The following is a 115,343-nucleotide window of genomic DNA, read 5'->3' on the forward strand; positions in this document are numbered from 1 at the left end:
ATACAACCAGCGTTTTAATTCGGAAAGAATACTACCAAACGAACAGATTAAAATTCAACCAAATTTATTCATGGAAATGTCAATAACGTAAAAATTCACATAAATCATTAAGATAGAACAGATAATAAAATGTTAATTTATGCATTTTATAAAATCATATAAAATTAGAACAACAGCTCGAGTGTTGACCTCTTTTCTTTGTCATCTAAATATTAATAATCATATAGATGGGGAAATGATGACGTTAATTTGACACAAAAATCTATTCATCAACTTTATGACTTATGGATCATCTCATTAACATAAAATAAACATAACCCCGCTTAAAAATAGGTTATTGGTTGCATACTAGCTTAGGTAATTCATCGTCTATGGGTTTTCATACTATTAATTATAAAGCAATATAATAAAGACAGGTGTAAAATGTAATTTAACACAAAGGTGAAAGATTATTTTTAATTCCATCTTAATAACAACTACTAATACTAAAAACAATTAATATATTAAACTAACAGTAGGTAATTAAATTAATATATTTAATAAAGACAAAAAAAAGCAGCCTTGAAAGGCTGCCTTACTCTGGTTTTGTGTTTATTCTTTTTTGGCTGTATCATCCAAGCTATCGAGTAACTCAGCAAATACGGCATACTGCTGCGCCCCGACAACTAACTGAGGTTCTATCAGTTGACCGTTTGCAACTTTACCAATCAGAAAGCTTGGCGTTCCTCGTACCCCCAATGAACTCCCCAGTGCCATATCCTGCTCTACTTTTTTCATTACCTCTTGATCAGAAAGGCAATTATCAAATTTCTTCTTATCCAGCTCTAACTCAGAAGCAGACTGTTGATACAGATCATTCCCCAACTGCTTAACATTATTGAACAACAAAGCACGCATTGGCCAGTAAGCATCCTGCTGGAAACTACACAATGCAGCAACCGCTGCCCCCTTAGCCTGAGGGTGGAAACTCAAAGGGAAATCACGGGCAATATACTTGACTTTACCGGTATCAATATAATTGGTTTTTAACTGACCAAAGGTATTGTCAGAGAAACGCTTACAGTATGGGCATTGAAAATCGGAGAACTCAACGATCGCAATTTTAGCGTCACTGCTACCTAAACTCGGCGTGTTCTCATCTGAAAAAACATTATCTTGATTGGGTAGAGTTTGATATTTAGGCTTAAATACCACCTTATCTATTTTCTCTACATTGTCAGTTATCTTTTTCACATCTTCTGTTAACTGCGTTATTTGCTGTTTTAGCTGCTCCATCTCCGATTTCATCTGCTCGTCTTGCTTTGGCTGACAGCCGAAGACAAACAGTAACACGGATAAATAAGCAAAAAATTTTATGCTATGCCGTACCATTTTTAGTCCCCCACTATTAAACATAGTGAATATGATGTGCCGATACTTCTGTCGGTTATAACCTGTACCTGGAAAAAATTAAGCGTGAAATGCTATAAAACTTGCGCTGACTTTCTATACTTCATATCAACATTAGTCTGTAAAACTTAGTGCATTCGTTACTTTTATGATGCTATTTAGTAACTTAACTTAATTTTAAGTTATTGTTTGCTAGACACTTATTTAAAACAACAACAAGAGTATTGTTAAGCATAGGCTATTAGTCAATTTTGAGAGTTAACTGTCGGGGTTATAGTTGCATAAATAATATGAATTTAATTTAATAGATTACTTCTTCACTCTGCATGCGTACTAATCCGAATCTGTGCAGCAATATCAAAAATGATGTAATTCAATAATTCAACAAAGTAGAGAAGAGTAAAAAGATGATTTAAATAAAAACTTTATGCCGCAACTGAAGTGAGACTATTTACAGGTAGTCCACCCGGTCGTAGTCTAAATAAGCACTCTTTTGAATATAGGTTCTGGACTGGTATCCTCATCCAATTGATAAATAGTAAATATCGGATACCACCAGGACTCTCCATCACATTACACAGGATTTGACTCATTATGGCTCAGCAACATGTCTGCTATTCTTTTACTCAACAACAAAGTGGTATTGAAGTGAATATGACCGTACTGCACGTCGGTCGAGACTTAATGGTCGCGATATACGGTGGTGATCAAGCGCACATTGGTGCGACGGCGCTGGCTCAGCCCAGAGCCAGCCTTGAGGATCCAAAAAAAGTCAGCGCATCGACATCAGTGATATGTGTACAGGGACACAAAGAAGAACTGCTGGCGCATCATGTCGCACAGTCACTGGCTTCAAAGTTAAATTGTGTCGTCAGCGTCAGTTGCGGGATTCATATTAATAACGCTGGTAAAGAGCATATTCGCGTTATCCAGTCTCTGGTTGAAGAACTACTGAATGATTTTATTGATTCGATTTAAGTGGTGAGCTTTGCTCTGTCATACATTTCATCAAACGGATAAACTCTTGTTGATCTTCAGTCGGCATGCGTGACAGAAAGTGGTCGTCGACCTGGCTCGCACTTGCTTTTGCCTGCTCGAATACCGCCATGCCCTGTTCAGTCAAATAGACAAAGCGGCGTCTTTTGTCGATTTCTCCCTGCTTACGAAAGATCAGCTCGCGCTTTTCGAGGCGCGCCAAAATTTCTGCCAGCGTAGCCTTGGTCGATACCGACGGCTCCATCAGCTCAGACTGTTCAATCCCAGGTTTTTCTGCAACAGCAAACATCACTGCGTATTGTGGCTTGGTAAGGCCTTCGACAGCACTCTGCCAGCTGGCCGTATGCTCTTGCATGAGTTTTCGCATCAGATGGAAGGCAATATGACCTAATTTGGATTGCATAAATTTCTCAATTCTTATTCAGATATTACAGTGCCATTATACCATAACTTACAAAAAACTATTTTTTACCAATTTTCAGCAACATATAAAAACCAAAAAGTTCGCACACGAACTTTTTATTGTTCTGCTATTGCATTCCATCTCCCAAAGGCATAGATTAACCATATCGTTCGTACACGAACAAAATATTTGAGAGACCATTTATGAAACTGATCGTTGGAATCACGGGCGCGACAGGCGCTCCTTTAGCCGTCACACTTTTACAAGCCTTGCAACAAATACCGGACGTAGAAACTCACTTAGTGATGTCACGTTGGGCCAAGGCCACGATCGAGTTAGAAACTGCATACACTGCCCGCGATATCAGTGCATTAGCTGACGTCACTTACAGTTCATCAGACCAGGCAGCGAAGATTTCATCCGGATCATTTAAGACCGACGGCATGATCATTATTCCTTGCAGTATGAAAACCCTGGCCGGTATTCGCGCCGGTTACTCAGAAGGACTGGTTGGCCGCGCCGCCGATGTGGTGATCAAGGAGAACCGCAAACTGGTGCTGGTGCCTCGTGAAACCCCGCTTAGCACAATTCATCTGGAAAACATGCTGGCTCTGGCACAAAAAGGGGTCTCTTTCGTGCCGCCAATGCCTGCCTGGTACAACCATCCGAAAAGTATTGAAGATGTGCAGCATCATATCGTCACCCGAGTGCTCGACCAGTTTGATCTCGATTACCCCCAAGCTAAACGCTGGGAAGGCATCGCACACGCACAAAATTTAGACTAATACACCGCTAAGGAGAAAGACTATGGCATACGATGATTTACGCAGTTTTCTGCAATCATTAGAAGCACATGGACAGCTATTAAGAATCTCTGAACAAGTAAAAGCCGAACCGGACATCGCCGCAGCAGCGAATGCCACTGGCCGTATCGGTGACGGCGCCCCGGCTTTGTGGTTCGACAATATCGAAGGTTTTACCGATGCTCGTGTCGTAATGAACACCATTGGCTCATGGCAGAACCACGCCATTTCAATGAATCTGCCACCAAAAACACCGGTCAGTGAGCAGATCGCCGAATTTGTCCGTCGCTGGGATAAATTCCCTGTCGCACCGGAACGTCGTGACAACCCGCCATGGGCAGAAAATAGCGTTGACGGTGATGAGATCAACTTGTTCGACATCCTGCCTCTGTTTCGCCTCAATGATGGCGACGGCGGCTTCTATCTGGATAAAGCCTGCACCGTTTCGCGCGATCCGACTGACCCGGATAATTTCGGTAAGCAGAATGTCGGTATCTACCGCATGGAAGTGAAAGGCAAGCGTAAACTTGGCCTGCAACCTGTGCCCATGCACGATATTGCGATTCACCTAAACAAAGCCGAAGAGCGCGGTCAGGATCTGCCGGTGGCGATCACCCTGGGTAACGACCCGATGATCACTCTGATGGGTGCGACTCCGCTGCAATACGATCAGTCCGAATATGAAATGGCCGGCGCACTGCGTGAGAAGCCTTATCCGATCGCTACCGCGCCGCTGACCGGCTTTGATGTGCCCTGGGGCTCAGAAGTGGTGCTGGAAGGTGTGATCGAAAGTCGTGTCCGTGAAATTGAAGGCCCGTTTGGTGAGTTTACCGGTCACTACTCCGGCGGTCGTAACATGACGGTTGTGCGTATCGATAAAGTGTCGTACCGCACTAAGCCCATCTTCGAGTCGCTGTACCTGGGTATGCCATGGACAGAAATCGACTACCTGATGGGGCCGGCAACTTGTGTACCTTTATATCAACAGCTGAAAGCTGAATTCCCTGAAGTACAAGCTGTGAATGCGATGTACACCCACGGTCTGCTGGCCATTATCTCAACCAAGAAACGCTATGGCGGCTTCGCCCGGGCGGTCGGACTGCGAGCGATGACCACGCCGCATGGCTTGGGCTACGTGAAAATGGTGATCATGGTCGATGAAGATGTAGATCCGTTCGATCTGCAACAAGTGATGTGGGCGATGTCGTCCAAAGTGAACCCGGCCGGCGACCTGGTGCAGTTACCAAACATGTCAGTGCTGGAGCTAGACCCGGGCTCATCACCTGCCGGTATCACCGACAAAATGATCATTGATGCCACCACCCCTGTCGCGCCGGATACCCGTGGCCACTACAGCCAGCCGGTGAAAGACCTGCCGGAAACTAAAGAGTGGATCAATAAACTGACCGAAATGCTGGCACAACAGAAACAGGAGCATAAATAATGGTATGTCCTCGCTGTGGTGAAGACCACGTTGAAATACTTGCAAAATCACCCGTCCCTGATGTTTGGGAAGTGTTCCAGTGTCAACGCTGCCTGTATACCTGGCGTTCCACAGAGCCCGCTCGTCGTACTGACCCGGCTCTCTACCCGGAAGAGTTTAAAATGACTCAGACGGACATTGATAATGCGCCTATGGTGCCATCGATTCCGCCGCTGCTACCTGAATCTGAGCGTTGATTCGGTCATTAAGAGCGATTATCCTAACTGTCCTTTATGCCAGTCTGTACAGACTGGCATTTTCAATTCGGCATTCCAGGCTTATCTGACTACCCTTTATCTAGCGACTTTTTTGCCTGTATTTCCCATCGTATTCGCCTGTCATGCAAATGATGGCAAAAGTGAGGTCCTATGACATCAACGACTGAGCAGGTTGTGTTACTTGACAGTAATTATCAACCCATTGGCACGGCCGACAAAGCCGGCATCCACGATGAAAACACGCCACTGCACCTGGCGTTTTCCTGTTATTTGTTTAATGACCAAGGTCAGGTTCTGCTGACTCGCCGTTCACTCGATAAAGTGGCCTGGCCCGGGGTCTGGACCAACTCATTTTGTGGTCACCCGCTGCCGGACGAAGTATTCAGTGACGCACTGCATCGCCGTGCCGAGTATGAGCTCGGGGCCAAAATAGCTGACATTCGCAGCGTCTGTGAAGATTTTCAGTACTACGCCAAAGACAACAGTGGCGTGGTCGAAAATGAATTTTGCCCTGTATTTCAGGCACGTTTAACCTCAGAGCTGGCACCAAGAGCCAGTGAAGTCGCCGATTACGCCTGGATCGACTTTGATGACTTGCTGCAAAGCGTGCAAACAGCGCCGTTTGCTTTCAGTCCATGGATGCGTGAGCAGCTCAGCCATCGTGATTTGGTTGCCCATCTCAAACAAGGTTTGATGGCCTGAACGCAAACAGCCCGCATCGCGGGCTGTGTGTACATATCACCAAACCCACCGGTATGGCGTTATACGTCGTATGTGGTTGACGCTGTGTCACCACCGGTACCGGTCCAGTTGGTGTGGAAGAACTCACCGCGTGCACGGTCAGTACGCTCATAAGTGTGCGCACCGAAGTAGTCACGTTGCGCCTGCAGCAGGTTCGCTGGCAGACGAGCCGTGGTGTAGCCATCCAGGAACGTCAGCGCTGAAGTAGTACATGGCATCGGGATGCCTGCTTCCAGCGATTTCGCTGCCACTTTACGCCATGCTGCCAGACTGCCGGTCAGGATGTTTTTGAAGTAGTCATCTGAGCCCAGGAAAGCCAGCTGCGCATTGTTTTCGTAAGCGTCACGGATGTTGCCCAGGAACGCAGAGCGGATGATACAACCGCCACGCCACATCAGAGCGACGTTACCGTAGTTCAGATCCCAGCCGTTTTCGTTTGACGCTTCACGCATCAGCATAAAGCCTTGTGCGTAAGAGATGATTTTTGAAGCCAGCAGAGCCTGACGCAGTGCATCCACCCACTCTTGCTTGTCGCCTTCCACCGGCGTGATGGTTTTGCCGAACAGCTTCTCGGCTTCAACACGTTGGTCTTTCAGGGCAGACAGGCAACGAGAGAACACAGACTCAGAGATCAGAGTCAGTGGAATGCCCAGGTCCAGTGCGTTGATACCGGTCCATTTACCGGTACCTTTCTGGCCCGCGGTGTCGAGGATTTTTTCAACCAGTGCTTCGCCGTCTTCGTCTTTGTAGCCCAGGATGTCAGCCGTGATTTCCACCAGGTAGCTGTTCAGCTCAGTGTTGTTCCAGTCAGTAAATACGGCCTGCATTTCATCTGCAGACATGCCCAGACCATCTTTCATGAACTGGTATGCTTCCGTGATCAGCTGCATGTCGCCGTATTCGATGCCGTTGTGTACCATTTTCACGAAATGGCCAGCACCGTCGTTGCCAACCCAGTCACAGCAAGGCTCACCCGCATCAGTTTTTGCAGAGATGCCCTGGAAGATAGGCTTAACCGCTTGCCATGCTTCCGGCGCGCCGCCAGGCATGATAGAAGGTCCGAAACGTGCGCCTTCTTCACCACCGGATACACCCGTACCGATGAAGTGGATGCCTTTTTCACGCAGTGCTGCAACGCGACGGTTGGTGTCCGGGTAGTTGCTGTTACCGCCATCGATGATGATGTCGCCTTTGTCCAGCAGAGGAACCAGTTGGTCGATGAATGCATCAACCACGGCACCCGCGCGAACCATCAGCATCACTTTACGTGGCGCTTCCAGTTTGTCGACCAGCTCTTGCAGGGTGTAAGCACCTACAATGTTGGTGCCTTTCGCCGGGCCTTGCAGGAATTCGTCGACTTTCGCCGCAGTACGGTTATGTGCCACCACTTTAAAGCCGTGGTCGTTCATGTTCAGGATAAGGTTCTGGCCCATGACTGCCAGGCCGATAACTCCGATATCCGCCTTCATCATTATTGCTCCTGTTGTAAGATGGATTGTCTGATTTTAATCACCGCTTTACGCAAACTGACCGATGCTTCACCAAGGTGACACTGCGGCTTATGCACTTCTCCCGGAAAAAACACCGCCAACTCGCCCGGCTTCATCAGAACATAGCGACCTTCGCGGCTACTGCCAAAATAGACGTCGTGCTCCACCAGCGATAAGTCTTCCACCACCAGCTCATCATGGGCAAAACCCATATATTCTTCGCCTGCAAGCAGCACATGCACATCGATAAACTGCTTGTGGATTTCAAACATACGACCATCCGCCGGATCGGTATTGACGTGTTTCATTTCAATCCACACATCATCCGGCTGCAGCACAACATTACCCGGTTCCGTCTGCTCTTCGATGACCTTGAGCGCTTGTTGGATAATATGTTTGAGGTTTTTTTTGATATAGGGATACGCTTGTAAGTTGTCCCAACGACCCGTAAACATCACGCGTTCCTCTTAGTTTGTGTACCGTTCAGCAAATGACGGTTTGCGCAGTTGCGCGACAGATCACCCTGTAACGCGGCAATTATATTGTCGACCGCACAAGCGACCATCTGTTCGCGGGTTTCTCCGGTTGCTGAGCCAATGTGCGGAAAAATTACCGCATTATCGAGCTTGCACAGCGGAGAGTCGCCCGGCAGCGGTTCGACTTCGAACACATCCAGACCGGCAGCCCGAATCTGGCCCTGACTTAACGCCTCAATAAGCGCTGATTCATCAACGACTTTACCGCGTGATCCATTAACAAAAATGGCGCTGGGTTTCATCAGGGCGAACTGTGCTTGACCAATCAGGCGCTCGGTCTCTGCAGTCAGTGGCACCATCACACAGACAAAATCGGAGGTCTTAAGCAAGGTCTCCATTTCGGTACGGGTCGCATTCAGCACCTGATCCGCTTCCTGATGCGCACTGCGATTGCAGTACTGAATGTTCATGTTAAAGCCTAAATGAGCACGACGGGCCACGGCATAGCCAATCCGGCCCATCCCGATAATGCCCAGCGTTTTGCCGTGCACATCGACGCCGTAATACTCTTCACCGATACTTTTGGTCCACTTCCCGTCTCGCACCAGATTGGATAACTCAACTGCCCGGCGCGCGGCACACATGATCTGCATAAATACGGTATCAGCGGTCGTTTCGGTCAGTACACTCGGTGTATGCATCAATGGAATGCCACGCTTAGCGAGATAATCGAGGTCAAATTGATCGGTACCCACAGAGATCGTCGACAGTGCTTCAAGCCTGGAGGCGGATTGCAGCAATTGCGGCGGCATCTCAACGCTGGCGCCAATCGCACCTTGCGCATCAGCAAGCGCGGCTGCAAATTCGCTGCGGTTGCTGTCGTTGACACCATCAAAGACCTGCAGGTCAAAATGCTGCTCCAGCTGACGTTGGTACTGCTCCGGAATGCTTTTGTACAACACAACTTTCTTTTTCATCGTTAAGCCCTTGGTTCAAATTGATTTAATTGGGTACGGCTTGGCAGCCCCTCACTGTCTCCGCGAACCTGCACTGCCAGCGCACCAAACCAGTTGCCTCTCTGTACAGCCTGCTCAAGTGTGCGGCCGTCGAGTAATGCGGACACCACGCCAACCGCAAAGCTGTCACCCGCACCGACCGTATCGACCACTTTCTCGACCATAACCCCCTGCACCGTGCCTGACTCACCGCCGGCATGTTTAAAGTAGGCGCCATCGCTGCCAAGTTTCACCACCACCAACTGCACCCCACGCGCTAAATAGAAATCAGCAATTGCCTCCGGTTCATCACTACCGGTCAGAATTTTGCCTTCATTGATTCCCGGCAACACCACATCACAACCACATGCCAACTCATTGATGGTGTCACGCATCGTCTGCTCATCCGGCCATAACGTCGGACGAAGATTGGTATCAAACGAGGTTGAGGCGCCCGCTGTCTTCGCTTGCTGCAATGCATAGCGCGATAGCGCCAGCAACGACGGAGACACCGCCGCCGCGACGCCGGTCAGGTGTAGGTGACTGTTTTCACCAATGAGATCAGGCTGAAAATCATCTGCACTTAACGTGCTGGCCGCAGAACGGCGGCGAAAGTATTCCACCGCAGGATCGCTGCCATCGTTCTGCAGGCTCTTAAATACCATCCCGGTCGAGTGATCATCGCTGGTTGAGATCCAACCGGTATTGACTCCTTCATCAGCCAGTGCCTGAGTGATGAACTCGCCCCAGCAGTCACGGCCGACTTTCGTCACGTAACGAGAGTCAAAACCAAGCCGCGCCATACCAATCGCGACATTAAGTTCAGCACCGGCCAGATGGCGGTTAAATGTTTCCACCTTTGCCAGCGGACCGGTCTGATTGGCGACCATCATCGCCATCGCTTCACCCAGCGTCACAAAAGACTTGCTTGGTACTGTATTCATTGCGTTCTCCCCCGGCACCATCGCTGTCCTCCCTCTCTCCGGCGATGATTCATCAAGCCAGGGAGAAGAGCACAACGATGGAACCGATTCCAAATTTTAACTAAAACAATGCCTGGTGACAGCCAATAGCGCTTAGCGCATTGGCTCGTTCACCCTGACAAAAAGCTCATACCAATAACACGAATGGCATAAAGATCACGGCCAGCAGAACCGCCAGAATCACAGCGATGTAAGGCATCACCGCCTTAAACGATTGATCAAGAGACAATCCGCCGATCACACTCGATATCAGCAGGCATAACCCGTATGGCGGAGTGATCAGACCAACCGACAGAGTAATGATGATAACCACGCCCAGTTGTACCGGATCCACACCCATTGACAGAGCAACCGGATAAATCACTGGTACAAACAACACCATAGCCGGAATCGCATCCATGAACGTACCGATGAACAGGAAGAACGCAATGATGATAAACAGGAACAGATATTCATTACCGCCCAGGCTGTTAAAGAAATCCGCCACCATCACGTTGATTTTGTAGTAGCCGAGGAATTCACCCAGTGCAGACGCTGCTGCCAGAGCAAACAGAGACAGACAGCTCAGTTTCAGAGTTTCGACAAACACTTTTGGCATATCGCGCCAGGTGATGGTTTTGTAGTAATAAGCACTAATCGCGTAAGCATAGATGGCAGAGAAAGCGGCCGCTTCGGTTGGTGTAAACACACCAAAGACGATACCACCGATAATGATCAGCGGCGTGATCATGGCAGGCAAAGCATCTTTAGCCAGCGCAATAAATTCTGCGCGGGTAATCTTTTCCATAATTGGCAGATTATCGCGACGGGCAATGATACCAATCACAAACATCATACCGAAACCAATCAATATACCTGGCAGCATACCACCGATAAACAGTTGTCCGACCGAAGTATTGGTCAGGCCGCCATAGATAACCATGGTAATACTCGGCGGAATAATACTGCCGATGGTCGACGAAGCCGCGGTCACCCCGACCGACATTTCACGGCTGTAGCCTTTATCGATCATGTTCGGAATAAGAATTTTACCTACCCCGGCGGTATCGGCGGTTGAGGAACCACTCACTCCGGCAAATAACATCGACACAATCACGTTGGCATGGCCAAGCCCACCCGGACGACGTCCGGCCAGAGCGATAGAAAAATCAATCAGGCGACGGGAAATACTGCCGCTGTTCATGATGTTTGCGGTCAGGATGAACAAAGGCACCGCCAGCAGTACGTATGAGTTGAGTCCGTAAAACATTTTCATCGGAATCATGGTATTTGGCGTGCCAGCCATAGTCGCAATACCGGTCAGAGCAGAAATGCCAATCGAAAACGCAATCGGGACCCCGATAATGATCAAGCCGATAAACAGCACGGTAATTAATGCGAGTTCCATACAACCCCCTTCTTAGAAGCGTTCCTTAACTTCGCCACTTCTTTGATCATGTTATCGACCAGATAGACACTGGAACTGATAAAGGTGACCGGCATAACCAGCCAGATATAGCCCTGTTTAAACTCCGGAACGGTAATCCAGCGTGAATTCCAGAATGTCTGGGTAATTTCCACACTATAAACAGAGCACAGGATACAGAACACCAGCATAATCAGGTTCTGTACCAGTAACAGACAGGAACGTTTATTCCCTTCAAACTTATCGGTCAGGATACGAAAGCTAAAGTGCTCGTTTTCCCGTACCATCACGGCGGCGCCGAGGAACATCGCCCATATAAAGGCGTTGACCGCCACTTCTTCTGTCCATAGAACCGAGATACCCAGATAGCGGGTAGCGACCTGAACCAGAGTCGCTACCACAAAGATCACCAGGCATACTGCACCGATAGTCAGCTGAAGTTTGGCCATGAGTAAAGTCAGATATTTCATACTGTTCGTCCTTTCTCCCATTGCTCAAAGAGCAAGACTAAAGCCTGTTAATCGAGCCTTAACGTGCCTGACGGATAGTCTCAATCACGTCAGTCATACCATGCTTAGCAGCCCACTCATCCTGAATCGCCACCGCTTTTTCAATAAACGGACCGCGTTCAACCGAGTTCACAATCGCTCCATCATCAATCGCTTTCTGCTTAAATTCAGATTCCTGAGCGTAAAGTGCTTGTCGCTCAGCGTCAGTCGCCGCTGTGACCGCCTTGTCAAACGCGGCGCGCTGCTCATCGCTGAAGCTTTCCCACACACTGTTGCGAACCAGCAATAGACGCGTGGTGTAATCATGGCCGGTTTCAGAGATGTATTTACCGTTTGAGGTTTTATGATGCTCCATCGGGATGAAATATGGGTACGCGTTTTCTGCACCATCGACCACGTTGCTTGACAATGCCTGATACAACTCAGCCCAGGCTACCGAAGTCGGAATCGCGCCGATATCTTTCCAGTATTGGGATACGACACCGGATGTCTGGGTGCGGATTTTCAGCCCTTTCGCATCTTCGATGGTGTTGATCGGTCGTTTGCCGTACCAGTGACGCACACCGGCGGTCCAGTAACCGGCCACGCGATATTTCTCACCGGATTTGGTGTAAATAATGTCGGCCACTTTTTTGCCCACTTCGCCATCAACCACCTTTTCCCAGTGGCTGTAGTCGTCAAAAAGGTAGAGTAAAGAGAACAGATCGACTTCATCAATGCCGGAGGAGGTCATGAAACCCGGCGAAACCAGCACCACATCAGCGCCACCCAGAACCAGTTTCTCAACCAGTTCACTCTCGTTGGTTCCTATGGTACCCGCGTGAACTTCAACATCAAAAAGCCCCGATTGATCAGCGACTTCTTTCAGTTTCAGCATACCGGTCTGATACGGACTAGAAACATTGGTCTGGTTGTGAGCCGCCACCAGATGCAGCGCACCGCTGCCGGCGGTATCGTTCGATTCACCACATCCGAACAGGGCGGTGGCTACTAGCAGCGCAAGGTACTTTTTCATAATGAGCTCCAGTTAAAAGCGTTGTTGTTATGTTCACGTTACGCTGAATAACATAGTCTGGAATCGGTTCCAGACACAGCACCAAAATGAGGAACTGTGATCAAAACGTCACCAATATGATGCAGGCTGTTATTTTTTGAGATTGCAGTAACACAATCGTAAAGAGAGATCAGGACAGGTAAAAGAGTGGTACTAAAAATGCCGCCAGGCTTTTAAAAATAACGGCTGTAGCCTGTTACACCAGGTTGTAACAGGCATTGATTCAGGTTGAGGCCCGGACAATCAGCTCCGCAGGCAAGCGTATTTGCTGTGGCGGTTGTTCGCTGCCACGAATGCGTGCAATCAAGCGTTCACACGCCGTTTCACCGATTTGTCGGGTTGGCTGGCGCATCGCCGTAATTCCCCCACCGACTAATTGTGCCCAGTCGGGATCATCAATACTGAGTAATCCCAGCGCTTCTCCCAGATGCATATCAAGCTGTTTTAATGCCTTAGCCGCACACATGGTCGCCACACCATTGGTGCAAAACAGCGCTTTTTTCAGCCCGCGCTTATTGTCAATAAACGCACGAATCGGCGCTCTCAGTTTGTCACCACTCATGTCGGCCATTTCAACCACCTCACAGCTCATGCCTTCATGCTGGCTGACAAACATCTGCAATGCTTCAACCCTTTCACGGCGGGTTGCAATGGTCAGAGGCTGAGTAATGACCAACAAAGACTCATAACATTTCTCCACTAAATGCTGACAAGCCAACTCAGCCGCCCCGGTATTATCCAGCCCTACCGAGTCGACACTGTGCGTCGGGTCAATCCGGTCAACGAACACAAACGGGCAGTCAATACGGCTCAGCATACCAAGGTGGCCGCTTTCCATCCCCAGAGTATTGACGATAATGCCGTCGACCCGATGATCTTCCAGCATTTCCAGATAACGCTCCTGCTGATCAAGACGGTTATCGGTATTGCACACCATCAGCATATAGCCTTCGCGACGGCAGATATGCTCAATCCCCTGCAATACATCAATCGAATACGGGTTGGTGACATCGGCCAGCAGCAAACCTATCAGTTTAGAATGGCCGGCTTTGAGCATACGCGCGGAATGGCTGGGACGATAGCCCAGATGGGCGATCGCCTGAGCAATTTTTTCGCGCAGTGGTTCAGACAGTTTGTCTTGTTCACCGTTGAGATAGCGCGACACACTGGTTTTACCCACCTCAGCATATTTGGCCACATCTGAGATGGTGGCAAAGGCTTTGCCTTGCTTCCTTGATTTTGTATTCACGGGGTTTGTCCGGTCATTACGGCAACCACCTAATTCACATCACCAATAACGTGGATCAAACAGTAGCTGCGGCCTTTTGATGGTCAATGGTTCCAAAATCTACTACGTATTTACATGCGATTACCAGTTGTTCAAGCAAGATATGAACGCATAATGCCCTAAAAAAGTGACTCAGATCTGAAAATGTTCAGCATGTACCAGCGAATACCGCCTCTGGAAAGTCTTCAGCTCAGAGAGTCTACGACCGCATTCAGGTTACTGAATCTGGCATCAGCAATGGCAAATTTTTCATTCTGATACTCAGATGAGACCAAGTATGTGGTCATTGCAGCACGTTTAGCGGCAGTCAGGCCGGTGAAGCTGTCTTCAATGACCAGACACTGGCTGACGTCGACGCCGAGTGCTTTCGCTGCTGAGAGATAGACATCGGGGTGGGGTTTACCGTTCACTTCATCTTCCGCACTGCAAATCACGCTGAATTTTTCCCATAAATCTAAACGGTCAAAGACCGCCTTGATTACCACATGGTTGGACGATGTCGCCAGAGCAATTTTAAGCTCACGAGCCATAAAGGTCTCTAAAGCACGGTAGACGCCTTGCATCGCCTCACCCTGCCGGCTGATCGCATCACAAAGGCGGGTCAGGATCATACTTTCCAGCTCAGTCGCCGCAACCGCAAGTGAATGCGTATCGCACCAGGTTCTGGCAATATCATCGATGCGTTTACCCATCGTCAAACGCTCACAGTCCTCACGACTGATGGTGACCCCAAACAGCGCCAGCGATTCAATCTGCGCCGTTTGCCACAAGGGTTCTGAATCAATAATCACACCATCCATATCAAAAATGACCGCTTGTTTATTCATACTAAATACTTACCTCAAAAGAAAAAAACCGGTATGGCAATAAAAGCTATTGCCATACCTTAAAACATTTTTAAGTCACAGTGACATTACCTGAGTCAACAATTGGCGTTTCAAAGCCAGGTTGTTCGACTTCGATCAAATAAGTCACAAAAAACGCGACCACATAGAGCGTGGTATAAGCGATCACTACCCCCAGGGTACTGAAGTAAGGCAACAGCACCACCGCAATCGCAGGAGCGACGAAGTTAGACAGCCCGGCCGACAAGTTATAGACCGAAATCGCCGCGCCTTTGTGATTCGGCTCCAACGCTGGGAACACCGCCGCCATTGGTACAAATGCCGCGACAAAAATCCCCAATGCAATCGCCGGGATCAACGCCATATAAAAATTGTGGCCAAAGTGCTGGGGAATGTAATAGAACGCCAGACTCGACAGCGCCATACCGACACAGCCAAACCAGCGCACCACTTTCATCCACCCCAGTTTTTCGCCCAGAATTCCCCACAGTACATTGGAGAATATGGTGGTAAAGAAGAACACCGCCCACACCTGTAGCCATTCAGAGGTCGTAAAACCCAAATCATCGACAAACATCATCGGCATGATCACCGCAAAGCCAAACAAAGATAAGGTATTGGTGATACGGACAAAACTGGAGTAAAGCACGTTACGGTTGCTGTACAGCAAAGTTGCGGCGCGGCTCAGTTCTTTCAGCTTCTGCTTGTTGGTCAGATTATGCATGTGGGTCGGTGTTTTCACGTTTCTCAGTGCGAACATCGCGATAACACCACCTGCGGCACAGAACACCAGCGATAACCACAAGGTGCCAAACTCACCAATCCACGGAATGGTGAAGCTCGGAATATAACTGCCGGCAACACCAATACCGATCGAATACACGGTCCAGAACCAGCCCAGTGCCGAACTGACACCATCACTGCGCACATTGTGCACAATCACCACGATAAATGAATATAGGAACAGCGGATAGGCAAAACCACGGATGCCATAAAACAGCAGCATCAGCGCATAATTGGATTCGCCTAGGCCAAATGTGAGAAACAATGTGTGGAAAACACACCACAACAGGAAGCCGATTTTCATCGTTTTCTGCGGAGTAATAATTTCCGCGACAACACCGGAAATCCAGGCTGCCATGGCGGCGGCAAAGCCATAAAGGGTAAACGCAAAAGAGGATTGCGCCGGTGAAAAGCCCAGTTCGGTAATGTAGTGAGATAAAAACGCCAGTTCGAAGCCATCACCGGTCATGAAGATGGCAATCGCGATGTAACCCCAGACTAAGTTGAGTGGCAATCCCAGCCACTGTTTGCTTGTAGTGTCCATATATTCCTCATTTGTAGGGTAAAAGGAATCGAGTGCCCCTGCTTTCGCGTCAGGGCACCGTTGATTGTTATTGTGTTTATATTGATTCAGGTTTGAGCAGCCGATTACTGTCGCAGGTTAAGGTCGTTCTGATACAGAGCGCGAAAACGCTGATAGCGCGATTCCAGCACCGCCTGACGCGAGCTATCCGGCTGGTAGACGCGGTAGACTTCCGGCTTTTTACACACCTCCCGCAGCGGTTTATCCATCGCGAGAGAGGCCAGCCTTGCCGCACCCAATGCACCGCCGGTCTCCCCTCCTTTGTGGGTAACAATGGAAAGCTGCAGAGTATCCGCCAGTAACTGCGCCCAGTAAGGACTGCGCGCCCCGCCACCGACCAGTGAACACTGCTCGATGTGCGTACCACTGTCGCTCAAGACACGCAGACCATCAGCCAGGCCGAAGCTGACCCCTTCCAGCACTGCATAACCGAGAGTCGCCCGACGGGTGGAGTGAGTCATGCCATGAAACATGCCTTTGGCATCCGGGTCGTTGTGCGGTGTTCTCTCACCGGACAGGTAAGGTAAAAACAGCGGCGCGCCGGCTTTTTCCTCTTCGGTGAGCTGTTCCACTTCCTGTAACAACTCCACTTCCGTCACGCCGACGATACGACACAACCATTGCAGGCAACTGGCAGCGCTCAGCATCACGCTCATCTGGTGCCAGCGCTGTGGCAGGACATGGCAAAATGCATGTACCGCGGCTTCTGGCGCCGGACGATACTGATCGTTGACCACAAACAGGACGCCAGAGGTGCCGAGGGAAATAAAGGCATCACCGGTTTCCACTGCGCCCACACCGATAGCGCTGACCGCATTATCACCGCCACCGCCGGCCACACACACCGAAGGGCTCAGCCCCCAGCGTTCGGCGATCTCCACCGACAAGGTCGCTGACACTTCACAGCCTTCGACCAGCAAAGGCATCTGGCCGCGACTGAGCTGACACTTGTCGAGCAGTAAATCTGACCAGTCACGTTTGGCAACATCCAGCCACAGCGTGCCAGCCGAATCCGACATATCAGAAATTTTACGTCCGGTCATTTGCAGACGCAGATAGTCTTTAGGCAGCAGTACCGTTGCGATACGTGCAAAGTGCTGCGGCTCATGTTTACGCACCCAAAGCAGTTTTGGTGCGGTAAAACCGGGCATCGCCAGGTTACCGGCTATCTGATGCAGTTGCGGCGCCATCGCTTCGAGCTCCTGACACTCGGTATAACAGCGGGTGTCATTCCACAAAATGGCCGGACGTATCACGCTGTCGCTCTCATCCAGCAACACTGCACCATGCATCTGGCCCGACAGACCAATCGCCTTAATTGCGCCCCAATGCTCGGCACATTTTTCGCGCAGCGCATCGATCAGGTAATTGGTCGCCTCCCACCAGGCTTGCGGATCCTGCTCGGACCAATGCGGATGAGGCCGTTGAATGGTCAGCGGCGCGCTGTGTGCGGCCACCGTTTCACCCCGTTCATCAATGACCAACGCTTTAACTTCAGAGGTGCCCAGATCAATACCTAAGTACATAACCACTCCTTACTGAATCATCGCGTAGACCGCGCTGATTTTCTCGCGCAGCAGGCTTTCAAACTCGGCGCTCTGTGCCAGTTCACCAAACAGGGCCGAATCATGGGCAAACTCAGCAATCGGGTCTGCCGATGCAAACATGGCATGCACGGCGTCGGCATCCAGAATGCCATCCTGGTACTCGTAAGGCAGTTTGCCCAGGTGCCATTGCTGCATGTAGACAAAGAACAGCGCCGGCAGTACGGCGGTGGCCGATGGCGCGACACCGCGCTGATAACACTCAAGCATGGTCGGGGTGATCATGGCAGGAATCTTAGAAAAGCCATCTGCGGCAACGCGCTGGTTAGTATCCTGAATGTGTGGGTTGGTAAAACGCTCCAATACCACATCACGGTAGGTGGCTAAATCGATACCGTTATCGCCCAGGCACGGAATCACATCCTGAGTAACGTAGTCATACGCAATCTGACGGATATAATCGGTCAGCGTACTCTCGTGGATATAAGACTGACCGGCCAGCGTGCCTGCCCAGGCAATGCAACTGTGTGACGAATTAAGAATACGAATTTTGGCTTCTTCATATGGGATAACCGAGTCGACCATCTCCACACCCACCTTTTCAAGCTCAGGTCGGCCAGCCTTAAAATCATCTTCAACCACCCACTGGATAAAGCGCTCACCCATAACAGGAGCGTTATCCTCGATGCCGGTCGCCGCTTTAATTCTGGCTGGTAAATCGGCCGAAGGACGCGGTGTAATACGGTCAACCATGGTATTCGGACTTGTAGTGTGGTGCTGCAGCCAGTTTAGTAGTTCGGTTTTGCCGGTCAGCGTCAGAAATTCCTCCAGGCCATCGCGGAAACGTTCACCGTTGTGACGCACGTTATCGCAGTTGAGTAATGTCACCGCACCGGCCTGCGTTTGCATACGACGCTCAAGAATCTTGGTGATGGTGCCATAAATGGTTTGATGTCCGCCGTTCAAATCAGCCTTCAGACCCGCATTATCCGCATCGAGACGGTGGTCTGTTTTCAGGTAGTAGCCACCTTCCGTTACCGTAAACGCAATCACTTTCGTCGCGGCTTTAGCGCCTTCTTCGATCAGCGGCGCTAAGTCCGCCTGCCACGGCAACAAGGTTTGAATCGATTTAATGACTTCGTAGTCACGCTCACCCGCCGGACTGACCGTTTCCAACACGTACTCGCCGTGCTGCTGATGGAGAGCAGAAACTGTCGCTTCGGCATCGTTACGGATATTACCGGCAGCAATGTGCCAACGCTGATCACCCTGCTCCAGCAACTGATTCAGGTACCAGGCCTGATGCGCACGGTGAAACGATCCCAGACCGATATGTAGCCACGTGTATTGGTTTTTCATTGTTATTTCCTCGTTCTTATATGATTAGCTCACTGTAAATGATCAAAAAACCAAATAAATAGTTATAGATCACAAATGAACAAAAGACCGTTAAATGAATTTTTGTTCATTTGTGGGTGAATGATTTGATTTGCACTCAATACCAGAACAGGCGAAGATAGCTGGGCACCACAGATAACACGGTGTTTTCAGAGTAATAAAACCGAGATACGAGGCAAAAATCGTGGCAAAAGACGACAATTTCAAAACCGATCAAATGGTGCGAGCCGCCTGGATGTACTACGTATCCGGTCGTAATCAGAGTGAAATCGCTTCTGAACTTGGCCTGTCACGGCCCGTGGTGCAGCGTCTGATCGCCGCCGCTAAAGAAGAAGGCATTGTGTCGATCGGATTGCACCACCCGATTGCGACCTGTCTGGATTATGCTGAACTGCTGAAAGCGAAGTATCAATTAGTCGAGTGCAGCATAGTGCCGACCACCAGCCCAGAAGAAACCCTGGATAATGTCTCCTTTGGCTGCTTTCAGCTGATGTCGAAATACATCAAGGATCAACCGGATCAGATCATTGGTATCGGGTCTGGATTAACGTTGAAGAAGGCGATTAAACGAATTGATTTCGATGCACCGAGCAGTAAATGTGTCGCACTGATCAGTGCGATGGGTGTGGATGGACAATGTAACTACTATGATGATGTGCCCTTGATTCTGGCCAGCAAAGTGCAGGCAAACTACTATCAGTTACCAGCGCCGCGCTACGCCACATCCGAGCAGGAACATAAAACCTGGACCACAACCCGCCTGTTTGGCGATGTTACAGCGGTAGCAGACAACGCCAACGTGATCTTTATCGGTATTGGTTCGCTGAGTAAAGCCAGTCCGATCATCAAAGACGGTTTTATCAGTGCAGATAAAGCGCAGGATCTGAACGAACAAGGGGCGGTGGGTGAAATTCTGGGCCGCTTCATTAACCAGGACGGCGAAGTGGTGAACTGCAGCATCAACCGCTTCATCACCAGTTATGATATGCGCAGCAGCCGTTGTCCGAAAATCGGCTCAGCCTGCGGCGAAGACAAACGCCCTGCCATTCTCGCCGCGCTGCGTGGCGGCTGGATAAATGGCCTTGTCACCGATGAAACGACCGCGCGCTGGTTACTGACCCAGTGACATACTGTTAGGGGAAGTCTGTTAGGGGAAGCGCGGCTGTGTGTACACTTCCCCTTATAAAATTAGTCATATAACCCGTATGCACCTTCCATCGCGTGGATCAGGTCCACAATCAGGGTATTGTAAGGCGTTGGCACACCATAACGTTTGGCTTGTTCGACAATCGCCCCGTTGATGGCATCAATTTCCATTTTGACCTGGTTTTTGCGGTCCTGATACATGGAGGAATAGCCATCGCCGGCGGTTTCACACACACTTTTAACCATATTCAGCGCTTCGCGACGGTCAAAATAGGTACCGTCGGCTTCGGCAACTTCAATCGCCTCATAAATCAAACGCTTGGCAAAGTCCCAGGCATGTTCGTTCTTGATCATGTAACCAATTGGGGTTTGGGTAATGGCGGTAAACGTATTGACCGATAAGTTCACCAGCAGCTTACTCCAAATAATTCGCTGAATATCATCGGTCGCTTCGACCGTAAACGACGCTTCCAGTAAGGCGCCTTGCGCCAGCGCAACCTGCTTATCCGCATTATGATTACTGCCGATGGTGGTGACCCCAGAGGCCGGATGCTTGATTTGGCCCAGGCCAAGATTGACCGCATTATGCTTGCTGGTGCCAATGATGATGTTTTCCGGCTTCACATACTGCTGAATCAGGCGGTCATTACCAGCGCCATTTTGCAGCGTCATCACCAGGGTTGACTCTTTAAACAGGTTTTGGTTTTGCTCCAGAGCGACCTGAGTATAGGTCGATTTGACAAAGACGATGACCAAGTCCATCGCGACGTCACATCGACCGGATAAGTATGCCTGAACACGGGGAAAATTCACTTTTTCACCGCTTTGCTCTTCAATAGTTATCCCTGACTGCTGAATCGCCGTGACCTGAGATTCCAGTGCGTCGATCATAAAGACCTGATGCTGCTGACTTAAATACGCACCGTACAGACACCCCATGGCGCCGGCGCCGATCACCGCTATTTTCATATTTTGTTTCCTGTGATGTTGACTCCGTGACCAGTGCGGAAGTGTCCTTTTCCTGACTGCACGGTTGCGCTGAGTATATCGGTAGCCTTTAAGCCACGACAAACTGCATAAGTTTCATTTAAAGAAACACAATTTTGATAAATTCTCTTTTAAATAGAAAAAAGTCCACTTATTTGCTAGTTTTGCTAAGCAGAAAATCCATTCATCAGCAAAATCACGCAAATGCACCGTTATACGAACGTTTCATCCGGTCATTGATTAAAGGATCTGAATATCATGAACCGACCACCGACAGATCATGTGGCGATTAATCGCCATATCGGCGCCAGAATCCGTACCCATCGTAAAAACCTTGGGCTCACGATTCAGCAGTTGGCCGATCTGATATTTAAAAGCCGAGCTACGGTATCAAAATACGAAACCGGCGAGATCTCTATCGATATGGTAACCCTGTTTACCATTGCCGAAGCGCTTAAAGTCACCCCAACCCAGCTGATTGATTATCGCGTCAGCCCAAGTATTGAACCGGCCCCGCCAACGTCTGGCGTTCAAACCTTTCACAGTGCTGCGCGGCTGTTTTTCTATTTTTACGACGGCCGCTACAACCGGATGAAAGACGGGGTGATTGATATATTGCCGGAGAAGAAAGGCAGCCAGCAGACCGCGACACTGACCATCAGCGTGGTAACGCCAGACGGCAAAAGCAGCGAGATTTATTACAGAGGCTGCGTGACGTACAGCGATCGGTTGATACGCTTTTCATTTATTAACCAGTACAACACGCTGGAAGAATGCCTGCTGTATATCTTTAACCCGCTGGAATTGCGTGACAGCACCTTCGGTCTGTTATGCGGGATTTCATCGGCCGATATGCGGCCCTGCGCGTTCAAATGTCTGGTCACACTCAACAGTCGCCCCTATTCCGATGAACTGAAAGAGCAGCTGCGCCTGACCAAAGAAGAACTGAAAGAGTCGAAAAAACTCAACATGCTGGTCGTCAATAACGTTTTGTAAAACATCGCGTTATTAAATATTAAAATAAGCGCTGATCGCTCGTTCTATGTACCTTTGCCAGTTATCAGCGACAAGCGCTTATCTGAAAAATTAGCGTGATCTATTACCGATATCATCACGCTCCTGTGATTAAGCTGCCGTTGCGTCCTGCTCTGCAGTTCCCTTTTTAGACAAAGTATAAAGCAGCATGCTAAACGCTATTTTGAATTGCACAGTTAAACTGGGTGAACCACACCGCTTCGGCTAGCAGTCACGAAAAAGGGAAACACATTTGTGTTTCCCTTTTGCTTTCGGAACATAAGCGGGGAGTTTACGCCGCTGTGGTCGGAATAATATTATCCGGTTTGGATTTTTCCAGCTTAATCGCGACAAATTTAGAGGTCGGAGTAAACGTACGATCGCCGTAGCTTTCCAGCGGAACCAGCGGGTTGGTTTCCGGGTAGTAAGCCGCTGCCTGACCATTTGGCATATCATAGGGCACCAGTTCGAATCCGCTGACGCGGCGTTCAATCCCGTCTTCCCATAGCGTCACCATATCCACTTTTTCACCCGGTTCAAAACCAAGGCGCAGGATATCGTCTTCGCTCACGAACACCACTTCACGTTTACCAAACACACCGCGATAACGGTCATTCAGGCCGTACAGCGTAGTGTTGTACTGATCGTGGGAACGCATGGTCTGCAGGATCAGATCCGGCGTATCACCGAGTTTAGTGACCGTTTCATTGATCAGCTGCGCCGGTAGCGTCGACGCAGAGAACTGAGCCTTACCACTGGCCGTATTCCACTCGCGACGTGCCGCTGTGTTACCCAGATAGAACCCGCCCGGATTGGCGATCTTGTGGTTAAAATCGCTAAAGCCCGGAATCGTATCTGCAATCATATCGCGTATCCGGCCGTAGTCTTCAATCGCCCAATCCCAGTCTATCGGGAAATTGCCCAGCGTTGCTTTGGCGATACCAGCCAGGATAGCCGGTTCAGAGCGCATTTGATCAGAGCGCGGTTTTAACTGACCGTAAGAGATGTGTACCATGCTGAAGGTATCTTCAACCGTCACACCCTGCGGGCCGTTAGCCTGCATATCCACTTCGGTACGACCCAGACACGGCAGGATCAGGGCATCACGGCCGGTCACCAGATGAGAACGGTTCAGCTTAGTCGCAATATGCACGGTCAGCTCACAATTACGCATCGCATCGTGAGTACGTGGTGTATCCGGTGTCGCCTGGGCAAAGTTGCCGCCCAGACCAATAAAGACTTTGGCACGTTTCTCTTCCATCGCCTGGATGGCCGTCACGGCGTTATCGCCGTGGTGACGCGGCACCTTAAACTGAAAACGTTTTTCGATCGCATCCAGCAGAAACTGTGGCGGCTTCTCGTTAATGCCCATAGTACGGTCGCCCTGCACATTACTGTGTCCGCGCACCGGAGACAGGCCTGCACCCGGCTTACCTACGTTACCACGTAACAGTTGGAGATTAACCACTTCCTGAATCGTTGGCACTGAATGACGGTGCTGCGTCAGACCCATTGCCCAGCACATCACTACGCGCTCAGCACGACGGAACATCAGCGCCAGCGTTTCAATCTCATCCAGACGCAGGCCAGATTGCTGCACGATGTGATCCCAGGAGGTCTCTTCCACGGCTTGCAGGTAAGCATCCAGTCCTGAAGTGTGTTCACGGATAAAATCGTGATCAAAAACTGGCTCGTCACCATTTTGCTGCGCTTGCTGCTCCCAGGTCAGCAGGAACTTCGCCATACCACGGAACACCGCCATGTCTCCGCCCAGAGCAGGACGGAAGTAAGCACTGCTGGTTGGTTTAGAACCATTACTGAGCATTTCGATTGGTTTCTGCGGATTCTGGAAACGTTCAAGTCCACGCTCTTTCAGCGGGTTGAGACAGATAACCTCAGCGCCGCGTTTAACCGCTTCACGCAACGGTTCCAGCATACGTGGGTGGTTGGTACCCGGATTCTGGCCGATAACAAAAATCGCATCCGCGTGCTCAAAATCATCAAACACGACGGTGCCTTTACCAACGCCCAACGTTTCCGACATCGACACGCCACTCGCTTCATGGCACATGTTTGAGCAGTCTGGGAAGTTGTTGGTGCCAAAAGCACGCACGAAAAGCTGGTAAAGAAATGCCGCTTCATTACTGGCACGGCCGGACGTATAAAACTCAGCCTGATCAGGTGATTCGAGAGATTTCAGATGCTGGGCAACCAACGCAAAGGCATCTTCCCAGGAAACCGGAACATAATGGTCACTGGCAGCGTCATAACGCATCGGTTGGCTAAGACGGCCTTGATATTCAAGCCAGTAGTCGGTCTGTTTGAACAGTTCACTCACACTGTGCTGAGCAAAAAACTCCGCATCAACCAGACGACTGGTTGCTTCCCAGTTGACGGCTTTGGCGCCGTTTTCACAGAAATTGACCATACCGCTTTCCGGTGATTCGCCCCAGGCACATCCCGGACAGTCGAAACCGTTATTCTGGTTGGTTTTTAACAAAGCTCGCAGGTTACGAAAGCCATTTTCACTGCGAAACCAGCTTGTTGTTACCGCTTTTAATGCCCCCCATCCGGCAGCAGGGCCATTATAATCGGTAATATTTTCCTTTTGGTTCATGACGACACTCCTCGTTAGGAATAACAATGAACTTACGATCTACCTGTGAGCATGTGGCAAACTTCCCCTGAAAACAGGCATCATTAACCATAAAAGAGCAATGCATCATGGTGCGATGACAGAAATAAAGAGACAAGTTCATTGAGTTATAATTCAAACTCTCGCAATAAAAATTGCCGAGTTTTTTATTTGGCCTGAGAGTAATCCTAAAATTTTGCATCGTCCAATTGAGGTTATCTAACACTTGATAGATAGTATCTATCGGTTATTTTAAACCCGCCTAGTCCACAATTTAAATAAGGCTTAAGGCCTATTTTATACTCAGCTATGCAAGCGCATTTATCAGCCGGCTCTATGGTTTGATAAACACAACCGATTTGATCAGACATAATAGTGGGATTATGATTGACCCAGATCAATGAAGCTGTCGATTTCTTCACCATGTCGATAAGATTTTTTGTCATCAGAACGAGGCAAGCAACAAAGCTACCTGGGATCATCTGATATTTTTATCCGGTTTAACGATCGGTGTAACTCATTTTTTTGCGGTTATTTCAGGTAACAACAAAATAATTAAGGCGTATAAATTCATTATATATAATTAATTCTCCTCAGTTAGTTTAATACGTCATACAACGTCAGCACCTGGCTGAATATACGTTTGGAAATACTATGGTCGTGTATTTTACTCCAAATTTATTTGATATCCTTTTTTCATTAAAAGGGTCTATCGCTAAAAAAATAGCGAAACGCACTTTCATGATTACTGCTCTGGCTGCGATCATTGTTCTGGTCGAAAGTGGGTATCCGTCACTGTTTAGTCAGGTCAGCGCGACGCCGTTTACGTTGCTGGGCATCTCCCTGTCAATTGTTACCACTATCGTCAGCTATGCCTTGTTTGGTTTGGACGCAATTGGTGACGAACTGGAAGACCCGTTCGGTCATGATGAAAATGCACGGCCACTCGATGCACTGGTACGAATCATCGAACGTGATATTCTTGATACTCTGAACGTTACCGAACTGCCTCCGCAGAAAAAGCCGGTGGACTATATCCTGAGCTGAATTTGGCCCTGTAGGGGATCAGATAACCGCCAGCAGAGCCAGGTAGCGGCGCGACGAGAACCGGCTAACAACAAATAAAAGCCGATAATAATGTCGAACTGAATCTATTCAGTCTGTCAGTCTCAACACAAGCGGACCTTTCTGGTCACCGGACATGACGCGGCCTGCACCAAAATTGCCATTCACAGTATGGCTGCCGCAGTGACGAGTGCGCTTAAAGAAAGGGCCGCTTAAGGAAGTAGTATGGACATTAAGCAACTCAAATACCTCATCGCTCTGGATGAAACCCAGCACTTCGGGCAAGCCGCAGCAATGTGTAACATCACTCAGCCGACGCTGTCTATGCGCATTCGTCAGTTGGAAGAAGAGCTGGATCTGACCTTGATCAATCGTGGTCAGCGCTATCAGGGCCTAACCGAAGCGGGTGAACGAATCCTGGCCTGGGCACATACCCTACTGGCGGCGCACGATGCGCTGCAAACGGAAGCCGCTAACTGTCGCGGCCAGGTTGTGGGTAGCCTGCGTCTGGGGATGGTTCCTCTGGCCAGCCTGAATCCAATGGTGTTGCTTGAGCCCTTGTCCAAAAGTTATCCGGAGCTGCGTTATCAGCTCTCTTCATTGACCTCAGAGCAAGTGATCGACGGCCTTAACCGCAACCAGCTCGATCTTGGCTTATGTTATATGGATCAGATTGATACCACTCATTTTGACGTCATCGAGCTGCCTTCCACCCAAATGGGGCTGCTCTACGATCAGCGCTATTTTGATTTCGACGAGACCGAGATGGCCTGGACAAGGTTAAACAGCATGCCTTTAGGCCTGCTCACTCAAGGCATGCACTATCGGCAGTCGATTGATATCAGTTTCAGCAGTAAAGGCATCACACCCAAAATCCTGCTGGAAAGTGACTCCACCTTCCAACTGCTGCAATCGGTCAACGCAGGGTTGTGCTGCGCAATCATGCCGCTCAACAGCGGTTTGGAACACATGAACGATGCGCTGCAAATCATTCCGATTGAAGACGCCCGTGTCCGCGCCCGCATGGGATTGCTGATGCGAAAAACCGAACCGCGCTCAGCATTAGCAGAACGCTGCTTTATCAAGGCACAAGAGATCTTTGCTGCCGGCAGCCATCAGACAGATTAACGCGGAGGTCAGCATGACATGTACATTAACCCAGTTAAGTGAATTGGCTGATACTAACGTTGCCGCGCCAAATCCGGACGAGTACGGCTACGTCGAAATGGATCAGCAACAGAATATCGCTTACAAACCACTGGCCAGTGAAACCGCGCTTTCTATCAGCTATAACGGCCTCAATCATGCGGTGATGATGGTCACGCCCGGTAATATCGAAGACTTTATCCGCGGCTTTAGCCTCAGCAGCGGCATCGTGCAATCGATGAGTGAAATTCGCGACATTCAACTGCGCACCGGCCAGGACTCGCACAATGCAGAAGTGGAACTGAGCAGCCGCGCCTTCTGGGCACTGAAAACCCAGCGCCGTACCCTGGCCGGAACCAGTGGCTGCGGTATTTGTGGGGTTGAAGCTCTGGAGCAGGCACTGCCGCAGCTTGAAGTACTGACTCCGGTAGCCGCACCCGACCCGCGTCAATTCATCAATTTACGCCAACGCATTGCCGAGGCCCAGGTGCTCGCCAGCCAAAGCGGTGCCCTGCACGCAGCGCTGTACGCTAACAGCGCAGGTGAAATTACCTTGTGCCGTGAAGACATTGGTCGTCACAACGCACTGGATAAACTGATTGGGGCGATGCTGCACCAGAAAATTGATCCGCAAACAGGGTTTGTGGTGATGACCAGTCGCTGTAGCCTGGAACTGATTCACAAAACCGTGCGCGCGAAAGTAGCCACACTGGTTACGCTCTCCGCCCCAACCGCATTAACTGTGCAATGGGCGCGGCAACACAATCTGAATCTGATTCATCTGCCAAAGCACAGCGCGCCACGTCTGTACAGCCCGGCTCCCGGCCCACGCAGTACTTCATCTTTAGTGCCTGCTTAGCCGGTTTCATCAGGGCTGCGCCTGAACAGCGCAGCCCTTACATTCTGTCGGTTTATTTTGGCGTGATAAACAGGCATAGTGATCACTCGTCCATGACACAAGAGTCCTCATGCAATTACCTCCTTTTTCAATCCTGGATCTGGCGCCAGTCTCTGAAGGCTCCGATTTTCATTCCACATTCCGCAACTCGGTTTCTCTGGCCCAGCACGCTGAAGCGTTAGGATTTAAGCGCTTCTGGATGGCGGAACACCATAATATGCCCGATATTGCCAGTGCCGCCACTTCCGTACTGCTCAGCCACATCGGCGCCAATACGCAGACAATTCGTCTTGGCTCCGGCGGGATAATGCTGCCTAACCACGCTCCGCTGGTGATTTCCGAACAGTTCGGTACCCTGGAAGCCCTTTATCCGGGCCGGATTGATCTCGGATTAGGTCGTGCGCCCGGTACCGATTATCCGACCATGCACGCGCTGCGCCGCGATCCGGAGCGTATGGATCCTGATTTTGATGAACTGCTGGAAGAGCTGCAGTTTTTTATGGGCCCGATATCCGACAACCAGCCGGTACGCTCCTATCCGGGCAACAACGCGAAAGTACCTTTGTGGCTGCTCGGCTCAAGTACCTACAGTGCCCGTTTAGCCGGTATCAAGGGGTTACCTTTCGCTTTTGCCGCTCATTTCGCCCCGGATTCGATGTTACGCGCTCTGGACATCTATCGTGATAATTTCCGCCCGTCTGAACAACTCGACAAGCCTTACGCCATGATCGGCGTGAACGTAATCGTGGCCGAAACCGATCGTCAGGCACAGTATCTGGGCACGACGGAAAAGCAGAAGTTCCTTAAAATGGCACGTGGCGGACGCGACAAACTACCGCCACCGGTCATGAGCATGGACCCGCTGTGGCTGCCCCATGAGCAGCGACATGTTGAAACGCAATTACGGGAATCGATCCACGGCAGCCAGGAGACAGTCCGTCGCCGCTTAGAAAATCTGCTTGAGCGGACTCAGGCCGATGAGATCATGGTGAACGCCATGATTTACGATCATCAGGAAAAACTGAAATCGTATCAGCTGCTGTCAGAGTTACGCTAAGCCAGGTCTGAGCACAACCACAAACAGCACAAAGCCGCGTCAAAACGCGGCTTTGTTGTCGATTTAAAGCACAGTTCCTGCCTACTTGGCGAACAACTGCCCCATATCTTTAAACGCTTTAAATTCCAGCGCATTACCACACGGATCGAAAAAAAACATGGTTGCCTGTTCACCGACCTGGCCTTGAAAACGAATATACGGCTCAATCACGAACTCAATGTTGTAGCGCTTAAGACGCTCGGCCAGCGCTTGCCACTGCTCCCAGGTCAGCACCACACCAAAATGCGGCACCGGAACATCATGCCCATCGACCGGGTTAGTCACCGCCCGCTCCTGATCGGCGGTACGCGGATGAAAATGGATCACCAACTGGTGACCGAAAAAATTAAAATCGACCCAGCTTTCTGCGCTGCGCCCCTCTTCGAGGCCAAAGACTTCGCGATAAAACTGCCGGGCGAGCGGCACATCATAGACAGGTATCGCTAAATGAAACGGTTGTAAACTCATGAGCACTTCCTTGATTTATGCTACTGCTACAGCACTGCTTTGCCACTGATACTGCATTGTTTTGCTACTGATACTGCATTGTTTTGCCACTAATACAGCGGTCAGACTTGGCGTTAACACCTTACTTCCCTGTGACTTAAGTAGTTGAACACCTCAAACGTCAACCACTTGTTCAAGTGTACCTGTGCCGGCCGCTCTGCCCCGTGCTCACGCGCCCAGAATCAGGGCTCTTTATCAGGTTTTTTGTTTTTAGTCAGGGTCTGGAACAAACCTTCCATCATTGAGGTTGGCATCGGAAATAGTATGGTCGAGCTTTTTTCGCCGGCGATTTCGGTTAATGTCTGCAAATAACGCAGCAAAATGGCATTTGGCTCAGTCGCCAGACGATTAGCCGCTTCCACCAGTTTCTCTGACGCTTCCATCTCACCGGATGCGTGAATCACTTTCGCGCGTCGGGTCCGCTCAGCTTCGGCCTGACGGGCAATGGCGCGGATCATCGATTCATTCAGATCGACATGTTTTATTTCGACGTTGGAGACTTTAATCCCCCACCCTTCCGTGCGGGCATCGAGAATGGCCTGAATATCCGCATTGAGCATTTCCCGGTTGGCTAACATCTCGTCCAACTCATGCTGACCCAGCACCGAACGTAAGGTGGTCTGAGCCAGTTGCGATGTGGCCTGGAGATAATTTTCCACATTAATAATGGCTTTCTGTGAATCAACCACGCGGAAATAGAGCACGGCATTGACCCGCACCGACACGTTGTCACGGCTGATGACATCCTGACTCGGTACATCCATCACGACCGTGCGTAAATCGACCCGTACCATTTGTTGGATGACCGGGATGACGATGATCAAACCCGGACCTTTCACCTTCTGGAATCGACCGAGGAAGAAAATCACCCCGCGTTCATACTCACGCAGAATACGGAATAAGCGCACTGCGATCAGCACCACCAGCACCACAATCAGAATCGGTGTTAGCAGCTCAGTGTTGACTGGAATTGCTGGCATCGTCTGTACTCCTTTTTACTTGAGAAACTTTAGTGACTTTCAGAATCAAGCCATCCAGTTCAATGACTCGTATCGGGTCCCCTTTGCTTAACGGTACGTCACTGATGGCTTCCCAACGTTCACCTTCGACATGCACAAAACCGTGTCCGGTAAAACTCTCCAACGCAACGCCATGCTCACCAGCCAGCGCTTCGCTGCCACTGACCACTTGTTTTTTGCGCAGCTCCATAACGCGCTTGAGCACAAAAATGATCACCCCTGCCGACACAGCGGCAATCGCATAAATCAACGTCAGGGAAACACGTAGCTCAGGCAGATCGCTGTCGATCAAAAACACCGAGCCAAGTACAAAGGCCACAATGCCACCTGAACCGAGCAACCCAAAGCTGGGCAGGAAGGATTCGGCAATAAACAGAGCGATACCGAGCAACATCAAGCCCAGCCCCACATAGTTCACTGGCAACAACTGGAAAGCATACAAGGCGATAAGCAGGCAGATTGCGCCGGTGATCCCGGCAATACCAAAGCTCGGACTATAGAATTCGAGTAACAGGCCATATACCCCGATCATCATCAGGATATAGGCGACGTTAGGGTCAGTGATGGTGGCCAAAAACTTATTGCGTAAATCAGGGTCACGCTTTTCAACCTGAGCGTGACTAAAATCGAGCGTCACTTGCTGATGATTCAGCTCGAGCGTTTGCCCTGTCGCTGCTGACAATAAATCCTGGGGTGACTCAGCCATAACGTTAATCACGTTCAGCTCGAGTGCTTCGCTAGCCGATAAGGTAGCGGCTTCACGCACTGCTTTTTCCGCCCATTCGACATTACGGCCACGCAACTGTGCCAGAGAACGAATATAAGCTATTGAGTCGTTGAGGATCTTTTTCTCCATCGCACTGGGTTCACTGGGCTTGTCCTGCTGTTCTCCACCCGGGCCTGGGCCGCCCATTTGTACCGGCGTCGCAGCCCCAAGTGTGGTCGCAGGTGCCATTGCTGCAATATGGCAGGCGTAAAGAATATAGGTACCCGCACTGGCAGCGCGAGCTCCTGGCGGATGAACCAGACAAAGCACAGGTATGTGGGAAGCAAGGATATGTTGGTTTATATCGCGTAGGCTGGACACCAGGCCACCGGGAGTATCAATCGCAATAACGATTGCCGGAGCATCAGCGATGGAATTGGCACGTTGAATCTCTTTGATCACATAGTCGCCAACAGCAGGGCCGATAGCACCACTGATGGTGATCACTGGAACGGTAGATGAACGCTGTAACTGTGGCAATGCTGACTGTTCTGGCTGCGTGCCACTGTCCGTTTCACCCGTCGCCAGTGTTGAGACACTCAGCAGCACCGACAAAAGCGCTGCAAATAGCCGACGATACATAATCAGATCCGGTATAAAACTCTAATTAGAGTTTAGCTAAAATCCTCACCTTTGCTGTGTGAATATCGCCATAGATAAAACAAGGGCGGGAATATCCCGCCCTGCTGGCTGTTGCTCGTTATTATTGCTCAATCTTCACAACATCACTGCTGAGGACAGGCCATTGATTTGCGTTTCGGCAAACGAATCCGAGGCAGAAGCAGGCCCGCCACCACTAATCCAATACCGGCTAACTGCAATTGAGTCACCGCATGCCCCATCACAAAGGAAGTCAGGACTGAGAAAATCGGCACGAAGTTAAAAAACAGTGCTGCGCTGGCCGAACCGAGGCGACGCACACCATTGAGCCACAACAGATAACCGGCCACGGTGGCAAACAAACCGATGTACACCACCTCGCTAATGCCGACAGCGCTGGCATTAAACAGTTCTGCGAACGGATGCACGTCAGATGAGAACAGGCACATCACGCCAATCACGGCCACGCCACTCAGCATGCCTACCAGAGTGTAAGGGATCACCGCCATCCAACGACTGATACCCTGGCTGAAATAGGTGTACAGACTCCAGGCTAGCATGCCTGAGAAGATGAGCTTGTCACCATGGTTAATCTGCAAGGAAAGCAGGGTTTCAAGATGGCCGTTGGTGATCACCATCAGTACCCCGGTCAGACTGACCAGCAGACTGAAACATTGTGCGCGTGACGGCCAGCTGCGCTGAGCGACACTAGCGATCAGCGAGGTCATTAACGGGCTGAGAGCCATGATCAGCGAGCCATTGGTTGCGCTGGTATAGGCAAGGCCGGTGAAAAGCCCGAGATTAAGACCACCCACGCCCACAGCGCTGACCGCAAACACCCACAGCCACTGGCGGTTGGTGATGACAGGTTTAGGCATGCGCGCGACACGCACATACAGCGCCAGACAGGCTGCAGCGATAACAAAGCGCCAGAAGACTAAGGTCAGCGCATTCACTTCCTGCAACGCATGTTTGCCGATGGGAAAGCTGCTGCCCCAGAAAAAGGTACAGATAAGAAGAAGCACAACTGCTTTCAGGATTGAATCGGAATTCATCGTCACTCCAAAGAACTTGTCAAAACAGGTTGCCTAGTGTATTGATTTCAACATTATAATAAATAAGCAAAATTAAGACGGTAAATGCCATAAATGAAACCTAACTACTCTTTAGACGATTTGCGCTGTTTTTGTGCTGTTGCCCGCTTTGCCAGTTTTAAAGAAGCCGCTGCTTATCTGGAAATGCCCCTTTCCACCTTGAGCCGTCGTATCCGCCAACTGGAAACCGATCTGCAACTCAGGCTTCTTAACCGCGATGCCCATCGGGTGATTCTCACTCATACCGGTGAACAGTACTTCCAGCGTTCAGAGGCCTTGTTTGACGAGCTCGGAGACATTGATGAGGATTTACACCGCGATAAACACCAGCCAACCGGAAAAATTCGTATCTCCACGCCTATCAACGCCGGCTCCCAGTTTCTGCGCCCGATTTTTTATGATTTTTTATTGCAACAGCCGGATATTCAGCTCGACCTGCGGTTCTCCAATTCCCTGATTGATATCGAAGCGGAAGGCATGGATGTGGTATTTAGGGTTGGCAGTCCGGTGGTCGATAACTGGATCGCCCGCCCACTCAAACATATTCATTTCCTCCTGTGCGCCCATCCGGATTATGATCTCAGCGCGATACAGCACCCCAAAGATCTGTGTGGTCACCCGACGGTGCTTTGTCACCCTATGATTCCCTGGCAACTGGTGAATAAAACCAATCACCAGGAATTTGATTACCATCCGCAAAAAGGTGTCCGGCTCGAACTCGATGAAATTCAGATGCTGTCGCATGCGGTCAAAACCGGACTGGGAATAGGCTATATTCCCGACTATTTTGCCCTGCCAATGATAGCGCAAGGTGAAATGCAGCACGTATTACCAGACTGGCGCAGTAAAGAACGCACCCTGTTTATGCTGTATCGCGAGCGTCAAAATATTCCTCTGCGCGTGCGACTGTTTATTGAGTTTGTCCTGCAATATTTCGACAGCCATGAATAAATGACACAGAGCGACAGACTTTTTGCTCGCTTAACCTCCAATTCCCAAGCCGGGCACTACACTAATGGAACGGAGGTGCATCATGACGCTCTTTTCCCCGTTAACGCTCCCAGTCCCGGCCAAACAGCTGCGTTGTGAAGACGACACACCGGTATGTTGGCTGTTGAGCCAATATCTGCTCAATGAATTTCAGTATGCCCTGCTGCATGAGCCAGGCATACTCGAGGATCGTGATCCTGAGTATCTGCATCAGTATCGGGTCAGCCTGCGCCGCTGTCGTTCCATGCTGGCTATTTTCGCCGTCGTTTATCCGCCTCAGGCCGTCACTAAACTCAGACAGCAGCTTAAAGTGATGATGGAACCCAGTGGATTGTTGCGAGACTTAGATGTGTTTACTGATCCCGATTCGCACCCGGAATCGTTGAGCACAATACTCAGTGAGCTGCTGCCTGTTGTGACCGCCAAACGGAGCAGAGTATTTCAGCGTTTTTCACATTGGATCGAGAGTGATGAGTACCAGCATATCACGCAGCAGATTTTTATCCGTTTCATCGATTGTGCTCAGCACCCGACTCAAGCCGGTTTGAAAAGTTTGCATTCTGTCGCTGCTTATCACCTCGAAAAACAGACTCGGAAACTGCTGAAATCCAGCCGCCGAATCAAGCCCGGCAGCACAGACGAAGAGATTCATAAACTGCGGATTGGTTGTAAGAAATTACGTTACCTGAATGACTTTTGCCGCGCTGTGGGGATAACCACTGCAGAGCAGTCATTGATTGAACAAGCTCAGCTAAAACATTGGCAGAGCGAATTGGGAAAATTTAACGATACTTCAAGTCAGTTACATTTTTGTCTGACCCATCTCTCGCCACTGCAGACAAACACAAAGACTGTCCAAGCTGTTGACGCCTTTGTTAAATACAGCCGGGAACAGCATCACGCCAGCAAGCAGCAGGTACTGAACAATATCGCCACATTGGTAAATCACGGAACAAAAAAGGCAGCGCATTAAATGCCTGATAACCTTCACCTTCGTAATACCCACTTCAGAGGTGTTTATTCAGGCTGGCCATCGTGCGGATTGTTCGTCACACCACACACCTGACTCGGCGGGCCGCCAAATAACTTGCCAAAGGCCGTGATAAAGTTGGCGGTATGCTGATATCCGGCCATGAGTGCAGCTTGCTGAATCGAAATCGCCTCCTGTTCCAGCAAAATCTTAGTCTGGTGCAGTTTCCGTTCACGCAGGTATCGCTGCAGACTCATCCCAAGCTCTTTGCGCGCGATACGCTGCAAAGTGGACACACTCATCCCCAGCTCAGATGCCATCTCAACCAATGACATTTCGTCCACCTGCTTTTGACGCAGGAATATCTTGAGTCGGGTCGATTGTGGCTTGGGTTGTGGTTCGCTGAGTAATGGCTGATGCTTCATATTAAGCAGAAGATTTTCCCACACCGCCAGGGTGAATGCCTCTCGCATCAAAGCCTCTGCCTGGTTATGACTATTGGTCAGATTCAGCACCTCCGCCATCTGCCCCAGATGAGGGGGTAAAGACCAGTCAAAACGACTCAGGTGCTGGCAAAAACTACGTTCAAAACCTTGTCGCTTCGCACCTGAAAGCTGTTTGTCCAACCATTCCGTAGACAGAGACAGCACGATGCTCCGGCTGCGCACATGCGCTTTCGCCGCACCCTGGACAGAATCCGGTCGTGCATAGAATATGGCCGTCGCCTGGATAGGATCAGAACGGTGGTAACGGCAACTCCTCAGACGATGAACATCGCCGTATGTCATCAGGGCTTTACTTTCCAAGGGAATAGCAATGATCAGCTGCGGCGTGAGCTGGCGTTGCGTGGCAAAATCCGCCTTATGCACAATGTCTTTGTTGTGAAACAGGATTCCCTGCTGCATTTTCAGATTTTCGACTCTGCCGGTAAACAGCCCGCGTTGTCGCGCACTGGTATCTTTAACCGCGCTATCCATCATCGCTTTATCCAATCCACCATCATCACTTTGACCATTTCAAAAAATAAAATGAACAATCCGCAAAATTCCTGCCGGATACTGAGTGGTATATTAACGCCGACAAAAACAAATGAAAATGATTATCATATCGCTTTAAGGAGTTAATATTCATGGTTGTCGCTAATACTACTCATCTGCGCCCTTTAGCCATCGCGGTCAGTCTTGCACTTGGTGTGACTGCATCTCCATCGCTTTTCGCCCAAGAGCACCACAACACCGGACAGGAGAACTACACCAGACAGGAAAACCACACCGAAGCAGCGGAATCATCTTCTAAAGAGCTCCTCGTGGTATACGGTAACCCCCTGTACGGTATGGCCTCTTCTGAAGAGACGGGTGGTTATGGTGTTGATTCAGCGACAGTCGGAACCAAAACACCAGCGGCACTGCGCGATATCCCTCAGTCCATCACGGTGCTGACCAATGACTACATTGAAGAGCGGAATTTTGTTGCGGTCGACGACCTGGCCAAATATACCCCCGGGTTACGTACCATGGTGAATGACAGCGGACGCTCGTCCATCTTCTCGCGCGGCTATGAATACGATGAAGTCAATTTGAATGGCTTACCGGCACCGATGCAAAGTAAATACGGCACTCTGCCTGCGCTGGCTGCTGTAGACCGGGTAGAAATCATGCGCGGCCCCTCTGGTTTATTTAACAGTACCAGCGAACTGGGTGGTGTGATCAACATGGTTCTCAAGCGCCCCACCGAAGAATTCAGTGGTTCAGTGACGGCACGTTACGGCAGCTGGGACCGTCATTATCTCGAAGCGGATATGGGTGGTTCACTGAATGACTCAGGCAGCGTACGCGGGCGCATGGTTGTCGCTAATGCCGATATTAAAAACCAGGTCGATGACAACGACAATGACAACGGCACCTATTACGGTACTCTGGAGTTTGATCTGACGGATCGCACCCTGCTCTCTGTCTACGCTCTGCATCAAACCAAAGACATTGTGCCCACCAATGGTCTGCCTGCCTACAGTGATGGTTCTATGCTGGATATTAGCCGTACGACCTACCTGGGAGCGGATGACGACAACTTTCATGCTGATACCACAGATGTCGGCTTTTCTTTACAGCACGCTTTTAGCAATGGCGGTGTCGGTCAGATTTCTGCGCGCTATATGGATCATGACATGTCCCTGGAGCAAACTTACACCAACGGCGCCGTTGATGAAGACGGTAACACCGGATTGATGTTCAGCGCGCAAGCTAACCAGCAAAAAAACACGTCTCTCGACATCAACTACAGCCAGATGTTTGATCTGTTTGGGCTACACAGCGAAATGGTCGTGGGCAGTGATTACAAACGCTATGAATCCGATGTGCAAAGCTACACCAACCGTAGCATCGCCTCAATTAACGTGTTTAATTATGACCCGGCCAGTGTCACTAAACCGACTTACCGCTACAGCAAAAATGTCCATTCCGAGTCTTCCGAGATCGGTTTATATGGCAAGGTGACCTGGCGTTTGCTGGAACCTCTGGCGGTCATTACCGGCGCCCGGGTATCCTGGTACGATCTGGAAACGGTGAATACTGTCATCAGCACCGGGGCTGACACCAAACAGGAAGACGATTTCAACGCTAAGCTGACCCCTTACGCTGGCGTAGTTTATGACCTCAACGATCAGCATTCTGTGTACGCCAGTTATTCCAAGGTCTTTAAACCACAGACCAGCCAAAATGAAAATGGCGACATGCTGAAACCGCGAGAGGGCCATCAGTGGGAAACCGGTATCAAATCGGCCTTGCTTGACGGCCGCCTGAATACCCGTGCCTCGCTGTTCCTGATGAAAGACAATAATATTGCCGCGCAAGCCTATGATGACAGTGGTGTGGCAATCAGCAACACCTACTGGGCTACCGGAAAAGTCGAAACACAAGGCATAGAACTTGAAGCGACCGGTTACCTGACCGATAACTGGATGACAATGACCGGCTATACCTATACCGACATTAATGAAAAGTCAGGCGATCACAACGGTAAGTTTGATGCCATACCGCACCATTCATTGTCATTGTGGACTGACTACCACCTGGCTGACTGGATCCCGGGCTTACACATCGGTGGTGGTATGACCGCGCTGAGCAACTACTCGTTCAGCAAGAGCGGAGTCACCACACATCAGGCTGGTTACGCGATCTTTGATGCTGCCCTGCGTTATGATATCACCGACAACATGCAGGCAACGCTCAATGTTTACAACCTGTTTGATCGCGAATACTTCTACCGTGTCGGTTCTACCACGACATTCAATATGTATGGTGAGCCCGCTAATGTCATGGCTGGTTTTACCTACAAATTTAACTGATACCGATAAAGTCCTTTATTCAGCGACCCAGACACGCGGCGTGGCGGGGAATCTTCTGCCACGCTGTTTAGCATCAGTCTGGCCAAATGAGCGAGCGCCGATACACCATTATATGATGAAAAAACTACTGAGTACTCTGATCGCAATGTTGAGCTTCACGACAGCCCAGGCACAACCTGTAAATTATGCTTTGAGCTACACCCACCATTCATCCGTTCTGAATGAAGAACGACAATACAGCGTTTATCTGCCCAAAGAATATGATTCACAGACCGGGCAGCACTTTCCGGTGCTTTATCTGCTGGATGGAGAGCAACACCTGCTAGAAGTTGCCGGTATCACCGATTCTTTGCGGGGAGGGCTCATGCCCGCGCTGCCCGCGATGATCATCGTCGCCATCCATAACACCGACCGAATGCGGGATTACACTCCCAGCCACACTCAAACGCTGCCTAATGGCCAGCCCGCAGGAAAAGCCTATGCTACCACTGGTGGTGGCGACAAATTTTTAACCTACCTCATCCGTGAGTTACGCCAGGAGATTGAACAGCAGTTTCGTACCACACGCCCAGCGTTGTTAGTCGGCCATTCTCTGGGTGGCTTGCTGGCCCTGGATGCGTTTACGCAAGATAATGATGCTTTTCAAGGAATTATCTCGATTGATGCCAGTCTGTGGTTTGATTTTCCCCGTCATAGCGAGCAACTGACGCAGCGGCTCAAACAGAAGCCGCACTTTCCGTCCTCGCTCTTTATCGCGATTGCTAATAATCCTTACACCCCGGGATTTGGCCGTTCCAAATTCCATCGTGACCAACTGCTGAAATTTGCCGATCAAATCCTGCAAGCCTCTGAGCAGAAACAACGCCAGACAGCACCTGAAAGAGATATCACCAGCCGCTATTATGCCGAAGAAGACCATCACTCCGTTTATCATCTGGCGGTTTATCATGGCCTGCAGTGGCTGTTTCGTGGTTATCGCCTTGATTTGAATCCGACGACATTTTCTCTCGAACGCGTCAGTGCAAACTACCAGTTTTTAAATCAGCGCTTTGGCAGCTCACTGAAGCCGGAGCGCAACCGATTACAAGCTCTCGAACACAAAGCTCGCCTCTGGCCTCAGATGGACATTTCGGTACAGCAGACACAAGCGCTCCTGCAGCACTATTACCGGTAAGAGCCACTACCCGAACCGTGCTAATCGGGTCATGTCAGTCACCTGGCTGATTCCGGTTAGCACAACGCCCGGCGAAACAGAACCCCGGATAACAGAAAAGGCGAAGTTAGCTTTGGACCACAGTTAAATCAGATTGGAATATTCACACCGGAATTTCAGGTATAAAAAAACCAGCTCTTGGCTGGTCGTCTGACGTTCAAGGCAAGAATGGAGGCGCGTCCCGGAGTCGAACCGAGGTCCACGGATTTGCAATCCGCTGCATGGCCACTCTGCCAACGCGCCTTACCTTGAACTTGCATCGGGCTCTCCCGCTGCGTTCGATGCACACTTTACGGATTGAGCCGGGAGAGTCAAACAAAAAAATCATTTTCTTGTTTAGTTGCTGACAAATAAACCAAACTGAATATTTATACGGCAAAAATAGCGTCAATCACCGGGTATCACCATTTTTTCATCAATCGTCCGACCAGATTGGGATGATAGTGCCAACAGTGATCAAACATGCTCATCAACTCCGGGTTACCATATTTGGACAAACTAAGAGCATGAAAACGGTTTTTTCCGGCTTTCAGTCGTTTAACCTGGGCCAGAACCTCTTCATCCTGTTTAGGGGCGATGAAATCGGAAATCACCACCATATCGGCATTTTTATAACGACCACTGCTCATCAGCTCAATCGATTTGAGCATCACCGGCTCAAGGTCGGTGCCACCATGAAAGGCGTAACTAAGGAAGTCGCTCGCCTCACGCAGGCCATCCTGGCGCGTCAGTTCATAGGTAATATGCTCGGTCGAAAACAGCATCACATAACAATCGCGGTCTTCTGCCAGGGCAATCTGCATCAGAGCATAGGCCATCGCCTTCGCGCATTGCTCCGGGAAACCGTTCATAGAACCTGATGCATCCACACACACAATAAACGGTCCTTTCTCAATGTCAGCCTGCTGATTATCCGGACGATGCGCTTTGACTTTGCGTAACGTCCGGGACTTGCCCTGCATGCGATAGTTCATCAACCGCTTGTCGATTAAGTGCTTATAAAACACCACTTCCAGTTCCGGATAAGCCAGAAACAGCGTTTCGTTGGGCAGCAACTTATTGAGATCATCACTTTCGTGAATGCCGACAATATCATCGGTGGCTTCATCGGATTTCTCTTCCACCAATTGCAACTCTTCTGTCGGCGCCCGATTGAGATCCGGATCATCCACATCACTGGCCATTCGGCCCAGCTTCTCGGCAATGTCTTGCAGCCCTTGGTTCTTCTTGAGAAATTCCGCGTGCCGCTTCATCACAGACAGATCACCACGACTCAGTTTCGCCGACGCCATATCCCATAAACGGCCAACACTGCCGGCATCACCCGACTCCGTCACCTTATCCATGTTGCGCAGAGTTTCCATGCGCTGATAGAGGTCAGCCAGCAGTTTTTCCTTGTTCGCTTCCAGCTCCATCACCTGAGCTTGCTTAATCGCGTCCGTTAACGACTGATACCATTGATCGCAAAAATAGTGCGGGAACATCGGGTTGTGGATACCCTTGTTCTTTTCCAACAGACGACGGGCCGGCAAATAGAATGCAGAATGCCACTCCAGCTGTTTGACCACATCATTGATGCGCTCAAAAAACATCTCCTCATCCCAGTGAATCACTGCCTGGTAAAGAGAAAGCTCCTCCTGGAAGCGCTCAGTTTCACACACCCGCGTAATGCGCTTCTTAACGCTGCCACGCCATTTAAGCAGATGGTTTTTGACCGTGGATTTGACCCCGCGGCTTTCGGCCATCATCATTAATTGTGAACGACCCATTAAATCGTTGACGGCACTATCGATAATACCGGAGTCCGCAATCATTAGGGCCAGATTCAATCCGTCCACACCAAGCATAAGTCACCTACGAGAAAAACTGGTCGAGATTACGATAACGTAATACGCTCTTTTCACACTCCGTTTGTATGATTTCCAGTTGTTGTTGCAATTGCTGCAGGGTCGCTTCCATTGCGGTAGGCAGCTCGGGGTCAATAAAGTTGTGAGGCAACGCGCCATGGAACGTTGAACGCACTTTGCGCAGGTGATGTTCGGCGTCAGAAAGCTGTGCCATCGCCTGCTCTGCCTTACGCAGCCACTCCTGATAACGTTCATTGTCCAGCCCCTGCTCTGTCACCAGAGAAACCAATACCGAGCGGTTGGCGATATCTTTAATGACCAGTTGATCGCCTGCATCGACATCAAAGCGCAGACGACACAAATTGGTATTCTGGTTCACATAGCCGTACACATCGCCGTGGCCATCTTTGATCACTCGCTCCAGTTCGTTTTTTGGCAGATAAACCCAGCGACTGTCGCCTTTCTCCGACTCGGATACCGACATATTGCTCTGCAGCAGCACCATTTTGACCAAGTCATAAGCCGCACCGATGCGATAGGTTTTAGCGCCGCGGATATCATAGTGATGGATCTGCTTTTTGATCAGGCCGGTCGAGGTCTCTGTCGACAAGTGCATACCAAAATCCGCTTCCAGTTCATCCTGGATAGAAGATAAATCTTCACGGCATAAGGTAATCTGTTGCTCGACCTGGGACTGGTCAAAGGCATGACGCAAGGCAAATTCACGAATCACATCACGTACCACATCACGGGACTCAGGACTGTTCCACAAACAGTCCTGCAACAGCAGCAAGTCAAGCGGATTGATGGCACTGCGACCGTTAAAAAAGGCGCTGGCTTTGAGTAGCTTGACCGCTTTTTTCCAGCGTCGATCGGACACATACATATCCATCTCAGCCAGATTGCTGCGTTCCACCGCCTGTTCGAGCAGTGTCTTAAGCTGATACAGCTTTTCAAATACGTCGTCACCCAGAGCAAGCTTGTCAAGCTGAGCCTGCCACTGATGATACTCTGCATCGGTAATCGCCAAGCCTGGCGGGATACTCGCTTCTTGCGGCGTACCGACCGTCAGCATGGATTTAAAATTCTGTTTATTTTGAATACGGTTAACAAACACTCGCACCAACATACGGTCATACAAGGCTTCAAGGCCGCTGTCTTCATCGGGCAATTCGTTGGATGCAGAGACCAGCAGACGCATCGGCACTTTCTCGATCTCATTACCATTTTTGAAGGTTTTCTCGTTAACGACCGTCAGCAAGGTATTCAAAATGGCCGGACCCGCTTTCCAGATCTCATCCAGAAAAACCACCTGCGAGGTCGGCAGATAACCGTCCGTCAGGCGTACGTAACGCCCGTTATCTTTCAATTCCTGAATACTCAGTGGCCCGAAGACTTCTTCCGGAGTCGAGAAACGTGTCATCAGATATTCAAAATAACTGCTATTATCAAAGGCCTGAATGAGGCGCTTTGCTATCAGACTTTTGGCAATCCCCGGAGGACCAAGTAAAAAAACGCTTTCGCCGGACAGTGCAGCAAGCAGACATAGCTTGATGGTACCTTCACGTTCGTACACACCGTCAGACAGCGCTTTGGCCAGTTTATTGATGCGTTCGGAGAGCAACGCCTGTTGCGCGTGCGAGGCAGAAGAAGGATTGATCATTAAATCGCTCCACGGCGGGGTGAAAAAAGGGCATTTGAATTAATAAATTTATACATTTGTTATCATTTTGTTACAAGTTAAATTTCATTTCAACACGACTTTATATCAGATTCCTGCCTGCGGCCGTAATGCAGAATCAATGATTGCAGATATAACGTTCATAATCTGAACGAATACTCTATCAACGGCGAATAAGTGCCATCAAGTGTCGCACAATTGTATTTGGGTCCGAGAGAGAAGTAAGATAAGGTGAAGGCCAAGCCGGAGATAACCTCTGGTTCGCGACTACCGGACACGAAGTACCCCCGCATGAGCAAAACCATACACAGCTGGAAAACTATTGCACTGACCGAAGAAGAGGTGCAGCTACCTAACGGACACACGATTACTCATACCACCATCGAACATCCCGGCGCAGCGGTTATTTTGCCCGTCACAGCCCAAAACAAGATCGTCCTGGTGCATCAATTTCGTCCGTCACTGAAAAAATGGTTGCTTGAGCTACCTGCCGGAACCATGGAGCGCGGTGAATGCTCACTGACCTGCGCGCACCGGGAACTGGAGGAAGAGACTGGCTACAGCGCAAACGAAATGATTGCACTTGGGTCCGTGACACCACTGGCTGGTTTTTGTGATGAAATCCAGTATTTGTACGTGGCAAAACAGCTAAGCAAAACCAATCGGCTGGGCTGTGATGAGGATGAAGTCATCGAAGTCGTCGAGCTGTCGGTGCAGCAACTGGAACAGAAGATTATCAATGGTGACATCACCGACAGCAAAACCATCGCCTGCCTGAGCAAAGCCCGGCTGTGCGGCTATTTGTAAGTCTGCAGTTAGGTCATTATTTACCTGACGAAATTTACCTATCGAAAACTAAGCGCCGTTCAAATCCATCTAAACGTTTTATGTGCTTGTTCTCTTTACCTAAGACAAGTACCTTCCGACTTTGCTTCTACGCAATATCGGAGGGCCGTAACATTGTCAGAGCCACATTTCTCCAAAATAATCTTGAGCTTACCCCAAGAGCAAACAGTAGCCTTGAGAGACGATTTTACTGAGAGCTAACCATGCGTTTATCACTTTTCATTAGTATGTGCCTTATCACTCTTACCTCATTTGCATATGACGGCGATCCCATTCTCGGACAAACAAAGATACCCAGTTGCCCATTTTGCCACGGCAAAGATGGCATCGCGCTGCAGGGGCGCTACCCTAATCTGCGAGGACAGGATGAACTGTATCTGTTGCAAGCCATGCGAGCCTATCAAAACGGTGACCGTAACGGCCCCATGGCACGTATGATGCAAATCCAGTTGCAAAGGCTGAATGATGAGGACTTACATGACATTGCTGCTTATTATGCCTCACAGGGTGGATAAATAGCCAAACAGTCCGTAAGAGCGTACTTTTTTCCGTGAAACTCCTGATCAGATCTGGTACAACATCGGCCGACCAGACGGACAAAGAATATAATGACTGAAAAAAGACAGGGGCGACGCAGCGCCCAGGATGCACAAAAGACCCGATACCATATTCTCAAAGTCGCTGCAGAGATGTTCTGCGAGTTGGGTTATGCCAGGGTGTCGCTACGTCACATCAGTGAAAAAGCAGGTGTGTCCCATAGCCTGATCCGCCATCATTTCGGCAGTAAAGAAAAAATCTGGCACAGCATCAGCGATGGCCTGCATCTGTATATGCAGTCCTACATCCGAACCGTGATTGCCCATATTCCTGCTGACACACCAGCCAATATCAAACTTTATCGTTTCCTGATCCGGATTCTGGCTCATGCCCTGATCATCAAACAGCCGATCCAGCTGATTGCCGATGCTGCCCGTCAGGAAAATGCCCTAGTCGACTATTTCATTGATAATGCAGGTGAAATGGAAGCATTAATCGCAGCGCTCGCCGAACAATACAATGAGCAATATCCCGAAACACCGATAAATATCTGGGAAACCAAGTGGCACCTCATCATGTTTGCCCACAGTGCTGCCAGCATGACGCCACTGCTCAAAGATACCTGGTCAGATGAAACCGATGATGTCGATGACTGCCTGCTGCGTCACTGGCAACTGTTCAACCAGATGATGGCGCAGAAATTCCATGTTCCGGAGGAAGCGGTGTTAAAACCGACCTCAGTCAAAGCTCTGTTACATCCCCATGATTATGATTGGGAAAAACAGTGCGTGACTCTATGTTGTCAGGACGACAACAAAGACCGCGAAGAAGAAACGTTACCGTGTCGGGCATCATTATCAGACAAATAAGCGTTATCAAGCTTAGCAAATTAAGTCTTATAAAATAATGCAGTAAACTGACTCTTTATTCGGATCAAATAGGGGCTGTATATCCAGCCCCTATTTGATTAGTTAACTTTATGCCGCCTGGTTCAGGTTCCCGCTAAACCTAACCACCTAAACCTAACCACAGCACTATTTTTTCTTACCGCGGTTAGCGTGGATTTTCAGCTTGGCTTTCATCTTACGCTTGTCAGCAGAGCGACCTTTACGGCGCGGAGCCTGGCTTTCATCCATCTGCACCTCCAGAGAAGGTTCATACCCTTGCAGCCACTCCTGTGGCAAACGCTGGTCAAGCAGACGTTCAATCGCTTCCAGCAAAGGCTCCTCATCCGGGCTCATTAGTGAGACCGCAAAACCACTTTTGCCTGCACGACCGGTACGGCCAATACGGTGCACATAATCTTCTGCCTTAAATGGCATATCAAAGTTAACCACTTGTTCTAACTCGGCAATATCGATACCACGCGCGGCAACATCGGTCGCGATCAGCGCGCGCACTTTACCGGATTTAAAATCCTCTAACGCTTTCTGCCTTGCGCCCTGGCTTTTATCGCCATTGATTGAGGCTGCTTTGATACCATCGAGTTTGAGCTCTTTAGCCAAATCATCACTGCCCTGCCGAGTGCGAGTAAACACCAGCACTTGTTGCCAGTTACGTGAGCCGATGAGGTAAGCCAGCAATTCACGTTTGCGCCTTTTATCAACCGGATACACCATCTGCTGCACCGTTTCAGCGGTTGAGTTGGTCGGGGTAACCTGTAATTCAGCCGGCGTCTGCATCATACGATACGCTACTGCTTTGATCTTGCTGTCGAACGTCGCCGAGAAAAACAGCGTCTGGCGCTCTCGCGGCAGCTTACGCAGCACACGTTGAATATCGGGCATAAAGCCCATATCAAGCATGCGATCCGCTTCATCAAGCACTAATACTTCCGTGTTACCCAGATAGAGTGTTTTCACATGGGCATGGTCGAGTAAACGTCCTGGCGTTGCAATCAGAATGTCTGCACCGCCTTTGAGGTTCTGAACCTGGACTTTCATACTAGTTCCGCCGTACGCGGTGACAATTTTCAGCTCACTGTCAGCGGCATAGGCCGTCAGGTTATCAAATACCTGCTGCGCCAGTTCGCGGGTCGGAACCAAAACTAATGCCCGAATATCTTTCGAGTTTGCTTCGCGTGCTTTCGGCTGATTGACGAAGCGCTGAATGACAGGCAAACCAAATGCGGCCGTTTTACCCGTTCCGGTTTGTGCTCCGGCTAATACATCCTGGCCATTTAATACCGGCGGTATGGCTTGCGCCTGAATTTCAGTCGGTGTTTTTATCCCCAGCCTATCGAGCTGTTGCACCAGTTCTGGGGCAATACCTAAAGAAACAAAGGTCGAAGTCGTTTCGGACATATCAGAATCTCTTAAACAATGAACCGGTTTATCTCACACAGAGAGACATAAACGGATGTGAATGTGTTGAATGGGCGCGAATTGTATCAGAGCTCAGAGCGTTTGGCTTTCTCTAATACATCCGGATACAGGACGGTAAATAGCTCGGCTAAGCGGGAGTAATGGCGGCTTAGACCATCAAAGCAGTGCGCCAGCTTCCCCATACGCACACTGCGTTGCGACATACGCTGCAGAGCAAATTCGATATTGCTGAGTTCTGCGTAGGATTCAAGCCAGCCGCCCTGCCACATCGCACCGGAGACGCGGTTAAAACGGTCCGGCAGGGCGATGGGTTGAGGAGACGCGATCGGTTCAGAAGACGCTCTGGTTTCAGAAAAATTAGTGGCTGCAGCAAATGTAATAGCTTGCTCACGGGTTACGCGCTGGTGCGCCTGACGCACAAAACGCGATAAACTCAGGTCATGATAGTGGGCCCACTGACTGGCCAGACAGTGATCCCAGAACATATCGAGGGCAATGGGTGCGAAACGACGGGTATCGGCGCTAAAGCATTGTTTGGCATGCGAAATGACAGGATGACTATCGGTATAGGCATCCACCAGCCGATGCAGCCGTATCCCGCTGGCGATGGGAGCCACATATTGGCTGTCGGGATCACCTTTCACAAAATCGCCCAGCAGGTTGCCCAGCAGACTACTCTGACAGTGATCGGCAATATGCAAATGGGCGAGATAGTTCATAGGTTAATCGTCAATATGCAAACCGGTATGGTGATTAAGACGCTTCAGCGAAGGCTTCGACGTCATTATAGTCTGTCAGCGCAAAGCCGATTTCCAGCGCATCAAGCAGCTCCAGACTCTCTTCTTGCTGTGTTGATTGGTCACTCATTGTTGACCTCCTTCTTTTTGTTCAGGCCTGCCCACCCTGGGCGACCAGATTCCATGTTATACCGTTTATATGACGCCCGAATGAAAACCGAAAGTCATTTTGCAGTAAAGTATGATGTTTATCATAGGTTGTTCGCACACTCCACTCTTTCACCGATCATTATCTTGGCTTCGACAGATGTACGAAATTATTTACGGTTTTGGATTTTTATTTTTACAAACGCATTGACCAAACCTTATTCCTGCTACAAAATAGCCAAAATCTAGCGAATATGGCAGTTATCAGCGCTCATTATTCGCACAACGCACTATGCAACCACAACAACTGTATAAGAATATTTACACTATGATGAAATCAAAGCTTTTTGGCAGTACTTTGATTATCGCCGGCACCACGATTGGAGCCGGGATGCTGGCTCTGCCGCTGGCATCGGCTGGAATCGGTTTTTCAACCTCTCTGATGATCATGTTCGCCCTGTGGGCCCTGATGGCATTTACCGCCTTGCTGATGGTGGAAATTCACCAATATGCAGATAAAAGTGCTACGCTTCACACCCTGGCCAAACAGATCCTCGGTACCAAAGGTAAATGGATCGCCACGTTCGCTATGCTGTTCCTTTTCTACGCACTTTGCGCAGCATACATTGCCGGGGGCGGCGCACAGTTTAGCAGCCGTATTTCAGAGCTGGCTGGTATCCAGGTTAGCGGCACGGCAGGTACGCTGCTGTTTACTCTGCTTGTTGCAGCCGTTGTAACCATTGGCACTGGCACGGTCGACAAAGTAAACCGCCTGCTATTTACCGGTAAAATGGTGACTATGGTGATGGTACTGAGCTTTCTGGCACCGAATGTTTCGGAGTCTTACCTGCTGAGCATGCCGCTGGGACAAGGTCTGGTGATAGCGTCAATTCCGGTTATTTTCACCTCATTCGGTTTTCACGGCAGTATTCCGGCCATCGTCAACTACCTGGATGGGCACACACCATCATTGCGCAAAGCGATCGTGGTGGGGTCAGCCATCCCACTGCTCATTTACGTCTTCTGGCAAATCGTGACTCTGGGTGTGGTCAGCCAACCTGATTTGGTCGAAAACGCTGGCCTGAGTGCTCTGATTGGCACTCTGGCGCAGACAGTTCATCAATCGAATCTGAGCAGCGTTATCGGGGTATTTGCTGATTTGGCTCTGCTGACTTCTTTCCTTGGTGTGAGTCTGGGCCTGTTTGAATTCATGGGCGACTCCATCAATAAGAAAAGTGCACACAAAAGTGGCACGATCAAGCGCGTGACCGCCGCTCTGATCACCTTTATTCCGCCGCTGATGTTCGCGCTGTTTTACCCGCAGGGTTTTATCATGGCTCTGGGTTACGCAGCTATCGCGCTGGCAGTTCTGGCGATTTTCCTGCCACTGAGCATGGTCGTGCGCGTTCGCCGTCAAACCTCGGATCAAGAGTATTACCAGGTCATGGGTGGCACTCCAGCTCTAATACTGACAGGCGTCGTCGGCGTTGTGATCATTGGGGCGCAGCTGATGATCACATTCGGAATCTTGCCTGCACTTGGCTGAACCATTTCACAAGTTTTTCATCGTTCACTCTGAACGATGAAAAACACCACAAAGGGTGACCTATTCAGGCCACCTTTTTTTATACGCCAATAAATATGATATAAGTCTCAATTCTGACATTTCAATAACATACATTTCATTAATTTATGCAATGCACAGCAAGTTAACAGGTACGATATGCAGAGTTTAAGCGTACTTTCATCTGCATCGGAGTAACCATGAAAGAAGTTCAATTCAGGACGATTGACCGCGTGTTTATCAAGATGTCCATCAACGACAAAATGTGGGTCATCTTTACCCTGTTTATCGCTGCCATATCCAGCCTGGCCGCCCTGCGTTATGTTGACACTCTCGACCAATTCGAAACCCAATCGAAACAGGCGGTTGAATATAAATTACAGGGTATGCTGAGTCACGGTGACGTGAATACGCTGCCGGGTTTACAAAGCCGCAATACATTGTCCCCAACCTCATACTTAAACGGTAAAGTGACCGCTACGGCGCAAGCGCAAAACGGTGGTATTTTCGCGTTGTCAGAAGACTTTTCTGCTCAGGAAGCGGCAACCCGCTCTGCTGCAATGACCTCTTTTGCTCTGACTTATCTGTGGGCCATCCCGTTTGCGATATTTACTTATTGGGTGGCGACGTTTATCGGCGGGGCGCTGTGGGTGCTTTACACCACCACGCTTAAGATTGCGGACGGTGATTTGACTTCTCGCCTGGGCTTTTATCCGGGACGTGATGAATTCGGCACCATTGGCTGCGCACTCGATAACGCGATGGATACCCTGACCGATCTGGTGGTGACGGTAAAGGGCAACTCAGCAACTCTGCGTGAGAGTTCGACTACTTTTGCCCGTGAGATGAAAGAGAGTGAATCCCAGATCCACCAGCAATACGCCTCCCTCGATTCTGCAGCCACGGCGATGGAAGAAATGACCGCTTCTGCTCAGGAGGTGTCGGGGATTTCACAGCAAGCGACACAACAGGCTGAGCAAGACGCACTGCAGGTCGATAGCAGCCGCCAACGTGTCGAGCAGGCCATTAATGAAATCAACCAACTATCACATTTCATTTCTCAGACTTCCTCTTCGGTGACCACGCTGAACGAAAACGCGATTCAGATTAACGAAGTCATCACTGCGATTAATGCGATTTCAGAACAGACCAACCTGCTGGCGCTGAATGCGGCCATTGAAGCGGCGCGCGCCGGTGAGCAAGGACGTGGCTTTGCCGTCGTTGCGGACGAAGTCCGCACGCTGGCAGGACGCACGCAAAAGGCGACGGTTGAAATTCAGTCGATGATAGAAAAACTGCAGGCTGAAAGCAGAAACATCGCCGATATGACGCAGCAAACCGTCTCCCAGGCGCAAAGCAGCAGTGATCTGGTCGCAGATATCGGCCAGGATATCAACCAGATTGCCGATTCGGCCCAACGCATTAATGATATGAGTATTCAAATCTCGACTTCAGCTGAAGAGCAGAGTTCGGTTGCCAATGGCATCGCCGCAGAACTGAGTGATATCCGCAGCCAGTCCAACGCGATCCGCAGCGTAGCGCAGCAGTCGTCAGCCGGTATTGCCAGCATCGCTCAGGCAACCGAAAACCTGAGTAAAATCCTGGCTCGTTATCACACCAACTGATGAGCATGCTGCGAATGGTTCGGTAATGGCTGGCCCACAAGCGGCACCTCTGCTTATGTTAGATACAGTCTGACAAAAAAGCCGGTCAGTTCAGTGAACTGACCGGCTTTTTATTACCACACGGATAAAGCACCAGATTATGCGTCCGGATAGCCCTGCGGGTTCGCTGACTGCCAGCGCCAGGTGTCGGTGGTCATCTCTTCCAGGCTACGTTTAGCCTGCCAGTCCAACTCCTGCTGCGCCTTGGTTGGGTCAGCCCAACACTCCGCAATATCACCCGGGCGACGTGCAACCAATTGATAAGGTACGGGCTTTTGCGATGCCTGTTCAAAGGCTTTCACCATCTCCAGCACACTGTAACCATTACCCGTGCCCAGATTATAAATATGCAGACCGGCTTTTGCGCCAACCCGTTGCAGTGCGGCGATATGACCATCAGCCAAATCCATCACATGGATATAGTCACGGACACCAGTGCCATCTTTAGTTGGATAATCGCTGCCAAATACCGACAAGAATTCACGCCGTCCAACTGCAACCTGGGACACAAATGGCATCAGATTGTTGGGAATACCTTGCGGGTCTTCACCCAGTTCACCTGACGGATGAGAGCCGACCGGGTTAAAGTAACGCAGCAGCGTAATGCTCCAGTCCGGGTTCGCAGCCTGAAAATCCGTCAGACACTCTTCCACCATCAGTTTACTGCGCCCATAGGGGTTGGTCGCGCTGGTCGGAAAATCTTCCGTAATTGGCACGCTGGCCGGATCGCCATACACGGTAGCAGAAGAGCTGAAAACCAGAGATTTCACGCCGGCTTCACGCATTGCATCCACCAGTACCAGGGTGCCGTTAACATTATTATCATAGTATTCCAACGGCTTTTGTACCGATTCACCGACCGCCTTCAATCCGGCAAAGTGAATAACCGATTCAATCTGGTGGTGTTGCATCAGTTCAACCAGCAACGCTTTGTCGCGAATGTCGCCCTGCACAAACTGCGGCTGCACACCGGTCACTTTTTCAATTCGTGCCAGAACGCTCGATTTGCTGTTGTACAGGTTATCGAGAATGACCGGCGTCATTCCCGCTTCTATCATCTGAATACAGGTGTGGCTACCTATGTACCCCATCCCGCCTGTTACTAAAACCTTCATCACTAGCCTCCTTTGCGTTTGCGCATATTGTAGCGACATTAGTTACTGAGATCATTTAACAATCTGCGATTTTTACCCAAAGCGGGGCAAGTCAAGCCAAACTCTGCCACCACAAGCAATAAGCGCGATGATGCTACTCAGCTGATTTGGCAGCACTGTTTTTGTGACCGCCGGAGGAAGCTGCCCGGCAGTATGTCAATCCAATATGCATTCAATGTTGCTGATCTTGACTAAAAAAATGTAGACAAAGCCTGAAGAAACAGCACACTAGAATCTATCGCTCTTTTAGCCTCAGATGCTAAGGCAGCCATCGCCAGGCAAAAACTCCGCCAGAGCTGCATCACTCCAGGCAAAATTGCCTAAGCTGATTAGGTGGCGCATAGAAAAGAGTATGCACAAACGGTGAACAAGCAAAGACAGCAAGCATAAAACGAGCAATGCGTATAATGCTGTGCTCTGTAAAATTCATCCTTTAACCCTCAAGGACAGTAAACCGGTGACGAAACGAACAATCAAACTCAATTGTGATATGGGCGAGAGCTTCGGAGCCTGGACTATGGGGGCCGATGACCAGGTAATGCCTTATGTGGATATGGCCAATATTGCCTGCGGCTTTCATGCCTCAGATCCGCATGTGATGAGCAAAACTATCGATCTCGCGTTACAGCACGATGTCATGATCGGTGCCCATCCCGGCTATCCGGATTTACAAGGTTTCGGGCGCCGTTCCATGGCCTTTAATGAAGAAGAAATCTGCGAACTGCTGATCTATCAGATTGGAGCTTTGAAAGCACTGTGTGAGAGCAAAAATGCCGAGCTTGGTTATGTCAAACCACATGGCGCGCTTTACAACGACATGATGCGCGACCAAAGCATTTTTCGCGCCGTAGTCGATGCCGTGTCCTGCTTTAATCTGCCGCTGATGATCTTGGCTTCATCCAATAACCAGGACTATCTGGATATTGCCGACCGTTACGATGTCCCGCTGCTGTTTGAAGCCTTCGCAGACCGGACTTATTTAGCAAACGGGACACTGACTCCCCGTTCAATGCCTAATGCCGTGCTGAAAAATGAAGATGACATCCTCGGTCAGGTACAGCAGATCGCCCATTACGGCAAGGTAACCAGCGCCGACGGTTTTGTCATTCCGATTGAAGCAGACACAATATGTGTGCACGGCGATAACGATGAGGCCATTGGCTTGATAGCCAGAATTCGGGATCTGTTATAAGCCGGGTCATCAAACGAAAAAGGATTTTCAATTGCAACTCAACTATTCCATTGAGCCTGTCGCCGAAAGCAGCCTGCTGATTCGTTTTGGTAACGAATCCAGTGCCGCGCTTTCGCTGGTGATCGGCGACATCGCCAGACGAATCCGTTTGGCGCTGGGTGACTACATCATGAACGTCACCCCATCTTACACAACCATCTTAATCGACTATCTACCCTACCGTATCGCCAGCAAACACTTTTTAAAAAGAGTGATTGTCTGTATCGATAAAGCGGTTAGCCAGGAAAACAGCCTCGGGGAGATCGTCGAGCTGCCCGTGTACTACCATCCGGACGTCGGCCCCGATCTTGCCCTTTATCAGCAGCAGGGGCTGGAACTTGAGCAAGTGATTACCCTGCATACCGAGCCTACATATACCGTGGGAGCGATTGGCTTTGCGCCTGGTTTCGCCTTTATGACCGAAATAGCAGCGCCTTTGCGCCGCTCGCGCCATTCCTCACCTCGCCTCAGCTTACCCAAAGGCAGTGTTGCCATCGCGGAACATCAGACCGCGGTCTATCCGAATGCCTCCCCCGGTGGCTGGAACATCATCGGCAACTGCCCGCAGCCACTGTTTACACCCGACCACTCACCTATGGTGCTTTGGGAAATCGGAACCCGGGTCAAATTTCGCGCCATCAGCCGCGAAGAGTTTCTCGATCTGGGGGGAGAAATTAGCCCAGAACAATTTCAGTGGGGACGCACATCATGAGCGGTTTTATCACAGCCATTAAACCCGGCCAGCTCAGCCTGATTCAGGACTTTGGCCGCTTTGGTCTCAGTCACCTTGGCATTACTCAATCCGGTCCGGTAGACGATTACGCTTACAGCTGGGCCAATCACCTGCTTGGCAATCCGGTCAATGTTCCGGTTCTGGAAATCACCCTGGGACAAGCGGAATTTAAAATCGGTCATGCTTGCCAGCTCGCCATCACTGGCGGTGATCTGGCTGCAACGCTGGATGGCGTACCGCTGACAAACTGGTGTACGTTCAGCGCACGTAAAGGTCAGCGTATCAAGTTTGCCTTGCCGAAAAACGGCCTGCGCGCCTATCTGGCGGTACGCGGCGGTTTTCATGTCGAGCCTCACCTGGGCAGCGTTGCTACCGTCACCAAAGAGAGCTTGGGCGGATTACATCACAATGGTCAGCCACTGCAGGCTGGCGATAAACTGCATTTCGCCCCCCATACGCTGGACAGTAAACCGTTGCAGATGACGTTTCGCCTCAAACCGGATTACAATCTGCCACTGCGCCTGCGGGTGATTGAAAGTTATCAGAATGAGACCTTCAGTGACGCGGCGCGCCATACCTTTTTCACCCGTACTTTCACTGTGAGTCAGCATGCCGATCGTATGGGATATCGTCTTACCGGCCCGGCTGTCACGCCACCACAAGAGCCGATTTTATCAGAAGGTATCGCTCTGGGCTCGGTGCAAATCCCGCCGGACGGCCAGCCGATCGTGTTACTCAACGACCGCCAAACCATCGGGGGGTATCCGAAAATCGGATGTGTCGCGAAGATCGATTTACCGAGACTGGCTCAGGCCAAACCCGGCCAGAGCGTACGTTTTGTCAAAGGTGATTTGGAAGGCTTACAGGAAGTATGGTGCCAGTGGGCGCGCTTTTTCGGCTATTAGCCTTTTCGACAACTCTTTAATAGCAGCCGTGCTCCTACGGGTTTCCGCCCACGACAGAGAACAAAAAAGCCCTGAATAATCAGGGCTTTTTCCCATGCAAACCAGTTTAACGACTGATTAAGCACTACCAACAACCTTGGCCAGCGCGCGCGGATAGCCGCGTTCATCAGCCAGTTGGAGAGCTTTCCGTTCAACCTGCTCTGCCGTCAGTCTCATACTGACCGGATGCAAATCTTCAATCGAACCAGTCTGATTCGCCTTCACTAAATTCCAGGTTGCAACGATTTTCTCTGCCGCTTCTAACGCAGAAGAGCCTTTCACGACCTCGATACGCGCGTAATGCTGGCCGGCAAAGGTCACATCCGCAGCACGCAGTGTGGCATCATCACCCGGAATTTGCTGCGCGCCAAACAGAGGCTTACCGCCCACTTCCGCACGAGCGAAGTCAGGAATAAACTGACTCATATGTACAATCGCACGCTGAGTCCGTTCCTGAGTCGCTTCCGGCTGCCAGCCGCGGGTAATTTTGTTTTCCAGATGTTGAGGTAATTCTGGCTGGGAAGAGGTTTCGTTTGAGGCAACCAGACCGTCATCGAACAAGGTAATGCCCTGTGTCATGCCATGCAGCTGGAACACACCATCGGCGTATGGCGTCAACTGAGCCATCCCCTGCGGCGTGCCACGCGGGCCATGGAAGATAACTTCCGGCCAGGCCTGCTGACATTGCGGCCACTGAGTGACATAAGCAGCCTTAAACTCAACCAGACGCTGACGCTGCTGACGCGCCATATCGTCCAGCTTACCTGTTTCGAAACCACAGGCATTGACCAGATAATCGCAGGCCGCATAGCGGGTTTTGCCCTGCTCATCCAGATAGGTCAGTTGCCATTGATTGTCGACAAAATCGCACGCTACCAGAGTTGAACGGGCCAGTACCCGGCAGTTTGGCAGCGCCTCGAGTACCAACTCCGCGCTGGCAGCAAGACGAAAAACACTCCAGCCATACTCCTGTACTGCGATCACCGGATATTTAAGCGTATCCAGATCGGTGTGCTGGGCAAACGGGATCAGCCACTCTTCAATCGTACCCGGTTGCTCGGGTTGAGTCAGCTTGGCAAGGCGATCAAGATCCTCGCGCATAAATGTCTGATAGTACTCGGCCGGAGAACCCAGCACCCGATTGCGTTCATCTTCATCCACCAGTTGTTGATAAGCGCGTTGAATCACTCCCAGACGCGGCAGGATATCATCCGGCACACCGGGATCAGAATACGGCACGGCTATCACGGTAGGACGTTTATTGAGCGTATGCGGATAAAGGCGCACGGTATCGATCGACTGACGCAACAGTTCGATGCACTGCTGTAAAGAGATCTCTCGATACAGGTTGCCACCAGCATGTAAGTGACAGATAGGCGGACCGTTGACCAGCCCCGGACCTTTTTCCATCAGCAATACATCAAGCCCTAGCTCGCTCATATGTACTGCTGCGGTAGCCCCCGCAACACCACCACCGATAATGGCAACGCTGGGTGACACGCTATTTTCGGATACTTGTAACATTTCACTGCCGATTGTCATTCATTCACTGCTTATTCTAATGGTTGTAAAACACTATGAAAATCACATTTTTTACGCGGTCTTAGCACGTAAAAACAATACCTTTCATAACCACCTCCCATTGTATGTGCATTTAGGCGCTTAGATCACTTCATGAACAAATCAAGACAAAAAAATGAAAAAAAATGCTTGACTGATAATTGCGAAAAACCAATTTTCACCCCCTTGTGTATAACGCATTGGCGGGATCCTCCGGCCCACAAGGCTGGCACGAAAAGACCAGTTATTAACAGGTCGAGTTATCCCAAACTTTATCCACTGTTTTTGTGGATAACTCACCTGTTCAGCTGATTCGATTTTAATTAAACGCTTTATTTATAGGGACTAACAGCCGCTTGATCAGACTGCTGACCACCAGCGCCAATGTGCAAAACGTGATAACCGGAAGCATCAGCCAAAGCATAAAATGCACCGACGGCGTCAGCTCAAAGCCAAATTTCATCACACTGGCGACGACAATGTCGGCGCTGAGGCTGGCAACCAGACCGGCAATCAGCGCCATCAGGCCATATTCAGCCCAAATGGTACGTGTAACCCGCCTGCGACTGGCCCCTAGTGTGCGATAAAGCTGAATCTCCTGCTGGCGCTGACTCAAACTGAGCCGCAAGAGCGTGAAGATCAACAGGATCCCCGCCACAACCCCCAACGCTGCCAACACGGTAATCGACCAAACGATCTGAGTCAGCAAATCCTGTATCTTGGCCCCCATAGAGCGAATATCAAGCAGACTGACCGTTGGATGGCTACGTGACAGCTGGTTGAGTAGTGGGTCATTTGTTGCTTCCACCCGAAAACTGACCAGCCAGCTGCCGGCAATGTCACGCATTACATCCGGCGTGAAGATAAAATAGAAGTTGGGCTTCATATCGCGCCACTCCACATGGCGAATGGTATTCACCACCGCTTCAAACCGCTGACTGTTAATAACAAACGTCAGGGTATCCCCGATCTTAAGTCCCAGATCGCGCGCCACATCCTCTTCAACCGAAACACCATTGGTCTTGGTCCACTGGCCGGACAGCACCTCATTGTACTCAGGCAGGCTGTCACCCCAGGTAAAGTTGAGCTCACGACGCAGTGCATCGGAACCTTCTTCACCCTGAGTCTGCGCCTTGGCATCGGTGCCGTTAATTTCAGTCAGACGGCCACGAATGATAGGAAACGCCTGCGAACGTGCAATCCCAGCTTCATCCAGAGTCGCAAGATAAGCATCCTTTTCATACTCGGCGATGTTAAGCGCAAACGCATTCGGCGCATCCGGTGGCAGAGTTCTGCGCCAGTCAGACAACAAATCAGTGCGCACCAGCCATATTACCGCCAACAACATCAGAGACAGAGCCAGAGCACCAAATTGGATCCCTGTCGCCGTGCCGGAGCGGTTAATACGGCTTAATGCCAGCTTCATTGAAGTATTGAGAGGTAGCCTGGCCAGCAGACGCGTAATCGCGATACTTAGCACCGCAAGGACGGCAAACAACACCACAATACCGGCCAGAACTATCCACAGCAGACGGTTTTGCCAGTAAACCAATACCATAGGCACTAAGGGCACCAGAATCAGAGCGAGATTCCAGCGTTTACGGCTCTGCTTTTGGGCCGGTTGCATCACACTGACCGCGCTGACACTGAGCAAATGTCCGAGCGGGATACCCAACGCAGGCACCGCAATCAACACACTCGAAACCAGAGCCACCAGCGCCGGGGTAATCCCATAGCCTGGCAACGGATTAGGTAATAAATCCACCAGCGGAACCCGAAGCAGATATTCCAGACCGATACCAATCACAATGCCCATCACCGAAGCAAACGCGAGCAGCATCAGCACCTGCAGCGATAACCAGCGTCGAATCCAGTGTTTACTCGCCCCCAGACTTTTGAGCATTGCTATAGTGCGAATCCGGGTTGAGACATAGTGTTGACAAGTCAGCACCAGGGTCGTGGCCGCCATGATGATCACAATCGCCACCGTCAGCGACAAATATTGTTCCGTTCGTTCAAACACCTCATTAGTACGACTTGCGCTATTCTGGTCAAGCCAGCGATCACTGGGTGAGAGTTCGACGGCAGATTTGAGCTGTTCAACCTGCTGGGGCTCTGCATTGATAAATAAACTGAAACGGACCCGACTGCCCAGTTGCAAGGCGCCGGTGCGCCCGACATCCTGCTGGTGAATAAAAGCAGATGGCATTTGCTGAAACGGGTTAAAGCTCAGGCCCGGCTCTTCAACAATGCGCCCGTTGACAATGAAGTCCGCGTCACCCACCGTAATCTGATCGCCAATCTCAACGCCAAGCTGAGAGAAAATACGTTCATCAAGCCAGATTTGGCCTGGTTGAACCTGTGAATAAGTCTGCGTACCGTCTGACAGTTGCATTTCACCGCGCAGCGGATACTGGCTGTCCACCGCTTTAACCGTAATCAGCTGCATACTGTTGTCACTGAATGCCATAGTACGAAAACGGGTCATACTTGAGGTAGCAATGGCTTGCTGCTGCGTAAGCTGGGTTAAAGACTCCGGTATCGGGTTGGCCGACACAAACACGCTGTCGGCCGTGAGGGCATCTTTACCCTGTTTGACGACCACTTGCTCCATCCGGCTGGCCAAGGCTGTCAGAGCGAACACACAGGCAATGATCAGGGTCAGCGCGACCGAAATCGGCCACAACTGACCGTGGCGAATTTCGCTGAGGCTCCAGCGAATGAGACGGCGATTGAGCGCCGGGGCCGAGTCATGATTCATGTACGTTCCTCCAACATTCCTGCCTGCATATGGAAACGACGCTGACAACGTGCCGCCAGTTTCGGGTCATGCGTCACCAGGATCAGTGTGGTGCCATGCTCACTATTGAGATCAAACAGCAAATCAATCACTTTCGCTGCAGTTTCCTGATCCAGGTTGCCGGTCGGTTCATCAGCAAACAGCACTTGCGGGCCAATCATAAACGCCCGTGCCAGGGCGACCCGCTGCTGCTCACCGCCGGATAACTGACCAGGCGAATGGTGAATACGATGTTCCAGCCCGACCGACGCGAGTAATGCCGTCGCACGTTCTTTGTCTTCTGCCTCGCCTTTGAGTAGGCAAGGCAGAGTGACATTTTCCAGCGCAGTCAGGCTGGGGATGAGAAGGAAACTTTGAAAAACAAACCCGACCGATTCACTGCGAATCGCGGCCCGCGCTTCGTCATCCAGGGCAGAAAGAGCCTGCCCGAGCAAGTGAACTTCTCCTCCACTCGGAGTGTCTAAGCCAGCAAGCAGGGTCATCAGCGTCGATTTACCCGCCCCCGAAGTACCGACAATAGCGACACTTTCTCCCTGATGAATCTGCAGATTCACTTCTTTAAGGATTGTTAATTGCTCCTGATTGGTGGAGACTACTTTGGATAATGATTGAGCTGAAATGACAGGTGTTTGCATGATTCGACGATTTTCCTTAATTCTGATTCTACTGTTTTCGGCCGGCGCAAACAGTCAAACCTTACTGGTTCTCGGTGACAGTTTGAGCGCGGGCTATCAAATGCCGATTGAGCAAGCCTGGCCCAGTCTACTCGGTGGTGCGCTCGAGGAAAAAGGCAAAAGTGTTTCAGTCATTAACGGCAGTATTTCCGGCGATACCACAGGCAATGGCCTGGCCCGTCTGCCCGCGCTGCTCAAGCAGCACCAACCCGACACTGTGCTGATTGAACTTGGTGCGAATGACGGCCTGCGCGGCTTTCCGCCTAATGTGGTTGAAAACAACCTGCGTGCCATGATTGACCAAATCAAAGCAACCGACAGCCAGGTTATCCTGATGCAGATCCGCATCCCGCCTAACTACGGTCAGCGCTACAGTAACGCGATTGCCCAGCTCTATCCGGCGTTATCGGATGAGAAATCCGTGCCTTTGATCCCTTTTTTCCTCGAACAAGTGATCGTCAAGCCAGACTGGATGATGAACGACGGCTTACATCCTAAGCCTGAAGCACAGCCCTGGATCGCTGGCTTTATGGCAGAACAGCTTTCTCCGTTGCTCTAGATAGCTCCTTTGACTGAAAGAGCCCTGCCGAAATGTTTACTTAAGAGCGGTTGCACTTGCTCAAAATTAAACCAACATTATGTTTTTAAAACGAACAATCATGAGCAACAGAACCGCACTTAAAAACCGAACCGCACTTAAAAACACAACAGCAGGAGGCGGGCCGCACTCAATCTGCTTCCTGTTTTATTATAGCCAGCCTGGTGGTATCAGCGGCATCTGCTGTCAACGCTCAGCCTGCTAAGACTTTTAAAACCCGGCTACCGCTTTTAGAGCTTTGCTACCGCTTTTAAAAACCTGCTCCAGCTTTAAAAACATAGCGCGTTTTCACCCATTCTGGTTCAGAACCCATTCAATCCTGGATAGCGGTTGAAGAGGCGTTCTCTGAGTTAAAATCCCCCCTTTTAATGGTCTAGCTCAATAAACTTTACCCAGCTTTACGATAATGTAACGACTTACCCTACTTTAATTAAAAAGGTAATTCTCCATGCGCATTGAGCCTGTTATCCAGGGAGTGGTAGCTCGCACCGCTCATCCTTACGGTTGTGAACAAGCCGTATTACAACAAATTCAGTACGTTAAATCCGCAAAACCGATCACTGGCGGACCCAAACGGGTACTGATCCTTGGTGCTTCCTCTGGTTTTGGACTCGCAGCACGTATCGCGTTGACGTTTGGTGGTGCAAAAGCAGACACCATCGGGGTCTCTTTTGAACGCGGGCCTTCAGAAAAAGGCGTTGGCAGCGCAGGTTTTTATAACAACCTGTACTTTACTGAATACGCGGAACGGGAAGGTCGTACCGCCGTCAATATCAATGGCGATGTGTTTTCCGCCGAAGTGCGCACTCAGGTCATCGAAGCGATCGAAACCTACTTTGAAGGTGAAGTGGATTTGGTGATTTACAGCATCGCCAGCGGTATGCGTCGTCGGCCAGGCAGTGATCAGTTTTGGCACTCAGCGATTAAGCCGATTGGCGAGCCGGTATCCGGTTCGACTATTTTGCTGGAAAACGATCAATGGGTGGATGCCACTCTGGAACCGGCCTGTCAGGAAGAAATCGACAGCACACTGAGGGTGATGGGCGGCGAAGACTGGGAAAGCTGGATTGATACCCTGATCAACAACGAATCTGTGGCTCCGGGTTGTAAAACCATCGCCTTCTCTTATGTCGGACCGGAAGTCACCCATCCAATTTACCGAGATGGTACGCTGGGCCGGGCTAAAGTCGACCTGCATCAGACCAGCCACTCTCTTAACCTGAAACTGGCCAATTTTGACGGCGCAGCGTATGCCACTGTGTGTAAAGCTCTGGTCACCAAAGCCAGTGTGTTTATTCCCGGACTCAGCCCTTATATTCTGGCCCTGTATCGGGTGATGAAAGCGAAACAGACCCACGAAGGGTGTATCGAACAGATGCAGCGCCTGTTCAGCGATAAGCTGTATGGTCAGAACAAGGTTCCGGTTGATAGCGAGCGTCTGGTGCGGATGGATGACTGGGAACTCAATCCTGATATCCAGGAAAAAGTCCGCCAACTGCTCAGCGAAATGAACGGACACAACTTCCAACAAATCGGCGATTATGCCGGTTTCAAAGCGGAGTTTCTGCGATTGAATGGTTTTGGATTTGACAACATTGATTACAGTGCCGATGTCGACTTAGAACCCTTTAAAGCATTTATCTAGTCTGCAGTGCCAGATTTATTTTAATTAACGTCAATATGTGAAGATCCCGACCCTTTGTCGGGACTTTTTTTGTCTATCCCCACCAGTTCTTCTTATACTCAAACCAGTAGCCGCATGATTACAGAGCTCGGAGCGCTCACTCTTTATCGACTTGCTAAGGATGGCATTTATGTCGAAAGTAACCTCCCCAAAACCTTTGGTTTCAGACCAAATTCTCAATGGATGGCAGACTCTCATCAGTCAGTTGGCGGATTTCGCCAACGTATCACCCGCAATGATAACGCTCGGCCCATCGCTCAGTCATCACATATGCAGTTGCAGTAACAGCCGTAGCCTGGCCGATAACAGGGCCAGCAAAGAGAACAGAGTGAAGGCCGCAAGCCGTCAGACCGCCCACTTATCACCATCGGAAGAGGCGTCACATATGGCATGGTTTGCCTCCGGAGATACAAAACGGTCGGGCACCAATTACGCACCATCTGCCGTTCTGACGTTGTGCTGGCCTGACGGAGAAACGTTCGGGGCTATCTGTTTACCTGAATTATCCTGTTTACCTGAATTATCCTATCTATCCGAATTATCGGCGGCGAAGTTATTGCATGATGATAAAGAATCGTCTGATAACGCCACGCTGGCGTACAACCACTACTTGCAGCTACTGAATGGCTTGCGACGCACGATTGAAACTCACCTGCACAGCCTGTGGCAACAACACTCACTGCAGCGAGAAAACGAGGAGCTGCAAACGCGTTTACAAAGTCGTACCCAGGATCTTGCCGCACTCAATTATTCCCTCAATCAGGAAATCGATAAGCGCCAGGCCGCGGAGCAATTATTAGTACATCAACATTTGCACGATGCCGGCACCGGCTTTTTTAATCAGCAGGGGTTGGAAAATCAACTCGAGCGCCTCCTGGCGGCGGACATCAATGCAGAAATAGCAGTGTTGCATCTTGGTTTTGCCAATGGCCGTCATTTACAAGCGCGCTTTGGCTATCAGGCCTGGGAGCAGATTTTGCGCCTATATGCCAGACACATTGAGTCGAAGCCGGAACTTAACCTGACCATCGCTCGCCCCAGTGCAACCGATCTGGTATTGCTGATCGCCTCTTCACATCTCAGCTATCATCTCAACACCTTGTGCCATCAACTGCTCAATCTGCACCAGTCGGAATGGGAGTGGCAGCATCAACGTTTTCATCTGCATGCCTACGTCGGTATTGCTACCAGCCTCGACAGCCGTGATGTGCACGCCCTGCTTGAGCATGCGCATGGCGCCATGCTGGTGTGTAAAAACTCTGGCTATGGTTTTCACTACCACTCATCGGCGACAGAACAGACGTTCAGTCCGGGCAATGCATTCTCAGGCTCCCTGCAGCAGGCGCTGCAGGGGGACGAAATTGTCATGCTGTTTGCGCCTAAGGTACAACCCAAATCGCGCCTTTGGGTCGGCGCCCAACCACAGCTGCGCTGGAAACATCCGCAACTTGGTGACATCCGCCACGATAGCCTGATGCTGATTGCCAGACAAAACGGCCTGGGTGCCGAACTGGGTAACTTTATTCTGCGTCAGGCCATAGAGACAGCGAGTCGCTGGTATAGTCAGTTCAGCCAGTTGACCATCGCCATTCCGTTGTCAGCACAACAGATGGAAAATGGCCAGCTCGCCTGGCAAATCGAAGCGCTGCTTAATGCTCATGATCTATCCGCCATCCATATCGAACTGGAAATACCGGAGCACGCGCTACAGGGCGATGACGTCACCCTGCGCAATACGCTGAGCAGCCTGCACGATATGGGGATTCATCTGACCTTAAGCGAGTTTGGTTCCGGGCCTACCTCTTTTCATCAACTTAAAATGCTGCCTTTCGATGGCATTAAGCTCGATAAACACTTTATGCGCCAGCTCTCCTCAGATCGTGGTGACCCATCCACCCTGCGTTCCGTTATTCATATCGCCAAAAAACTCGGGCTGCAAATCGCTCTGGAAGGGATTGACCACTCGGATCAGGAGACTTTTTTTAGCGCAGAGGGCTGTGATATCGCTCAAGGCGCTTTGTATGCGCAGCCACTCACCGCCGAGGAGTTTGAACTGGTCATGTTTAATCAGCGTGAGTCGATTGCCAAATAAAATCTGCCCGCAGCGGACAACTTACAGGCGTGACGATGATTAAGCATCATCATGCCTTTACTCACAGGACACAGCTTCCTATAATCGCCCCCCTTTCTCTTTCTCAACGAGCGACCAAACGAGATGGATGTATTAACTGCTAATCTGAAAAAACTCGAAAAACAGAACTATCGGGCATATCAGCAAATTAAAGGCCAATATGATTTTGGTGATTTCACTCTGTACATCGACCATATTCAGTCTGATCCATATGCTTCTGCGTCTCGTTTGCGTGCCACCCGCGCCTGGTCACTGACCGGCCTGGAATGGCTGCGCGAAAAATCGGCGTCATACCAAATTGCCGCCCGTGACTTTATCGCGCGTACTTTCGCCGAACTGGCCAAACAAGAGAATGCGCTGTCAATAGCTCTGACCGGTCAGACCGTGCTGGATAACACCGCCGTATTGTTTAACGATCAGGGCATCGAACTGCGTTTTCGCATGCACATGCCAGCTGAAGGCCGCAACATTCTCGCCAAGAAAGCACTCAATATTCTCACCTTCCACCTGCCAAAGTTCATTCGACGCGCCACACTGGAACGTGAACTGGACAAAGCAGCACTCATTCATCACTGTGAAGTCGTGGAAGATCAGGATGCGCTTCGCGCTCAACTTGCCGAGCATGGCCTGGTCGCCTTTGTTGCCAATGGCAGTATCCTGCCCCGCGTTGCCGGTAACTGTGATTTACCAATGAAAGATGCGGTTGCGTTTAGCGCGCCGTCATCGCTGAGCGTGACACTTGATACACCAAACCAGGGTCCATTGACCGGATTGGGTATTCGTAAAGGCATTACCCTGATTGTGGGTGGTGGTTTTCACGGCAAATCAACGTTGCTGACTGCGCTGGAACGTGCGATTTACAACCATATCCCCGGCGATGGTCGTGAGCGTATCGTGACCGATGCCAATGCGGTTAAAATCCGCGCCGAAGACGGTCGCTGCGTACACAGCCTTAATCTGGCTAACTACATCAACCATCTGCCGATGGGTAAAAGCACGACAGATTTCAGCACTCAGGATGCGTCTGGTTCGACGTCACAAGCAGCCTGGCTGCAGGAATCAATTGAAGCTGGCGCAAGCACCTTACTGATTGACGAAGACACCTCAGCCACCAACTTTATGATTCGCGATGAACGTATGCAGGCGCTGGTCAGTAAAGGGGATGAGCCGATTACGCCATTAGTTGACCGCATCGGTCAACTGCGCAATGATCTCGATATCTCAACTCTGATCGTAATGGGCGGCTCCGGCGATTATCTGGACGTGGCAGATAGCGTGATTCAGATGCACGACTACCAGGCCGTGGACGTAACCGAAAAAGCCCGTCAGGTGATTGCTCAGCACCCGAGCGAACGTCGTAATGAATCAGAAAGTCCACTAGCAACCTTTGCGCCACGCAGTTTGAATCGTGCCGCGCTGCAGAAAATTCTGGCTGATGGTAAATTCCGTGTCGCGGCGAAAGGGGTTGATTCACTGCGCTTTGGTAAAGAATTTGCGGATCTGACCGCACTGGAGCAGCTTGAGTCATCCGCTCAGGTGCATGCTATCGGCTGGTTGTGGTTCCAACTGGCACAACTGCCAGGCTGGTCGAAGAACCCGGCCAAAGATATGGAAGCCATGCTGAGTGATCAGTGGCACGTCGTGATGCCGAATCATGGCGATCTGGCGAAGCCACGTATTGTGGACGCGATGGCCGCACTAAACCGGATGCGTAAATCCCAGTTTAAAGCCTGTTAATTCTTTAATTCTAGGCTCTGTTAACCCTCGCACATCCAGACTTATCGGAGCATTGTCAGAAGAACTGATACTGCAAAGAGCTTAAGCAACAAAGCAAAAAACATAAGGCTCGCGAAGTGAACATTCGCGAGCCTTTATTTATTGGCGCTTATATTGATTTGTGAGGCGATTCATCATCCTGACGCAGCACATTCCACGCCGCACACAAGACACGAAAACGCTCGGCATCACCGTTATCACGGTCCGGATGCCAGCGCAGGGCCAGTTTGCGCCAAGTTTTACGGATCTCAATCGCACTCGCATCGGCCTGCAGTTCAAACAGGCGCAGAGCGTCACTGCGTTCCAGACTTTGCAGATTATCGCCCCCCACAAAGCGGCGGTAACGGGTCCAGAACTCGTTAAGCAGGCGTTTAACCTCGCCCTCACTCGCTTCGTAATGCTCCCAACGGGTGTAGTAATCACGCAGGGGCTCTTCGGCATCAATCACATGGCTAGCATGCTGAAAATTCGCCATCAGAACAATGTCCATCGCCTCCACTTGCAGCCACTTTTTCGGGTAGAGGATTTCCTGCAACTGGTACAAGGCATTCATGATGAGAAAATTGCGTTTAAACAGATCCTTATCTGGTGCCTCATCCAGAACCGGAACCAGCTCCAACTCGCTGAGATGGGCCGCCAGAGTATGGACCTTCCAACCGGACGGTTGACGTTTCAGCACTTCCAAAATAGGCCATAGCAGTGGGTTTTCCATATAAGTCTGGAAGCCCGCACTCAGCGATTGTGTATCAGACATAATTAGCTCATTCAGCAAACTCTGCTTTAATTCAAATCTATACACTGCAATTTGTCGAGCAACCTCCGCTGACTGTGTGTCAGTTTTTGGACTCAGCTCTTTTTCTGATCAATCTCTGACACAAAAAAGCCAGCGTAATGCTGGCCTCAGATTGACTTTAGTAGGGTGGCTCGAGGTCAGATAACACCGAGCTCGCGCAGACGCTCCATCAAATAGCTGTGCGCCGTATAACGCTCAGACAGCACGACATCCGGCTTAGGATGCAGAAACAGCGGCAGTGAAATACGCGATTGAGTCTGGCGCTCGCCGGTCGGATTAATAACGCGGTGTGTCGTGGACGGAAAGTAACCGCCGGACGCTTCCTGCAACATGTCACCGATATTGATGATCAGGTTACCAAAATCACAAGGCACATCGATCCATTCACCGTCACGGCCTTTCACTTGCAGGCCTGGCTCGTTCGAAGCCGGCAGCACTGTCAGCAGATTGATGTCTTCATGCGCGGCAGCGCGAATCGCCCCCGGCTCCTCTGCACCACTCATTGGCGGGTAATGCAGCACGCGCAGCAGTGTTTTCTCACTACTGCGGATCATTTCCGATAGCGCAACCGAAAAACGTTGTTGTACATCCGCCGGAGCATGCTCTTCCACCCAGGCCAGCAGAGTGGAAGCAAATTCATTCGCACGCTGGTAGTAATCAAGAATTTCGTCTTTCAGTTCTTGCGGAATCTGTCCCCACGGATAAACATGGAAGTATTCCTTGATGTCTTTAACGGTTTGACCCTTAGCGACCTCTGAAACCGATGGCGGAAAATAACCATCCTGGGTGTCGACATTAAACTGGAACTCATTCTTACGTTCTGAAGTAAAAAATTGATACCAGTTACGGTAGATAGACTCAACCAACTCTTTCGGGATCGGATGGTTTTCAAGAACTCCAAATCCGGTATTGCGCAGTGACTGTACGAACTGCTCCGGGGCATCTGGTGCCAGATAATCGATAGTTTCCAGTTTCATAACTTTACTTTTTGTTGTTTGCATCTGTGTGTAACGATAAGCGCGCGATTTTAAGAGCCACTGTGCTGTAAAGCAAACGTTAATCGGAACTTGCGCCTTAAATCGGGCAAGTTTGGGCGAATTTCGCTGTTTTCAACCAAATTGGTTATTTTTGGCTCAGCTGATTATATATTGAACTTTAGCTGAGTTGAGAAAAGTTTACGCGACTCTGACCAAATTTCCAGCTCAGACAATTGTACAGTGTTCATTAAAATGGCACCATGATAACAGCTAACTAACAAGGATGATAAAAACAGATGAGTGACAGCCCTTCTTTCCCGAAAAGTTTAATTGGCCTCAGTCTGGCTTACGCCCTGGTGTTCCTGTTTTCTGCCATCGCGCCATCATCACGCTCAGTATGGATTGCGGAAATTGTCCCGGTGATGCTGATTCTGGCAGGGATATGGTGGACCTCCGCTCACCAAAGACTCAGTAAAACCGCCTACCTGCTGATGTTTGTCTGGCTGACCTTACATACCATAGGAGCCAAATACACCTTTGCCGACGTACCGTTTGACTGGTTTAATCACCTAATCGGCTCAGAACGTAACAACTTTGATCGCGTTGCTCATTTTGCAATTGGCCTGTATGCCTACCCGATCGCCGAATATCTGATCCGCAAAAAACTGACCAACGGCTGGATTGCCGGCATGTTTGCCCTATTTTGTATTATGAGTATCGCTGCAGGTTATGAAATCATCGAATGGTGGTACGCGGATCTGGCCGGTGGAGAAGACGGCATTGCGTTTTTAGGTTCTCAAGGTGATATCTGGGATGCACAAAAAGACATGCTGTGCGATACCCTGGGCGCACTGACCGCCCTGTTGATACTCAGCTGGCAATCGGCACGGCAGCCAAAACGTTTCGATTAAACCCGGCGCTGGCCTGGATGAAGCTGCTCAGCGGGGAGTGTTGTGCTCAATCCAGGCCAGGTAAGGGTGAAACCCTTCCACTATCGGTACCTGGACAATCTGCGGCACCTCATAGGAGTGCAGCGTTGCCAGTTCCCGCTCTAACTCGGCATAGCACGCTTTGCGGGTTTTGATCACCAGCAAGATTTCATCATCACAACACACCTCATCGTTCCACATATAGTGACTTTGAATCGGCATACTCTGCACGCAAGCAGCTAACTGCTTGGAAAGTAGGCTCTGGGTAATCTGCAGGGCATTTTCCTGACGATTGGTGGTGGTCAAAACGATACAAAATGCCTGGCTGTCCATAAATCCCTCCTTTATCGGTCGCTCTGTTATCTTGCCTGACGATCTGCTATCTTGAGAACGGATACTGACATAATATCAAGCATATACCGACTTGTTATCGTCTGTCCTACCATTCTTTCATTGTGAGATCTCCGTAAAGTTTAACCGTGAGATCCAGCTAAAAGTGACTAGCGAGCTCCGGATAAACGTTCCGACGGAACAACAAATTGCGACAGGTTATCAATTTTGTCCAGAATCACCACTTGCTGATAAGTGGTACGGTTACGCTGGTTGAGCGGTTGCAACTGATAGGTAGTGACGCCAGCCAGAACCCCCGCTTCCACCCCTTTGGCGGTATCATCAACGTAAACACACTCGTCCAGTCTGAATCCCATATTCATCGCGCAGTAACGGATCAGGTCCGGCTCCGGTTTCCAGCTGTTGGCTTCGAAAGCAGAGAAAATACGCCCCTCGAAATAAGGCAGTAATCCCGCCAGTTTAAGGGCAAATTCGATACGTTTGGGTGGCGCGTTTGAAGCAACGCAAAACTCAACCTGATGGTGTCTGAGAGTGTCGAGCAAATGCACTGCACCGTCCATTGGCTGCAATTCGCGAATCAACAGACGTTTAACGGCACGGCGATAACGTGACTCGAGCAGGGTCAGGTCGGCACTCATCCCAACCAGTTCTAGGGTGGAATTTAGAATTTCGGCAATTTTCCCACCAGCGAAGTGAGCGGCCACATCATCAAATGTGAGTTCAACCCCCAAGTCGTTGAAGATGTTAACTAATGCCTCACAGCACAGACGTTCACTATCGACCAACGTACCTTCACAGTCGAAAATAACGCAGTTCGTTTTTTTGTCAGACATATACGCTCCTTTTTTAAGCAGTGTATCGTCAGACTGTGAAGGAGAGATGATCGATTGAAGGAAATGAAACCGCTCTCACAACTGTAAGATCAATTTCGCAACCAAGGTCACTTTTTAACCGTCCAGAATCATTCTCTGTCTTGGTGCTGAAATACAATCAGACTAGCGTTGCCAGTAAACCTGGCCACTAAACTCATGTGCCTGACGCCATTTTGCCAGCACTGCCAGGGCAAATTCTTTTTCAGCACCAAATGGTTGCGCGTTTTTCACCACGATATCCGACACAAGAACCTGGTTATCTTGCTCAGTGACTATCGCCGCTGCCGCTGGCTGCCCATCGGCAAAGCCAAGATAAAGCGAACACGGTTGTGAATAGATGATTTGAGTAAAAAACTCCACCAACAGGCTTTGTTGCTGTTCGGAATCAAACTGGGTCGCTTGCAGAAGTGCGAACATAATCGTCAGGCGATGAAAGTCGACCAAATAGATATCATCCAGCACCACATCGGGCTGCAACGCGGAAACGCTGAGTTCTTCAACCTGGCGTGATTTAATCAGCGCCTGGTACAGCGAGCGCCCCTGCAGGCTTTCCGCTGTCGGGTATTCGACGTCTACCTGGCTCCATAGCCATTGATTTTTGGTATCAACAATTGGAAGAGATGACTGGATCATAAGACCTTACTTCTTTTTATAGGACAATACATCATAAGCTGGCCAATCATCTCACACATGGCGGGATAGTAAGCGAAGCGTCGTAGGCTGCAGTCTATCACAACTCAGGCTGGTGTTTCATAAAACCTCGGTCTTGCGGAAAAGATAACAACATCGCCCTATTCTCACCACATGGCTCTGTCATTCTCAACACATGCTGCTATCATATTTCCAGCATAAACAGTTGGAATAGTAATATGATCAAGAAATTAGCAGCGGTTGCCCTGTGTGCTCTGGCATTAGCCGGTTGTGACCGTTCCGAAGTCGGTGATGTCAGCCTGGGACTGTTCACGACAAAAGACATTAAACTCAATAATTTAACTGACCCTTTAGTACCAGGTGTCACCTGTCACATCGCCAGTATCGAAGCCGATTTGAGCCTGGCTGACCCGTCTGATTCATCGATTGCCTGTCGTCAGACCGGAGAAATTACCCCGGAAATGATTGCTCAGATCGACAAATCCAAATCCGGCGAAGTTGTATTCCGCAAATCGAAAAGTATCTTCTTCAAAACGATGAAAATTCGTCGTATTTTCGATGAGCAAACCCAGACATTAATGTACGTGTCTTACTCGACCAAAGAGACCTCAGGCAGCTTTAAGCACAGCCTGTCGACCGTGCCGTTGTGGGGAACAAAAGCTTACAACGCGTTTCCGGCCGAGACATCTCAATAAGCAAGATGTAAATACAATAAGCAGGTGCAAAAAAACAAACCGGTAACCCACTGCGCCATTAAAATACAAGCATCACGCGGCCCGACTTGAGTCGCGTGATATTTACCAAGAAATGAAATGTAAAAATGAAACTTCAGTGAATTTTTTGTGATACTATTCGCGAAATTTTCCCATTTTGCCCACTTAACCGATGAAGTTTCCTGGACAACGCAAATCTAAACACTATTTCCCTACCAGCACCCGTGATCCTTTGGTCAATCAGCTGCGTGAAACCCCGACCATGCACCGTCCGACTATCGTCGGCATCGGCCAGACCATGGTGGATATCGAAGCCAAAGTAGATGACGAGTTCATCGCAAAATATAATCTGAGTAAAGGCCATTCGCTGGTGCTTGAAGAAGCACAAGCTGAAGCGCTCTATCAGGAGCTGGTGGAAAGGAATCTGATCACCCATCAGCACCCGGGCGATACCATTGGCAATACTCTGCACAACTACTCGGTACTGGCCGACAGCAAATCCGTACTGCTTGGTGTGATGTCAAAGAACATCGAAGTTGGCTCTTACGCGTACCGTTACCTGTGCAGTACATCGTCCCGGATGAACCTCAACTACCTGCAGACAGTCGATGGCCCGATTGGTCGCTGCTACACCCTGATCTCAGAAGACGGTGAGCGTACTTTTGCTATCAATGAAGGTCAGATGAACCAGCTGCGTCCGGAAAGTATTCCGCAACGAGTATTTGAGAAAGCCTCTGCGTTAGTCGTGTCATCTTATCTGATGCGCGGCAAACCGGAAGATCCGATGCCAAAAGCGGTACAGCGTGCGATTGAACTGGCGAAGAAAAACTCGGTTCCTGTCGTCCTGACTCTCGGCACCAAATACGTGATTGAAGGTAATCAGGCCTGGTGGCAAGAATACCTGAAAGAGAACGTCACGGTTCTGGCGATGAACGAAGATGAAGGCGCAGCACTGACCGGCTTTAGCGATCCGCTGCAAGCCGCGGACAAAGCACTGGACTGGGTCGATATGGTGCTGTGCACTGCAGGGCCAATTGGCCTGTATATGGCCGGTTATGTGGATGATGCGGTCAAACGCAGCACCGAACTGCCTCTGCTGCCAGGCCATATTGCTGAGTTTAACCAGTATGAATTCAGCCGTGCGATGCGTCAGCAGGATTGTTCACAGCCTGTTCGTATATACTCCCATATCGGCCCGTATCTGGGTGGTCCGCTGAAAATCAAGAACACCAACGGAGCCGGAGACGGAGCGTTGTCGGCACTACTGCATGACATGGCAGCGAATAGCTACCACCTCAAGAATGTGCCAAACTCCGCCAAGCACGATCGTCACTATCTGACCTATTCATCACTGTCGCAGGTGTGTAAATACGCCAACCGAGTCAGTTATGAAGTACTGACTCAGCACTCTCCTCGCCTGTCGCGCGCATTGCCGGAACGAGAAGACAGCCTGGAAGAAGCTTACTGGGACCGGTAATCGGAGCTGATTAGGGTTAACGCGGCGCAGTGTAATGACTGAGCAGCCACTACAAAAAGCATATTTAAGCGGTCTTCGGACCGCTTTTGCGTTCTTAGCCGGTCATGGTGTAGCGCTAAACAGAGATAATTTTGACTCAAATCAGGAAAAAAATACAATATAATCCGAATGATATATAAACAATTTCGACTTATCATAAAAGCTGGCGCCAGGAAACAGTCAATGCAGTAAGACATGCGCAATCGCACGCTTATTAGTAGAGGGTAATTTCATAATTGAGACATCGTTTCATAAACGTTATCATGGTTGCATAAAATAAAAAGTAACTTCAATACGTTCAGTTTGCCCTTGCCGCTACATGAGTAGCCATTTTCATCGTTAAGCTCGAATCAATGCGATTCTAAAAAGAGCCAGGTACATTTGTTATGCCATTGACGCAGGGACTGTCCCAAGGCACGAACCCCAACCTCACCGATACCCAGAAAAAACGTCTGGTGCATATTTTTGATATCGTCAGTGAAGGTATATTTCATATGGATAGTCAGGGCTGTTTAACTTTTTACAACCCTGATTTTTACCAACAATTTGGTTTTAGCGCTCATACTATTCAATTGGAAGAATGGTACGCTGTTGTGCACCCGCAAGATCGCGCCATGCTGAAAAAAAGGGTGCTTGAACACCTGACCAACCACAATCAAGTGACCTCGCATTACCGGGTTCGTAAAACTAACGGTCAATACATCTGGCTTGAAGGTATCGCTATCAATCGCGAGTTGAACGGCGACAGATTTATGGTCGGCTATCATCGCGACATCTCTGATCAGAAATTGATGGAGACTTTCCTTAATCAGGCAGCCTACTACGACAGTATCTCCGGCCTGGGCAATATGACCAAACTGCTCAAAGATATTGATAACGCAAAACAGGACACTCAAGCCTCTAGCACACTGATTTATCTGCAGATTGACGATATTAAATCTTACGAAAATCAGTATGGCAGCGAAGTCAATGAACATGTCCTGCAACACGTTATTGCCGCATTAAACGGAATCCGATGTGAAGACGGTGACTTTTACCGTGTACGCTCGGACGATTTTGCGATCCTGTTACACCGTACCGACAGCGATACCGCACTGCGCGCTTTGTGTCAGGACATATTGCAACGCTACACCAAATCGGTCCAAGAGCAAGGCCACCTTTTTGGCAACCATGTGAGTATTGGCCTTTATCCGGCGTTCAGCAACGAAGACACGGCCGAAGAGATCGTCAATATCGCCTCACGCACTTGCCAGTATGCACGTGAAACCAACCGCTCACGGGTTGAACTGTACAGTGGAAAAACACAAAAACGCGTGGATCGCTATTTCTTCATTGAACGCGGACTGAAAGAAGCTCTGAGTTCACGCTCTTTGTCGGTCAAATTCCAGCCAATACTCAACGCCCAGACCGGGCAGGTTTCTAGTTTTGAAGCCTTGGTACGCTGGCGTTCTAAAGAATTTGGTGAAATCTTTCCGGATGAGTTTATTCCGGTGGCCGAGAAGAAAGGCCTGATCACAGATGTAGGCTATCAGGTATTTGGCAAAGCGTGTGAATTCATCGAACGCTATAACAGAATTAACGGGCTGAGTATCCGGGTCAACATCAATGTATCGGTATTGCAGTTACTCAATACCGCTTTCCCTGCCACGATACAAAAAATGGCCGAGCAAGCCGGAATCGCTCCGCAATCTATCGTGCTCGAGCTGACCGAAACCGTGATTCTGGATGGTAACAAGAACGCACTCGAGCAATTAGTCACTCTTAGCAACCTGGGATTTCAGCTCTCTCTGGATGACTTCGGCAGCGGCTTCAGCTCAATCAACAGTTTTTTCGATCTGCCGCTCAATCAAATCAAAATCGATCGCTCAATGGCCGCTAAAACGTTGACTAATCAATCATCTGAACAATATCTGCAATTTATCATTCAGCTTTCTAAAAGCAAAGGCGTCGATATTGTGATTGAAGGGATTGAGACCGGATCCATGTATCAGAAATTCAAGGCAATGGGCGCATCGTACCTGCAGGGTTACTGGTTTTCCAAGCCTCTGTCGCTCGCAAGTGCCAGCCGTTATACCTTGTCGAGCAATCTTACACTAAACAAGGACTAAGTTGTGAGGTAGCTCAGATTAACTCTGCAGATCACAAATGATTCATGGCTTCAGAGTGGATTTTAGTGATATTGCTCCATATTATCGCCGAAACATAAGGAATTGTTTCAGCGTATGATCCTCAATCAGACTCCTCTCTCGACTTCATCATCGTTTCATCTTGAAGTGAAATGCCTGCTGTTTACGCTGGTGATCATTTTTTTGATCAATACTCCGATGCGCTTTATCAAAGCTGACAAGCAGGCAGACTTCAGTATGCAACTCAGCACGCTACAAGACACCCTGTTACTCAAGCGCTCTACGGCAGATAGCCTGCTTGCCCTGGCCGATACTCAGATCGCCATCGATTACTTTAGCGAACCACAACAGTTTAATGATGTTTCAAAGCAGCTGCTCAGCAGACAAACCTTGGTTAAGTCCCTGAAAATTATCTCGACGCAACCCGATGACACACGCTACGCCAGATTAATCGAGCAATATAACCGTTATTACACCAGTGACCTGAACAAACAGCAAATACAACTGTTTATCGCCCCTCATTCCCGCCTTTTAACCGAGTTTAAAGCGCTCTATCAGGGCACTCGTCACATCGGCTATCTGGTGCTTGAAGCTGACCTGAGTGAATTCTCTGAAGTGTCGCGTAAGGATATCCTATTGCTGGGAGAGGACGGCACTGTCTATTCAAGCACTGACCGAAGCTTAAAGGCCTTGGACTCAATCGCCAGCAAATATCCCCAGGCCTGGCGCGACCTGCAACTCAGCAACCGTAACGCCGGAATCATGGAATATGACGATGTCAGTTTTATTTACCGTAAATTTAAGCTGGTCAGTAATCACACCAGTTACCTAATCAAAGTGGTTGATAATCATGAGCTGGTGCCCCCCTACTTTTATCTGGTGCTGCTCCTGGGCAGTATCACGGCCGGGGTAAGTCTCTACCTCTATCGGTTACGCAAAGACAAGCTGGAGCTGACTAAAATCACCTATACCGATGAACTGTCCGGCCTTCACAACCGCCACTATCTGAAAAAAGTCAGTGCGCAACTTACCGCACAACAAGGCTACTACGCCTGTATTCTCGATATCGATCATTTTAAAGCGGTTAATGATAAATACGGCCATGATATTGGCGATCAAGTGATCAAGCGCGTCTCATCAGTAATAAAAAGCCGGATAAGAATCACCGATTACGCCTTTCGTTTTGGCGGTGAAGAGTTCGTTGTGGTGGTCAAAACCGAATCGGCGCAGCAGGCAGTCAACATCTTTGAGCGCATCGGAGACGATGTCGCCCGTTTTATCCAGAAACCCAACGTGACGATTTCGGGCGGTGTCTGGCCGGTGAACGACTCACTTGACGAGGCACTTAAGCAAGCAGATGTCTTGCTGTATCAGGCAAAACAGAATGGCCGAAACCTGATCATCAGTCAGGCAGCGTAAGGTAAAGCCGTAATCAAGAAAAATGGAGAAATAAAAAACGCCCGGCATTCAGGCCAGGCGCTGGTTTCATCATTGTCGTTAAGCCGGACAAATCAAGCTCAGAGCTCTACAGTCTGTCGTCTGCGCCAAAGCGCAACGCCAGCCAGCATGGCTAACAACCAAGGACCAAGTGAACCGCCGCCACCACCGCTTGAAGGCACCGCAATACCCGAAGGCATCTCTGGGTCAAAGGTGCCAGCCAGATAAGCTCGGCGTTTAGCATCAGTCCCCACAAAATCGGCGCTCTCATTGCCAGCCAGCACACTATCAATCCAGGTACTGTAATCGAATACTTCGGTGAATACCGCAGTCACATCAGAGCCGGTAAAACCATCACCACAGGTTGTCGGGCCAAAACTGGTAATACCCACCTGTACCAGACCACTGCCACTATCCCAGTATACCGGACCACCCGAGTCGCCCTGACAGGTGCCGCTGGTCAGTGAGGTATTCGGAGTGGTACTGATGCCTTTAAAACAAATTTGTTTATTGGTCAAAGCAGACAAATTATTGTCACAAGTGTTATTCGAAACATAGCTCACGTCGGCATCTTGCAGCATTGTGGTGGCATCATTACCTGAACTGGTATTGCCGTGACCGACAATCCGAAACGCATAATCGTTAGTGTCATTATCGACACCGTCCGAACCTAACCGATACTCCTGGGTGATTGGCCGCACGACAGTGCCTTGCGCATTGAGGGAAGACTCAAGCTGGATAATGGCAATATCATTTTGCCACAGGCTGGATGCCGTATCCTGAAAATCAGGATGAATAAAAAACTGCTCTGCACGCACAGTGGTTACCGAAGAAGGGAAGTCGCTTTCATCATCAGCCTGCCCAGCAACGGCAAATAGCATATAGTCATAATTCAGCTCGCCATCCTCATCGTACAAACAGTGCGCTGCAGTCAACACGTGGGTAGAATCGAGCATGGTTCCGCCGCAAAAAGCACGTGTACCATATAACCCGTCAAATTCTGTACGGTCGTAAAACAGACTGGCAAATGACGTGTAACTCAAGATGGTAGTGTCTTCACCATTAACAATATACGTACTGACTTCCGAATCTGCCTGTACGCCCGATGCCAGACCCAGTGACCAGAACAATGCCGAACCGGCTACCCATTTATTCATATTAATCATCCTTTAGTGACTACTTAAAGACAGGACGTTGTTGAGTTCGCTTAATTTAGTTAAGGTTTTAATTGTTATTATTAATGTAAGTATCAATATAATTCAATGTAAAATAAAAGGCCCTGTGAAACACAGGGCCGATTTATGCAAATAATGACACCAAGGTGTTTATGCGTATCGTTGCTATAACGATGGCCCAGAAGCCTTGTACCACATATTCACCGGATTGCAAAACAAATCGTTCAATAATTAACCACGGTAATAACGCTGCGGTACAAACGGTAGTTTTTCCACCAGCATTGGCAGCATCTTACCACGGACTTCAGCAAACACTTCAGTACCAACATCAGCCAGATCAGCGCGCACATAAGCCATCGAAACCGGCTTGCCCGCTGTCGGACCCGCAGTACCACTGGTCACGGTACCAATCGGTGCACCTTCAGCATCAAACAATTCCGTCCCTTCACGCACAGGTGCTTTAGTCTGACCAACCAGGCCGACACGTTTGCGCACCACATCTTTAGTCGCGATCTGCTGCAGAATGATGTCGGCTCCCGGGAAACCACCCTCACGCGCCCCGCCCTGACGGCGCACCGGCTGAATTGCCCACAACAGGCTGGCTTCAACCGGAGTCGTGGTTTCATCCAGTTCGTGGCCGTACAGACACAGGCCACACTCCAGACGCAGTGAGTCACGTGCGCCCAGACCAATCCACTCCACTTCGTCAAAAGCAGTCAGAGTACGAGCAAATGCCTGTGCCTGGTCAGACGGAACCGAAATTTCGTAGCCATCTTCACCTGTGTATCCACTGCGACTGATAATGCAGTCAACACCATCGATACTGATTTGCTGCACATCCATAAAGCGCATCTCTGCCAGAGCTGGCTGCAGGCGAGCCATTACCTCAGCCGCTTTCGGGCCCTGAATCGCCAGCAAAGCACGATCTGCGATGATTTCCATCTCAACACCGGCTGGCAAATGAGCATTCAGGTGAGCGATGTCCTGCTCTTTACAGGCCGCGTTGACCACAACAAAAAGATGATCGCCCAGATTAGCAACCATAAGATCGTCGAGAATGCCGCCTTCATCATTAGTAAAGAAAGCGTAACGCTGCTTGCCTTGTGGCAGGTCGATGATGTCAACCGGTACCAGAGTTTCCAGAGCAGCAGCGGCACCTTCACCACGTAAACGAAGCTGACCCATGTGAGAAACATCAAACAGACCAGCCGCATCACGGGTATGGAGATGCTCTTTTTTCACGCCCAAAGCGTATTGCACCGGCATATCATAACCCGCAAAAGGCACCATTTTGGCACCAGCTTCAATATGAAGCGCGTGTAACGGTGTAGTCAAGAGTTCTTGTGTCGCATGTTCCTGAGTCATTTTTCTCTCCATATAGCCAGACTCCGCTTTGAGTGTAGCCACTAATTTACCCGGCATGACTGCTGTATTAACCCTGCATCATTGCGGGTAAAAACAATATGCCGTTGATTGCACTCCATCGGGTGAGCTTTGCGCAATCATTGCTAAAAGTTTCCGTGCAGGAAAACGTGTTTCCTATAGTAAACAAGCATGCGCCACTTTGACCGAATTAACAAGTTCCAAACAGCGCAAATTGTCATAATTAACAACTCAATCACATTATCGGAGCCCAATAAAAACGCCGCAGTGACGGGTTAATCATCACTGCGGCGTATTTTTGTTTAAATTACAACAAAAAGCAAACGGTTGCTTTCACTATAGGAAACTTTTTGTTTTGGCTATAACTTCTGTATTAACTGGCTATTTCGCCGTCACCCAGAGGATTTGAGCATCCTCTGCACTCAGCGAAACCAGCATATGCCCCATGTTGGCATCGTAGTAAACACTGTCTCCTTGCTCCAGAACCACCGGCTCGTAGAACTCAGAATAGAACATCACCTCACCTTCCAGAATCAACAGAAACTCCTCGCCATCGTGGCGAACCCAGTCACTGTATTCTTCAAAACTGCGGGCACGGATGCGACTTTTAAATGGCATCATTCTTTTATTCGACAACTGGGTTGCCAACAGCTCGTGCTCGTAAGTTTGGGTCGGATGCGGTTTACCTTGATCATTTCTGGTGATATCACGACGACCACTTGCGGTCATTTTCTTAGGCGGTTCAAACAGTTGTGGCATATCAATCTGCAAGCCATTCGCCAGTTTCTGCATTGCCTGAAACGTCGGTGAAATTTGCTCGTTCTCGATCTTGCTTAGCGTTGAGCGCGCCAGGCCAGTACGCTGACTGGCTTCTTCCAGTGTTATACCCAGCTTGGCACGAATATCTTTGATTCGATGTCCCAGCTTTAACGGTTCAATGTGTTGCTCGCCTGCTTCCTTGGCCAGTGTCAAAGATGGGTACTCATCATAAATGTCTTCAGACATGCTTTCCCTCGATTATCTATCCTTCCTGTATCAGAACCGCATTGTTGCACGAAGCGACTGGTTGATTAAAGACCACAATTGGAAATAAAGCGTGCTTTGCATAGCAAAAACGACATCTGTGTTTCCTATAGGAAATTTTTGATTGATTGTTCACACAGCAAAGAGTATGTTACATCCATGTTAGATGTAGAGATGCAGCTTACCGCCTCCGGATGGAATGGATTTAACATTTGGTAGCGGGTTTTGCCCTGGTTTTTAGGGCTTCTACCCAGACAAAATAGCGCCGGACAGATGATAAAAGCAGCGAACCCGCAGATTGCTCGATTTGCTCATTTTTTAATGTCAGCGCCGAATCGCCAGATACCTGGTTTGTCAGATGGGTAGGTGATTTAGGGAACAATCCACTTAAGCAGGGTTTGGCGTCAGCCAGACCGTTTAAAAGGACAGACGAGCAGCACGACGCACCAGGCTCGTCAGATTATTGGAAGGTCATCTACTATGAACGCCAACGCAAATAAAGCTTACCAAAATCATCGCCTGGAGAGCTTCTTCTCCACTAATCTTGCGGCTACTGACGACGCAGTATTTGCCGGCATTCAGGATGAATTCGCCCGCCAAAACGAACAAATTGAACTGATTGCTTCCGAGAACATCGTTTCTAAAGCAGTCATGCAAGCCCAAGGCACCTGCCTGACCAATAAATATGCTGAAGGTTATCCTGGCCGCCGTTACTACGGTGGTTGTGAGCACGTCGACAGCGTCGAAGCCATTGCCATCGAACGCGCCAAGAAACTGTTCAATTGCGAATACGTGAACGTTCAACCGCACTCCGGTGCTCAGGCAAACGGCGCAGTGATGCTGGCTCTGCTCCAACCGGGCGATACCATCATGGGGATGTCGCTTGATGCTGGTGGCCACCTGACCCACGGCGCCCGCCCTGCTCTGTCTGGAAAATGGTTTAATGCGGTGCAATACGGTGTAAGCCGCGACAGCATGGAGATCGACTACGATCAAGTGCGTCAGTTAGCCCTGGAAAACCAGCCAAAACTCATCATTGCCGGTGGCTCTGCCATTCCGCGTACCATTGATTTCGCAAAATTCCGCGCCATTGCCGATGAAGTCGGCGCTCTACTGATGGTCGATATGGCGCACATTGCCGGCCTGGTCGCAACTGGTGCGCATCCCAGCCCGCTGCCATTTGCCGACGTGGTCACCACCACAACGCACAAAACACTGCGCGGGCCACGTGGCGGCATGATTCTGACCAACCACGCAGAGATCATTAAGAAGATCAATTCAGCGGTATTCCCTGGCCTGCAGGGCGGCCCTCTGATGCACGTTATTGCCGCGAAAGCGGTCGCATTTGGTGAGGCATTAGGCCCTGAGTTTGCAACCTATATTGATTCAGTGATCAACAACGCAAAAACCTTAGCGGAAGTATTGCAAACTCGCGGCTGTGACATCGTGACCGGCGGAACCGATACCCACCTGATGTTGGTGGACCTGCGTCCGAAAGGCCTGAAAGGCAACCTGGTCGAGCAGGCACTGGAACGTGCCGGTATCACATGTAACAAAAATGGCATCCCTTTTGACGAAGAGAAGCCTATGATTACTTCTGGTATCCGTTTAGGTACACCTGCGGGCACCAGCCGTGGTTTTGGCAGTGAAGAGTTTAAACAGATTGGTGAGTGGATTGGCGACGTGCTGGATGGTCTGGTCGCAAGCCCGCAAGGTAACCCGGAAGTGGAACAACGGGTGCGCAAACAGGTTAAGGCGCTATGCCAGCGCTTCCCGCTCTACCAATAAATGACCGTTTTACCAGTCATTTGACGCTCTACTAATAACGTAGCGCTCTACAAAAAAAAATAAGCATTAAGCATGATGCGGGCACGGCCCCTGCATCATGTCATTGAACAAAGAAGTAAAGTTGTAAAAAACCGTCGTTAGATTTGAAAGTAGGCTGCCAGCAGGCACTCTGCCTGAACAACAGTTAGCTTAGCCGGAAACTGAGTGTCGTATCCCGAAGAACCACCCCGCGACACAATTGGGAAGGCTGCAATTTAGAGATATATTTTGGAGATAATGCAATGGACAAAACACTGAAGTTTACAGATAGCCACGAATGGGTACGTGATAACGGTGACGGTACCGTAACCATCGGTATTTCTGAGCATGCACAGGAAATGCTGGGTGACGTCGTATTCGTTGAACTGCCAGAAGTGGACAGCGAATGCGAAGCTGGCGAAAGCTTCTCTCTGGTTGAATCTGTAAAAGCAGCTTCAGACATCTACGCACCGGTAAGCGGCGTGATCGTAGAAGTGAACGAAGAGCTTCAGGACAGCCCTGAGCTAATCAACGAAGAATCTTATGAAGGCGGTTGGATCGTTAAAGTAAAACTGTCTGATCCATCTGAACTGGACGACCTGAAAGACGCTGAGGAATACCTGAGCTCTATCGAAGAAGACTAATCGTCTCTGGTTATCAAGTCGCCCTATGGGCGGCTTTTTCAAAACCGCCCAGCCCGAAACGGCGGTTCTGTACCCGGCCCAGTAAAGCGCTAGCCGCCAGCTGTTCCGGGTAGAAAAGGTAAAGGACAATGACAGAATTACTTCACAGCCTAAGCACACAAAATGAATTCGTTGCTCGCCACAACGGTCCCAATGCTGACGATCAGCAAAAAATGCTTAACACCATCAAGGCCGCCAGCCTTGACGCTCTGATCAAAGAAACCGTTCCAGCCAATATCCGTCTGGAAGCGCCGATGAATCTGGCCCCGGCTCAAAGCGAAGCCGACATGCTGAACGCAATGAAAGTGTTCGCAAAACAGAACCAGATCAAGCGTACCTACATCGGTCAGGGTTACTACAACACCTTCACTCCAAACGTGATCCTGCGTAACGTCCTGGAAAACCCAGGCTGGTACACAGCTTACACCCCATACCAGCCAGAGATCTCACAAGGTCGTCTGGAATCGCTGCTTAACTACCAGCAGATGGTGATGGACCTGACCGGCATGGAAATCGCGAACGCGTCCCTGCTGGATGAAGCGACGGCCGCTGCCGAAGCAATGGCTCTGTGCCACCGTGCCGGTAAGAGCAAGAGCAAAGTCTTCTTCGTGGCAGACGATGTGCACCCGCAAACCATCGAAGTGGTGAAGACCCGCGCAGGCTTCCTGGGTTTTGAAGTGCAAATCGGCGCAATCGATTGCCTGGCAGAACAAGATGTGTTCGGCGCGCTGCTGCAATACCCAAGTACCACAGGTGAAGTGCGCGATCTGACCGACATCATTGAAAAAGCACACGCGAACAAAACCTTAGTTGCTGTTGCGACTGATCTGCTGGCCAGCACCCTGCTTAAACCAGCCGGTGAAATGGGCGCAGACGTCGTTATCGGTTCAGCTCAGCGTTTCGGCGTACCTATGGGTTACGGCGGTCCGCATGCAGCGTTCATGGCCACGCGTGACGCGCACAAACGTACCATGCCAGGCCGTGTTATCGGTGTGTCTATCGATAAGAAAGGCAACCAGGCACTGCGTATGGCAATGCAGACCCGTGAACAGCACATCCGCCGCGAGAAAGCGACGTCGAACATCTGTACTGCACAGGCTCTGCTGGCAAACATGGCATCGTTCTACGCGGTATTCCACGGCGCTGAAGGCCTGCGTACTATCGCTCGCCGTACTCACCACATGACCGCAATCCTGGCCGCGGGCCTGACTAAAGCGGGCTTTGAGCTGGCGCACAACAGCTTCTTCGATACCATTACCCTGAACAGCGGCAGCAACACGGAAGCGCTGTACCAGAAAGCTCTGCAGGCAGACATCAACCTGCGTAAACTGCCAGAGCAACTGGGTATCAGCCTGGATGAAACCACCAGCGTGGCTGACGTTGAAGCGCTGTTTGCAGTATTCGGTGTGACGGAAAGCGTTACCGCGCTGTCAGCAGCCATCGAGTCGAACGAATTCGCAGCAATTCCGGAAGATTGTCGTCGCACGTCATCCTACCTGACTCACCCGGTATTCAACACGCACCACAGCGAAACGCAAATGATGCGTTACCTGAAAAAGCTGGAAAACAAAGACTTCTCACTGACCCATGGCATGATCCCGCTGGGCAGCTGTACCATGAAACTGAACGCGGCCGCCGAGATGATTCCTGTCACCTGGCCGGAATTCGGTTCTATCCACCCGTTCGCACCAAAAGAACAGGCAGCCGGTTACGCAGCCCTGGCCAGCGATCTGAAGCAAAAACTGTGTGTAATCACCGGTTACGATGCGTTCTCACTGCAACCTAACTCAGGTGCGTCGGGTGAATACGCTGGCCTTATTGCTATTCAGCGTTACCACGAAAGCCGTGGCGAAGGTCACCGTAACGTATGTCTGATCCCAAGCTCAGCGCACGGCACCAACCCGGCAACCGCCTCAATGGTATCGATGAAAGTGGTCGTGGTGAAATGTGACCAGAACGGTAACGTCGACATCGACGATCTGGCCGCCAAGATCGAGAAACATCAGGACAACCTGTCGGCTATTATGATCACCTACCCTTCTACGCACGGTGTGTATGAAGAGCAGGTACGTAAAGTATGTGACATGGTCCACGCAGCCGGCGGACAAGTTTACCTGGACGGCGCGAACATGAACGCTCAGGTCGGTCTGACTTCTCCGGGCTTCATCGGCTCTGATGTGTCGCACCTTAACCTGCACAAAACCTTCTGTATTCCGCACGGCGGCGGCGGTCCGGGTATGGGCCCTATCGGTGTGAAATCACACCTCGCACCATTCCTGCCGGGCCATATTGAAGGCGGTGTGGAAGGTTCTGACTTTGCAGTTGCAGCGGCTGACCTGGGCAGCGCCTCTATTCTGCCAATCTCGTGGGCTTACATCGCGATGATGGGTGCAGAAGGCCTGACTAAAGCCACGGAAGTGGCTATCCTGAACGCCAACTACGTGATGGAACGCCTGCTGCCGTACTACCCGGTTCTGTACCGTGGTGCTAACGGCCGCGTCGCGCACGAATGTATTATTGATATCCGTCCGCTGAAAGAAGAAACGGGCATCAGCGAAGAAGACATCGCTAAGCGTCTGATGGATTACGGTTTCCATGCGCCAACCATGTCGTTCCCGGTTGCGGGTACTCTGATGGTTGAGCCAACCGAATCAGAAGATCTGGCAGAACTGGATCGCTTCTGTGACGCGATGATCGCTATCCGTGAAGAGATCAGCAAAGTTCACGCCGGTGAATGGCCGCTGGAAGACAACCCGCTGGTGAACGCTCCACACACCCAGGTTGACCTGGCAAGCGATGAATGGACTCACCCGTACTCACGCGATATCGCCTGCTTCCCTTCGAAGCAAGCAAAAGAAGCCAAGTACTGGCCAACCGTAAACCGCGTGGATAACGTGTACGGCGACCGTAATCTGATCTGTTCTTGCCCGAGCATTGATTCCTACCAAGACTAAGATCATTTGCTGTAACATTGAAAAGGCGAACGGATGTTCGCCTTTTTTGTCCGTGTTATAAATGCACGTAGATGGTTAAAAGAAGCTTCTGCCAGTGATTTATGACTGGCAAAGCTACAGGGGCAATCCTCAAAGCGAGCTGTCATCTCCCAATTCGAAGTCTGATTCCGTGTACGAACGCATATTAAATACACTGTTTTCGTTGTTTGTACTCAAAACACGGCTGGTTTGAATTCAGCAATAGCCCGCCTAAAAAACAAAGTTGATTTAAGCCATTGATTTAAAAGAACAATCAAATTTAATTGAGAAATAAATATCTATTATCTCTATATCGTGTATAGTGTCGGCAGCTCTAACAGTGAGCTATTGATAAATTATTTAGTTCAAGATCTTCTCAGTTGTTTTTCGATCCAAGTCGTCATATCTATCCTGCGATAACTTTTTCTTCATTCCTTATTTAGTAGCTTTCTTTTTAACTTAATCAATCTATCGAGATATATATGTCTAATAAAACAACTGGTCTAGTAAAATGGTTTAACGAAACAAAAGGCTTCGGCTTTATCACTCCAGACAATGGTGGTGCTGACCTGTTTGTTCACTTCCGTTCAATCGCTAGCGATGGCTTCAAAACCTTAACAGAAGGTCAAAAAGTATCGTTCGACGTAGAACAAGGTAACAAGGGCCCGCAAGCGGCTAACGTTACAGCAGTATAAGTCTATCAGTAAAGCTCTTGCCTCTTGGTGAGAGCTTTCTGTTAAGTCTTTAGCTGGGAGTTTATAATCAGAAAAACTAATAGAAAAATTTACTGGTATTACGTTTTACGTGAACAAAAATACCAAAAGGGAAAGTTAATTGTTCACAGTTAAATATTTCCTTCATCAAAATAAGACCTCATGGTCATCAACGATACATCAGCTAAATAGCGATGTTTTAAAACGCCATATCCTCCCCAAATTAGAAACCCACTTATTTGACTTAAATTTTTCATTTTGTGAATTGAACAATTCTGGTGAAATAAAAGATTCACAGGGAAGGACTTTAGGTTGTTTTTCAATTCAAATGAATGAAGGATATTGAGCTTGAAGAAACCATTAGCAGGAACCAACTCTAAGATGGTCAAAGGCAAGACTCTTACTAAAGATGACAGCACAGAGAGCATTCATAAGATAAGAAAAAAAATTGAGCATATTTTGTTAGAACGAGAACAAAAGAAGCTTTGGGATTTATAAGGAAGAGTGACATGAGAAAACCAGCCAAAAAATCGAGCAAAAAGATCCAAAAAAACAACTTTGAAGAACGATTTGCGCAGATGGCCGCTGAATACCAGGCAGCAAAAGAAGTCCTAGATGAGATGGCCGAAGGTACTTCTGAGTTTGTGGCTCAGAAGAAAGTATGTGATAAGTTATTCGCAAGCGCTGAACGATACATCAATAAGTTCTAAACATTTACAATAGCTTAGCGACATTCTGGCTAAGGTATACCTCTATTTATTTCTATTACTGTTTGCTTCTATCGAGCATCAGTATAAATGCTGCTAAATACAGCACTACTAATGTTGAGCATACTCTTCAATAAGGAGGTCAACATGGACAAACCCAATCTGACTACATTCAGAAGCCGTCGACTCATTAGCGGCTAAAAATCACGGTAGTTCGCTCTTTACCGATAGCGAGAGAGCGAAAATCAAGCAATGTCATTAACGCTTAGCAGCATGGACCTATGTTGCTTCTTGAGCATCAAGCGAACTTTTGTTTCCCAACAGATATAAGTTTGAGCGAGGCCGTCATCGGTAACTCCCCAAGTCCATTCATCTTTAACGCTGGCACCTAGTTTACACTTTCCACTTCCAACATGATCCCATGTTGTCTAGCATCGGTTTTGATAAGATCTGAGACTTACTCAAGTAGCATAAAAAGGCGAACCTAAGGTCGCCTTTTTGGCTTTTATTGATTAAATGGCTAAAATCTATCATAATTTTCAGTTACTCAGCCCGCTTGCAACTGTGACGGAATCTCATAACTGCCGATATGTCATGAAATCAGATAACCCGGTTATCACTTGACCTTATTGACACAATGAATAACTATTGAGCAACAAGCGTTGTCGTACTTATCCACCTAAGAGAGTAATACTATCAAATCCTATAAAATGAGCCGATGGTCTTACGGTGTATTAACCATAGCGTACCTTTTCTTTTCTTACACGGTCATCACCTTGACGACGGATAAGTTTATTGACAACCAGGTCCAGCAAGAAAAAGAAGCCATCCAACACGACATCGCCTTAGTCAGATACAGTATCGAGGCTAACATCTTTCGCGACACCTACCTGGCAGACAGCTTCGCCTCCGTGGTGGCGCTCGATCCCCAATTCGCGACCCACAACTGGAACAAAGTAGGTGAGCAATTCCTGGCAAAAGCGCAACTAATCAGGAACATAAGTTTAGCGCCGAACGATGTAATCCATTATGTTTACCCACTGCAAAGCAACGAAAAAGCAATTGGACTGGACTTCCGAACCGTCCCCCATCAGTACAAAACCGTGAAAATTGCCAGACAGAATAAAAAAGTCTTCCTGGCAGGGCCGTTAGAACTGGTCCAGGGCGGCAAAGCGATTATCGCCCGCTATCCGATATTTACCGATGTACCTTACAATACCCAGTATTGGGGCGGTTTGAGCGTGGTGATTAGCTACGACAAACTGATTGCCCTGTCCAACCTGCATAACATTAAAGGAGCGGACATAGCGCTGGTTGCCAACGGCCATGATGAGATCGAACAGAAATTAATTGAAGGTAATAGAGCCGTTCTGTCTGATTTTGACATCCAGTATCCGATAAGTCTGCCTAACGGCAGCTGGACTCTGTTTGCCAAATATAAAGACCTACATGAGATTGAGAACATAAACAGCTTCAAAAGTCTGTTTATGACACTGGGCACCATTATCTTTGCAGCCGGTTTTCTGCTGATCGTATTTTTTATCAGTAACTATTTTCGTGCTCAGAAACATTCTTTGCAGGATGACCTCACCCATTTACCGAACCGCCGTTATCTGTTCAATGAGCTTAACCGCATCATGGCGAAAAATAGCGCCAACATTGTGTTTACGATTCTAAATATTGACCTCAACAAGTTCAAAAAGATCAACGATACTTACGGCCATGAAGCCGGCGACGCCGTGTTAAAACACATCGCAATGTTGCTACAAAAATCGACACGTTCATCGGACTTTATCTCCAGAATGGGCGGGGACGAGTTCATTGTCATTCTGCCACGCATGCACAACCCGGACGATGTTGAGCAACTGATTGATAAAATACAGCTTTTAATTAAGACTTCACCACTGCAGTGGCAAGGCGAACAGATTCCGTTATCCTCGAGCGTTGGGTTCTATACATTCAAGGGCAAAGCGGATAAGTCGATCATTCACGAAATTCTGTCCAAAGCAGATAAAAGCATGTATCAGAACAAAAATGAGATGCGAGCCAGCGATCAGCTCTGAAGTAGTATAAATCAGGCATAGATCGATATTTAGTTTTGATGGAGACAGATAATCGACACTTCTGAGCTAGCTCTTCTTTCAGTCACCCGAATAATATTAGTAAGTTGGATGGTTTACCGACGCTAGGAAAGCTTAGGTTGTGCCTCGATCGTAACCAATATAAGTTAGAAAAAGTACAAAACCAGTTATATGACGAATTAAAACAACAACTTATTCTTTATCTCGAAAAACAAACTGATTAAATTAGCGCCAAAGAGTCCTTTCATAGCGTACATCGGTGCCAGTTTTTTGCTGGATGCACTGAAACGTTCGTGGGCAACAATTTATCAGTGACTTTGCTACATTTGAAAATAGCAAACAACCTTAGGTCTAGAAAAGCTGTTTAAATTGGGATCCAATAATAATGTATCAGATCAACCTTCATTGCGTTGTGAGTGTCGACTTGTTGGCAAATATACTCGCAACAAAATCCATGAAAACAACGGCTCGTTTGGGAAGAAGGCGATTGGCCAGATAAACAGCTTGAATGGGCACTGGTGGAGCTGTGTAATCACTCAGTAGTAGTTGAAGATTACCATTTTTCAGTCCTTCCTCGTATAGCCATTCAGGGCCTTGGGCGATCCCTAGTCCTGAATTTACACATGCGCGTATGGCTTCCGGAGAACTCACTCGCAACCTCCCAGAAACAGGGACATCTTCTCCCTTAAAATGCCATGTGGATCCCGTTGACAGCAGAGTATAAATCAAGCAATCGTGCTCTCTCAGTTCATTTGGCGTTTTGGGGATGCCCCGTTTGGCCAAATAAGCTTTGCTCGCCACACACACCCGTTCGAACATTGCCAAACGGCGCGCCCGCATTGCGCTGTCGTCCAGATGACCAATTCGAATCGCCAGCTCAGCCCCCTCGTCGACTAAATTGACATAGCGATCATTAATTTGGAGATCGAGTGTCAATTCTGGATAACATTCCAGAAAACTTGCTAGATGTGGAACCAAGAATGTATGTGCCAGTGCCGTCGGACAGGCGACCCGCAATAACCCAGATGGAGCAATGTTATCCCGCAATGAGGACTCGGATTCCTCCACGGCTTCAAGAATACGCCGCGCCTCTACATAATAGCGTTCTCCTTCTGGAGTCAGAGCAAGTTTGCGGGTTGAACGGTTAAGTAATCTGGTTTGTAGGTGATTCTCAAGCGCTGCAACATAACGGCTGACGTTAGGTTGCCCTAGCCCCAAATCTCGCCCAGCCGCCGAAAAACTTCCGGTCTCAACCGTGCGAACGAAACACGTCATCAACAATAATCGATCCATTCAACAGTCCTGTTATTTATGCATATTTAGCATGAGTCATATTCGAAAAATCAATCTTATCAACGGTTATACATAAACCTATAGTAAAGCTCCTGTCGATCAGCGAATTGACTGATCCAGATAACCTCTAGGAGACTTTATATGTCCAAATTACAAGGCAAACGCACTCTTATTACCGGTGGAACAAGTGGTATTGGTCTTGAGACCGCTAAGCTGTTCCTCTCAGAAGGTGCTCGTGTAATTGTTACTGGCGTTAACCCTGATTCTATCGAAAAAGCGAAAGCGGAACTGGGTAGCAATGTTTTAGTACTGAGCGCTGATTCTGCTAACGTGGATGCACAGAAAGAGCTAGCTCAGGCTGTTAAGGCTCACTTTGGTGAATTGGATATCGCTTTCCTAAATGCTGGCATATCTGTTTATATGCCAATCGAAACGTGGACAGAAGACAATTTCGACCGCATTTTTAACATCAATGTTAAAGGTCCTTATTTCCTGATGCAGGCATTACTGCCAGTGTTCGCGAGCTCTGCATCCGTGGTCTTTAATACATCGATCAATGCTCACACAGGGCCAGTAAACTCTTCTGTTTATGGCTCAACCAAAGCGGCATTACTTAATATGTCCAAAACACTTTCAAACGAGCTAATTGCTCGTGGGATCCGCATTAATGCAGTAAGTCCTGGCCCAGTTGATACACCGCTTTACGACAAAGCGGGTATTCCAGCTGATTACCATGACCAAGTAATGAAAGATATCGTTGCAACTATCCCCGCTGGCCGTTTTGGTAAGCCAGAGGAAGTGGCAAAAGCGGTGCTTTATTTGGCTTCCGACGATTCAGCCTGGACCGTGGGTTCGGAAATCGTGATTGATGGCGGTAGCTTACTTTAACTCAGTCTGAGGTATGTGTTCCGCTCTTGCCACAAGCTAAGGTCTCGTTGTCATTTAGATAACCCAGATACCAATCTTCCTATAGAACTTCCTCTAGAAAGCCCGTCAACATTTGTGAGCGGGCTTTGTTCTCGTTAGATCTTCAATATCACACTTTCATTGCCTGTCACTCTTGAACGATGGCGTGCACTGCGGTAATCCGGGATCAATTCCCGTCATGGCAACAGAGATATCCCAGAGTCGACGAGCAAGTGCTTCATCCGTTGCCCGCGCTGTGCGAGCAGACTCCCCAGACACACCTCGTATACCGCCAAAGCCAATCGGCCCATAATAACCACCGGATAGTACTGGAGCGGTTGCGGCCTGTAGCGTGGGCCAAGCGCCCTGTGCGGCGTTGTTGAGCAATAAACCCACCAGTGGCAATAGCATTTGGATAGGTCCCATATAACGACCAAGATTGGTCGCAGCTAATCCCGGGTGGCAGCCGACCGCGGTGATTGATGAGCCAGAAGCACGCAGACGACGATCCAGCTCAAACAAAAATAACGCATTGGCCAGTTTACTAGCAGCATAACGCTGTGTTCGGTTGTAGCTCCTCTCAGCATTAAGATCATCCCAATCTATGCTCGCATGTCGATGGGCTATGCTAGAAGTCACCACCACTCGGCTCCCTTTAGTTTTGGCAAGTGTAGGCAGCAGAAGAGATGTGAACGCAAAACATCCTAGATGATTAACGCCAAATTGAAGTTCATAGCCTTGTTTGGTATGTGTCAAAGGCGGGGTCATCACGCCTGCATTATTGATTAGTACATCAATACGTGATTCTTTCGATAATTGACTAACAGCCTCACGGATACTATCAATATTGCTCTGATCGTAAGGCAGAAAAGATAGATCGGCAGTAGGGCTTAACTGTTGAATTTGGGCGATGGCTTGCGTCGCCTTTTCCTTTGACCTACAAGCCATAATAACCCGAGCACCACGTGCAGCGAGCACTCGGGCGACTTCAAAGCCGATACCTGTGTTTGCTCCGGTGACAATGAAACATTTGCCCGATTGATCAGGGACATTGGCTTCCGTAAACCCAGTTAACTTTGACATATTTTCACACTTCCTTATTGAGTGGATGCCCACTCATTTTTAAGTAAAATCGACTTGGAAGTCCTCTTCCTTTATAGAACAACGCCTGCGTAAAGTAATAACGCTGCGACTGAGTGATATGCGTCAGACAGACGACCAACGTCGCAATACAATACTGGCATTCACTCCACCAAACCCAAACCCGTTTGACAGTGCATGCTGGATTTGCATTTTACGCGCGTGCAAGGCAACCAAATCAAGGCCATCCGCTGCCGTATCTGGGCTGATAAGGTTTAACGTTGGCGGAACAATCTGGTCGCGAAGAGAAAGCACGCTAAAGATAGCCTCAATCCCTCCGGCGGCGCCCAATAAATGACCGGTACTCGACTTAGTTGACGTGATAGCCGGGGAAGAACCTTCACTAAATACCGCCTTGATAGCCGCCAGTTCGCTTTTATCGCCAACTTGTGTAGAAGTCGCATGGGCGTTGATATGCTGTATCTCGTGTGGATCAATACCTGCTTGTTTGAGCGCTTTTTTCATGGCGCGCTCGGCACCATTACCGTCTTCTGGGCCTGCGGTTAAGTGATATGCATCAGCGCTGGTACCATACCCAACAATTTCAGCTAAAGGCCGAGCCCCCCTAGCTTGTGCATGCGCCAACGACTCAATGACCAGCAATCCCGCGCCTTCAGCCATCACAAATCCGTCCCGGTCTCGATCAAACGGGCGTGAAGCCTGTTGAGGATTATCGTTAAAGCCTGTCGATAGCGCGCGAGCAGCAGCAAAACATCCGAGAGTAACTCGGTCAACTGCGGCCTCTGTTCCACCGCATATTGCAATATCAGCCTCGCCACTGCGAATCATCCGAGCCGCATCCCCTATAGCCTGAACCCCAGCGGCACAAGCGGTGACGGGGGCACCCAATGGACCTTTAAATCCATATTTTATGGAAACTTGCCCTGCCGCCATGTTGGCTAAAAACGAAGGGGCAGTAAAAGGTGATAGACGACGAGGACCACGGGAATCCGTGGTGCGAACAGCTTCTGCAATCGCGCCAAAACCGCCCACACCAGAGGCAATAATAGTGGCGGTTCGTTCTTGTTCCTCTTGCGTAACCGGGCGCCAATTAGCTTGTGTCAATGCTTCTTCGGCAGCAACCAGGGCAAATTCGATGAAGCGATCCATCTTTTTCCGTTCTTTCGTCGCAATGAAATGATCGGGGTTGTAGCCAGCGAGTGGATCTTCTTCCAAGCTGGGGACTCGACCTCCCACCGCTGTTCCTATGCCAGCCGTTAACTCATCGGACAATATCCGAATACCTGACTGCCCAGCTAATAAGCGCTGCCATGTTGCCTCTGTACCAACCCCTAAGGGACTTACGGTCCCCATTCCTGTGATGACAATTCTCATTTCTTCAGCTCTGTTCATGGATGACCTCTAGTGTTATTTCCTTTTACATATGGCTCGATAGTAGGCAGTCGCATAAGCTTCTTTGCATGATACGTTTCTCAAGCGTTTGACCTTATCTTGAACCAAATCGAATACATGGCAGGTAAGAAAACCAATGTTAAAACGGTTCCGGCAAACGTCCCACCAATCAGCGTGTAAGCCAATGTTCCCCAGAACACAGAGTGTGTGAGCGGAATAAAGGCTAGAATTGCGGCCAACGCTGTAAGGATTACAGGGCGAGCACGTTGAACCGTAGCTTCAACGACTGCATTGAGCGGGTCCAATCCGGATAATTCGTTATGACGGATTTGGCCAAGTAAAATGAGCGTGTTACGCATTAAAATGCCAGACAATGCTATCAATCCAACTAATGCATTAATGCCGAATGGTTGCTGGAACAAAAGCAAAGTAGGCACCACACCAATGAGTCCCAAAGGACTGGTTAAAAACACCATCACCATGCCGGCAAATGAGCGCACTTGGAGGATGATAATCAGTAGCGTGATAGCAATCATGATGGGGAAAATCGGCAACATGGCGACACTGGCCTTGCCTGATTCCTCTATAGAACCCGCTTCCACAATGTGATAGCCGCTAGGCAATTTTTGTATAATAGGTTGTAACTGCTGAGTAATAACATGCGATACGTCTGGCGGTTGTAAGCCTTCGGCAATATCACCGCGCACAGTAATCGTTGGCACCCGATCTCGACGGCGCATGATCGGCTCTTCCATTCGTATCTCAACATTTCCTATCTGGGATAAAGGAATACGTTCCCCGTGGACACCTGCTAACGTGAAGTTTTCTATTTGAGACGGATCAAGCCGTGTTTCGCCCGATGAGCGAGCGATCACCTGAACAGTACGAATATCTTCCCGCACACTCGTTACGGGAACACCGTTTAACAAGAACTGTAACTGTTGAGCGACACTACTGGAGTTCACCCCCAGAGCCTGAAGTCTGTCCTGCTGCAATGAGAAATGTACGGTAGGTACACGAGTTCCCCAATCTGAGTTCACAGTGCGCATCATGGGACTTGCTTTCATAACCTGTTGTACTTCATTCGCAATGTCGCGCAATGTATCTGGATTAGGACCGGTTACCCGATACGCCACTGGAAATGGTGAGTAAGGGCCGAATACCAGTTGAGTCACACGCACTCTTGCTTCCGGCGCTAAACCATCAGCGATAGCTCGGCGCAGACGATGTTTTAACACCTCGCGCTCTTCTTGGTTGTCAGTACGAATAACAATTTTGGCAAAAGAAGGATCAGGGAGCTCTGGGCCCACCGAGAAGAAGAACCTTGGCGCCCCCTGACCGATATAAGTGGTCACAATCCTGGCTTCTTTTTGTTGCGCTAACCACTGTTCAACTTTGGCTGCAGCAGCGCTGGTCTGAGTGATGGAAGTACCGTAAGGCATCTGCACTTCAACCAACACTTCCGGTCGGTCAGAAATAGGGAAAAACTGCTTCTTAACGACCGACATCCCCAGTACAGCGATAACAAACAGGCTTACGACTGATACCGCGACCCACCATTTTTTAGCAATGACCCGCCCCAGAAACCGGCGGAATTGGTTGTAACGTGGCGTATTATAAATTGCGCCATGCCCACCTTCGACTTTCTTAAAGTCGGGCAATAGCTTAACCCCCAGGTATGGCGTAAATACCACTGCCACGACCCAGGATGCGATGAGTGCTGTACCGACGATCCAGAACATATTGCTGGTATATTCACCGGCAGCAGAACGTGCAAAACCGTTGGGCATAAATCCAACCGCGGTAACCAGTGTTCCTGATAGCATGGGAGCTGCAGTCAGACTCCAGGCATAGGATGACGCGGCGATACGGCTATAACCTTCCTCCATTTTCACCACCATCATTTCGATAGCAATGATGGCGTCATCCACCAGTAACCCCAATGCCAGAATCAAAGAGCCGAGCGTGATACGGTCAAAGTTCTTCCCCGTCGCCAGCATGACAACAAAAACAATGGCAAGCGTTAAAGGCACAGCCGCAGCAACAATAATACCTGGACGCCATCCCATACTCACAAAGCTTACCAGCATCACAACAGCCAATGCCGCGAAGAATTTGATCATAAACTCATCGACTGCCGCATGAATGTTCACGGCCTGATCGGTTACCTTGGATAGGCTCATACCCAAAGGCATTTCGGCATTAATCCCGCCAACTTCCTCGTCAAGCGATTTGCCCAGATCAAGGCCATTCCAGCCATCACGCATAACGATACCCAGTAACAGCGCGGGCTCGCCGCCATTACGGACTATGAATGTAGCCGGATCTTCATAACCGCGCTTTACCGTGGCAATATCTGACAGCTTTAACGTCTGCCCTTTCACAACAATAGGGGTATCGCGTATTTTTTTTAAGTTGTCGAAAGCCCCGTCCAAACGAATAAAAACTTCTGGTCCTTTGGTTTCAACCGAACCTGCGGGCGTCAGCACGTTTTGATTGTTGAGCGCAGCAAAAACTTCTTGTGGACTTACTCCTAATGTTGCCAAACGTTCATGAGAAAACTCCACATAAATACGTTCTGGCTGTTCACCGATAATATTAACCTTTTTAACCCCAGGGACATGAAGCAGACGTTGACGCAGAGATTCTGCATCACGAACCAGTAATCGTTGCGACTCGCCTTTGGCTTTGAGTGCATACAGCGCAAAAGTGACATCGGAATATTCGTCATTAATGAATGGCCCCATGACACCAGCAGGAAGATTACGAATTTCGTCGCCGATTTTTTTACGGGCCTGATAAAACTGCTGCTGTACTTCAGATGGAGGCGTTTTATCCAACAAGGTCAACGTGGTAAAGGCGAGTCCCGGACGCGTGAAGGTTTCGGTACGGTCATACCAACTTAGCTCCTGCATCCGTTTTTCGATCTTCTCGGCAACCTGCTCCTGCATTTCCTGAGCAGTCGCTCCGGGCCAGGCGGTGACAATTGTCATCACCTTGATGGTAAAAGAAGGATCCTCAGCGCGGCCTAGCTTAAAGAATGAGGTTACGCCAGCAATAGAAATCAACAGTATGAGAAATAGCGTGACGGCGCGTTCACGTACTGCGAGCGCGGAAAGGTTGAAACGACTCTCGCTCATGGACGCGATCCCTCTGCAACAGACCCGGAAGAAGAAACCGCAACTCGCACCTGTTCACCGTCGCGTAACAGATGAGCGCCGAGAGCGACGACTTGAGCACCATGTTGGATTGAGCCACTAACAAGCGCAGAATCATCGTCAAGATCTATAACCGTGACGGGATGCCAAGAGACTTTGGCTGGCTCGCCATCGACACTCCAAACGCCAGTTCCTTTACCCGCATCAAACAACGCACCAATCGGTACTTGCAACCCTGTTGTTGAAACGGAACGTTCGTTGGTTACGTTAATGGTAACGGTTGAGCCCAAAGGCGCATTTTGCAGTGCGCCGTTAAGCACATATCTTGCTTCAAAAGTACGGGTGGCGGGGTCTGCGGCATCTGAAAGCTGTCTGAGCGTTGCAACCGACCTCATATCAGGACGGCCAAAAAGATGAGCTTGCCCAGGGGAACCCAATGCAGGACGCAAGGTTTCAGGTAACTGGATCACCGCTTCCCGAGCTCCTGCATGCGCAACTCGGACCACTATCTGACCAGCGCTCACAACTTGTCCCGGCTCAGCAAGGGTTTCAACGACTGTCCCATCAGCATCGGCAACAAGATCCGTATAATGGGTAGCATTGATTGCTACTTCCGCTTGCGCTAGGGCTGCACGAAGCTGAGCCTGTGCGGTATCCGCCGCCGCTTTTACTTCATCATAAGCAGAATCTGATATAGCCCCAGTACCGCGTAACTTTCGGTAACGAGCCTCATCTTCTGCCACTTGTTTGGCTCTTACCCTAGCCGCTACAACAGCTTCTTGTTGGGCGTGAGCAGCAAGTTGCAGGTCGATAGGATCAAGCTGCATCAACACTTGTCCCTTTTTCACAACCTGTCCGGTATCCACCAGGCGTTTTAGTACCTTACCTGATACTCGAAAACCAAGGTCGCTTTCTATTCGAGCCGCTATGACACCAGTGAAAGAGCGCGATTCGGCGCTGGACGCAGCGATCGTAACGGTCCGCACCAGAGGCGCTTCAGTACGGGGATCGGCTTGCTTTTCTTCACCGCAAGCCGTTAAGGCCAGCGGTAAAGCAGTGATAATTGCGATTTTCAGTATGTTGTGACGAGACATACATAAGCCTCCATGAAGGACTGTTCAGGAGTGCAATTATCATTCTAGTGACCAATTTAGTCAACAGTCACTTTTAGACTACGGAGCAAGACTGCGAAGAACCAGATTAGAGAGCTGTACCGGGGCCTCTTCAATCACGTCAAAATTGTATTGCAGCATAAGAGGATTCATATAAGGTCGCATGACAAGATAAATAGCTGCCGTCATTTCATCTAATGGTGTTTTACGCTCAAAATCCCCTGCTTGGCGCCCTTCTCGAAGAATTTCTTGCAGTAACGCCTTGATGTTTTGCTCATACTGAATGGTTGCCTGCCAACGTTCAGCGGCAGCGGATGCTGCAATTTCATAGAGCTTTTGGTCTTGAGAAAATAAACGAAAGCTTGCCTGAACAATTTCTTTAAACATCCGACGCAGCTTCTCTGGCGCCTGATCAACATCTTCTATCGCTTTTCGAACATCGGCCTCAATCCCACCTAAGCAGTTTGTACAGATACTTTCGCCAATAGCCTGTTTAGAAGAAAAGAACTTGTATATATATGCCTTTGAAAAACCGATTGATTTTGCCAAATCTGAGACAGTGGTTTTACCGTAACCGTAGCGGCTGAAATGTTCTGTGGCGGCGATAACTATCTGATCCCGCACATCATGCGCGACTGGGCCTCGCTTCAAACTGGAGTGGTTATATTCGTCATTCATAGCCTTATCTCTGACTTTCATTAATTAAATTGTAAATTCTAACCCTTCATGGATACGATAACAACGAGTGAATAAATTGTAATTTAGTCACACTCGTTCTAAAGATAATCCTCCGTTCGCAACAAGTGGCAACTACCGCCGCTCCCCCCTATCGCCGCTTCCCTGAAAACTATCGCCGCTTCCCTGAAAACTTGATGGCGAGGATTCCAAGAAGAACAACTGATTTATTGTTGCGCTCTTGTCATACCTCAGAACCTTGAATCAATTCAGGCAACAAGATGAAAGCAGCCATCGTTTGGCTGCTTAATAAAGAATAATGCCCACTGCACTCAGGCGTTGTTTTAGAGGATAAAGGTTGTGCGATGAAACGTATTAGTAAAACTAAGTCATGTGACAGCACATCACAGAACAGACTCAATTGACGCTAGCACACCATGGGGCGTGCGACATGAAGTCGCATGAAGCGCTGTTCACGGCTCAACGAGTGAACCATCTGGCTCATCCGATTAGAAAGGGAGCGCAATATACAGTGATAGCCAAACTAGGTCGAGGACGAGAGTTGGTTGAACTTACGTTGCCACTGCAAGCTCAACGCAGTGGGTAGACGCCACCAAAACAATCCAAGTAAGGTTAATCGCCAAGACCATCAAAGGAAAAGAAGTCCGTTTATTAACGTCTATGACGAACGCAACGAAATATCCGGGAGCAGATATAGCGGAGCTTGACAGTCATCGTTGTGAAATTGAGCTGGGATATCGTGGAATGACACAGGACATGCTTCAAAATCAGCTTACCTTGAGAAGTAACACTCCAGAACTCGTGACACAAGAGTTTTGGGGAATGTTGATGGCCTATAACTTATTGCGATTCTTGATGTATAAGAGGGTTTACGTTATTTCTTTGACCATTTGCCTCTGTGGATTAGCGAATTGATGTCTTCCCGCGGTAACCAGCCAAATTGTTCCAGCTCGGGTTTGTCATTGAATTTCGATACATAGCCGAGGCACAGATAACCGATGATTTCGATTTCCTCCGGAATATCCAGCGTATCGCGCAAGACCTCATCATGAATAATACTCACCCAGCCAAAACCTAAGTTTTCCGCACGCGCCGCCAGCCACATGTTCTGGATCGCACACACGGTACTGTAGAGGTCCATTTCTGGTTTGATGGTACGGCCAATTACCACTGGGCCATTGCGTTGGCGATCGCAGGTCACACAGATGCCGAGCGGGGCTTCCATGATACCTTCCAGCTTAAAGCTCTTGTAGGTTTGTTGCTTATCAGCGGCAAACTGCTCGGCAGATTCCGCACTGGCAGCTTGGTAGCCGGCCTTAATTGCCTGCTTGGTATTAGGATCGGTGACCAGGATAAAATCCCACGGCTGCATAAAGCCAACGCTCGGTGCGTGATGTCCGGCCATGAGTATCCGTTCTACAACCTCATCCGGTATCGGTTCAGGTATAAAGTCGCGGCGCACATCGCGGCGCGAAAAAATTACTTTATACAGGGCATCTCTCTCGGTTTCGTTAATTCTCATAGTCACCTCGTAACACGAAGCGGGGATTCTGCAATTAACGCGACCATATTGCTACTTTTAATCTCCAAAGCAGCCAATTTTAATGACCAAATTAACAATAGCACCTTTCAATAGCATCAATTATCAGCGTAAAGGCAAGCCTTTTGCCCCCAAGGGCGGAGGCGTGTCATCTCTTGTCGACGACGCTTTGATTTCCGTTCGGTTACGGCCGTTATGTTTCGCCTGGTAAAGTGCATCATCGGCGTTTTTCAGGATGGCATTGATGGGTTCACCGGCGCTGTCCCAATAAGAGACACCAATCGAAATGGTGACCTGCCCTACGGTGTCAAACGGATAGTTTTCAATCGCTTTGCGAATCCGCTCAGCGGAATTAAACGCCTGGTTTACATCGGTCTTAGTGAGGAAAGCAATAAATTCTTCACCACCCGCCCGGCACACCACATCGTTATCACGCGCCTGTTTCTTAATCATCTGGGCGACGCTTTTGAGCAGTTCGTCCCCGACATCATGACCAAAGGTATCATTGACTCGTTTGAAGTAATCCACATCCAAAGCCAGCACTGCAAACGGGGTATGCTGCCCACACAGGCGGTCAACGGCTTTCTCTAAACCACGGCGGTTGAGTAAACCGGTCATCGGGTCAGTCAGTGTATCGTTCTGCAGTTGATCTATGGTGTTAGACACAATACCCAACGCATTAAGGAAGGTGCGCTTCAGATGCGAGGCTTCAAAGTACCACGGTTTTATCTGGGTCAGATCATCCATTGCCGCGGAGTGACTGTCGAAGTTTCTCACCGCGCTCGCCAGTTGCCATAACGGTTTGGAAATGAAGAACGCCGAGATCCAAATAATCAGCAGGGTTAGCAGGGCGATTGGCAGCGTTTCCAGAACAACATTCCACATCTGCTGATCCAAATTGGAGAGGGTCAGCTCTTTGGGGCGCTGGGCGACAATGCCCCACCCAGCGAGGGCTACAGGAGCGTAACCCGCCAGCATTTCGGTGCCCTGCGAGTTAAACATAGTCTGGCTGCCCTTTTCACCTTCCAGTACGGTATTAATTGCCTTGTTGTTCACAATCACCTGGCCGACTCTGCGCTTATCCGGATGGTAAATCAGTGTATGCCCGCGGTCGACAACATACAGATAAGAACCGTCTTTATAACTGTGTTTTCCAAGTAAGGTGGTTAAAATGTTCTTCTGTTCCAGATAGATACTACCTGCCACATAGCCTAAGTAGTCACCATTTACGGCAAAAATGGGATAGGAAATACTGATGAGGTAGTTGCCGGCCGGTGAAACAAACGGATTGGTCACGAGCGGCTCTTGTGATCGCAGGGATTGCAAAGCCCTGTCGCTGGTTAAACGTATCCCTTTCACCTCAATGGTTTCGGGCGAAATGGACACGATCACGCCGTCAGCATTGACGATAAAGGCGGAGTTAAAGGAATCGGTCTGGTTTTTCAGCCGATCCACTTCCTTGCTGAGCAATTTAGTGTCCTGCATTTCCGTGCTGAGCGACTGGGCACTGTATTTAAGCTGCGACATGGCCGAATCGATAAATGCATCCGTCATTTCTGCCATTTTTTCCGCGTAAACACGATTGGATTCCAGCGTGTTATTGATGATCAGATCATGCTGGACGCGATAAATGGAGTAAAACGCATTAAACAGGGTCACCACTACGCTGAATACACACAAAACCAGGATCAGTTTTCCCAAATTTAATTTATCCAACATCTGCCCACTGTCTCCATCTTTCGCTGACCTGTCACTGGCCTTTGCACCCAATCTAAACGACTCCAGCTGAACCTGCAACTAATGTCTTATAACGTCTTTTTCTCAATTCGAAACCATTGCAGCTTGTTAACAATTTTAAGATTGGATAAGCGCCTCCCCAAGCCGAATGATGGCGACCAAGTTCGGTATTTTAACGCCGTAAACCCTGATTTATCGCAATCAACGCTCTACCTGATAAGTTTTCAGAGCGCTTTCAACCTGACTCTCTGGCGTAGTATCGGCAAAAAGGAAATAACTCGGCGCCTGCACTTTTGCCACTGACTCAACGCGAATTTCAAAGATGCTCAGTATCGGATAACGCTCATCCGCCATCTGACGCAAGTGCGTTAAATACCCTTCCCAGCAGCTGTCCTGCGCTTTCACCACTCGCGCGATACCCTGCACTTTGAATCCGCGTTGCTCAAAGATATCGATAAATGAGACGCACACTTTGGCATTGGAGAATATATTCTGTTCACTTTGTGGTGATGCGATATTGGCGATCAGCATCAGCTCGTCGTCGACAAAAGTAAACATCTCTTTGGGTGAAACATTGGGTGTGGCATCCGCATCCGTTGTCGCCAGCCAGCACAGCACACTTTTTTGTGCATATTCCCTAAGGTTCATCATCATCTCCCGTTCGCTTTGTGGCTCTGTCGTTCTGCAGTTCTAGGCGAGTAAAATTGCGCAAAATACATTCAAAACCATAGATTAACGTCTGGCCAGATACAATATGCCATGCTTAAAGTTATTTTAACTTTTGTAACCAAGCACATATTTTACGTGCAATAACATGATTCTTGTCAGTGTGACTTTGATGACGGTGCCATCTTGCAGTCACCAAACAGGTCGATAAGTCAGCTGAAATCAGAGCGGCCGCATGCAAAACCCGATGCAAATGACCAAAATTTTACTTGAGCCCCGTCACGCCCGGCCTTACACTGCGAGCTTGTTATTGAAGTAGGCGCTGTATGTCCTGGCACATGATTCGTATTTTCTGGTTATCGCTGATTGCGCTGGTTTTGCCTGCGCAGGCCTTGGCGTCGCTGGATAATAACAAATCAGCATCAGGTAAAGCCGCCGCAACGCTGAGCGCGCTGCTACATCAGAGTGACGAACCAGAATCTCCGGCCCAGCCTCAGGCACCACAGAGCGAAACCCATCACGCCGGATCCAAAGCGGCACTGATCAATTCTGTTCGCTGGGCCCGGAGCGCAGGTTATAACGGACGAGAAGGCTATAACGGACGAGAAGGTTATAACAGCTACGATGGCGACCCGGATCTGCTTGATACTGTCGCGTCCTTCTATCCCGTTACCGATCCTCACCAGACAATCCATCTGGCGCAGTCGACTTCTCCTGCTCCATATCAGGACTTTCATTCCTCCTATCGTCTTTCCGGCTGGAAAGAGACCAATGCCATGTATGTGGCGTTAAACAGCCAGTATTTCTGCTGATATTCCCGAAACCATTATCGGCGCCTGATAACACGCGCTGAGCATTCCAGCGTTGCATGATGTGCTCGTACCCAGCGCAGTGCCGAATACGATATTCATTGCACTGACGTAACAAGCCCTCTTCAACGCTGCACATTACCGCTTTTAAACTCGGCTCGTTTGCCGAGGGGATATCTATGAAGAAAAACCCAACCAAAGCACCAAAACGTGTGCTTAACCACTATTCGGCCTGGAAATACGTGGTGCTTGTCGTCACCGTGGTGGTGCTGGCCCTGAGTGCAATTCCAACCTGGTATGGCGAGCAACCATCGATCCAGATTCAGTCATCACAACCTAACAGCACTTTGTCTGATGTAACTTCCGTCAACCGGTATCTGAGCCAGCAAGGCATTCAGGCGCAAAAAATTACCCAGCAAGGCGACAGTCTGGTGCTGGTATTTGATAACGAGACCGATCAGGCCCATGCCCGCAAAGTGCTGGATACGCAGCTCAGCGCCAATGACAGTATTACTTACTCTTATGTTTCGGTTGCGCCGCAATGGCTGCAGAATCTGGGCTTTAATCCGATTAAGCTTGGCCTGGATTTACGTGGCGGCGTACAGTTTTTGCTCAATGTGGACGTCGATAAAGCATTCCAGGAGCAGCGCGATACCATGATTGACGAGGTCAAAGATATGCTTCGCAGCGAGCGCCTGCGTGGCGTACGTGTCGCTGCGCAGGGTGTGGAGGGATTGCAGGTTGATACCCAGTCAGATGAAGCGCTGGGCAAAATTACCACTTACCTGAAGCAGAACTACACCGGTTGGGAAATCAAGCGTCAGTCAAATACGCTCAGCGTGCTGCCGACCGCACAGAATAAGCTCGATTTTCAGTCTGCGACGATTCAGCAAAACCTGAAAATCATGCGTGACCGAATTGAAGAACTCGGCATTACGGAGGCTCTGGTCCAACGCCAGGGTGAACACAGCATCCGTATCGAACTGCCGGGTGTCCAGGATCCGTCCCAGGCAAAAAATGTGATCGGTGCAACCGCCAGCCTGGCATTCTATGAAGCCAAAACCGGCGACGAAGCTTTGTCACGCGATAATCTGGTACTCAAGGATAACGAGGGTAAAGCCGTCGTTCTCAATAAACGTCCGGTTCTGACCGGCGATCACATTGTCAATGCCCGTGCCGGGGTCGATAAAATGGGCTTCTCTGAAGTCAACATTTCTCTCGATCATGCTGGCGGCAAGGTAATGAGTGATTTCTCCGGCAAACACATCGGCAAACCGATGGCGACCGTGTATCGCGAATACAAAACCAACGCGCGCGGTGAAACCGAGCGCAGCGAACGGGTAATCAGTGTCGCGACCATCCAGTCACAGCTGGGCAGTCAGTTCCGCATTACCGGAGCAGGTTCGACCGATGAAGCCCAGCAGCTGGCTCTGCTGCTGCGTGCCGGCTCGCTGACAGCGCCGGTCACCATTGTCGAAGAACGCACTATCGGCGCCTCACTCGGTGCAGAGAACATTCACAATGGCTTTGCCGCCCTGGCGTTAGGCCTTGCCATGACCCTGACCTTTATGGCGCTGTGGTACCGCCGCCTGGGCTGGGTTGCCAATACCGCGCTGGTGATCAACATGGTCTCTTTGCTCGGGCTGATTGGTCTGCTGCCGGGTGCAGTGCTGACCCTGCCGGGGATTGCCGGACTGGTACTGACTGTCGGTATGGCGGTCGACACCAACGTACTGATTTTTGAGCGTATCAAAGATAAGCTGGCTGAAGGGCGCAGCTTCGCTCAGGCGATTGATCTCGGCTTTAGCAGCGCGTTCAGTACTATCCTCGATGCCAATATCACCACCATGATCACGGCACTTATCCTCTACTCCATCGGTAACGGTCCGATTCAGGGCTTTGCTCTGACTCTGGGACTGGGTCTGCTGACCAGTATGTTTACCGGCGTGTTCGCTTCACGCGCACTAATAAATCTGATTTGGGGACGCGACGGCCGTCGTGATGTAAGGGTATAAATCATGCTTCAATTTCTTAAAACTCGCATTCGTCGTATTCGCTACATCACCAGCCTGGTGTCTATCTCGCTAATGGTGATTTCTCTGGCCGCTTTTGCCATGCGTGGCCTTAATATGGGACTGGATTTTACCGGCGGTATGGTTACAGAAGCCGTGATCAGCCAGACGGTCACCAACCATGATTTACTCAATGTGCTGCAACCGGCATTGGGAGAGTCCACATCGGTCACCAAATCCGGCGAAGAGGGTCGCTGGGTGATTCGCTACCCGCTGGCAACTGAAGGCCAGGCCGCAGCGGATATCAATCAGCTTCTGCACCAGGTGTCTGATAACGTAGACATCATCAGCAACAGTATGGTCGGATCGCAGGTCGGCCAGGATCTGGTTGATCAGGGCGGCCTGGCTCTGCTTATCAGTATGCTGTGTATCCTTGGTTACCTCTGTTTCCGCTTTGAGTGGCGTCTGGCAAGTGGCGCGTTACTGGCGCTGATCCACGATGTGGTACTGGTACTGGGCTTCTTTGCTCTGACCCAAATGGAATTCAACCTGACGGTGTTCGCCGCAGTGCTGGCAATTCTCGGCTACTCACTCAACGATTCGATCATCATTGCTGACCGGATTCGTGAACTGCTGGTAGCCAGACAGGGCACGCCAACCGAGGAGATTAACGATCAGGCCGTTGTCGCGACGTTCTCGCGCACCATGGTCACCTCAGGTACGACGCTGATCACCGTTGCGGCACTATGGCTGATGGGCGGCGCGCCGTTGGAAGGTTTTGCAACCGCCATGTTCATCGGAATTATTTCCGGCACCTGGTCCTCGATTTCAATCGGTACCGTGTTGCCGGAATGGCTCAAACTTGAGCCTCGTCATTACCTGCCGGTAGAAGTGGATTTAGCCCCGTAAACCGGGTTAAACCTAAACAACCATTTTGGCCTGTGAATCTCAACGGATTGCCAGGCAGCAAAAAGGGACATGCCTGATCGCATGTCCCTTTTTTACCACGTCAATTTTGCAATAAAGAAACGTTAGTTTTGAAATACCGGTCAGTGATAATCCGACTAAATAACTGTGATACATCTCTTGCTAAGAGAGGATATTTAGCGTAGCAATAACACTGCTTTTACAACAATCAAGAAAATAGCAATTATACTTCAGAGGTTTAACTACCACTTTTTGCCAAGGAACCCACATGGAAGCGACGCTAAAGATGACGACGCTGCAGACGACGATGCTACAGACGACATTGCTAGCCACACTATTTCTGTCACCATTCATCGAAGCGGAAGAACTGTCCGATTATGACCGCTGTCTGCTTAACGCCACTCGCGGACAGAGCGGTGAAATGACCATAGATGAAGTGCGTCAGCGCTGTGAACTGCCAGAGGAAGAAGAACCGACTGAGGAGCCGGAGCTGCTGACTCAACGGCGGGAATTAGAAAAAAGCACCGAGTTCCAGCCGTTTGTGATAACCCCACACAAGATGAACTACATTCTGCCGCTCACCTATACCGACAGCGTTAACCGCGAGGCTTATCAGGACACTGGCTGGGCCGAGGATCTGCGTAAAGCGGAAGCCGAATTTCAAATCAGTTTTAAAATCCCGCTGAATTACACCGATATGCTGTTTGAAGATGATGCCCTGTTCTTTGGTTTCACCCTGCGTTCCTACTGGCAGGTTTACGCCGGTTCCATTTCGCGCCCTTTCCGTGAAACCAACTACCAGCCGGAACTGTTCTACTTCACGCCGACCGTTTGGAAACCCTTTGGCGGCAACACCTGGCTCGGGGTTGGCATTGAGCATCAGTCCAACGGCCAGCGCCAGGATCTGTCACGCAGCTGGAACCGTATCTACGGTTCATTTACCTATGAAAAGAATCGTCTGGCGGTCAACTTCCGCCCTTGGTGGCGTATTCCGGAAGACAGTAAGAGTTACGCCGACGACCCGGACGGTGATGACAACCCGGATATCCGTGACTACATGGGCAATTTCGAGCTCAGCGCAGTGTATAAATGGGACAGTGTGGCATTGAACTTCATGGGCCGGGAAAACTTTGAGACCCACAACGGCTACGCGGAGCTAGGCATGACCTTCCCTATCTGGGGCAAGGTGCGCGGCTATGCGAAATACTCCACCGGCTACGGTGAGAACCTGATTGATTACAACCATAAGCAGCAGCGTTTTGGCCTCGGGATCGCGATAACCGATATCCTTTAATCAGCGAGCATGCTCAAAGGGCTGAGCGACAACGCTAAGCCCTTTTCTGCTCGCCGTCGACAAGCAGGCACAATGATTAATACCATCAATCATTGTCCTGATAACATATAGCCAAAAGCGGTGAATTGACGTCTTTCCTCCCCTCTGCCCGGTAAGCACAGCCCTGCGATTAAAGGGACTGGCACACAGAACGCCCGAATCTGTGACTTTTACTTTCTTACTGACGGAATCTGTTTTAGTATTTTGATATTAAGTCTTGGACGACTAATCTCTCGCCTGCCCAAACTTAATCTAACACTTCATCAAATAAATACAGTAATTAGGAAATCATAATAATGGCGGCTTTTGGTAGCGTGTTCATGCCTAAAATGGCTTTAGCAACATACGAAAATAATCAATGGAATGACGCTCAGATCGTTTCATCAGACAGCATCTCACTGCATCCGGGCGCACACGTACTGCACTACTCAAGTACTTGCTTTGAAGGCCTGAAAGCATTCCGTCACGAAGACGGCAGTGTGCATGTTTTCCGTATGGATCAGAACGTTGAGCGTTTCTCACAAAGCAGCAAGTTGCTATCTCTACCTGAGCTGGACAAGGCGCAAGTCTCGCAGATGATCACTGATATCGTTACAGAATTCGCTTCTGACGTTCCACAACCACCAGGCTCTATGTACATTCGTCCAACGCACATTGGTACAGAGCCTGCTATTGGTAAGGCGGCGGCAGCTTCCGTCTCTTCAATGATGTATATCCTGTTGTCACCAGTAGGTGATTACTTCGCTGGCGGCGCACACGCTCTGCGTCTGCTGCTGGACGAAGAAGGTCAGCGCTGTGCACCACACATGGGTATGATCAAGAGCGGCGGTAACTACGCCAGTGCGCTGGCTCCAACTCTGGAAGCAAAACAAAAATATCAGGCCGACCAGGTTCTGTTTTGTCCAAACGGTTACATCACTGAAACTGGCGCGGCAAACTTCCTGCTGGTTGACGGTAACGAGATCATAACCAAAGCACTGGACTCAACCTTCCTGCACGGCGTAACCCGTTCAAGCATCCTGACCATTGCTAAAGATCTGGGCATGACGGTCACTGAACGAGAAGTCTCTGTTGAAGAGTTGCTGGAGCGCGCTGCTAAACCAGGAGTGGAAGCCATGCTGTCTGGTACGGCTGCAGTTCTGACCTCTGTCGGCACTCTGATCCACAACGGTAAAGATTACAAAGTCGGCAGCGGCGAGATTGGCCCTATCGCACAGAAACTGCGCCAGACACTGAATGATATTCAGTGGGGTAAAGCGCCAGATACCCACAACTGGCTGACTAAAATCGCTTAATGTCGGGTTAGCCGTGTGTCGTTTGCCGGACAGGTCCATCACTTAAATCAGTCGTTCGTTTAAAGTGACTGACCTGACAGCCGTCATACGCCAACCACGAAAACTCAAAAGCCCGCTGTCATAGCGGGCTTTTTGTTTTGCGCAATTTTTGCCTATTTGGCTAAGCTTGGTTTGCTTGGTCACTCTTACCTTGTTTAGCCAATATACGTTTGCTTAGGCAAGCTTGATATTAAGGGTTAATCTGCGTAGCCGCTGCCGATGGCACGAAACGGCATTTTCAGCCCCAGTTCCGGCACTTGCTTACCGACCCAGGCCGGGAAAGTGTTGCTGTTTGGTCCCGGAAACAGGGTGTATTCATTGGCCCACGGATACAAGCCTACCACCTTCTGTACTTTCGGGATCAACTGCTCAGCTTTTTCGCCCTGAATCGACAGTACTTTTTCAGGTTTTGCTCCGTACCAGTAACGGTCAGGCGTTACCGTCTGGTACTGATAGAGTGCCGGCTGACCGCGGTCAACCCGCCAACCAACCACCTCGTACACGGTATATTCTTCAGCATCCTGCGGTTTGAGCGCCATCCAGGTATGCACGGCAAACCAGCCGCGCCAACTGAACGCATCAGCGGCGTAAAACTCAATCACCGCCTGTTTGTCATTCTGCGGATCAGGGGCGATGCCTGCCGGTTCACGGCTGGCAGAACGCCAGTCGCTCTGGGTACAGCCACTGAGCATCGCCGCGACTGACACCAATAAAATCTGCACCATACGGTTAAAACCCAGCTTCTTCCTCATGCTCATCCCCTCTGCCATCACTTATTGTTCTGAAACTCTCTCGTTGATCTGAAGCACTCTCGTTATTTTAGCCTCTGGTTATCTTAACGCTTTCTTTACCTTCGCCCTTTTACCCTATCAAACCCGGAGTCCTGATTAAAATCGTCAATAAACAACAAAAATGTTGCATGGTATTTCATTCACCACCAGGGTCAGTTGTGCAGCAGGCCACAGGCTATCCCTATTGATATACGGCCTTGAGTGAGTAAGCTGATCACTCAAACAGGAGAAACTGATGAGTACACTGGTCGACAAAATCGCAGAACAGCGCATTCAGGCGGCGTTTGATAACGGCAACATGGATGATTTACCCGGCAAAGGTGAGCCATTGCAGTTAGATGATGACAGCATGGTGCCCGAGCAACTGCGTATGGGCTATCGGGTGTTGAAGAATGCCGGTTATATTCCGCCGGAGCTTGCTGAGCGTAATCAGGCAATGTCGTTATGTGATCTAATGGCCCGTTGCGCGGAAGGATCACCGCAGCGCTGTGATGCAGAACATAAACTGCGCCAATTAGAACTACGAATGCGGATGCAAGGTGTGGACACCCGCTTCTTGCACCGCTACTTACGCTCCTTACAAACCGGAGAGCATTAAGGTAACCAATGCTGAATCAAGGCGTGGCCCGGCTGAGACAACGTCCAGCTGAAGGCCGCGATATTCAAAACGATGGTCAGCCAGAGAATAGCCTTAAACGGTTGCTTTTGCGATTTATGCCGCAACTGATTTTGTGCCCACAGTGCTCCGGGCCAGCCGCCTGCCAACGCTAAAAGGTGCAAGGTTTTTTCCGGTATGCGCCAGGTGCCCTGCAGCGCCGCATTTTTATCCCTGGCATACACCAGGTAGGTAACCAGACTGAGCAGCAGATAGAGCGGGATAAAGACCACCGCGCCGCCCATCAGCAGGGTTGTACCACTGACAAACACTACAAACGCACAGCCGAATACCACCGCTAGCGGAAGGCTGGCGGCCCCTTGCATGTTAACATTCACCGCATTGATACGCCCCTGGCTGTCACGCCCAAGCTCAAAGCAGACTTTGGCATTCACTTTGGGCCGTAAGCCCTTTTTTCTCAGCTCCGATACATGGACAAAGATTTTGCGTTTGCGCTCCGGCGTCACAATAAAACCATAGCCTTTATCGTCATACCACTCGCTGATTTTACCCTGCATATGATTGGAATTTCCCAGCCTGTTGTTTTGCCTGAGTTTAACTGATATCTGAGCGTTAGAGACAAGCGCTAAGTCAGTTTGACGTAAATCCGCGCAAAACAGGCATTAAAAAAGGCGAACAACCGTGTTCGCCTTTCTGGCGCTAAGGGATGACTGAGGTTTAATAGGTTTTACTCTTTTTATCCTGTTTCATCATCTTATCCTGATCCATCATTTTATCTTTGTTGTCATCACGATCCATATGACGTTCCAGTTTAGCTTCACACTCTTTAGCACTGCGGCCTGATTTTTCGCAGTCCTGCAGCTTCATTTTATACTGCGCACGCTCTTCTTCGGACATGCCCATCATATCTTTGTGCATTTGATCCATTTCTTGATCCGACATCATCATACCCTGACTGTTCTGCTTCGCACTGTCAGACATCATGTTTTCACCCTGCTTATGATGATTGGCCATCGCACTGGCGGAAAATCCCAGCACCAATCCAAGCAGCATGACTGAGGTTACATTTTTCATTGCCGTTCTCGCTTCTTGTTATGAGGTTTGCTTTGCTGACGAACTCAATGTTCAACCGCATCGTGATCGAATAAAATCGCCGCCAAGATCTCCTCAATTGTAGTCCATTCTCCATCATGCAACCGCCGCATGCGTTAACTTTGAGCCACCAGCCTTTCATACCGTGGCTGATAGCGCAGTTTTCCGTTTACATGAGCACTTTCCATCAAAGCCACAGAATGCACTGACAAATCCGTGTCCGGCATACCCAGCGCATCCATCGGCTGATACAGCTCGACACGACGCCCCAGTGTGATATGAGGGCGATAGCGCCGGTTTTCCGGTGTAAAGCCATTTAATGCAAGTAACCCGCGCAGCTCAGCCTGCAACGCCATTAACCTGTCGTCCGGCTTTACACCCAGCCAGATCAGCCGCCCGCCTTTGATATCGAAATGACCCAGTTGACGACTGTGTAGCAAATGGGGTGGTTCGCTCTCCAACTGAGTCAGTAATACCCCCAACTGTGCTAAATCGGCATCGCTGACTGCGCCGATAAATTCCAGCGTGAGGTGAAAATTGCCATCGTGGGTAAAACTGCCGTGTGCAGCGTTTCTTTTCAGTGTATCGCGGCTGCGTTGCAGCATCTCCTGCGCCTTCGTATCGAAAGTCAGCGCAAAGAAGCACCGTGTGTTGTCGGACATCGCCGTTCTCCGTCAGATGATCGATATAAGCATACCTCATCATGGCATACAGCTCTGGTTCTGATATGCAAATGATTTAACCTGATAAGCATCATCTTTAAAAGAGACCAAGTTTCAAGGAGAGAATAAGGTGCAATTTGCCATGACCGGTGCCGGTGGCATCGGCTGTTATTACGCAACTCGCCTGATGAAGGCCGGACATCCGGTTGTGTTTGTTGCCCGGGATGAACATCTCAAAGCGTTACAATCGCAGGGGCTGTCACTGCACCATACCGAACTGATCATGCGTTTGCTGCAACACGCCAGCGGCCAGCTCAACTAAGCCAGAACGCTAAAGGTAACACTCATCTTCAGGTTGCACTTTTGGCGAGGTAATTTGTGTCAAAAGTGCAACCTGGGCACATATTTTCTGCGCTACCTGTGCTGGGCATGAAGACAGCCAACCAGCATCAACCACGCCAGCCAGTTAACACCATTTACTTATATTTAACAGTTAGTTATCACGTAGAATTTATTTTTGCCCAGGCGCACAATTTTGCATCAACCCGGTTAACTTTGCCCCCGTAATACATTCATACTCAGTATCAGTTAAGGGCAATACCAAAACTGTCATGACCTGATACCGGGACAACATAACCGAGACTCAGATTGCAGGTTGGCACAGAATACTCTTCTGCTGGAAATCGCTGGCAGTATTTGAACCCTTCAGCCGCAGACCTGAACGCTGTTATGGTTGCAGTTGTTACCGGTGTAACCGCTGTAATACGGTGCCGTCTATACGGGCGCCGCACACAGTACTGTGCGAAAGCCTGCCTCTGTCCGCCGTTCATGGTGAATTGCCCTCCCGCGATTTTAAATGAAATCAGGAGCTTCACTATGAGTGATATTGCGCTTTCTATCAGCATTCTGGCGCTGGTGGCAGTGCTGGGCTTGTGGATTGGGAACTGGCGGATCTACGGCGTTGGTCTTGGGATCGGCGGAGTACTGTTTGGCGGTATTCTAGTTGGTCACTATACCGGGGTGTGGGGCGTCACGCTCAACTATGAGACCCTGCACTTTATCCAGGAATTCGGCCTGATCCTATTTGTTTACACCATAGGCATTCAGGTAGGGCCGGGCTTCTTTTCTTCGCTGCGCAATTCCGGCCTCAAGCTGAATGGCTTTGCCGTGCTGACTGTGCTGCTCGGCTGCACTGTGACGGTTGGTCTGTACTATCTGTTTGATGTCCCTCTGCCGGTGATACTCGGCGTCTTTTCCGGTGCCGTCACCAATACCCCTTCGCTGGGTGCCGGCCAGCAGATTCTGACCGAACTGGGTGAACAACGCAGCCTGCTTGACCTGACCGGGATGGGCTACGCTATCGCTTATCCGTTTGGTATCTGCGGTATTCTGCTGACCATGTGGCTGCTGAGAATGATGTTTCGCGTCAATATTAATCACGAAGCTCAGGAGTTCGAGACGCACAACGGACATAAAAAAGAGAGCCTGCACACCATGAACGTGGCAGTGCGTAACCCCAACCTGAATGGCTTATTCCTCCAAGACATTCCGGCCCTGAGTGAAGGCGACATTGTGTGTTCGCGCCTCAAACGGGGCGATACTCTGCATGTCCCTAAACCAGAATCGAGAGTCGAAGTCGACGATCTGCTGCACTTGGTCGGCGATAAAAAGGCGCTCGATAAAGCCCGGCTGGTGATCGGCGAAGAAGTCGATGCATCCCTGTCGACCCGAGGCACAGAATTGCGGGTCCAACGTCTGGTGGTGACCAATGAGATCGTACTGGGTAAGAAACTGCGCGATCTCGATCTGAAACAGAAATACGATGTAGTGGTCTCTCGTCTTAACCGCGCCGGGATTGAGCTGGTGCCGACCAGTCAGTCGACACTGCAATTCGGTGACATTCTTAATCTGGTCGGCCGTCAGGACGCCATTGAAGCGGTGAGCGGTATTGTCGGTAATGCTCACCAAAAACTGCAACAGGTGCAGATGCTGCCAGTGTTTGTCGGCATTGGTCTTGGCGTGCTGCTTGGCTCTATTCCGTTTTATCTGCCCGGCTTTCCCGCCGCGATAAAACTCGGTTTGGCGGGTGGCCCGCTGATCGTTGCCTTGATTCTGGCCCGGATTGGCAGCATTGGTAAGCTGTACTGGTTTATGCCACCCAGCGCCAACCTGGCGCTGCGCGAAATCGGTATTGTGCTGTTTCTGGCCGTAGTCGGACTCAAATCCGGCGGCAATTTTGTCGCCACGCTGGTCGAGGGTGACGGCCTGAGCTGGATGGGTTATGGCATGATGATCACCGCAATCCCATTACTGACTGTTGGCATTGTGGCCCGTTTGTTCGGTCAGTTGAATTACCTGACCATCTGCGGCATGCTGGCCGGTTCGATGACCGATCCACCAGCACTGGCCTTTGCCAATGCGATCCATGAAGAGAGCGGTGCTTCGGCGTTGGCCTATGCCACAGTTTATCCTCTCGTCATGTGTCTACGCATCCTCTCACCACAAATTCTGGCCTTGATTTTGTGGAGCCTGTGACTCGATTTTGTAGAGCCTGTGACTCTTTGTCCCGGTGTCAGGTCGGCCAATACCGCGGTATTGGCCCCGCCGCATGACTCATTTTCTCACTCAGGCGCTTGTGAACTCACTCAGCAAACTTGCCTGGCAAGAGTGCTAACAGCGCCGCATTGTCAGCATATTTCAGTCAAGCTCACCATCATACTTTAGTGAAAGACGGCACAAGCTCACCGTCTC

Annotated in this window: 98 protein-coding genes, 1 tRNA gene and 1 pseudogene; 49 read left to right on the forward strand and 51 right to left on the reverse strand. The window is 49.7% G+C overall.

Annotated features, from left to right (window positions below):
- Window positions 1-591: 591 nt before the first annotated feature.
- Window positions 592-1,371, reverse strand: a complete 780-nt coding sequence (locus J0X00_RS00005; protein WP_282476671.1) for a DsbA family protein — start codon at window positions 1,369-1,371, stop codon at window positions 592-594.
- A gap of 612 nt (window positions 1,372-1,983) precedes the next feature.
- On the opposite strand from J0X00_RS00005, the gene J0X00_RS00010 reads away from it, so the two are divergent.
- Window positions 1,984-2,367, forward strand: coding sequence for a hypothetical protein (locus J0X00_RS00010; RefSeq protein ID WP_136487639.1), 384 nt, complete (start codon window positions 1,984-1,986; stop codon window positions 2,365-2,367).
- Here J0X00_RS00010 and J0X00_RS00015 read toward each other — a convergent pair.
- Window positions 2,351-2,788 (reverse strand): MarR family transcriptional regulator, encoded by a 438-nt coding sequence (locus J0X00_RS00015; protein WP_136487638.1) that lies wholly within the window; start codon window positions 2,786-2,788, stop codon window positions 2,351-2,353. The two genes, J0X00_RS00010 and J0X00_RS00015, sit on opposite strands and share 17 nt — an antisense overlap.
- A gap of 203 nt (window positions 2,789-2,991) precedes the next feature.
- Here J0X00_RS00015 and J0X00_RS00020 point away from each other — a divergent pair, with 203 nt between their 5' ends.
- The 4 genes from J0X00_RS00020 (at window position 2,992) to idi (ending at window position 5,994) form a co-directional block, all read left to right on the forward strand.
- Complete coding sequence (locus tag J0X00_RS00020) at window positions 2,992-3,573, forward strand: non-oxidative hydroxyarylic acid decarboxylases subunit B (RefSeq protein ID WP_136487637.1); 582 nt, start codon at window positions 2,992-2,994, stop codon at window positions 3,571-3,573.
- A gap of 22 nt (window positions 3,574-3,595) precedes the next feature.
- The gene (locus J0X00_RS00025) at window positions 3,596-5,035 is read left to right on the forward strand and encodes a non-oxidative hydroxyarylic acid decarboxylases subunit C (protein ID WP_282476672.1); all 1,440 of its coding nucleotides are present in this window, start codon (window positions 3,596-3,598) and stop codon (window positions 5,033-5,035) included.
- Window positions 5,035-5,271 (forward strand): non-oxidative hydroxyarylic acid decarboxylases subunit D, encoded by a 237-nt coding sequence (locus J0X00_RS00030; protein ID WP_136487635.1) that lies wholly within the window; start codon window positions 5,035-5,037, stop codon window positions 5,269-5,271. Before J0X00_RS00025 ends, J0X00_RS00030 begins: the two co-directional genes overlap by 1 nt.
- Window positions 5,272-5,442: 171 nt before the next feature.
- On the forward strand, window positions 5,443-5,994 hold the full coding sequence (idi, locus tag J0X00_RS00035) for an isopentenyl-diphosphate Delta-isomerase (protein WP_218562045.1): 552 nt from the start codon (window positions 5,443-5,445) through the stop codon (window positions 5,992-5,994).
- A 59-nt stretch (window positions 5,995-6,053) separates the two neighbouring features.
- Here the strand turns inward: idi and gnd are convergent, their stop codons facing one another.
- The 12 genes from gnd to dalD all read right to left on the reverse strand — a co-directional run bounded on the left by gnd (window position 6,054) and on the right by dalD (window position 19,347).
- Window positions 6,054-7,502, reverse strand: coding sequence for a decarboxylating NADP(+)-dependent phosphogluconate dehydrogenase (gene gnd / locus J0X00_RS00040; RefSeq protein WP_282477007.1), 1,449 nt, complete (start codon window positions 7,500-7,502; stop codon window positions 6,054-6,056).
- 2 nt (window positions 7,503-7,504) lie between these two features.
- Entirely contained in the window at window positions 7,505-7,978 is a 474-nt protein-coding gene (locus tag J0X00_RS00045; protein ID WP_218562046.1) for a YhcH/YjgK/YiaL family protein, read from the reverse strand.
- Window positions 7,978-8,976 carry an NAD(P)-dependent oxidoreductase gene (locus tag J0X00_RS00050; RefSeq protein WP_282476673.1) on the reverse strand — a complete coding sequence of 333 codons (999 nt, stop codon included), beginning with the start codon at window positions 8,974-8,976 and terminating at the stop codon, window positions 7,978-7,980. The genes J0X00_RS00045 and J0X00_RS00050 overlap by 1 nt, the downstream gene beginning before the upstream one ends.
- A gap of 2 nt (window positions 8,977-8,978) precedes the next feature.
- The gene (locus tag J0X00_RS00055) at window positions 8,979-9,938 is read right to left on the reverse strand and encodes a sugar kinase (RefSeq protein WP_282476674.1); all 960 of its coding nucleotides are present in this window, start codon (window positions 9,936-9,938) and stop codon (window positions 8,979-8,981) included.
- 166 nt (window positions 9,939-10,104) lie between these two features.
- The gene (locus tag J0X00_RS00060) at window positions 10,105-11,364 is read right to left on the reverse strand and encodes a TRAP transporter large permease (protein ID WP_136483981.1); all 1,260 of its coding nucleotides are present in this window, start codon (window positions 11,362-11,364) and stop codon (window positions 10,105-10,107) included.
- The gene (locus J0X00_RS00065; protein ID WP_136483980.1) at window positions 11,349-11,852 is read right to left on the reverse strand and encodes a TRAP transporter small permease; all 504 of its coding nucleotides are present in this window, start codon (window positions 11,850-11,852) and stop codon (window positions 11,349-11,351) included. The genes J0X00_RS00060 and J0X00_RS00065 overlap by 16 nt, the downstream gene beginning before the upstream one ends.
- Window positions 11,853-11,910: 58 nt before the next feature.
- Complete coding sequence (locus tag J0X00_RS00070) at window positions 11,911-12,906, reverse strand: TRAP transporter substrate-binding protein (protein ID WP_218562050.1); 996 nt, start codon at window positions 12,904-12,906, stop codon at window positions 11,911-11,913.
- A 262-nt stretch (window positions 12,907-13,168) separates the two neighbouring features.
- A complete protein-coding gene (locus J0X00_RS00075; RefSeq protein ID WP_218562051.1) occupies window positions 13,169-14,194 on the reverse strand; it encodes a LacI family DNA-binding transcriptional regulator in 1,026 nt (341 codons plus the stop codon).
- A 224-nt stretch (window positions 14,195-14,418) separates the two neighbouring features.
- Window positions 14,419-15,060 carry a hexitol phosphatase HxpB gene (hxpB, locus tag J0X00_RS00080; protein ID WP_136483977.1) on the reverse strand — a complete coding sequence of 214 codons (642 nt, stop codon included), beginning with the start codon at window positions 15,058-15,060 and terminating at the stop codon, window positions 14,419-14,421.
- A gap of 70 nt (window positions 15,061-15,130) precedes the next feature.
- Window positions 15,131-16,405: an MFS transporter gene (locus tag J0X00_RS00085; protein ID WP_136483976.1), complete on the reverse strand. Its 1,275-nt coding sequence runs from the start codon at window positions 16,403-16,405 to the stop codon at window positions 15,131-15,133.
- Window positions 16,406-16,509: 104 nt separating this feature from the next.
- Complete coding sequence (xylB, locus tag J0X00_RS00090; protein WP_136483975.1) at window positions 16,510-17,970, reverse strand: xylulokinase; 1,461 nt, start codon at window positions 17,968-17,970, stop codon at window positions 16,510-16,512.
- Window positions 17,971-17,979: 9 nt separating this feature from the next.
- On the reverse strand, window positions 17,980-19,347 hold the full coding sequence (dalD, locus tag J0X00_RS00095; RefSeq protein WP_282476675.1) for a D-arabinitol 4-dehydrogenase: 1,368 nt from the start codon (window positions 19,345-19,347) through the stop codon (window positions 17,980-17,982).
- Between the two features lie 223 nt (window positions 19,348-19,570).
- Here dalD and J0X00_RS00100 point away from each other — a divergent pair, with 223 nt between their 5' ends.
- On the forward strand, window positions 19,571-20,512 hold the full coding sequence (locus tag J0X00_RS00100; protein ID WP_282476676.1) for a sugar-binding transcriptional regulator: 942 nt from the start codon (window positions 19,571-19,573) through the stop codon (window positions 20,510-20,512).
- A gap of 62 nt (window positions 20,513-20,574) precedes the next feature.
- Here J0X00_RS00100 and J0X00_RS00105 read toward each other — a convergent pair whose 3' ends face one another.
- Entirely contained in the window at window positions 20,575-21,501 is a 927-nt protein-coding gene (locus J0X00_RS00105; protein ID WP_282476677.1) for a 2-dehydropantoate 2-reductase, read from the reverse strand.
- A gap of 276 nt (window positions 21,502-21,777) precedes the next feature.
- Between J0X00_RS00105 and J0X00_RS00110 the strand changes: the two genes are divergently transcribed.
- On the forward strand, window positions 21,778-22,515 hold the full coding sequence (locus tag J0X00_RS00110; RefSeq protein ID WP_282476678.1) for a helix-turn-helix transcriptional regulator: 738 nt from the start codon (window positions 21,778-21,780) through the stop codon (window positions 22,513-22,515).
- Between the two features lie 310 nt (window positions 22,516-22,825).
- Here J0X00_RS00110 and J0X00_RS00115 read toward each other — a convergent pair whose 3' ends face one another.
- On the reverse strand, window positions 22,826-25,150 hold the full coding sequence (locus tag J0X00_RS00115; protein ID WP_282476679.1) for an FdhF/YdeP family oxidoreductase: 2,325 nt from the start codon (window positions 25,148-25,150) through the stop codon (window positions 22,826-22,828).
- 672 nt (window positions 25,151-25,822) lie between these two features.
- Here J0X00_RS00115 and J0X00_RS00120 point away from each other — a divergent pair.
- From J0X00_RS00120 to J0X00_RS00135, 4 genes are all read left to right on the forward strand, one after another.
- On the forward strand, window positions 25,823-26,215 hold the full coding sequence (locus tag J0X00_RS00120; protein WP_282476680.1) for a bestrophin family ion channel: 393 nt from the start codon (window positions 25,823-25,825) through the stop codon (window positions 26,213-26,215).
- 243 nt (window positions 26,216-26,458) lie between these two features.
- A complete protein-coding gene (locus J0X00_RS00125; RefSeq protein ID WP_282476681.1) occupies window positions 26,459-27,361 on the forward strand; it encodes a LysR family transcriptional regulator in 903 nt (300 codons plus the stop codon).
- 13 nt (window positions 27,362-27,374) lie between these two features.
- Window positions 27,375-28,238, forward strand: coding sequence for a formate dehydrogenase accessory sulfurtransferase FdhD (fdhD, locus tag J0X00_RS00130; RefSeq protein WP_282476682.1), 864 nt, complete (start codon window positions 27,375-27,377; stop codon window positions 28,236-28,238).
- A gap of 109 nt (window positions 28,239-28,347) precedes the next feature.
- Window positions 28,348-29,334, forward strand: a complete 987-nt coding sequence (locus J0X00_RS00135; protein ID WP_136483958.1) for an LLM class flavin-dependent oxidoreductase — start codon at window positions 28,348-28,350, stop codon at window positions 29,332-29,334.
- An 81-nt stretch (window positions 29,335-29,415) separates the two neighbouring features.
- Here the strand turns inward: J0X00_RS00135 and J0X00_RS00140 are convergent, their stop codons facing one another.
- From J0X00_RS00140 to J0X00_RS00155, 4 genes are all read right to left on the reverse strand, one after another.
- Window positions 29,416-29,841: a VOC family protein gene (locus tag J0X00_RS00140; protein WP_136483957.1), complete on the reverse strand. Its 426-nt coding sequence runs from the start codon at window positions 29,839-29,841 to the stop codon at window positions 29,416-29,418.
- A 221-nt stretch (window positions 29,842-30,062) separates the two neighbouring features.
- The gene (locus tag J0X00_RS00145; protein ID WP_136483956.1) at window positions 30,063-30,860 is read right to left on the reverse strand and encodes a slipin family protein; all 798 of its coding nucleotides are present in this window, start codon (window positions 30,858-30,860) and stop codon (window positions 30,063-30,065) included.
- Window positions 30,835-32,247 carry a nodulation protein NfeD gene (locus tag J0X00_RS00150; protein WP_282476683.1) on the reverse strand — a complete coding sequence of 471 codons (1,413 nt, stop codon included), beginning with the start codon at window positions 32,245-32,247 and terminating at the stop codon, window positions 30,835-30,837. The genes J0X00_RS00145 and J0X00_RS00150 overlap by 26 nt, the downstream gene beginning before the upstream one ends.
- A gap of 143 nt (window positions 32,248-32,390) precedes the next feature.
- A complete protein-coding gene (locus tag J0X00_RS00155) occupies window positions 32,391-33,320 on the reverse strand; it encodes a DMT family transporter (protein WP_282476684.1) in 930 nt (309 codons plus the stop codon).
- 93 nt (window positions 33,321-33,413) lie between these two features.
- Between J0X00_RS00155 and J0X00_RS00160 the strand changes: the two genes are divergently transcribed.
- Window positions 33,414-34,310: a LysR family transcriptional regulator gene (locus J0X00_RS00160; protein ID WP_136483953.1), complete on the forward strand. Its 897-nt coding sequence runs from the start codon at window positions 33,414-33,416 to the stop codon at window positions 34,308-34,310.
- 82 nt (window positions 34,311-34,392) lie between these two features.
- A complete protein-coding gene (locus J0X00_RS00165) occupies window positions 34,393-35,322 on the forward strand; it encodes a CHAD domain-containing protein (protein WP_282476685.1) in 930 nt (309 codons plus the stop codon).
- A gap of 44 nt (window positions 35,323-35,366) precedes the next feature.
- Here the strand turns inward: J0X00_RS00165 and J0X00_RS00170 are convergent, their stop codons facing one another.
- Entirely contained in the window at window positions 35,367-36,299 is a 933-nt protein-coding gene (locus J0X00_RS00170; protein WP_282476686.1) for an AraC family transcriptional regulator, read from the reverse strand.
- 149 nt (window positions 36,300-36,448) lie between these two features.
- Between J0X00_RS00170 and J0X00_RS00175 the strand changes: the two genes are divergently transcribed.
- Together J0X00_RS00175 and J0X00_RS00180 are read left to right on the forward strand one after the other, a co-directional pair.
- A complete protein-coding gene (locus tag J0X00_RS00175; protein WP_282476687.1) occupies window positions 36,449-38,662 on the forward strand; it encodes a TonB-dependent siderophore receptor in 2,214 nt (737 codons plus the stop codon).
- Window positions 38,628-39,836: an alpha/beta hydrolase-fold protein gene (locus J0X00_RS00180; protein WP_282476688.1), complete on the forward strand. Its 1,209-nt coding sequence runs from the start codon at window positions 38,628-38,630 to the stop codon at window positions 39,834-39,836. The genes J0X00_RS00175 and J0X00_RS00180 overlap by 35 nt, the downstream gene beginning before the upstream one ends.
- Window positions 39,837-40,044: 208 nt before the next feature.
- On the opposite strand, the gene J0X00_RS00185 is transcribed toward J0X00_RS00180, so the two are convergent.
- From J0X00_RS00185 to J0X00_RS00195, 3 genes are all read right to left on the reverse strand, one after another.
- A tRNA-Cys gene (locus J0X00_RS00185) sits at window positions 40,045-40,118 on the reverse strand.
- Between the two features lie 158 nt (window positions 40,119-40,276).
- The gene (gene viaA / locus J0X00_RS00190; protein ID WP_136483950.1) at window positions 40,277-41,722 is read right to left on the reverse strand and encodes an ATPase RavA stimulator ViaA; all 1,446 of its coding nucleotides are present in this window, start codon (window positions 41,720-41,722) and stop codon (window positions 40,277-40,279) included.
- 7 nt (window positions 41,723-41,729) lie between these two features.
- On the reverse strand, window positions 41,730-43,385 hold the full coding sequence (locus J0X00_RS00195; protein ID WP_282476689.1) for an ATPase RavA domain-containing protein: 1,656 nt from the start codon (window positions 43,383-43,385) through the stop codon (window positions 41,730-41,732).
- A gap of 309 nt (window positions 43,386-43,694) precedes the next feature.
- Between J0X00_RS00195 and J0X00_RS00200 the strand changes: the two genes are divergently transcribed.
- The 3 genes from J0X00_RS00200 (at window position 43,695) to J0X00_RS00210 (ending at window position 45,655) form a co-directional block, all read left to right on the forward strand.
- Complete coding sequence (locus tag J0X00_RS00200) at window positions 43,695-44,210, forward strand: NUDIX hydrolase (RefSeq protein ID WP_136483948.1); 516 nt, start codon at window positions 43,695-43,697, stop codon at window positions 44,208-44,210.
- A gap of 242 nt (window positions 44,211-44,452) precedes the next feature.
- Window positions 44,453-44,764 carry a cytochrome c gene (locus J0X00_RS00205; protein ID WP_282476690.1) on the forward strand — a complete coding sequence of 104 codons (312 nt, stop codon included), beginning with the start codon at window positions 44,453-44,455 and terminating at the stop codon, window positions 44,762-44,764.
- Window positions 44,765-44,857: 93 nt separating this feature from the next.
- Window positions 44,858-45,655: a TetR/AcrR family transcriptional regulator gene (locus tag J0X00_RS00210; RefSeq protein WP_136483946.1), complete on the forward strand. Its 798-nt coding sequence runs from the start codon at window positions 44,858-44,860 to the stop codon at window positions 45,653-45,655.
- A 165-nt stretch (window positions 45,656-45,820) separates the two neighbouring features.
- Here the strand turns inward: J0X00_RS00210 and J0X00_RS00215 are convergent, their stop codons facing one another.
- Both J0X00_RS00215 and J0X00_RS00220 read right to left on the reverse strand, forming a co-directional pair.
- Entirely contained in the window at window positions 45,821-47,089 is a 1,269-nt protein-coding gene (locus J0X00_RS00215; protein ID WP_282476691.1) for a DEAD/DEAH box helicase, read from the reverse strand.
- An 86-nt stretch (window positions 47,090-47,175) separates the two neighbouring features.
- Window positions 47,176-47,829, reverse strand: a complete 654-nt coding sequence (locus J0X00_RS00220; protein WP_282476692.1) for an ACP phosphodiesterase — start codon at window positions 47,827-47,829, stop codon at window positions 47,176-47,178.
- Between the two features lie 493 nt (window positions 47,830-48,322).
- Between J0X00_RS00220 and J0X00_RS00225 the strand changes: the two genes are divergently transcribed.
- Together J0X00_RS00225 and J0X00_RS00230 are read left to right on the forward strand one after the other, a co-directional pair.
- Window positions 48,323-49,540 (forward strand): aromatic amino acid transport family protein, encoded by a 1,218-nt coding sequence (locus tag J0X00_RS00225; RefSeq protein ID WP_282476693.1) that lies wholly within the window; start codon window positions 48,323-48,325, stop codon window positions 49,538-49,540.
- Window positions 49,541-49,758: 218 nt separating this feature from the next.
- On the forward strand, window positions 49,759-51,183 hold the full coding sequence (locus J0X00_RS00230; RefSeq protein ID WP_282476694.1) for a methyl-accepting chemotaxis protein: 1,425 nt from the start codon (window positions 49,759-49,761) through the stop codon (window positions 51,181-51,183).
- 137 nt (window positions 51,184-51,320) lie between these two features.
- Here the strand turns inward: J0X00_RS00230 and galE are convergent, their stop codons facing one another.
- On the reverse strand, window positions 51,321-52,337 hold the full coding sequence (gene galE / locus J0X00_RS00235) for a UDP-glucose 4-epimerase GalE (RefSeq protein WP_282476695.1): 1,017 nt from the start codon (window positions 52,335-52,337) through the stop codon (window positions 51,321-51,323).
- Window positions 52,338-52,833: 496 nt separating this feature from the next.
- Between galE and J0X00_RS00240 the strand changes: the two genes are divergently transcribed.
- Genes J0X00_RS00240 through J0X00_RS00250 form a run of 3 tightly spaced genes read left to right on the forward strand, consistent with a single transcriptional unit; the run spans window position 52,834 to window position 55,245 of the window.
- Entirely contained in the window at window positions 52,834-53,568 is a 735-nt protein-coding gene (locus J0X00_RS00240; RefSeq protein ID WP_282476696.1) for a 5-oxoprolinase subunit PxpA, read from the forward strand.
- Window positions 53,569-53,599: 31 nt separating this feature from the next.
- The gene (locus J0X00_RS00245) at window positions 53,600-54,319 is read left to right on the forward strand and encodes an allophanate hydrolase subunit 1 (RefSeq protein ID WP_282476697.1); all 720 of its coding nucleotides are present in this window, start codon (window positions 53,600-53,602) and stop codon (window positions 54,317-54,319) included.
- Window positions 54,316-55,245 carry a biotin-dependent carboxyltransferase family protein gene (locus tag J0X00_RS00250; RefSeq protein ID WP_282476698.1) on the forward strand — a complete coding sequence of 310 codons (930 nt, stop codon included), beginning with the start codon at window positions 54,316-54,318 and terminating at the stop codon, window positions 55,243-55,245. The genes J0X00_RS00245 and J0X00_RS00250 overlap by 4 nt, the downstream gene beginning before the upstream one ends.
- Before the next feature lie 117 nt (window positions 55,246-55,362).
- Here J0X00_RS00250 and J0X00_RS00255 read toward each other — a convergent pair whose 3' ends face one another.
- From J0X00_RS00255 to J0X00_RS00265, 3 genes are all read right to left on the reverse strand, one after another.
- Window positions 55,363-56,826, reverse strand: coding sequence for an FAD-dependent oxidoreductase (locus tag J0X00_RS00255; protein WP_282476699.1), 1,464 nt, complete (start codon window positions 56,824-56,826; stop codon window positions 55,363-55,365).
- 337 nt (window positions 56,827-57,163) lie between these two features.
- Complete coding sequence (locus J0X00_RS00260; protein ID WP_282476700.1) at window positions 57,164-59,605, reverse strand: ABC transporter permease; 2,442 nt, start codon at window positions 59,603-59,605, stop codon at window positions 57,164-57,166.
- The gene (locus J0X00_RS00265; RefSeq protein ID WP_136483935.1) at window positions 59,602-60,279 is read right to left on the reverse strand and encodes an ABC transporter ATP-binding protein; all 678 of its coding nucleotides are present in this window, start codon (window positions 60,277-60,279) and stop codon (window positions 59,602-59,604) included. The genes J0X00_RS00260 and J0X00_RS00265 overlap by 4 nt, the downstream gene beginning before the upstream one ends.
- Here J0X00_RS00265 and tesA point away from each other — a divergent pair.
- The 4 genes from tesA to J0X00_RS00285 all read left to right on the forward strand — a co-directional run bounded on the left by tesA (window position 60,278) and on the right by J0X00_RS00285 (window position 66,468).
- Window positions 60,278-60,877, forward strand: a complete 600-nt coding sequence (gene tesA / locus J0X00_RS00270; RefSeq protein ID WP_136483934.1) for a multifunctional acyl-CoA thioesterase I/protease I/lysophospholipase L1 — start codon at window positions 60,278-60,280, stop codon at window positions 60,875-60,877. The genes J0X00_RS00265 and tesA overlap by 2 nt on opposite strands.
- A 487-nt stretch (window positions 60,878-61,364) precedes the next feature.
- Entirely contained in the window at window positions 61,365-62,561 is a 1,197-nt protein-coding gene (gene fabV / locus J0X00_RS00275) for an enoyl-ACP reductase FabV (protein WP_282476701.1), read from the forward strand.
- Between the two features lie 169 nt (window positions 62,562-62,730).
- Window positions 62,731-64,692 carry a bifunctional diguanylate cyclase/phosphodiesterase gene (locus J0X00_RS00280; protein ID WP_282476702.1) on the forward strand — a complete coding sequence of 654 codons (1,962 nt, stop codon included), beginning with the start codon at window positions 62,731-62,733 and terminating at the stop codon, window positions 64,690-64,692.
- A gap of 123 nt (window positions 64,693-64,815) precedes the next feature.
- Window positions 64,816-66,468, forward strand: coding sequence for an ABC-ATPase domain-containing protein (locus J0X00_RS00285; RefSeq protein ID WP_282476703.1), 1,653 nt, complete (start codon window positions 64,816-64,818; stop codon window positions 66,466-66,468).
- Between the two features lie 148 nt (window positions 66,469-66,616).
- Here J0X00_RS00285 and J0X00_RS00290 read toward each other — a convergent pair whose 3' ends face one another.
- Together J0X00_RS00290 and J0X00_RS00295 are read right to left on the reverse strand one after the other, a co-directional pair.
- Window positions 66,617-67,261 (reverse strand): DNA-J related domain-containing protein, encoded by a 645-nt coding sequence (locus tag J0X00_RS00290; RefSeq protein WP_136483930.1) that lies wholly within the window; start codon window positions 67,259-67,261, stop codon window positions 66,617-66,619.
- A 176-nt stretch (window positions 67,262-67,437) separates the two neighbouring features.
- On the reverse strand, window positions 67,438-68,277 hold the full coding sequence (locus J0X00_RS00295; RefSeq protein WP_282476704.1) for a 2OG-Fe(II) oxygenase family protein: 840 nt from the start codon (window positions 68,275-68,277) through the stop codon (window positions 67,438-67,440).
- Window positions 68,278-68,573: 296 nt separating this feature from the next.
- On the opposite strand from J0X00_RS00295, the gene J0X00_RS00300 reads away from it, so the two are divergent.
- Window positions 68,574-69,188, forward strand: coding sequence for a DUF2238 domain-containing protein (locus J0X00_RS00300; RefSeq protein ID WP_282476705.1), 615 nt, complete (start codon window positions 68,574-68,576; stop codon window positions 69,186-69,188).
- Window positions 69,189-69,215: 27 nt separating this feature from the next.
- On the opposite strand, the gene cutA is transcribed toward J0X00_RS00300, so the two are convergent.
- The 3 genes from cutA to J0X00_RS00315 form a co-directional block, all read right to left on the reverse strand.
- The gene (gene cutA, locus J0X00_RS00305) at window positions 69,216-69,539 is read right to left on the reverse strand and encodes a divalent-cation tolerance protein CutA (RefSeq protein WP_136483927.1); all 324 of its coding nucleotides are present in this window, start codon (window positions 69,537-69,539) and stop codon (window positions 69,216-69,218) included.
- Between the two features lie 167 nt (window positions 69,540-69,706).
- Complete coding sequence (locus J0X00_RS00310) at window positions 69,707-70,390, reverse strand: HAD-IA family hydrolase (protein ID WP_282476706.1); 684 nt, start codon at window positions 70,388-70,390, stop codon at window positions 69,707-69,709.
- 162 nt (window positions 70,391-70,552) lie between these two features.
- Window positions 70,553-71,062, reverse strand: a complete 510-nt coding sequence (locus J0X00_RS00315; protein ID WP_282476707.1) for a hypothetical protein — start codon at window positions 71,060-71,062, stop codon at window positions 70,553-70,555.
- A 236-nt stretch (window positions 71,063-71,298) separates the two neighbouring features.
- On the opposite strand from J0X00_RS00315, the gene J0X00_RS00320 reads away from it, so the two are divergent.
- The 4 genes from J0X00_RS00320 (at window position 71,299) to J0X00_RS00335 (ending at window position 76,854) form a co-directional block, all read left to right on the forward strand.
- Window positions 71,299-71,775: a CreA family protein gene (locus J0X00_RS00320; RefSeq protein ID WP_136483924.1), complete on the forward strand. Its 477-nt coding sequence runs from the start codon at window positions 71,299-71,301 to the stop codon at window positions 71,773-71,775.
- A 190-nt stretch (window positions 71,776-71,965) separates the two neighbouring features.
- The gene (locus J0X00_RS00325) at window positions 71,966-73,270 is read left to right on the forward strand and encodes an inosine/guanosine kinase (RefSeq protein ID WP_136483923.1); all 1,305 of its coding nucleotides are present in this window, start codon (window positions 71,966-71,968) and stop codon (window positions 73,268-73,270) included.
- Window positions 73,271-73,695: 425 nt separating this feature from the next.
- Window positions 73,696-75,417 carry a GGDEF domain-containing phosphodiesterase gene (locus J0X00_RS00330; protein ID WP_282476708.1) on the forward strand — a complete coding sequence of 574 codons (1,722 nt, stop codon included), beginning with the start codon at window positions 73,696-73,698 and terminating at the stop codon, window positions 75,415-75,417.
- A 114-nt stretch (window positions 75,418-75,531) separates the two neighbouring features.
- Window positions 75,532-76,854, forward strand: a complete 1,323-nt coding sequence (locus tag J0X00_RS00335) for a GGDEF domain-containing protein (RefSeq protein ID WP_282476709.1) — start codon at window positions 75,532-75,534, stop codon at window positions 76,852-76,854.
- Between the two features lie 98 nt (window positions 76,855-76,952).
- Here the strand turns inward: J0X00_RS00335 and J0X00_RS00340 are convergent, their stop codons facing one another.
- The 3 genes from J0X00_RS00340 to J0X00_RS00350 all read right to left on the reverse strand — a co-directional run bounded on the left by J0X00_RS00340 (window position 76,953) and on the right by J0X00_RS00350 (window position 80,435).
- Window positions 76,953-78,029 (reverse strand): serine protease, encoded by a 1,077-nt coding sequence (locus J0X00_RS00340; protein ID WP_282476710.1) that lies wholly within the window; start codon window positions 78,027-78,029, stop codon window positions 76,953-76,955.
- A 249-nt stretch (window positions 78,030-78,278) separates the two neighbouring features.
- Window positions 78,279-79,412, reverse strand: coding sequence for a glycine cleavage system aminomethyltransferase GcvT (gcvT, locus tag J0X00_RS00345; RefSeq protein ID WP_136483919.1), 1,134 nt, complete (start codon window positions 79,410-79,412; stop codon window positions 78,279-78,281).
- A 399-nt stretch (window positions 79,413-79,811) separates the two neighbouring features.
- Complete coding sequence (locus J0X00_RS00350) at window positions 79,812-80,435, reverse strand: XRE family transcriptional regulator (RefSeq protein WP_136483918.1); 624 nt, start codon at window positions 80,433-80,435, stop codon at window positions 79,812-79,814.
- A gap of 498 nt (window positions 80,436-80,933) precedes the next feature.
- On the opposite strand from J0X00_RS00350, the gene J0X00_RS00355 reads away from it, so the two are divergent.
- The 7 genes from J0X00_RS00355 to J0X00_RS00385 all read left to right on the forward strand — a co-directional run bounded on the left by J0X00_RS00355 (window position 80,934) and on the right by J0X00_RS00385 (window position 89,397).
- A complete protein-coding gene (locus J0X00_RS00355; protein ID WP_136483917.1) occupies window positions 80,934-82,241 on the forward strand; it encodes a serine hydroxymethyltransferase in 1,308 nt (435 codons plus the stop codon).
- A 281-nt stretch (window positions 82,242-82,522) separates the two neighbouring features.
- Window positions 82,523-82,903, forward strand: coding sequence for a glycine cleavage system protein GcvH (gcvH, locus tag J0X00_RS00360; protein ID WP_136483916.1), 381 nt, complete (start codon window positions 82,523-82,525; stop codon window positions 82,901-82,903).
- 128 nt (window positions 82,904-83,031) lie between these two features.
- A complete protein-coding gene (gene gcvP / locus J0X00_RS00365; RefSeq protein ID WP_282476711.1) occupies window positions 83,032-85,896 on the forward strand; it encodes an aminomethyl-transferring glycine dehydrogenase in 2,865 nt (954 codons plus the stop codon).
- Window positions 85,897-86,396: 500 nt separating this feature from the next.
- Entirely contained in the window at window positions 86,397-86,609 is a 213-nt protein-coding gene (locus tag J0X00_RS00370) for a cold-shock protein (RefSeq protein WP_136483914.1), read from the forward strand.
- A gap of 366 nt (window positions 86,610-86,975) precedes the next feature.
- Complete coding sequence (locus tag J0X00_RS00375; protein WP_168796962.1) at window positions 86,976-87,125, forward strand: hypothetical protein; 150 nt, start codon at window positions 86,976-86,978, stop codon at window positions 87,123-87,125.
- Between the two features lie 11 nt (window positions 87,126-87,136).
- Window positions 87,137-87,337: a hypothetical protein gene (locus J0X00_RS00380; protein WP_282476712.1), complete on the forward strand. Its 201-nt coding sequence runs from the start codon at window positions 87,137-87,139 to the stop codon at window positions 87,335-87,337.
- A gap of 773 nt (window positions 87,338-88,110) precedes the next feature.
- Window positions 88,111-89,397, forward strand: a complete 1,287-nt coding sequence (locus J0X00_RS00385) for a diguanylate cyclase (RefSeq protein ID WP_282476713.1) — start codon at window positions 88,111-88,113, stop codon at window positions 89,395-89,397.
- A 420-nt stretch (window positions 89,398-89,817) separates the two neighbouring features.
- On the opposite strand, the gene J0X00_RS00390 is transcribed toward J0X00_RS00385, so the two are convergent.
- Window positions 89,818-90,708, reverse strand: a complete 891-nt coding sequence (locus tag J0X00_RS00390; protein WP_282476714.1) for a LysR family transcriptional regulator — start codon at window positions 90,706-90,708, stop codon at window positions 89,818-89,820.
- Between the two features lie 141 nt (window positions 90,709-90,849).
- On the opposite strand from J0X00_RS00390, the gene J0X00_RS00395 reads away from it, so the two are divergent.
- A complete protein-coding gene (locus J0X00_RS00395; RefSeq protein WP_282476715.1) occupies window positions 90,850-91,596 on the forward strand; it encodes an SDR family oxidoreductase in 747 nt (248 codons plus the stop codon).
- A 156-nt stretch (window positions 91,597-91,752) separates the two neighbouring features.
- Here J0X00_RS00395 and J0X00_RS00400 read toward each other — a convergent pair whose 3' ends face one another.
- The 5 genes from J0X00_RS00400 to J0X00_RS00420 all read right to left on the reverse strand — a co-directional run bounded on the left by J0X00_RS00400 (window position 91,753) and on the right by J0X00_RS00420 (window position 99,055).
- Window positions 91,753-92,697 (reverse strand): oxidoreductase, encoded by a 945-nt coding sequence (locus J0X00_RS00400; protein ID WP_282476716.1) that lies wholly within the window; start codon window positions 92,695-92,697, stop codon window positions 91,753-91,755.
- A gap of 123 nt (window positions 92,698-92,820) precedes the next feature.
- Window positions 92,821-94,107, reverse strand: a complete 1,287-nt coding sequence (gene fabF / locus J0X00_RS00405; RefSeq protein ID WP_136483903.1) for a beta-ketoacyl-ACP synthase II — start codon at window positions 94,105-94,107, stop codon at window positions 92,821-92,823.
- A gap of 80 nt (window positions 94,108-94,187) precedes the next feature.
- A complete protein-coding gene (locus J0X00_RS00410) occupies window positions 94,188-97,247 on the reverse strand; it encodes an efflux RND transporter permease subunit (RefSeq protein WP_282476717.1) in 3,060 nt (1,019 codons plus the stop codon).
- Window positions 97,244-98,359, reverse strand: a complete 1,116-nt coding sequence (locus tag J0X00_RS00415) for an efflux RND transporter periplasmic adaptor subunit (protein WP_282476718.1) — start codon at window positions 98,357-98,359, stop codon at window positions 97,244-97,246. The genes J0X00_RS00410 and J0X00_RS00415 overlap by 4 nt, the downstream gene beginning before the upstream one ends.
- Before the next feature lie 78 nt (window positions 98,360-98,437).
- Entirely contained in the window at window positions 98,438-99,055 is a 618-nt protein-coding gene (locus tag J0X00_RS00420) for a TetR/AcrR family transcriptional regulator (protein ID WP_218562092.1), read from the reverse strand.
- A 502-nt stretch (window positions 99,056-99,557) separates the two neighbouring features.
- Between J0X00_RS00420 and J0X00_RS00425 the strand changes: the two are divergent.
- Window positions 99,558-99,931 (forward strand): annotated as a pseudogene (locus J0X00_RS00425) (transposase); the annotation flags it as partial.
- Window positions 99,932-99,947: 16 nt separating this feature from the next.
- On the opposite strand, the gene bluB reads toward J0X00_RS00425, so the two are convergent.
- The 3 genes from bluB to J0X00_RS00440 form a co-directional block, all read right to left on the reverse strand.
- Window positions 99,948-100,595, reverse strand: coding sequence for a 5,6-dimethylbenzimidazole synthase (gene bluB / locus J0X00_RS00430; RefSeq protein WP_282476719.1), 648 nt, complete (start codon window positions 100,593-100,595; stop codon window positions 99,948-99,950).
- Between the two features lie 123 nt (window positions 100,596-100,718).
- A complete protein-coding gene (locus tag J0X00_RS00435; RefSeq protein ID WP_282476720.1) occupies window positions 100,719-102,332 on the reverse strand; it encodes a sensor domain-containing diguanylate cyclase in 1,614 nt (537 codons plus the stop codon).
- 219 nt (window positions 102,333-102,551) lie between these two features.
- Entirely contained in the window at window positions 102,552-103,004 is a 453-nt protein-coding gene (locus tag J0X00_RS00440; protein ID WP_282476721.1) for a pyridoxamine 5'-phosphate oxidase family protein, read from the reverse strand.
- A 338-nt stretch (window positions 103,005-103,342) separates the two neighbouring features.
- On the opposite strand from J0X00_RS00440, the gene J0X00_RS00445 reads away from it, so the two are divergent.
- From J0X00_RS00445 to J0X00_RS00465, 5 genes are all read left to right on the forward strand, one after another.
- Window positions 103,343-103,828 carry a hypothetical protein gene (locus J0X00_RS00445; RefSeq protein WP_282476722.1) on the forward strand — a complete coding sequence of 162 codons (486 nt, stop codon included), beginning with the start codon at window positions 103,343-103,345 and terminating at the stop codon, window positions 103,826-103,828.
- Window positions 103,829-104,004: 176 nt separating this feature from the next.
- Window positions 104,005-105,840, forward strand: a complete 1,836-nt coding sequence (secD, locus tag J0X00_RS00450; RefSeq protein ID WP_282476723.1) for a protein translocase subunit SecD — start codon at window positions 104,005-104,007, stop codon at window positions 105,838-105,840.
- A 3-nt stretch (window positions 105,841-105,843) separates the two neighbouring features.
- Window positions 105,844-106,746 carry a protein translocase subunit SecF gene (secF, locus tag J0X00_RS00455; RefSeq protein WP_282476724.1) on the forward strand — a complete coding sequence of 301 codons (903 nt, stop codon included), beginning with the start codon at window positions 105,844-105,846 and terminating at the stop codon, window positions 106,744-106,746.
- A gap of 313 nt (window positions 106,747-107,059) precedes the next feature.
- A complete protein-coding gene (locus tag J0X00_RS00460) occupies window positions 107,060-108,058 on the forward strand; it encodes a phospholipase A (RefSeq protein ID WP_282477008.1) in 999 nt (332 codons plus the stop codon).
- A 335-nt stretch (window positions 108,059-108,393) separates the two neighbouring features.
- Window positions 108,394-109,392: a branched-chain amino acid aminotransferase gene (locus J0X00_RS00465; RefSeq protein WP_282476725.1), complete on the forward strand. Its 999-nt coding sequence runs from the start codon at window positions 108,394-108,396 to the stop codon at window positions 109,390-109,392.
- A 236-nt stretch (window positions 109,393-109,628) separates the two neighbouring features.
- Here J0X00_RS00465 and J0X00_RS00470 read toward each other — a convergent pair whose 3' ends face one another.
- On the reverse strand, window positions 109,629-110,183 hold the full coding sequence (locus J0X00_RS00470) for a DUF3750 domain-containing protein (RefSeq protein ID WP_206208384.1): 555 nt from the start codon (window positions 110,181-110,183) through the stop codon (window positions 109,629-109,631).
- A 274-nt stretch (window positions 110,184-110,457) separates the two neighbouring features.
- On the opposite strand from J0X00_RS00470, the gene J0X00_RS00475 reads away from it, so the two are divergent.
- Window positions 110,458-110,820, forward strand: a complete 363-nt coding sequence (locus tag J0X00_RS00475) for a DnaJ family domain-containing protein (protein WP_136483893.1) — start codon at window positions 110,458-110,460, stop codon at window positions 110,818-110,820.
- Here J0X00_RS00475 and J0X00_RS00480 read toward each other — a convergent pair.
- The 3 genes from J0X00_RS00480 to thpR form a co-directional block, all read right to left on the reverse strand.
- A complete protein-coding gene (locus J0X00_RS00480) occupies window positions 110,817-111,395 on the reverse strand; it encodes a cold shock and DUF1294 domain-containing protein (protein ID WP_136483892.1) in 579 nt (192 codons plus the stop codon). The two genes, J0X00_RS00475 and J0X00_RS00480, sit on opposite strands and share 4 nt — an antisense overlap.
- Before the next feature lie 160 nt (window positions 111,396-111,555).
- A complete protein-coding gene (locus tag J0X00_RS00485; RefSeq protein WP_218561495.1) occupies window positions 111,556-111,912 on the reverse strand; it encodes a hypothetical protein in 357 nt (118 codons plus the stop codon).
- Window positions 111,913-112,046: 134 nt separating this feature from the next.
- On the reverse strand, window positions 112,047-112,592 hold the full coding sequence (thpR, locus tag J0X00_RS00490) for an RNA 2',3'-cyclic phosphodiesterase (RefSeq protein ID WP_282476726.1): 546 nt from the start codon (window positions 112,590-112,592) through the stop codon (window positions 112,047-112,049).
- A gap of 130 nt (window positions 112,593-112,722) precedes the next feature.
- On the opposite strand from thpR, the gene J0X00_RS00495 reads away from it, so the two are divergent.
- Window positions 112,723-112,914 (forward strand): 2-dehydropantoate 2-reductase N-terminal domain-containing protein, encoded by a 192-nt coding sequence (locus J0X00_RS00495; protein ID WP_282476727.1) that lies wholly within the window; start codon window positions 112,723-112,725, stop codon window positions 112,912-112,914.
- Window positions 112,915-113,468: 554 nt separating this feature from the next.
- Window positions 113,469-115,127, forward strand: a complete 1,659-nt coding sequence (locus J0X00_RS00500; protein WP_282476728.1) for a putative transporter — start codon at window positions 113,469-113,471, stop codon at window positions 115,125-115,127.
- Window positions 115,128-115,343 lie beyond the last annotated feature (216 nt).

The sequence above is a fragment of the Vibrio sp. ABG19 genome (assembly GCF_029962385.1).
Taxonomy (GTDB): Bacteria; Pseudomonadota; Gammaproteobacteria; order Enterobacterales; family Vibrionaceae; genus Vibrio; species Vibrio ostreae.

Coding starts and splice junctions, on each gene's coding strand:
- J0X00_RS00065 (WP_136483980.1), bottom strand. CDS start 11,852: ATGAAATATCTGACTTTACTCATGGCCAAACTTCAGCTGACTATCGGT.
- J0X00_RS00025 (WP_282476672.1), top strand. CDS start 3,596: ATGGCATACGATGATTTACGCAGTTTTCTGCAATCATTAGAAGCACAT.
- tesA (WP_136483934.1), top strand. CDS start 60,278: ATGATTCGACGATTTTCCTTAATTCTGATTCTACTGTTTTCGGCCGGC.
- J0X00_RS00140 (WP_136483957.1), bottom strand. CDS start 29,841: ATGAGTTTACAACCGTTTCATTTAGCGATACCTGTCTATGATGTGCCG.
- galE (WP_282476695.1), bottom strand. CDS start 52,337: ATGAAGGTTTTAGTAACAGGCGGGATGGGGTACATAGGTAGCCACACC.
- J0X00_RS00395 (WP_282476715.1), top strand. CDS start 90,850: ATGTCCAAATTACAAGGCAAACGCACTCTTATTACCGGTGGAACAAGT.
- xylB (WP_136483975.1), bottom strand. CDS start 17,970: ATGTACTTAGGTATTGATCTGGGCACCTCTGAAGTTAAAGCGTTGGTC.
- J0X00_RS00175 (WP_282476687.1), top strand. CDS start 36,449: ATGGTTGTCGCTAATACTACTCATCTGCGCCCTTTAGCCATCGCGGTC.
- viaA (WP_136483950.1), bottom strand. CDS start 41,722: ATGCTTGGTGTGGACGGATTGAATCTGGCCCTAATGATTGCGGACTCC.
- J0X00_RS00210 (WP_136483946.1), top strand. CDS start 44,858: ATGACTGAAAAAAGACAGGGGCGACGCAGCGCCCAGGATGCACAAAAG.
- J0X00_RS00440 (WP_282476721.1), bottom strand. CDS start 103,004: ATGATGATGAACCTTAGGGAATATGCACAAAAAAGTGTGCTGTGCTGG.
- J0X00_RS00250 (WP_282476698.1), top strand. CDS start 54,316: ATGAGCGGTTTTATCACAGCCATTAAACCCGGCCAGCTCAGCCTGATT.
- J0X00_RS00290 (WP_136483930.1), bottom strand. CDS start 67,261: ATGTCTGATACACAATCGCTGAGTGCGGGCTTCCAGACTTATATGGAA.
- J0X00_RS00060 (WP_136483981.1), bottom strand. CDS start 11,364: ATGGAACTCGCATTAATTACCGTGCTGTTTATCGGCTTGATCATTATC.
- J0X00_RS00200 (WP_136483948.1), top strand. CDS start 43,695: ATGAGCAAAACCATACACAGCTGGAAAACTATTGCACTGACCGAAGAA.
- J0X00_RS00390 (WP_282476714.1), bottom strand. CDS start 90,708: ATGGATCGATTATTGTTGATGACGTGTTTCGTTCGCACGGTTGAGACC.
- J0X00_RS00435 (WP_282476720.1), bottom strand. CDS start 102,332: ATGTTGGATAAATTAAATTTGGGAAAACTGATCCTGGTTTTGTGTGTA.
- J0X00_RS00335 (WP_282476709.1), top strand. CDS start 75,532: ATGATCCTCAATCAGACTCCTCTCTCGACTTCATCATCGTTTCATCTT.
- fdhD (WP_282476682.1), top strand. CDS start 27,375: ATGACATGTACATTAACCCAGTTAAGTGAATTGGCTGATACTAACGTT.
- J0X00_RS00400 (WP_282476716.1), bottom strand. CDS start 92,697: ATGTCAAAGTTAACTGGGTTTACGGAAGCCAATGTCCCTGATCAATCG.
- J0X00_RS00125 (WP_282476681.1), top strand. CDS start 26,459: ATGGACATTAAGCAACTCAAATACCTCATCGCTCTGGATGAAACCCAG.
- J0X00_RS00050 (WP_282476673.1), bottom strand. CDS start 8,976: ATGAAAAAGAAAGTTGTGTTGTACAAAAGCATTCCGGAGCAGTACCAA.
- J0X00_RS00415 (WP_282476718.1), bottom strand. CDS start 98,359: ATGTCTCGTCACAACATACTGAAAATCGCAATTATCACTGCTTTACCG.
- J0X00_RS00480 (WP_136483892.1), bottom strand. CDS start 111,395: ATGCAGGGTAAAATCAGCGAGTGGTATGACGATAAAGGCTATGGTTTT.
- gcvH (WP_136483916.1), top strand. CDS start 82,523: ATGGACAAAACACTGAAGTTTACAGATAGCCACGAATGGGTACGTGAT.
- gcvP (WP_282476711.1), top strand. CDS start 83,032: ATGACAGAATTACTTCACAGCCTAAGCACACAAAATGAATTCGTTGCT.
- J0X00_RS00055 (WP_282476674.1), bottom strand. CDS start 9,938: ATGAATACAGTACCAAGCAAGTCTTTTGTGACGCTGGGTGAAGCGATG.
- J0X00_RS00115 (WP_282476679.1), bottom strand. CDS start 25,150: ATGAACCAAAAGGAAAATATTACCGATTATAATGGCCCTGCTGCCGGA.
- J0X00_RS00085 (WP_136483976.1), bottom strand. CDS start 16,405: ATGGACACTACAAGCAAACAGTGGCTGGGATTGCCACTCAACTTAGTC.
- J0X00_RS00370 (WP_136483914.1), top strand. CDS start 86,397: ATGTCTAATAAAACAACTGGTCTAGTAAAATGGTTTAACGAAACAAAA.
- J0X00_RS00485 (WP_218561495.1), bottom strand. CDS start 111,912: ATGAAAAATGTAACCTCAGTCATGCTGCTTGGATTGGTGCTGGGATTT.
- J0X00_RS00475 (WP_136483893.1), top strand. CDS start 110,458: ATGAGTACACTGGTCGACAAAATCGCAGAACAGCGCATTCAGGCGGCG.
- bluB (WP_282476719.1), bottom strand. CDS start 100,595: ATGAGAATTAACGAAACCGAGAGAGATGCCCTGTATAAAGTAATTTTT.
- J0X00_RS00160 (WP_136483953.1), top strand. CDS start 33,414: ATGAAACCTAACTACTCTTTAGACGATTTGCGCTGTTTTTGTGCTGTT.
- J0X00_RS00420 (WP_218562092.1), bottom strand. CDS start 99,055: ATGAATGACGAATATAACCACTCCAGTTTGAAGCGAGGCCCAGTCGCG.
- J0X00_RS00225 (WP_282476693.1), top strand. CDS start 48,323: ATGATGAAATCAAAGCTTTTTGGCAGTACTTTGATTATCGCCGGCACC.
- J0X00_RS00355 (WP_136483917.1), top strand. CDS start 80,934: ATGAACGCCAACGCAAATAAAGCTTACCAAAATCATCGCCTGGAGAGC.
- J0X00_RS00470 (WP_206208384.1), bottom strand. CDS start 110,183: ATGAGGAAGAAGCTGGGTTTTAACCGTATGGTGCAGATTTTATTGGTG.
- J0X00_RS00150 (WP_282476683.1), bottom strand. CDS start 32,247: ATGTATCGTCGGCTATTTGCAGCGCTTTTGTCGGTGCTGCTGAGTGTC.
- J0X00_RS00045 (WP_218562046.1), bottom strand. CDS start 7,978: ATGTTTACGGGTCGTTGGGACAACTTACAAGCGTATCCCTATATCAAA.
- J0X00_RS00005 (WP_282476671.1), bottom strand. CDS start 1,371: ATGGTACGGCATAGCATAAAATTTTTTGCTTATTTATCCGTGTTACTG.
- J0X00_RS00465 (WP_282476725.1), top strand. CDS start 108,394: ATGGCGGCTTTTGGTAGCGTGTTCATGCCTAAAATGGCTTTAGCAACA.
- J0X00_RS00020 (WP_136487637.1), top strand. CDS start 2,992: ATGAAACTGATCGTTGGAATCACGGGCGCGACAGGCGCTCCTTTAGCC.
- J0X00_RS00195 (WP_282476689.1), bottom strand. CDS start 43,385: ATGATCAATCCTTCTTCTGCCTCGCACGCGCAACAGGCGTTGCTCTCC.
- idi (WP_218562045.1), top strand. CDS start 5,443: ATGACATCAACGACTGAGCAGGTTGTGTTACTTGACAGTAATTATCAA.
- thpR (WP_282476726.1), bottom strand. CDS start 112,592: ATGTCCGACAACACACGGTGCTTCTTTGCGCTGACTTTCGATACGAAG.
- J0X00_RS00010 (WP_136487639.1), top strand. CDS start 1,984: ATGGCTCAGCAACATGTCTGCTATTCTTTTACTCAACAACAAAGTGGT.
- J0X00_RS00220 (WP_282476692.1), bottom strand. CDS start 47,829: ATGAACTATCTCGCCCATTTGCATATTGCCGATCACTGTCAGAGTAGT.
- J0X00_RS00165 (WP_282476685.1), top strand. CDS start 34,393: ATGACGCTCTTTTCCCCGTTAACGCTCCCAGTCCCGGCCAAACAGCTG.
- J0X00_RS00500 (WP_282476728.1), top strand. CDS start 113,469: ATGAGTGATATTGCGCTTTCTATCAGCATTCTGGCGCTGGTGGCAGTG.
- J0X00_RS00255 (WP_282476699.1), bottom strand. CDS start 56,826: ATGACAATCGGCAGTGAAATGTTACAAGTATCCGAAAATAGCGTGTCA.
- J0X00_RS00445 (WP_282476722.1), top strand. CDS start 103,343: ATGTCCTGGCACATGATTCGTATTTTCTGGTTATCGCTGATTGCGCTG.
- fabF (WP_136483903.1), bottom strand. CDS start 94,107: ATGAACAGAGCTGAAGAAATGAGAATTGTCATCACAGGAATGGGGACC.
- J0X00_RS00105 (WP_282476677.1), bottom strand. CDS start 21,501: ATGAAAATAGCGGTGATCGGCGCCGGCGCCATGGGGTGTCTGTACGGT.
- J0X00_RS00300 (WP_282476705.1), top strand. CDS start 68,574: ATGAGTGACAGCCCTTCTTTCCCGAAAAGTTTAATTGGCCTCAGTCTG.
- J0X00_RS00260 (WP_282476700.1), bottom strand. CDS start 59,605: ATGAATCATGACTCGGCCCCGGCGCTCAATCGCCGTCTCATTCGCTGG.
- J0X00_RS00215 (WP_282476691.1), bottom strand. CDS start 47,089: ATGTCCGAAACGACTTCGACCTTTGTTTCTTTAGGTATTGCCCCAGAA.
- gnd (WP_282477007.1), bottom strand. CDS start 7,502: ATGAAGGCGGATATCGGAGTTATCGGCCTGGCAGTCATGGGCCAGAAC.
- J0X00_RS00380 (WP_282476712.1), top strand. CDS start 87,137: ATGAGAAAACCAGCCAAAAAATCGAGCAAAAAGATCCAAAAAAACAAC.
- cutA (WP_136483927.1), bottom strand. CDS start 69,539: ATGGACAGCCAGGCATTTTGTATCGTTTTGACCACCACCAATCGTCAG.
- J0X00_RS00170 (WP_282476686.1), bottom strand. CDS start 36,299: ATGATGGATAGCGCGGTTAAAGATACCAGTGCGCGACAACGCGGGCTG.
- J0X00_RS00145 (WP_136483956.1), bottom strand. CDS start 30,860: ATGCCAGCAATTCCAGTCAACACTGAGCTGCTAACACCGATTCTGATT.
- hxpB (WP_136483977.1), bottom strand. CDS start 15,060: ATGAATAAACAAGCGGTCATTTTTGATATGGATGGTGTGATTATTGAT.
- J0X00_RS00285 (WP_282476703.1), top strand. CDS start 64,816: ATGGATGTATTAACTGCTAATCTGAAAAAACTCGAAAAACAGAACTAT.
- J0X00_RS00180 (WP_282476688.1), top strand. CDS start 38,628: ATGTCATGGCTGGTTTTACCTACAAATTTAACTGATACCGATAAAGTC.
- fabV (WP_282476701.1), top strand. CDS start 61,365: ATGCGCATTGAGCCTGTTATCCAGGGAGTGGTAGCTCGCACCGCTCAT.
- J0X00_RS00120 (WP_282476680.1), top strand. CDS start 25,823: ATGGTCGTGTATTTTACTCCAAATTTATTTGATATCCTTTTTTCATTA.
- J0X00_RS00110 (WP_282476678.1), top strand. CDS start 21,778: ATGAACCGACCACCGACAGATCATGTGGCGATTAATCGCCATATCGGC.
- gcvT (WP_136483919.1), bottom strand. CDS start 79,412: ATGACTCAGGAACATGCGACACAAGAACTCTTGACTACACCGTTACAC.
- J0X00_RS00315 (WP_282476707.1), bottom strand. CDS start 71,062: ATGATCCAGTCATCTCTTCCAATTGTTGATACCAAAAATCAATGGCTA.
- J0X00_RS00330 (WP_282476708.1), top strand. CDS start 73,696: ATGCCATTGACGCAGGGACTGTCCCAAGGCACGAACCCCAACCTCACC.
- secF (WP_282476724.1), top strand. CDS start 105,844: ATGCTTCAATTTCTTAAAACTCGCATTCGTCGTATTCGCTACATCACC.
- J0X00_RS00320 (WP_136483924.1), top strand. CDS start 71,299: ATGATCAAGAAATTAGCAGCGGTTGCCCTGTGTGCTCTGGCATTAGCC.
- secD (WP_282476723.1), top strand. CDS start 104,005: ATGAAGAAAAACCCAACCAAAGCACCAAAACGTGTGCTTAACCACTAT.
- J0X00_RS00015 (WP_136487638.1), bottom strand. CDS start 2,788: ATGCAATCCAAATTAGGTCATATTGCCTTCCATCTGATGCGAAAACTC.
- J0X00_RS00265 (WP_136483935.1), bottom strand. CDS start 60,279: ATGCAAACACCTGTCATTTCAGCTCAATCATTATCCAAAGTAGTCTCC.
- J0X00_RS00135 (WP_136483958.1), top strand. CDS start 28,348: ATGCAATTACCTCCTTTTTCAATCCTGGATCTGGCGCCAGTCTCTGAA.
- J0X00_RS00310 (WP_282476706.1), bottom strand. CDS start 70,390: ATGTCTGACAAAAAAACGAACTGCGTTATTTTCGACTGTGAAGGTACG.
- J0X00_RS00295 (WP_282476704.1), bottom strand. CDS start 68,277: ATGAAACTGGAAACTATCGATTATCTGGCACCAGATGCCCCGGAGCAG.
- J0X00_RS00205 (WP_282476690.1), top strand. CDS start 44,453: ATGCGTTTATCACTTTTCATTAGTATGTGCCTTATCACTCTTACCTCA.
- J0X00_RS00410 (WP_282476717.1), bottom strand. CDS start 97,247: ATGAGCGAGAGTCGTTTCAACCTTTCCGCGCTCGCAGTACGTGAACGC.
- J0X00_RS00340 (WP_282476710.1), bottom strand. CDS start 78,029: ATGAATAAATGGGTAGCCGGTTCGGCATTGTTCTGGTCACTGGGTCTG.
- J0X00_RS00155 (WP_282476684.1), bottom strand. CDS start 33,320: ATGAATTCCGATTCAATCCTGAAAGCAGTTGTGCTTCTTCTTATCTGT.
- J0X00_RS00350 (WP_136483918.1), bottom strand. CDS start 80,435: ATGTCTGAAGACATTTATGATGAGTACCCATCTTTGACACTGGCCAAG.
- J0X00_RS00280 (WP_282476702.1), top strand. CDS start 62,731: ATGTCGAAAGTAACCTCCCCAAAACCTTTGGTTTCAGACCAAATTCTC.
- J0X00_RS00070 (WP_218562050.1), bottom strand. CDS start 12,906: ATGAAAAAGTACCTTGCGCTGCTAGTAGCCACCGCCCTGTTCGGATGT.
- J0X00_RS00325 (WP_136483923.1), top strand. CDS start 71,966: ATGAAGTTTCCTGGACAACGCAAATCTAAACACTATTTCCCTACCAGC.
- dalD (WP_282476675.1), bottom strand. CDS start 19,347: ATGAAAAACCAATACACGTGGCTACATATCGGTCTGGGATCGTTTCAC.
- J0X00_RS00030 (WP_136487635.1), top strand. CDS start 5,035: ATGGTATGTCCTCGCTGTGGTGAAGACCACGTTGAAATACTTGCAAAA.
- J0X00_RS00230 (WP_282476694.1), top strand. CDS start 49,759: ATGAAAGAAGTTCAATTCAGGACGATTGACCGCGTGTTTATCAAGATG.